This is a genomic window from Saccharothrix sp. ALI-22-I, assembly GCF_001984175.1.
Taxonomy (GTDB): domain Bacteria; phylum Actinomycetota; class Actinomycetes; order Mycobacteriales; family Pseudonocardiaceae; genus Actinosynnema.
This window is the reverse complement of the sequence record NZ_MTQP01000065.1, coordinates 172,428-287,770: the sequence shown is the minus strand read 5'-3', so window position 1 is coordinate 287,770 and position 115,343 is coordinate 172,428. Positions and strand designations below refer to the sequence as shown.

The 115,343-nt window shown below is 70.0% G+C and carries 99 protein-coding genes and 3 tRNA genes (1 of these 102 only partly in view); 60 read left to right on the top strand and 42 right to left on the bottom strand.

Going from position 1 to position 115,343, the window contains the following annotated elements; genetic code table 11:
* The 4 genes from ALI22I_RS28115 to ALI22I_RS28100 all read left to right on the top strand — a co-directional run.
* Positions 1 to 962, top strand: partial view of a prolyl oligopeptidase family serine peptidase gene (locus ALI22I_RS28115; RefSeq protein WP_077008676.1) — the end only. Its footprint begins 1,132 nt before the window's first position; the window shows 962 of its 2,094 coding nt (coding positions 1,133-2,094); its start codon lies beyond the left edge, outside the window; its stop codon occupies positions 960 to 962.
* A gap of 19 nt (positions 963 to 981) precedes the next feature.
* Positions 982 to 1,866, top strand: a complete 885-nt coding sequence (locus tag ALI22I_RS28110; RefSeq protein ID WP_077008675.1) for a mechanosensitive ion channel family protein — start codon at positions 982 to 984, stop codon at positions 1,864 to 1,866.
* Positions 1,867 to 1,968: 102 nt separating this feature from the next.
* Positions 1,969 to 2,355, top strand: coding sequence for a globin (locus ALI22I_RS28105; protein ID WP_077008541.1), 387 nt, complete (start codon positions 1,969 to 1,971; stop codon positions 2,353 to 2,355).
* Between the two features lie 57 nt (positions 2,356 to 2,412).
* Positions 2,413 to 4,008: a glycoside hydrolase family 13 protein gene (locus ALI22I_RS28100; protein WP_077008540.1), complete on the top strand. Its 1,596-nt coding sequence runs from the start codon at positions 2,413 to 2,415 to the stop codon at positions 4,006 to 4,008.
* Positions 4,009 to 4,098: 90 nt separating this feature from the next.
* Here the strand turns inward: ALI22I_RS28100 and ALI22I_RS28095 are convergent, their stop codons facing one another.
* From ALI22I_RS28095 to ALI22I_RS28055, 9 genes are all read right to left on the bottom strand, one after another.
* Complete coding sequence (locus ALI22I_RS28095; protein WP_077008539.1) at positions 4,099 to 4,569, bottom strand: C40 family peptidase; 471 nt, start codon at positions 4,567 to 4,569, stop codon at positions 4,099 to 4,101.
* A gap of 85 nt (positions 4,570 to 4,654) precedes the next feature.
* Entirely contained in the window at positions 4,655 to 6,058 is a 1,404-nt protein-coding gene (locus tag ALI22I_RS28090; protein ID WP_077008538.1) for a CHAP domain-containing protein, read from the bottom strand.
* 55 nt (positions 6,059 to 6,113) lie between these two features.
* A complete protein-coding gene (locus ALI22I_RS28085) occupies positions 6,114 to 7,580 on the bottom strand; it encodes a glycoside hydrolase family 19 protein (RefSeq protein WP_077008537.1) in 1,467 nt (488 codons plus the stop codon).
* Between the two features lie 157 nt (positions 7,581 to 7,737).
* Positions 7,738 to 10,758, bottom strand: coding sequence for an AfsR/SARP family transcriptional regulator (locus ALI22I_RS28080; protein ID WP_077008536.1), 3,021 nt, complete (start codon positions 10,756 to 10,758; stop codon positions 7,738 to 7,740).
* Between the two features lie 69 nt (positions 10,759 to 10,827).
* Entirely contained in the window at positions 10,828 to 11,454 is a 627-nt protein-coding gene (locus tag ALI22I_RS28075) for a hypothetical protein (RefSeq protein ID WP_077008674.1), read from the bottom strand.
* The gene (locus tag ALI22I_RS28070) at positions 11,447 to 11,878 is read right to left on the bottom strand and encodes an acyl-CoA thioesterase (protein WP_077008535.1); all 432 of its coding nucleotides are present in this window, start codon (positions 11,876 to 11,878) and stop codon (positions 11,447 to 11,449) included. Before ALI22I_RS28070 ends, ALI22I_RS28075 begins: the two co-directional genes overlap by 8 nt.
* A 50-nt stretch (positions 11,879 to 11,928) precedes the next feature.
* Entirely contained in the window at positions 11,929 to 12,846 is a 918-nt protein-coding gene (locus tag ALI22I_RS28065; RefSeq protein WP_077008534.1) for a DNA glycosylase AlkZ-like family protein, read from the bottom strand.
* Positions 12,843 to 13,850: a LacI family DNA-binding transcriptional regulator gene (locus tag ALI22I_RS28060; RefSeq protein ID WP_083752063.1), complete on the bottom strand. Its 1,008-nt coding sequence runs from the start codon at positions 13,848 to 13,850 to the stop codon at positions 12,843 to 12,845. The genes ALI22I_RS28065 and ALI22I_RS28060 overlap by 4 nt, the downstream gene beginning before the upstream one ends.
* Positions 13,851 to 13,861: 11 nt before the next feature.
* Positions 13,862 to 15,427 carry a glycoside hydrolase family 13 protein gene (locus ALI22I_RS28055; protein WP_077008532.1) on the bottom strand — a complete coding sequence of 522 codons (1,566 nt, stop codon included), beginning with the start codon at positions 15,425 to 15,427 and terminating at the stop codon, positions 13,862 to 13,864.
* Between the two features lie 180 nt (positions 15,428 to 15,607).
* On the opposite strand from ALI22I_RS28055, the gene ALI22I_RS28050 reads away from it, so the two are divergent.
* On the top strand, positions 15,608 to 17,221 hold the full coding sequence (locus ALI22I_RS28050) for a carbohydrate-binding module family 20 domain-containing protein (RefSeq protein ID WP_238598608.1): 1,614 nt from the start codon (positions 15,608 to 15,610) through the stop codon (positions 17,219 to 17,221).
* 370 nt (positions 17,222 to 17,591) lie between these two features.
* Here ALI22I_RS28050 and ALI22I_RS28045 read toward each other — a convergent pair whose 3' ends face one another.
* From ALI22I_RS28045 to ALI22I_RS28015, 4 genes are all read right to left on the bottom strand, one after another.
* A complete protein-coding gene (locus ALI22I_RS28045) occupies positions 17,592 to 22,571 on the bottom strand; it encodes an NAD-glutamate dehydrogenase (protein ID WP_077008530.1) in 4,980 nt (1,659 codons plus the stop codon).
* 197 nt (positions 22,572 to 22,768) lie between these two features.
* Positions 22,769 to 26,776: a hypothetical protein gene (locus tag ALI22I_RS54820; RefSeq protein WP_143532465.1), complete on the bottom strand. Its 4,008-nt coding sequence runs from the start codon at positions 26,774 to 26,776 to the stop codon at positions 22,769 to 22,771.
* Positions 26,777 to 26,794: 18 nt separating this feature from the next.
* Positions 26,795 to 28,471, bottom strand: a complete 1,677-nt coding sequence (gene ettA / locus ALI22I_RS28020) for an energy-dependent translational throttle protein EttA (RefSeq protein WP_077008525.1) — start codon at positions 28,469 to 28,471, stop codon at positions 26,795 to 26,797.
* A gap of 320 nt (positions 28,472 to 28,791) precedes the next feature.
* Positions 28,792 to 29,283: a single-stranded DNA-binding protein gene (locus ALI22I_RS28015; RefSeq protein ID WP_077008524.1), complete on the bottom strand. Its 492-nt coding sequence runs from the start codon at positions 29,281 to 29,283 to the stop codon at positions 28,792 to 28,794.
* Between the two features lie 163 nt (positions 29,284 to 29,446).
* On the opposite strand from ALI22I_RS28015, the gene ALI22I_RS28010 reads away from it, so the two are divergent.
* The 3 genes from ALI22I_RS28010 to ALI22I_RS28000 are packed head-to-tail and all read left to right on the top strand — an operon-like array spanning position 29,447 to position 31,805.
* On the top strand, positions 29,447 to 30,055 hold the full coding sequence (locus tag ALI22I_RS28010; protein WP_083752060.1) for a TetR/AcrR family transcriptional regulator: 609 nt from the start codon (positions 29,447 to 29,449) through the stop codon (positions 30,053 to 30,055).
* Complete coding sequence (locus ALI22I_RS28005; protein WP_202971084.1) at positions 30,052 to 30,981, top strand: ATP-binding cassette domain-containing protein; 930 nt, start codon at positions 30,052 to 30,054, stop codon at positions 30,979 to 30,981. The genes ALI22I_RS28010 and ALI22I_RS28005 overlap by 4 nt, the downstream gene beginning before the upstream one ends.
* 14 nt (positions 30,982 to 30,995) lie before the next feature.
* Positions 30,996 to 31,805 carry an ABC transporter permease gene (locus ALI22I_RS28000; protein ID WP_077008522.1) on the top strand — a complete coding sequence of 270 codons (810 nt, stop codon included), beginning with the start codon at positions 30,996 to 30,998 and terminating at the stop codon, positions 31,803 to 31,805.
* A gap of 69 nt (positions 31,806 to 31,874) precedes the next feature.
* Here the strand turns inward: ALI22I_RS28000 and ALI22I_RS27995 are convergent, their stop codons facing one another.
* Complete coding sequence (locus tag ALI22I_RS27995) at positions 31,875 to 33,860, bottom strand: cytochrome c oxidase assembly protein (protein ID WP_077008521.1); 1,986 nt, start codon at positions 33,858 to 33,860, stop codon at positions 31,875 to 31,877.
* 79 nt (positions 33,861 to 33,939) lie between these two features.
* Here ALI22I_RS27995 and ALI22I_RS27990 point away from each other — a divergent pair, with 79 nt between their 5' ends.
* Positions 33,940 to 34,506, top strand: a complete 567-nt coding sequence (locus ALI22I_RS27990; protein ID WP_143532464.1) for a DUF3558 domain-containing protein — start codon at positions 33,940 to 33,942, stop codon at positions 34,504 to 34,506.
* On the opposite strand, the gene ALI22I_RS27985 is transcribed toward ALI22I_RS27990, so the two are convergent.
* Positions 34,472 to 35,659 carry an MFS transporter gene (locus ALI22I_RS27985; protein ID WP_077008519.1) on the bottom strand — a complete coding sequence of 396 codons (1,188 nt, stop codon included), beginning with the start codon at positions 35,657 to 35,659 and terminating at the stop codon, positions 34,472 to 34,474. The genes ALI22I_RS27990 and ALI22I_RS27985 overlap by 35 nt on opposite strands.
* 62 nt (positions 35,660 to 35,721) lie before the next feature.
* Here ALI22I_RS27985 and ALI22I_RS27980 point away from each other — a divergent pair, with 62 nt between their 5' ends.
* Both ALI22I_RS27980 and ALI22I_RS27975 read left to right on the top strand, forming a co-directional pair.
* On the top strand, positions 35,722 to 36,786 hold the full coding sequence (locus ALI22I_RS27980; protein WP_077008518.1) for a LacI family DNA-binding transcriptional regulator: 1,065 nt from the start codon (positions 35,722 to 35,724) through the stop codon (positions 36,784 to 36,786).
* A gap of 125 nt (positions 36,787 to 36,911) precedes the next feature.
* Positions 36,912 to 36,987 (top strand) — tRNA-Arg (locus tag ALI22I_RS27975).
* Positions 36,988 to 37,148: 161 nt separating this feature from the next.
* Here ALI22I_RS27975 and ALI22I_RS27970 read toward each other — a convergent pair.
* Both ALI22I_RS27970 and ALI22I_RS27965 read right to left on the bottom strand, forming a co-directional pair.
* On the bottom strand, positions 37,149 to 37,292 hold the full coding sequence (locus ALI22I_RS27970; RefSeq protein WP_083752059.1) for a BTAD domain-containing putative transcriptional regulator: 144 nt from the start codon (positions 37,290 to 37,292) through the stop codon (positions 37,149 to 37,151).
* A gap of 10 nt (positions 37,293 to 37,302) precedes the next feature.
* Entirely contained in the window at positions 37,303 to 38,595 is a 1,293-nt protein-coding gene (locus ALI22I_RS27965; protein WP_143532463.1) for a hypothetical protein, read from the bottom strand.
* Between the two features lie 315 nt (positions 38,596 to 38,910).
* Between ALI22I_RS27965 and ALI22I_RS27960 the strand changes: the two genes are divergently transcribed.
* Both ALI22I_RS27960 and ALI22I_RS27955 read left to right on the top strand, forming a co-directional pair.
* Entirely contained in the window at positions 38,911 to 39,330 is a 420-nt protein-coding gene (locus ALI22I_RS27960) for a MarR family winged helix-turn-helix transcriptional regulator (RefSeq protein ID WP_238598606.1), read from the top strand.
* A 191-nt stretch (positions 39,331 to 39,521) separates the two neighbouring features.
* Positions 39,522 to 40,151: a hypothetical protein gene (locus ALI22I_RS27955; protein WP_077008516.1), complete on the top strand. Its 630-nt coding sequence runs from the start codon at positions 39,522 to 39,524 to the stop codon at positions 40,149 to 40,151.
* Positions 40,152 to 40,337: 186 nt separating this feature from the next.
* Here ALI22I_RS27955 and ALI22I_RS27950 read toward each other — a convergent pair whose 3' ends face one another.
* On the bottom strand, positions 40,338 to 41,927 hold the full coding sequence (locus ALI22I_RS27950; RefSeq protein WP_143532462.1) for an amidohydrolase: 1,590 nt from the start codon (positions 41,925 to 41,927) through the stop codon (positions 40,338 to 40,340).
* 73 nt (positions 41,928 to 42,000) lie between these two features.
* On the opposite strand from ALI22I_RS27950, the gene ALI22I_RS27945 reads away from it, so the two are divergent.
* Positions 42,001 to 42,948, top strand: a complete 948-nt coding sequence (locus ALI22I_RS27945) for a methionyl-tRNA formyltransferase (RefSeq protein ID WP_077008515.1) — start codon at positions 42,001 to 42,003, stop codon at positions 42,946 to 42,948.
* A 102-nt stretch (positions 42,949 to 43,050) separates the two neighbouring features.
* Entirely contained in the window at positions 43,051 to 43,719 is a 669-nt protein-coding gene (locus tag ALI22I_RS27940) for an HNH endonuclease family protein (protein WP_077008514.1), read from the top strand.
* Between the two features lie 145 nt (positions 43,720 to 43,864).
* Here the strand turns inward: ALI22I_RS27940 and ALI22I_RS27935 are convergent, their stop codons facing one another.
* Positions 43,865 to 44,656, bottom strand: coding sequence for a hypothetical protein (locus ALI22I_RS27935; RefSeq protein ID WP_077008513.1), 792 nt, complete (start codon positions 44,654 to 44,656; stop codon positions 43,865 to 43,867).
* A 151-nt stretch (positions 44,657 to 44,807) separates the two neighbouring features.
* On the opposite strand from ALI22I_RS27935, the gene ALI22I_RS27930 reads away from it, so the two are divergent.
* The 6 genes from ALI22I_RS27930 to ALI22I_RS27905 all read left to right on the top strand — a co-directional run bounded on the left by ALI22I_RS27930 (position 44,808) and on the right by ALI22I_RS27905 (position 50,229).
* Entirely contained in the window at positions 44,808 to 46,292 is a 1,485-nt protein-coding gene (locus ALI22I_RS27930) for a CYTH and CHAD domain-containing protein (protein ID WP_077008512.1), read from the top strand.
* Positions 46,293 to 46,378: 86 nt separating this feature from the next.
* Positions 46,379 to 47,968 (top strand): beta-N-acetylhexosaminidase, encoded by a 1,590-nt coding sequence (locus ALI22I_RS27925; protein ID WP_179118386.1) that lies wholly within the window; start codon positions 46,379 to 46,381, stop codon positions 47,966 to 47,968.
* Between the two features lie 52 nt (positions 47,969 to 48,020).
* On the top strand, positions 48,021 to 48,620 hold the full coding sequence (locus tag ALI22I_RS27920) for a DUF402 domain-containing protein (RefSeq protein WP_077008510.1): 600 nt from the start codon (positions 48,021 to 48,023) through the stop codon (positions 48,618 to 48,620).
* Entirely contained in the window at positions 48,617 to 49,228 is a 612-nt protein-coding gene (locus ALI22I_RS27915; RefSeq protein ID WP_077008509.1) for a uridine kinase, read from the top strand. The genes ALI22I_RS27920 and ALI22I_RS27915 overlap by 4 nt, the downstream gene beginning before the upstream one ends.
* Positions 49,229 to 49,244: 16 nt before the next feature.
* Positions 49,245 to 49,520 (top strand): DUF6412 domain-containing protein, encoded by a 276-nt coding sequence (locus ALI22I_RS27910; RefSeq protein WP_077008508.1) that lies wholly within the window; start codon positions 49,245 to 49,247, stop codon positions 49,518 to 49,520.
* 40 nt (positions 49,521 to 49,560) lie between these two features.
* Positions 49,561 to 50,229 carry a YidC/Oxa1 family membrane protein insertase gene (locus tag ALI22I_RS27905; protein ID WP_077008507.1) on the top strand — a complete coding sequence of 223 codons (669 nt, stop codon included), beginning with the start codon at positions 49,561 to 49,563 and terminating at the stop codon, positions 50,227 to 50,229.
* On the opposite strand, the gene ALI22I_RS27900 is transcribed toward ALI22I_RS27905, so the two are convergent.
* Positions 50,138 to 51,172, bottom strand: a complete 1,035-nt coding sequence (locus tag ALI22I_RS27900; protein ID WP_238598605.1) for a fatty acid desaturase family protein — start codon at positions 51,170 to 51,172, stop codon at positions 50,138 to 50,140. The two genes, ALI22I_RS27905 and ALI22I_RS27900, sit on opposite strands and share 92 nt — an antisense overlap.
* Before the next feature lie 32 nt (positions 51,173 to 51,204).
* Positions 51,205 to 52,740: a PucR family transcriptional regulator gene (locus tag ALI22I_RS27895; RefSeq protein ID WP_077008505.1), complete on the bottom strand. Its 1,536-nt coding sequence runs from the start codon at positions 52,738 to 52,740 to the stop codon at positions 51,205 to 51,207.
* 113 nt (positions 52,741 to 52,853) lie between these two features.
* Here ALI22I_RS27895 and pruA point away from each other — a divergent pair, with 113 nt between their 5' ends.
* On the top strand, positions 52,854 to 54,479 hold the full coding sequence (gene pruA, locus ALI22I_RS27890) for an L-glutamate gamma-semialdehyde dehydrogenase (RefSeq protein WP_077008504.1): 1,626 nt from the start codon (positions 52,854 to 52,856) through the stop codon (positions 54,477 to 54,479).
* A 2-nt stretch (positions 54,480 to 54,481) separates the two neighbouring features.
* Complete coding sequence (locus ALI22I_RS27885) at positions 54,482 to 55,405, top strand: proline dehydrogenase family protein (RefSeq protein WP_077008670.1); 924 nt, start codon at positions 54,482 to 54,484, stop codon at positions 55,403 to 55,405.
* Here the strand turns inward: ALI22I_RS27885 and ALI22I_RS27880 are convergent.
* Complete coding sequence (locus ALI22I_RS27880; RefSeq protein WP_077008503.1) at positions 55,392 to 56,879, bottom strand: hypothetical protein; 1,488 nt, start codon at positions 56,877 to 56,879, stop codon at positions 55,392 to 55,394. The two genes, ALI22I_RS27885 and ALI22I_RS27880, sit on opposite strands and share 14 nt — an antisense overlap.
* Before the next feature lie 65 nt (positions 56,880 to 56,944).
* Positions 56,945 to 57,847: an SDR family NAD(P)-dependent oxidoreductase gene (locus ALI22I_RS27875; protein WP_077008502.1), complete on the bottom strand. Its 903-nt coding sequence runs from the start codon at positions 57,845 to 57,847 to the stop codon at positions 56,945 to 56,947.
* 110 nt (positions 57,848 to 57,957) lie between these two features.
* Between ALI22I_RS27875 and ALI22I_RS27870 the strand changes: the two genes are divergently transcribed.
* The 4 genes from ALI22I_RS27870 (at position 57,958) to ALI22I_RS27855 (ending at position 62,535) form a co-directional block, all read left to right on the top strand.
* Positions 57,958 to 58,578: a TetR/AcrR family transcriptional regulator gene (locus ALI22I_RS27870; RefSeq protein WP_077008669.1), complete on the top strand. Its 621-nt coding sequence runs from the start codon at positions 57,958 to 57,960 to the stop codon at positions 58,576 to 58,578.
* Between the two features lie 45 nt (positions 58,579 to 58,623).
* A complete protein-coding gene (locus tag ALI22I_RS27865; RefSeq protein WP_077008501.1) occupies positions 58,624 to 60,297 on the top strand; it encodes a bifunctional 3'-5' exonuclease/DNA polymerase in 1,674 nt (557 codons plus the stop codon).
* A 114-nt stretch (positions 60,298 to 60,411) separates the two neighbouring features.
* Positions 60,412 to 61,806: a carbohydrate-binding protein gene (locus ALI22I_RS27860; protein ID WP_077008500.1), complete on the top strand. Its 1,395-nt coding sequence runs from the start codon at positions 60,412 to 60,414 to the stop codon at positions 61,804 to 61,806.
* A 54-nt stretch (positions 61,807 to 61,860) separates the two neighbouring features.
* Positions 61,861 to 62,535 carry a helix-turn-helix domain-containing protein gene (locus ALI22I_RS27855; protein ID WP_238598604.1) on the top strand — a complete coding sequence of 225 codons (675 nt, stop codon included), beginning with the start codon at positions 61,861 to 61,863 and terminating at the stop codon, positions 62,533 to 62,535.
* Here the strand turns inward: ALI22I_RS27855 and ALI22I_RS27850 are convergent.
* Positions 62,517 to 63,380 (bottom strand): hypothetical protein, encoded by an 864-nt coding sequence (locus ALI22I_RS27850; RefSeq protein WP_077008499.1) that lies wholly within the window; start codon positions 63,378 to 63,380, stop codon positions 62,517 to 62,519. The genes ALI22I_RS27855 and ALI22I_RS27850 overlap by 19 nt on opposite strands.
* A 150-nt stretch (positions 63,381 to 63,530) precedes the next feature.
* Between ALI22I_RS27850 and ALI22I_RS27845 the strand changes: the two genes are divergently transcribed.
* From ALI22I_RS27845 to ALI22I_RS27830, 4 genes are read left to right on the top strand one after another with little or no spacing between them, the layout of a single operon-like run.
* A complete protein-coding gene (locus ALI22I_RS27845) occupies positions 63,531 to 63,977 on the top strand; it encodes a hypothetical protein (RefSeq protein ID WP_077008498.1) in 447 nt (148 codons plus the stop codon).
* Between the two features lie 3 nt (positions 63,978 to 63,980).
* On the top strand, positions 63,981 to 64,592 hold the full coding sequence (locus ALI22I_RS27840) for a DUF3558 domain-containing protein (RefSeq protein WP_083752058.1): 612 nt from the start codon (positions 63,981 to 63,983) through the stop codon (positions 64,590 to 64,592).
* 4 nt (positions 64,593 to 64,596) lie between these two features.
* Entirely contained in the window at positions 64,597 to 65,910 is a 1,314-nt protein-coding gene (locus tag ALI22I_RS27835) for a PPE domain-containing protein (RefSeq protein ID WP_143532461.1), read from the top strand.
* Between the two features lie 17 nt (positions 65,911 to 65,927).
* On the top strand, positions 65,928 to 66,746 hold the full coding sequence (locus ALI22I_RS27830) for an ESX secretion-associated protein EspG (RefSeq protein ID WP_077008495.1): 819 nt from the start codon (positions 65,928 to 65,930) through the stop codon (positions 66,744 to 66,746).
* Here the strand turns inward: ALI22I_RS27830 and ALI22I_RS27825 are convergent.
* The 6 genes from ALI22I_RS27825 to ALI22I_RS27800 form a co-directional block, all read right to left on the bottom strand.
* Positions 66,718 to 67,878, bottom strand: coding sequence for a lactate 2-monooxygenase (locus ALI22I_RS27825; RefSeq protein WP_077008494.1), 1,161 nt, complete (start codon positions 67,876 to 67,878; stop codon positions 66,718 to 66,720). The two genes, ALI22I_RS27830 and ALI22I_RS27825, sit on opposite strands and share 29 nt — an antisense overlap.
* 12 nt (positions 67,879 to 67,890) lie before the next feature.
* Positions 67,891 to 69,060: a cation:proton antiporter gene (locus ALI22I_RS27820; RefSeq protein WP_077008493.1), complete on the bottom strand. Its 1,170-nt coding sequence runs from the start codon at positions 69,058 to 69,060 to the stop codon at positions 67,891 to 67,893.
* Positions 69,057 to 71,213 (bottom strand): protein translocase subunit SecD, encoded by a 2,157-nt coding sequence (gene secD, locus ALI22I_RS27815; protein WP_077008492.1) that lies wholly within the window; start codon positions 71,211 to 71,213, stop codon positions 69,057 to 69,059. The genes ALI22I_RS27820 and secD overlap by 4 nt, the downstream gene beginning before the upstream one ends.
* A 36-nt stretch (positions 71,214 to 71,249) precedes the next feature.
* On the bottom strand, positions 71,250 to 71,579 hold the full coding sequence (locus ALI22I_RS27810; RefSeq protein WP_077008491.1) for a hypothetical protein: 330 nt from the start codon (positions 71,577 to 71,579) through the stop codon (positions 71,250 to 71,252).
* Positions 71,580 to 71,603: 24 nt separating this feature from the next.
* Positions 71,604 to 72,596 carry a tetratricopeptide repeat protein gene (locus tag ALI22I_RS27805; protein ID WP_077008490.1) on the bottom strand — a complete coding sequence of 331 codons (993 nt, stop codon included), beginning with the start codon at positions 72,594 to 72,596 and terminating at the stop codon, positions 71,604 to 71,606.
* A gap of 127 nt (positions 72,597 to 72,723) precedes the next feature.
* Positions 72,724 to 73,929, bottom strand: coding sequence for an NAD(P)/FAD-dependent oxidoreductase (locus ALI22I_RS27800; protein ID WP_077008489.1), 1,206 nt, complete (start codon positions 73,927 to 73,929; stop codon positions 72,724 to 72,726).
* Between the two features lie 235 nt (positions 73,930 to 74,164).
* Between ALI22I_RS27800 and ALI22I_RS51235 the strand changes: the two genes are divergently transcribed.
* The 6 genes from ALI22I_RS51235 to ALI22I_RS27780 all read left to right on the top strand — a co-directional run bounded on the left by ALI22I_RS51235 (position 74,165) and on the right by ALI22I_RS27780 (position 79,865).
* Positions 74,165 to 74,308: a hypothetical protein gene (locus ALI22I_RS51235; RefSeq protein ID WP_179118385.1), complete on the top strand. Its 144-nt coding sequence runs from the start codon at positions 74,165 to 74,167 to the stop codon at positions 74,306 to 74,308.
* A gap of 50 nt (positions 74,309 to 74,358) precedes the next feature.
* Positions 74,359 to 75,969, top strand: a complete 1,611-nt coding sequence (locus ALI22I_RS27795) for an AMP-binding protein (protein WP_083752056.1) — start codon at positions 74,359 to 74,361, stop codon at positions 75,967 to 75,969.
* 106 nt (positions 75,970 to 76,075) lie between these two features.
* The gene (locus ALI22I_RS27790; RefSeq protein WP_077008488.1) at positions 76,076 to 77,413 is read left to right on the top strand and encodes a helix-turn-helix domain-containing protein; all 1,338 of its coding nucleotides are present in this window, start codon (positions 76,076 to 76,078) and stop codon (positions 77,411 to 77,413) included.
* A gap of 223 nt (positions 77,414 to 77,636) precedes the next feature.
* On the top strand, positions 77,637 to 77,786 hold the full coding sequence (locus ALI22I_RS51230; RefSeq protein WP_179118384.1) for a hypothetical protein: 150 nt from the start codon (positions 77,637 to 77,639) through the stop codon (positions 77,784 to 77,786).
* A 61-nt stretch (positions 77,787 to 77,847) separates the two neighbouring features.
* Positions 77,848 to 78,339 (top strand): PH domain-containing protein, encoded by a 492-nt coding sequence (locus ALI22I_RS27785; protein WP_238598603.1) that lies wholly within the window; start codon positions 77,848 to 77,850, stop codon positions 78,337 to 78,339.
* A gap of 20 nt (positions 78,340 to 78,359) precedes the next feature.
* Positions 78,360 to 79,865 (top strand): PH domain-containing protein, encoded by a 1,506-nt coding sequence (locus tag ALI22I_RS27780; RefSeq protein ID WP_077008666.1) that lies wholly within the window; start codon positions 78,360 to 78,362, stop codon positions 79,863 to 79,865.
* A 227-nt stretch (positions 79,866 to 80,092) separates the two neighbouring features.
* On the opposite strand, the gene ALI22I_RS27775 is transcribed toward ALI22I_RS27780, so the two are convergent.
* Positions 80,093 to 81,067: a GlxA family transcriptional regulator gene (locus tag ALI22I_RS27775; RefSeq protein WP_077008486.1), complete on the bottom strand. Its 975-nt coding sequence runs from the start codon at positions 81,065 to 81,067 to the stop codon at positions 80,093 to 80,095.
* 71 nt (positions 81,068 to 81,138) lie between these two features.
* Here ALI22I_RS27775 and ALI22I_RS27770 point away from each other — a divergent pair, with 71 nt between their 5' ends.
* The 4 genes from ALI22I_RS27770 to ALI22I_RS27755 all read left to right on the top strand — a co-directional run bounded on the left by ALI22I_RS27770 (position 81,139) and on the right by ALI22I_RS27755 (position 85,038).
* Positions 81,139 to 82,407, top strand: coding sequence for an MFS transporter (locus ALI22I_RS27770; protein WP_077008485.1), 1,269 nt, complete (start codon positions 81,139 to 81,141; stop codon positions 82,405 to 82,407).
* Between the two features lie 184 nt (positions 82,408 to 82,591).
* Positions 82,592 to 83,203 (top strand): oligoribonuclease, encoded by a 612-nt coding sequence (orn, locus tag ALI22I_RS27765; RefSeq protein ID WP_077008484.1) that lies wholly within the window; start codon positions 82,592 to 82,594, stop codon positions 83,201 to 83,203.
* A gap of 62 nt (positions 83,204 to 83,265) precedes the next feature.
* Positions 83,266 to 83,341 (top strand) — tRNA-His (locus tag ALI22I_RS27760).
* A 65-nt stretch (positions 83,342 to 83,406) separates the two neighbouring features.
* Entirely contained in the window at positions 83,407 to 85,038 is a 1,632-nt protein-coding gene (locus tag ALI22I_RS27755) for an ABC-F family ATP-binding cassette domain-containing protein (protein ID WP_077008483.1), read from the top strand.
* A 19-nt stretch (positions 85,039 to 85,057) separates the two neighbouring features.
* Here ALI22I_RS27755 and ALI22I_RS27750 read toward each other — a convergent pair whose 3' ends face one another.
* Positions 85,058 to 86,257, bottom strand: a complete 1,200-nt coding sequence (locus ALI22I_RS27750; RefSeq protein WP_077008482.1) for a L,D-transpeptidase — start codon at positions 86,255 to 86,257, stop codon at positions 85,058 to 85,060.
* 238 nt (positions 86,258 to 86,495) lie between these two features.
* Between ALI22I_RS27750 and ALI22I_RS27745 the strand changes: the two genes are divergently transcribed.
* Positions 86,496 to 86,568 (top strand) — tRNA-Lys (locus tag ALI22I_RS27745).
* Positions 86,569 to 86,662: 94 nt separating this feature from the next.
* On the opposite strand, the gene ALI22I_RS27740 is transcribed toward ALI22I_RS27745, so the two are convergent.
* The gene (locus ALI22I_RS27740) at positions 86,663 to 87,007 is read right to left on the bottom strand and encodes a MerR family transcriptional regulator (RefSeq protein ID WP_077008481.1); all 345 of its coding nucleotides are present in this window, start codon (positions 87,005 to 87,007) and stop codon (positions 86,663 to 86,665) included.
* A gap of 329 nt (positions 87,008 to 87,336) precedes the next feature.
* Positions 87,337 to 88,011 carry a hypothetical protein gene (locus ALI22I_RS27735; protein ID WP_077008480.1) on the bottom strand — a complete coding sequence of 225 codons (675 nt, stop codon included), beginning with the start codon at positions 88,009 to 88,011 and terminating at the stop codon, positions 87,337 to 87,339.
* A 90-nt stretch (positions 88,012 to 88,101) separates the two neighbouring features.
* Here ALI22I_RS27735 and ALI22I_RS27730 point away from each other — a divergent pair, with 90 nt between their 5' ends.
* The 8 genes from ALI22I_RS27730 (at position 88,102) to ALI22I_RS27695 (ending at position 96,001) form a co-directional block, all read left to right on the top strand.
* The gene (locus ALI22I_RS27730) at positions 88,102 to 89,217 is read left to right on the top strand and encodes a DUF2786 domain-containing protein (RefSeq protein WP_083752055.1); all 1,116 of its coding nucleotides are present in this window, start codon (positions 88,102 to 88,104) and stop codon (positions 89,215 to 89,217) included.
* Between the two features lie 16 nt (positions 89,218 to 89,233).
* The gene (locus ALI22I_RS27725; protein ID WP_077008479.1) at positions 89,234 to 89,428 is read left to right on the top strand and encodes a hypothetical protein; all 195 of its coding nucleotides are present in this window, start codon (positions 89,234 to 89,236) and stop codon (positions 89,426 to 89,428) included.
* 53 nt (positions 89,429 to 89,481) lie between these two features.
* Positions 89,482 to 89,874 carry a very short patch repair endonuclease gene (locus ALI22I_RS27720; protein ID WP_077008664.1) on the top strand — a complete coding sequence of 131 codons (393 nt, stop codon included), beginning with the start codon at positions 89,482 to 89,484 and terminating at the stop codon, positions 89,872 to 89,874.
* Positions 89,875 to 89,892: 18 nt separating this feature from the next.
* Positions 89,893 to 91,062 (top strand): DNA cytosine methyltransferase, encoded by a 1,170-nt coding sequence (locus ALI22I_RS27715; protein WP_083752084.1) that lies wholly within the window; start codon positions 89,893 to 89,895, stop codon positions 91,060 to 91,062.
* Between the two features lie 65 nt (positions 91,063 to 91,127).
* Entirely contained in the window at positions 91,128 to 91,658 is a 531-nt protein-coding gene (locus ALI22I_RS27710) for a hypothetical protein (protein ID WP_077008478.1), read from the top strand.
* 39 nt (positions 91,659 to 91,697) lie between these two features.
* Positions 91,698 to 91,967: a transglycosylase gene (locus ALI22I_RS27705; protein WP_077008477.1), complete on the top strand. Its 270-nt coding sequence runs from the start codon at positions 91,698 to 91,700 to the stop codon at positions 91,965 to 91,967.
* Positions 91,968 to 93,102: 1,135 nt separating this feature from the next.
* A complete protein-coding gene (locus ALI22I_RS27700; RefSeq protein ID WP_443216970.1) occupies positions 93,103 to 95,205 on the top strand; it encodes a DEAD/DEAH box helicase in 2,103 nt (700 codons plus the stop codon).
* Entirely contained in the window at positions 95,198 to 96,001 is an 804-nt protein-coding gene (locus ALI22I_RS27695; RefSeq protein ID WP_077008476.1) for an SWIM zinc finger family protein, read from the top strand. Before ALI22I_RS27700 ends, ALI22I_RS27695 begins: the two co-directional genes overlap by 8 nt.
* Before the next feature lie 3 nt (positions 96,002 to 96,004).
* Here the strand turns inward: ALI22I_RS27695 and ALI22I_RS27690 are convergent, their stop codons facing one another.
* Together ALI22I_RS27690 and ALI22I_RS27685 are read right to left on the bottom strand one after the other, a co-directional pair.
* Positions 96,005 to 96,283, bottom strand: a complete 279-nt coding sequence (locus tag ALI22I_RS27690) for a MoaD/ThiS family protein (protein WP_238598602.1) — start codon at positions 96,281 to 96,283, stop codon at positions 96,005 to 96,007.
* Positions 96,284 to 96,290: 7 nt separating this feature from the next.
* Complete coding sequence (locus ALI22I_RS27685; RefSeq protein ID WP_077008474.1) at positions 96,291 to 97,355, bottom strand: WD40/YVTN/BNR-like repeat-containing protein; 1,065 nt, start codon at positions 97,353 to 97,355, stop codon at positions 96,291 to 96,293.
* Between the two features lie 187 nt (positions 97,356 to 97,542).
* On the opposite strand from ALI22I_RS27685, the gene ALI22I_RS27680 reads away from it, so the two are divergent.
* Together ALI22I_RS27680 and ALI22I_RS27675 are read left to right on the top strand one after the other, a co-directional pair.
* Positions 97,543 to 99,249, top strand: coding sequence for an acyl-CoA dehydrogenase (locus ALI22I_RS27680; RefSeq protein ID WP_238598601.1), 1,707 nt, complete (start codon positions 97,543 to 97,545; stop codon positions 99,247 to 99,249).
* A 259-nt stretch (positions 99,250 to 99,508) separates the two neighbouring features.
* A complete protein-coding gene (locus ALI22I_RS27675; protein ID WP_077008473.1) occupies positions 99,509 to 99,928 on the top strand; it encodes an ester cyclase in 420 nt (139 codons plus the stop codon).
* Positions 99,929 to 100,010: 82 nt separating this feature from the next.
* On the opposite strand, the gene cspE is transcribed toward ALI22I_RS27675, so the two are convergent.
* On the bottom strand, positions 100,011 to 100,214 hold the full coding sequence (gene cspE, locus ALI22I_RS27670) for a transcription antiterminator/RNA stability regulator CspE (protein WP_077008472.1): 204 nt from the start codon (positions 100,212 to 100,214) through the stop codon (positions 100,011 to 100,013).
* A 343-nt stretch (positions 100,215 to 100,557) separates the two neighbouring features.
* Here cspE and ALI22I_RS27665 point away from each other — a divergent pair, with 343 nt between their 5' ends.
* On the top strand, positions 100,558 to 101,280 hold the full coding sequence (locus tag ALI22I_RS27665; RefSeq protein WP_238598600.1) for a hypothetical protein: 723 nt from the start codon (positions 100,558 to 100,560) through the stop codon (positions 101,278 to 101,280).
* A gap of 3 nt (positions 101,281 to 101,283) precedes the next feature.
* Here the strand turns inward: ALI22I_RS27665 and ALI22I_RS27660 are convergent, their stop codons facing one another.
* Both ALI22I_RS27660 and ALI22I_RS27655 read right to left on the bottom strand, forming a co-directional pair.
* Complete coding sequence (locus ALI22I_RS27660; protein WP_077008470.1) at positions 101,284 to 101,517, bottom strand: hypothetical protein; 234 nt, start codon at positions 101,515 to 101,517, stop codon at positions 101,284 to 101,286.
* A gap of 5 nt (positions 101,518 to 101,522) precedes the next feature.
* Positions 101,523 to 102,179: a DUF899 domain-containing protein gene (locus ALI22I_RS27655; RefSeq protein WP_077008469.1), complete on the bottom strand. Its 657-nt coding sequence runs from the start codon at positions 102,177 to 102,179 to the stop codon at positions 101,523 to 101,525.
* A gap of 82 nt (positions 102,180 to 102,261) precedes the next feature.
* On the opposite strand from ALI22I_RS27655, the gene ALI22I_RS27650 reads away from it, so the two are divergent.
* A complete protein-coding gene (locus tag ALI22I_RS27650) occupies positions 102,262 to 102,732 on the top strand; it encodes a winged helix-turn-helix transcriptional regulator (protein WP_077008468.1) in 471 nt (156 codons plus the stop codon).
* On the opposite strand, the gene ALI22I_RS27645 is transcribed toward ALI22I_RS27650, so the two are convergent.
* Complete coding sequence (locus ALI22I_RS27645; protein WP_077008467.1) at positions 102,725 to 103,834, bottom strand: sugar ABC transporter substrate-binding protein; 1,110 nt, start codon at positions 103,832 to 103,834, stop codon at positions 102,725 to 102,727. The genes ALI22I_RS27650 and ALI22I_RS27645 overlap by 8 nt on opposite strands.
* Positions 103,835 to 104,131: 297 nt before the next feature.
* The gene (locus ALI22I_RS27640) at positions 104,132 to 107,092 is read right to left on the bottom strand and encodes a glycine--tRNA ligase (protein WP_077008661.1); all 2,961 of its coding nucleotides are present in this window, start codon (positions 107,090 to 107,092) and stop codon (positions 104,132 to 104,134) included.
* 595 nt (positions 107,093 to 107,687) lie between these two features.
* Between ALI22I_RS27640 and ALI22I_RS27635 the strand changes: the two genes are divergently transcribed.
* The 5 genes from ALI22I_RS27635 (at position 107,688) to ALI22I_RS27615 (ending at position 112,620) form a co-directional block, all read left to right on the top strand.
* On the top strand, positions 107,688 to 109,307 hold the full coding sequence (locus tag ALI22I_RS27635) for an LCP family protein (protein ID WP_238598599.1): 1,620 nt from the start codon (positions 107,688 to 107,690) through the stop codon (positions 109,305 to 109,307).
* Between the two features lie 25 nt (positions 109,308 to 109,332).
* Entirely contained in the window at positions 109,333 to 110,001 is a 669-nt protein-coding gene (locus ALI22I_RS27630) for a SanA/YdcF family protein (protein ID WP_077008466.1), read from the top strand.
* Between the two features lie 132 nt (positions 110,002 to 110,133).
* Positions 110,134 to 110,616 (top strand): helix-turn-helix domain-containing protein, encoded by a 483-nt coding sequence (locus ALI22I_RS27625; RefSeq protein WP_077008465.1) that lies wholly within the window; start codon positions 110,134 to 110,136, stop codon positions 110,614 to 110,616.
* A gap of 40 nt (positions 110,617 to 110,656) precedes the next feature.
* Positions 110,657 to 111,907, top strand: coding sequence for a MurT ligase domain-containing protein (locus ALI22I_RS27620; protein WP_077008464.1), 1,251 nt, complete (start codon positions 110,657 to 110,659; stop codon positions 111,905 to 111,907).
* Positions 111,904 to 112,620, top strand: coding sequence for a type 1 glutamine amidotransferase (locus ALI22I_RS27615; protein ID WP_077008463.1), 717 nt, complete (start codon positions 111,904 to 111,906; stop codon positions 112,618 to 112,620). The genes ALI22I_RS27620 and ALI22I_RS27615 overlap by 4 nt, the downstream gene beginning before the upstream one ends.
* A 161-nt stretch (positions 112,621 to 112,781) precedes the next feature.
* Here the strand turns inward: ALI22I_RS27615 and ALI22I_RS27610 are convergent, their stop codons facing one another.
* Positions 112,782 to 114,269, bottom strand: a complete 1,488-nt coding sequence (locus tag ALI22I_RS27610) for a flavin-containing monooxygenase (protein ID WP_077008462.1) — start codon at positions 114,267 to 114,269, stop codon at positions 112,782 to 112,784.
* 86 nt (positions 114,270 to 114,355) lie between these two features.
* Between ALI22I_RS27610 and ALI22I_RS27605 the strand changes: the two genes are divergently transcribed.
* The gene (locus ALI22I_RS27605; protein ID WP_238598598.1) at positions 114,356 to 114,964 is read left to right on the top strand and encodes a TetR/AcrR family transcriptional regulator; all 609 of its coding nucleotides are present in this window, start codon (positions 114,356 to 114,358) and stop codon (positions 114,962 to 114,964) included.
* Positions 114,965 to 115,343 lie beyond the last annotated feature (379 nt).

Sequence of the window (115,343 nt, the reverse complement as noted above, 5' to 3'; positions counted from 1 at the left end):
ACGGGTTGTCCACAGTCGACGCACTGACGGTCGCGGATCGTGACGTCCTGTGGTTCGGGTGGTCGGACTTCACAACGCCCTTGTCGGTGTACCGGTTCTCGCGCTCCGAGGGCCGGACCGAGCTGGAGACGGCGGCCCCCGGAACGGTCGCTCTGCCGCAGGTATCCACACAACAGGTCTCGTACACGTCGGCCGACGGCACCGTCGTGCGAATGTTCGTGGTGTCCGGGGCACAGCACCCGGATCTGCCCCGGCCGACGCTGCTCACCGGGTACGGCGGGTTCGCGGTGGGCCGTGGGCCGGGGTACAGCGCGACGACGTTGGCCTGGGTCGAGGCGGGCGGTGTGTGGGTGCACGCGTCGCTGCGGGGTGGCGACGAGGAGGGAGAGCAATGGCACCAGGCGGGGACGCGGGAGCGGAAGCAGAACGTGTTCGACGACTTCCACGCGGCGGCCGAGCGGCTTGTCCGCGACGGCTGGACCACGCCGCAGCAGTTGTCGATCATGGGCGGCTCGAACGGCGGACTGCTGGTCGGGGCGGCGCTGACGCAGCGGCCGGAGCTGTACGCGGCGGTGGTGTGCTCAGCGCCACTGCTGGACATGGTGCGGTACGAGAACTTCCTGCTCGGGCGGCTGTGGACGGAGGAGTACGGCTCCGCGTCCGTGCCGGAGGAGCTGGAATGGCTGCTGGCCTACTCCCCGTACCACCGGGTAGGGGTCGGAGTTGAGTACCCTTCGGTGCTGTTCACGGTCTTCGAGTCGGACAGCCGTGTGGACCCCAACCACGCCCGGAAGATGTGCGCGGCGCTTCAGCACGCCACGTCGAGTGATCCGACCAAGCACCCCGTGCTCCTCCGTCGTGAGACGGAGGTGGGACACGCGGGCCGATCGGTGAGCCGGTCGGTCGGCCTGGCCGTGGACCAATTGACCTTTGTGGCCTGGGCGACCGGCCTGGAGTTGTGAGTGGAGGACTGACTTGCTGGTGGACGTGGAATCGACCCTGGCCGTCGAGTGGTGGGTGACCAACGGGCCCAAGATCGCGGAAGGCGCGTTGCGGATCGCGTTGACGCTGATCATCGCCGTGGTGGTCCGGTTCCTGCTCCGCCGGCTGATCGACCGGCTGACCCGCGGCAACGGCGGCCGGAAGCCGAAGCTGCTGGCGCCGTTGCGGGAGCGGGCGCCGCAGGCGCTGGGCGCGTTGGTCTCGGAGAGACGGGAGCAGCGGGCCAAGACCATCGGCTCGGTGCTCAAGTCGGTCGTCACGATAATGGTGTTCGGTGTCGCGTTCATACAGATCCTCACCGAGCTGGGGATGAACGTCGCCCCGATCCTCACGTCGGCCGGGATCTTGGGTGTCGCCATCGGTTTCGGCGCGCAGAACCTGGTCAAGGACTTCCTGTCCGGCATGTTCATGATGTTGGAGGACCAGTACGGCGTCGGTGACGTGGTCGACCTCGGCCCCGCCACCGGCACGGTCGAGTCGGTCGGTCTGCGGATAACCACCATCCGCGACGGCAACGGCACCGTCTGGTACGTCCGCAACGGCGAGATCCTGCGGGTCGGCAACTCGTCGCAGGGCTTCGCGGTGGCGGTCGTCGACCTGCCGCTCGGGTACGGGGCGAACCTGTCCTCGGCCTCCGAGGTGTTGACCAAGGCCGTGGTCGCCGCCACCGACGAGGAGTCGCTGGCCAAGGACGTCATCGACAAGCCGCAGGTGCTCGGTGTGGAGAAGGTCACACCCGAGGGCATCACGATGCGCGTGACGGTCAAGGTCCGGCCGGGCAGGCAGTGGGCGGTCCAGCGCGCCCTGAGAGCCAAGCTGATGCCCGCCCTGGACGAGGCCGGCATCTCGCTGAAGTCCTCCTAGCCCGCCCAGTCCGCTGGATTCGGCCCCCTCCACCCCGCCGACGTCCTGAGCCGCCGGGGGTCGGCGTGGGGCACCTCTCGGTGGCTGAGGCAGGATGGAGGGGTGACCACTCCTCCGGAGAACTTCTACGAAGCAGTGGGCGGGTACGAGACGTTCCACCGGATCGTCGCGCGCTTCTACGAGGAAGTGGCCAACGATCCCGTCCTGCGTCCGCTGTACCCCGAAGAGGACCTGGGTCCCGCCGAGGAGCGGTTCCGGCTGTTCCTCATGCAGTACTGGGGCGGCCCGCACACCTACTCCGACACCCGCGGTCATCCTCGGTTGCGGATGCGACACGCTCCGTTCGTGATCGGTCCCATTGAGCGGGATGCCTGGTTGCGTTGTGCCAAAGTGGGAGTCGACTCGGTTGATCTCGCTCCCGAGCACCGTGAGCAGCTCTGGGCGTACCTGGAGATGGCCGCGAACAGCATGATGAACGCGTGGGTGTGATTCTTGATCACCCGAACGGGGACTTGGTCTCCGCCGCGAATGGCAGGATGACCTCTCGTGCGACGATCCTCCGACCTGCAGCCAGAGATCGCCGACGACTCCGCCTGGTGGCGTGACGCCGTCTTCTACCAGGTCTACGTCCGATCATTCGCCGACGCGAACGGTGACGGCGTGGGCGACCTCGACGGCATCCGCTCCCGGCTCGGCTACCTCGAACTGCTCGGTGTGGACGCCCTCTGGCTCACACCGTTCTTCAGCTCGCCCATGGCCGACCACGGGTACGACGTGGCCGACCCTCGTGACGTGGACCCGCTGTTCGGGGACCTGGCCGCGTTCGACCGGCTGATCGCCGAGGCGCACGCGCACAACCTCCGCGTCACCATCGACCTGGTGCCGAACCACACCAGCGACCGGCACGCCTGGTTCCAGGCCGCGCTGCGCGCCGGGCCGGGTTCGGTCGAACGGGACCGGTACATCTTCCGCGACGGCGGCGGGTACGACGGGTCCGTGCCGCCGAACAACTGGCCCAGCCAGTTCGGCGGTTCGGCGTGGACCCGGGTCCCGGACGGGCAGTGGTACCTGCACCTGTTCGCGCCCGAGCAGCCCGACCTGAACTGGGACAACCCCGAGGTCGCGGCGGACCTGGCGCGCACGCTGCGGTTCTGGCTGGACCGCGGCGTGGACGGGTTCCGCATCGACGTGGCCCACGGGATGGCCAAGCCCTACGGCCTGCCCAACCTCGACCCGCGGGCCGAGCTCGGGTCCGGCGTGATGCACGACAACTCGCTGGACCCCCGGTTCGACAACGACGGGGTGCACGAGGTGCACCGGATGATCCGCAAGGTCATCGACGAGTACCCCGGCCGGATGGCCGTCGGTGAGATCTGGGTCAAGGACGACGAGCGGTTCGCCCGGTACGTGCGGCCCGACGAGCTGCACCTCGGGTTCAACTTCCGGCTGGTCGAGGCGCCGTTCGACGCGGACGGCGTGCGGGTGGCCATCGAGCACTCGCTGGGTGCCGTCCGAGGCATGGACACGCCTCCCACCTGGACGCTGTCCAACCACGACGTGACGCGGCACGTGACCCGGTACGGCGGCGGCGGGCTCGGCGCCCAGCGGGCCCGGTCGATGACGCTGGTCGAACTGGCGCTGCCCGGCGTGGTCTACCTGTACAACGGCGAGGAGCTGGGGCTCCCCGACGTGGAGCTGCCGGAGTGGGCGTTGCAGGACCCGATCTGGCTGCGGTCCGGGCACACCCAGCGCGGGCGGGACGGGTGCCGGGTGCCGCTGCCGTGGGAGGGCGACACGCCGCCGTTCGGTTTCTCGGAGGCCGTGACCACCTGGCTGCCGCAGCCCAACGAGTGGGCCGGGCTGACCGTCGAGTCGCAGCTGGAAGACCCCCGCTCGATGCTCTCGTTCTACCGGCACGCGCTGGAGCTGCGGAAATCGCACGGCGCGTTCAACGGTGACGAGCTGGAGTGGTACGGCGCACCGGCCGGGTGCTTCGCGTTCCGCCGCAAGGGCGGCGGTCTGATCTGCGCGCTGAACACCTCCGGTGGTCCGGTCCCGCTGCCGCCCGGCGAGGTGCTGCTGGCCAGCGGCCCGATGGCCGGGAACCAGCTGCCACCGGACACGGCCGTCTGGCTGGTCTAGCCGTGTGGGGAGGCGCGGACCCCTCGACCGCGCCTCCGACCACCACTGCCCTCGCGGGCGGTTATCGTCGTAGTGGCGCCTCAAGAAAATCTAAAAGTCCTGCTCAGTGGTGCCGACCAACACGTGGTCGAGGTCACGGACGTGGTTGAGCCGATACGGTCGATACCCGGCCTGCCCGCTTCCGTACGGGTAGACCAGCGTGCGGCGCACCGTGCCCAGGCTGCCGCACTGCTCGCGGCCCAGGTAGTGGGTGCGCTCCGCGTCGGCCCACCTCTCGAACAGCACCACGTGCCGGGTGGTGCGGTCTCCGGTCGGGTCGATCAGCACGTCGGCGGGTAGCAGCTCGTCCTTGCCGATCGGGGTGCTCACCGCGATCAGGTCCACGGTGTTCAACCCGCCGCGCGGCACGTCGGGCAACCCGAACGCCATCGACACGAACCCGGAGCAGTCCGTGCGGTAGGTGCCGTGGCGGTTGGTGTGGAACGCGGTCTGGCTGTACGGCACGTCCACCCAGCTGGCGGCCCGGAGCAGGACCTCGGTCCGGGTGATCTCGAACGGCAAGGGGCACCTCCGGCAACCACGGGTGGGCCCCCGACGCTCGGTCGGGGGCCCACCGCGGATCTGTCAGGTTCGGTTACCGCCAGGTTCAGTAGCTGGTGACCTGGAAGCTGGTCACCCCGGGCGTCACCTCGCGCCACTGGGTGCCGTAGATACCGCCGTCCTTCGCGACGAGGGTGTTGTCGGTGCGCAGGAAGCCGAGCCGGCCGATCGCCGCGTCGATCTCGACGTCCTTGATGCCGTCGAGCCTGCTGCCCCACTCCGCCCGCAGTGCGCCTTCCTTGACCGACGCCGTGCCGCCGGACTGCACCACGCCGATCCAGGTGCCCGACAGCTCGAAGTCGACCACGTTCGGCGCCTGCTCGACCCAGTCGGTGCCGTTCAGGCCGCCGTCCTTGACCACGACCCTGCCGTCGACGGTCAGCACGCCGATCCGGCCGGCCTTCGCGTCGATCTCCAGGCGCTTCACGCCGGCGGTCTGGTCCGTCCAGTCCGCCTTCAGGCCACCCTGCTTGACCAACGCCTTGCCCTCGGTGGTCACCGCGCCGATCCAGTCGCCCGACATGGTCAGCTCGGCGACGCCGGTGCCCTGCGGAACCCAGTGACCTTGGGGGCCGCCTTCCTTCACGGTGGCGCTGCCGTCGTTGAACACCACGCCGACCCGGCCGGTGGCCGACTCCAGCGCGAAGTCCTTCACGTTCTCCGTCTGGCGGAACCAGTCCTGCTCGTAGACCCCCTGCTTGACCCACAGCACGCCGGCGCTGTCCAGGACGCCGACCATGTCACCGTCGAACTTCGACTTGACGACGCCGCCGCCGTGGATCGGATTCGCCCAGCCGGCATCGAGGTCGCCCTGCTTGCCCAACACCTTGCCCTCGGTCAGCACGCCGATCCGCTTGGTCAGGGCCCGGGCGGAATCGCCGGCACCGGCCGGGCTGACGAAGGCGGAGATCCTCTGGCTGCCCACGTACTGGCCGACCCTGGCGCCACCGGTGGCGTAGCGGACCGAGGAGGTCAAGGGCGTGCCACCGAAGTTGCCGTTGATCGTGGTCATCGAGGTGCCGTTGACGGTGTCGACCAGCGCGACGTGCTCGGCCGAGGAGTTGCCCACGTAGCCGAACACCACCGCGTCACCGATCTGCGGGACGTAACCCGGGTCGATGTGCAGGGTGCCGTTGTTCTGGCCGTAGAGGTAGAAGCTGCCGGCGCCGGCGTTGAGGCGGTCGATGCTGAACCCCGCGTTCCGCCACACCCAGCGGGCGAAGTCGGCGCACCACGCGTGGGCCGCCTCGCAGCTACCCATGTAACCCCTGACACCGAGGCTGTTCATGTCGCACGTCTTGTGGTTGATGTTCGCTCTGGCCAGGTCACGGATGTCTGTTCGGCCGTCGGCGACGGCGGAGCCGATCGAAGCCAGGGCCAGCACGGGGGCCAGCACGGCGGTGGCGAGTGCGGCGGTCACGGTGCGGCGGACGGTCGTCTTGATGGACATCTTCGTGTTCCTCTCGGATTGCGGTGGTTCGGTGTGCTCAGCGGTGGTCAGGGGTTCAGCGGTTGCACTTGATGGAGCTCTCGGCGACGGGCAGGCTGCCGCCGTTGAAGTGGGCGAGCGCGCGCTTGTACGAGGTGCAGCGGCTGTTCGACTCGGTCGGGTCGAGCGCGGGCGAGTAGCCGATGGCCCGACCGACGCCGCCCATGTCGTAGGCGTCGGCGGAGGCGTTGATGTTGCGGGCGACGGTCCAGTACCAGCCGGCGATCTTGGCGCTCCACGCGAGCGACGCGGCGTCGGACGGGTTGTTCAGGAAGTCGTGGCCGAGGCTGGTGCCCGCGGCCTGGTAGTTGTAGTCAGCGGTCAACTGGATGAAGCCGCGACCGCGGTACTTGTGGGTGCTGCCCGCCTCGCCGGCGTTGTAGCGGAAGCCGCTCTCGTGCTTGAGCGTGGCCACGAACGCGGCCTTGCGGGTGGGGGTGGTGATGCCCTTCTCGGCCATCACCTGGTTCAGGCTCGGCAGTCCCGCGGCGACGGTGTCCGTGGCGTACACGGACCCGTAGATCGCGGTGATGTCGTTGATCGTGACGTGGCCGCTGGTGGAGCCGGGCCCGGCGGTGGCGAGGCGCAACTGCTGGACGCCGCCGGTCTGCGGGACCCAGTCGGCCCAGAGGGTGCCCTCCTTGACCGTGGCCGTGCCGTTGGTGAGCACGACGCCGATGCGGTCACCGGAGATCTCGATGTCCCGCACCTCACCGACCTGGGGCACCCAGTCCGCGTGGAGGTTGCCTTCCTTGACCGTGGCCAGGCCGTTGGTGAGCACGACGCCGACGCGGCTGCCGGACAGCTCCAGGTCGGTGACCCCGCCGGTCTGCTCGACCCAGTCGCCCCAGAGGTTCGACTCCTTCACCGCGGCCGTGCCGTCGGTGCGCAGGATCCCGATCCGGTCGCCTGACAGCTCCAGGTCCCGCACGCCGGAGCCCTGAGGCACCCAACCGGCGTTGAGGAGGCCCTCCTTGACGCTGACCGAGCCGTCGTTGCCGAGGACACCGATCCGGGTCGGCGTGAGCTCCAGCTCCCGCACGTCGTAGGTCTGCTCCGCCCAGCCCGCGTCGAGGCCGCCGTCCTTCACGGCCGCGGTGCCGTCGGTCCGGACGATGCCGATGCGGTTGCCGGCGAGGCGGAAGTCCTTGACGCCGCCGCCCTGGTTGTCCCAGCTCGCCTTGAGGCCGCCCTCCTTCACCCACAGCACGCCGTCGGCACCCAGCACGCCTATCCGATCACCGGCTACCTCGACCTTGCCGACGCCGGTCGCGACGTTCATCTCCCAGTCCGCCCCGAGCGTGCCCGCCTTGACGTGCAGGTTGCCGCTGGCGTCCAGGACGGCGACGCGGCTCCCGCCGGCGGGAAGCTCGGCGGCGCTCGCCTGGTTCGCGAGACCGGCCGTGAGACCGGCGGTGAGGAGACCCGCCACTACGGAGGTGGTGACCGCCCTGGTGGCGTACTTGCTGGTGAGGACCTTCACTTCGGCTCCTTGGGGTTGCTGACCCGGTGTTGGGACAACCCTGTCGCCGAGACCTCGGAGAAACCTCAAAGCGGGCTTTGAGGTGTTCTTCAGGCCGGTGCGGGAGCACGGAAAAGGGCCGGGGACGTCGTGTCCCCGGCCCTTTTCGAAGAGCTGATCAGGCGATGGCGTCCGCGTGCGGCACGCCACGCGTGTCCCGACGCGGCTCGACGGCCTCACGGCTGCCGTGGGCGCGGAAGATCACCAGAGCCTCCTGCCAGGACGCCTCCGCGGCGTCCGGCTCGCCGAGCGCGGCGAAGGTGGTGGCCAGGTCCCGCAGCGTCCGGGCCCGCCACACCGGCAGTGCCAACGCCTCCCACCAGTGCAGGGAGCGTTCGAGGTAGCGGCGGGCCACGTCCGGGCGGCCGGCGGTCAGCTCCAACTCGCCGAGGGTGCGCAGCACCAGCGCCTGGCCGAAGCCGTCCTGCATCTCGTTGCACGTGCTCAGGCATTCGAGCAGTTCGCTGCGCACCGCGTCGCCCCGGCCCTGCCGGATGCGGACCTTGGCCAGCGCCTGCGTGGCGTAGGCGGACATCAGGCGATCACCGAGGGCGCGCAGGACCCGCACCGCACGAGCGGAGAAGTCGGCGGCCTCGTCCCAGCGTTCGGCAGCCCGGTGGACGATGCCGACCGAGCGCAGGGCGATCGCCTCACCGCGCCGGTCGCCGACCGCCTGGTAGGCGCCCAACGTCCGCTCGCACGCCGCCAGGGCCTCCGCCAGTTCGCCCTGCTCGGTCAGCACCCGTCCCAAGCCGTGCAGTGCCTGTGCCACCAGGTGCTTCTCGTCCAACTCGCGCAGCACCGGCAGCGCCAGGTCGAGCAGTTCCCGGGCTTTGACGAGTTCGCCGTGCTCACGCAGGACGGTGCTCAGGGCCAAGCGGGTCGAGGCCTCACCCCGGGCGTCGCCACCCTCCCGGTACGCCGCCAAGGCCTGCTCGTAGTACGACGCGGCCTCGTCGAAGCGGTCCTGCTCGTAGCGCAACCACCCCAGGCCGGAGAGCAGCCGGGCCTCGCCCGCCCGGTCCCCCGCACGCCGAGCCGCCGCCAGCGCCGCCGAGTGCGTCCGCCACCACTGGCCGAACAGGTTGCGCACGGAGAACCGCGACGAGCACAGCACGGCGGCGAGCCGGGTGGCGACGTCGGCCAGGTCCAGCTCGCTGATCCGCTCCACCACGCTCACCAGGCCCGACTGCTCGGCGTCGAACCACGCCTCCGGGTCGGCGACGATCTCGTCCGCCGCCCCGCGGTCGAAGTACCGCGGGTCCAGCGCGACCGGGGTGCCGTCGAACGTGGCGTGCGGCATGTGGCTGCCCGCCAACTCCACCAGGGACAGCCAGGACGCGGCGGCACGGGTGCAGGCCGCGTTCACCTCGGCCGCCGGCTCCTCGGCCTCACCGCGTTCCCGAGCGAACACCCTGGTCAGGTCGTGCATCCGGTAGCGCAGGGCGGCGGCGTCATCGGTGGCGGCCACGTCGAGCAGCTGCGAGTCGACGAGGCGTTCCACCACCTCCTCGGCCTCCTGCGCGGAGCAGTCGAGCAGGGGCGCGATCAGCCAACCACCGAACGTGGAGACGTCGAGCAGACCCAGCCGTCGCAGCGCGGTGCGCTCGCGCTCGGCCAGGCCGTCGTAGCTCAGGGCGAGGCTGCCGCGCACTTCGAGGTCGCCCAGCGTCAGCTCCTGCAACACCCGGCGCTGCACACCGAGGCGTTCGGCGAGGCGGGCCAGCCGCCACCGCGGGCGGGCGGCCAGGCGGGCGCCGGCGATCCGCAGCGCCAGCGGCAGGTGACCGCACAACCGGACGATCTCCTGGGCGGTCTCCGGTTCGGCGGACACCCGGTCGTCGCCCACCACGCGGTCGAGCAGCTCCACCGCTTCCTCGTCGTTCAGGACGCGCAGGTGCAGCTGGGCCGCGCCGCTCAAGGCGCCCAGCCGCTCCCGGCTGGTCACCAGCACCGCACAGGTCGCCCCGCCGGGCAGGAGCGATCGGATCTGGCGTTCGTCGTGGGCGTCGTCCAGCACGATCAGCACCCGGCGGTCGGCCACCAGGGTGCGGTAGAGCTGGGCCCGCTCGTCCAGTTCGGCCGGGATCCCGGTGTCCGCCACGCCCAGGGCGCGCAGGAAACCCGCCAGCACCTCGGCCGTGTCGGCGGGCACGGCCTGGACGCCGCGCAGGTTCGCGTACAGCTGGCCGTCGGTGAAGTGCTCGCGGACGACGTGCGCGACGTGCGCCGCCAGCGTCGACTTGCCCGCGCCCGGCTGACCGGAGATCGCGCACACCCGCACCGCGCCGGTGGCGGTGGTGAGGCGGGCGACCAGGCGTTCCTGCTCGTCCACCCGGCCGGTGAAGTCGGCGATGTCGAAGGGCAGCTGGCTCGGTGTCTGTGTGGACCCGGGCGTCTCGGCGGCGGGCGCCTCCGGCTCGCCGCGCAGGACGCGGTCGTGCGTGGACCGCAGCGCCGGGCCGGGTTCCAGGCCCAACTCGTCGAGCAGAACCCGTCTGCCCTCCTGGTAGCACGCCAACGCGTCGGCCTGCCTACCCGCCTGGTGCAGGGCGAGCATGAGCTGGCTGCGCAGCCGTTCGCGCAACGGGTTGTCCGCCACGGCCGCACTCAGCTCGGAGATCAACAACTCGCCGCGACCGATGGCCAGGTCGGCGTCGAAGCGGTCCTCCAGCGCGCCGAGGCGCAACTCTTCGAGCCGGGAGCGCTCACCTTCGGCCCACGCGCCCTGCGCACCGCCCAACGGGGCGCCGCGCCACGCGTCCGAGGCGGCGGCGAAGCGAGCGGCGGCCTCCTCCAGATCGCCTTCGGCCAACGCGCGGCGGCCCTCGCCCACCTCGGCGGTGAACACGTGCAGGTCCACCTGGTCCAGCTCGGCCGCCAGCACGTACCCGCCGCCGGAGCGGGCCAGCACGTCACCCAGCGCGCGGCGCAGCGACGACACGTAGGTGTAGATGGACGAGCGCGACTGGTCGGGCGGTTGCTCGCCCCACACGGCGTCGATCAACTGCTCCAGCGACACGACGCGGCCCGCGTGGATCGCCAGCAACGCCAGCAACGTCTTCGGCTTCGGCCCCCCGACCGACACCGTTCTGCCCTCGACGCGGGCCTCCACCGGCCCCAACACCCTGAACTCCAACCGTGCCCCCCTGCTCGAAAAACCAGCGTAGCCGGCTGATCCGAGAAGAGCACCTGATCAGGTGAGGGGTCAGACCAGCAGCGGCAGCATGGAGTGACGGCGGCGGACCACCGCGCCGAACCGGGCGTCGATGCGCAGCCACGAATCGGTGGCGGTGATGCGCACATCGTCACCGCCCAGGAAACCCATGCCGGACAACGCGAACAGGCACCGCATCGGCACCTTCACGTCCAACCCGGAACCGCTCACCGTGATCACCGTCTGGTCCAGCAGCGACGCGGGCGGCGTGCCGCGCGGGCCGGCGTTCTCCCGCGCCACCTCCACGCCCTTCTCCGCCAGCTCCGACACCACGCTGCCGGGCAGCCGGTCCACCGGCAGCCAGCCCACCGACGGCGGCAGCGCCGAACGCCACATCATGTCCCGCGCCGGACCGGGGTCCACGACCTCCGCCCGCACCACGGCCAGGCCGGTGAGCAGGTCGGTCGCCGACACGGTCGTGTCACCCGGGGTCACCTGCCCGGCGACGGTGCGGGTGGCCAGGGTGTCGAACGGGGTCGCCACCCACGCGTCCAGCAGGCCGCCGGCCTGGCGGTTGCGCAGCCGGACCACCGCCTGCGCGTCCAGGCGCACGGCACGGGCGACGAACGCGCCGAGATCGTCCCGCTCGGCGGGATCCGCGAGCACCAATTCAGGCACCATTACCTCCGGCACGCCAGCCCGCGAGGAAGTCGCGCTCGGCTTCGAGGAGACGGCGCGGACGTCCGGCCGTCAGGTTGTACGGCACCATAAGGGTTTCCGCGGTCGTGACGACAGCGCTGCCCTCCTGGCGGCTTCCGCGGATCGTGTAGTCGAGCGTGAACGACGCCGACTTCAGCTCCCGCACGGACATCTCCACCACGATCTCGTCGCCGGTGAACACCAGCGGCGCGAGGTAGTCCACCACCAGCCGGGCCACCACTACACCTTTGGCCATGTCCGGCACACCGTGGCGGGCGGCCTCGGTGAAGAGCAGGTCGATGCGCGCCTCTTCCAGCAACGTCACCGTGTTGGCGTGGTTGACATGGCCGTAGGCGTCCATGTCCGACCAGCGAGGTCGCACACCCGTGACGAACACACCCAACTTGAACGCGCCTCCTGCTGTCGATGCGTGGCGATGACCCTATCCACGTGCTACACCCAGGTTAAGCGCGCATCCACCTCAAAGAATCGGCCCAGGTCAGCGACCTCGTCAGCGAGGTCGGGGCGTGCGCCGAACGGGTGAACGGCGATCTGATCGCCGTCCCGGTGCCAGACCGCGACCACCCGGCCGTCCACCACGACGTGCGGCGTGAGGAAACCGCCGCCGGTCTGGACGAGATCGGCGTGCTCGGGGGCGAGCGCGGCGGAACGGTCGCGGTACCCGAGCAGGTAGGGATCGAAGTGGCCGAGCATGCGGACGGTGCCGTTCGGCTCGGCCGGTTCGTCGGTCACCTCGGTGAGGTTCTTCAGCTGCCGTTTGGGCAGGCCGCTCCAGGCGGCGAAGTCGTCCGGGGTCGCGGGGCCGTAGGCACGCCGGTAGCGCCGCCACAGCTCGTCCACGTCTCGGGGTTCGCAGTCGATGTGCAGGAGCCGGTAGGTGTCGTCGAGCCCCCGGCACAGCACGCCGGAGTGCGCGGCGAACGCCAGCAGGTGCGCCGGGGCCTGTGATTTCGGGTCCAGGGCGATGCCGACTTCGGCGAGGCGGCTGACGATGTCGGCGCGTTCGAGCGGCTTTTTCAGGACTTCGCGGAGCGCGGGTAGCGCGCGTTCGCACAGCTCATCGGTGAGGCCGAGCTGTGCGCGGCGACGTCGTCCGGCTGCGATAAAGATCGGGCCCAGGAGGTTGACGACCCACAGGTCGTCCTCGTGGAACAGGTGGAGGGTGCCGCGCATCGCCCACGTACGCACTAGAGGACCGTCGAGGGACCGCACGCCTCGGGCGCGCGCCGCGAGCCGTGCGGCGAACACGTCCTGGGCTTGCAGAGCGAAAACGGAGCTGAACAGGTCCGTCACGTCTCTTGCCGGGTGCGAGAGCCGTTGCGCCCGCATCCGTTGCGCGAGCACGGTCATCTGGGCCGGGCGCCCGTCGAACCGCGCACCACCAACTCCGGCTGGAACACGAACTCGGCGTGTGCGCCCGAAAAAGAACTCCTCAGCGTGCCGCCGATCTCCTCCAGCAACGCGTGCACGGCGGCCTGGCCCATCGCCTCGACGGGCTGGCGGATCGTGGTCAGCGGCGGATCGGCGAACACGATCAGTGGCGAATCGTCGAAGCCGACCACGGAGACGTCACGCGGCACGTTGAGGTCCCGGTGGCGGGCCGCGCGGATCGCGCCGAACGCCATCAGGTCGCTGCCGCACACGATCGCCGTGCAGCCGCGGTCCAGCAGGGCGTTGGCCGCGGCCTGGCCGCCCTCGACCGTGAACAGCGAGTGTTCGACCAGGTCGGAGGCCTGCGGGCGGACGAGCGTGAAGCCCTCGACCATGCGTTGGGCGGGCACGAACCGCGGCGGGCCGACGGCCAACCCGATCTTCTCGTGCCCGAGTTCCACGAGGTGGGAGACGGCGAGCCGGACGGCCGCCCGGTTGTCCACCGACACGAACGGCGCCGACACCTGGTCGGTGTAGCCGTTGATCATCACGAACGGCACACCACGTCCGGCGAGCTTGACGTACCGGTCCTTGTCGGCCGTCGTGTCGGCGTGCAGACCGGACACGAAGACGATCCCGGTGACGCCGCGGTCGACCAGCATCTCGGTCAGCTGGTCCTCGGTGGAGCCGCCGGGTGTCTGCGTGCACAGCACCGGCGTGTAGCCGTCCCTGGTCAGCACCTGCTCGATGACCTGCGCGAACGCCGGGAAGATCGGGTTGTTCAACTCGGGGGTGATCAACCCGATCAGCCCGGCGCTGCGCTGTCGGAGCCTGGGCGGGCGCTCGTAGCCGAGGACGTCCATCGCGGCGACCACGGCCTGGCGGGTGGTGGCGGAGACGCCTGGCTTGCCGTTGACCACCCGGCTGACCGTCGCCTCGCTCACGCCGGCCTGGGTCGCGATGTCACTGAGCCGCGCTGTCACACCGGGTGACTCTACGGGCGCGCCAACCACACAGCCGTGTCCGCCGGCACGAGGACGTCCGCGTCCTCGGTCGCGTAGCCACCCGAGGACAGCAGCACCCGTCCGTCGGCGGGCAGCCGTGCGGTGTCCGGGCCGAAGTTCACCACGCACGTGAAAGCGCCACGGCGGAAGGACAACACGTGCTCGGGCACGTCCAACCACTCCACTTCGGAGCCCGCGCCGAGGTCCGGCTGCTCACGTCGCACGCGCAGCGCGCTGCGGTACAACTCCAGCACCGAGTTCGGGTCGGCCTGCTGCTTTGCGACGCTCAGCTCCGCCCAGTCCGCGGGCTGCGGCAGCCACGAGCCGCCGTCACCGAAGCCGAACGACGGACCGTCCGGCGTCCACGGGATCGGCACGCGGCAGCCGTCACGGCCGCGATCGGTGCGGCCGGACCGTTCCCACACGGGGTCCTGGAGGACGTCCTCGGGGAGGTCCAGGACCTCGGGCAGGCCCAGTTCCTCGCCCTGGTAGACGTACGCGCTGCCGGGGAGCGCCAGCATCAGCAACGCGGCGGCGCGCGCCCGTGCCACGCTGCCGTACCGGGTCACGTGCCGCTGCACGTCGTGGTTGGACAGCACCCACGTGGTCGGCGCGGCCACCGGCGTCATCGCCGCCAGCGAGTCGTCGATGACCTGCTTGAGGTCGGCGGCGTTCCACTCGGCGGTCAGGTAGTGGAAGTTGAACGCCTGGTGCAGCTCGTCGGAACGCAGGTAGCGGGCGGTGCGCTCGGGGCTGCGCGTCCACGCCTCGGCCACGCCGATCCGGCTGCCCGGGTACGAGTCGAGCACCTTGCGCCAGTCGCGGTAGATCTCGTGCACGCCGTCCTGGTCGAAGAACGGCAGCGCCTGCGTGCCGAGCAGCTTGAGGTGGCCGGGGGTGCCGACGTCCGGCAGGCCGTCGGCCTTGACCATGCCGTGCGCCACGTCGATGCGGAAGCCGTCCACGCCGAGGTCGAGCCAGAAGCGCAGGATGTCCAGGAACTCGCCGCGCACCTCCGGCTGGTCCCAGTTCAGGTCCGGCTGCTCGGGGGCGAACAGGTGCAGGTACCACTGGCCGTCGGCGGTCTCGGTTTTCGTCCAGGCGGGGCCGCCGAAGACGGACTCCCAGTCGTTCGGCGGGAGATCACCACGGTCGCCGCGGCCGTCCCGGAAGTGGTAGCGGGCGCGTTCCGGTGAGTCCTTTTCCGCCTTGAGGGCCTGCTGGAACCACTCGTGCCGGTCGCTGGTGTGGTTCGGGACCAGGTCCACGATCACGCGGATGCCCCGGTCGTGCGCTTCGTCGACGAGTGCTTTGGCGTCGTCGAGGGTGCCGAAGAGGGGGTCGATCGCGCGGTAGTCGGCGACGTCGTAGCCGCCGTCGGCCATCGGGGACGCGTAGAACGGGGTGATCCACACCGCGTCGACGCCGAGGTCGGCGAGGTAGGGCAACCGGGAGCGGATGCCGGGCAGGTCACCGACGCCGTCGCCGTTCGAGTCGGCGAAGCTGCGCACGTAGACCTGGTAGATGACGGCCTCGCGCCACCAGTCCTGCGTCATGGGAGGTGTCCTTCCGGATCGGTTCCGCACCGGTCCGCTATGGAATACTTTGCAAGCGTTTTCAGCAAGTCTGGCGACTGGTATGACCTAGGGCACGTCCCTGCCAGTCGAGGAGACAATGTGGTTTCCGCAAGCCGACGCGCCTTGGGCGCGATAGCCGTACTGCTGTTAAGCCTATTGGTGGTCCCGGTCCCGCAAACTCTTGCCGCGCCGCCGTCCGCGAAGGACGTCACCGCGACCCTGTTCCAGTGGCCTTTCTCGCGGGTAGCCGCCGAGTGCACGAACGTGCTGGGGCCCAAGGGGTACGGGTTCGTCGAGGTGTCCCCTGCCACCGAACACATCCAGGGGTCCCAGTGGTGGACCTCCTACCAGCCCGTCAGCTACCGCATCGCCGGACGCCTCGGCGACGAGGCCGCGTTCCGGAACATGGTCGACACCTGCCACGCGGCGGGCGTGAAGGTCATCGCGGACGCGGTGATCAACCACATGAGCGCCGGGTCGGGGGTCGGCACCGGCGGTTCTTCGTACGCGAAGTACAACTACCCCGGCGTCTACAGCGACTGGGACTTCCACTCGTGCCGGGCGTACGTCAGCGACTACCGCAACCGTGACGACGTGCAGAACTGCGAGTTGGTCGGGCTGTCGGACCTCGACACCGGCAGTGACTACGTGCGCGGCAGGATCGCCACCTACCTGAACCACCTGATCTCGCTCGGGGTGGACGGGTTCCGGATCGACGCGGCCAAGCACATGGCGGCGGCCGACCTGTCCGCGATCAAGTCCCGGCTGAGCAATCCCGGTGTGTTCTGGGTGCACGAGGTGATCTACGGGTCCGATGAGGCCGTGCAGCCGGGTGAGTACACCGGGTCGGGTGATGTGGACGAGTTCCGGTACGCGTATGACATCAAGCGGATCTTCAACAACGAGAACCTGGCTTACCTGAGCACGTTCGGGCAGTCGTGGGGGTACCTGCCGGGTGGCCAGGCGCGGTCGTTCGTGGACAACTGGGACACCGAGCGCAACGGGTCCACGTTGACGTACCGCGACGGGTCTACTTACACGTTGGCGAACGTGTTCATGCTGGCTTGGCCTTACGGTGCGCCGAACGTGTACTCGGGGTACGAGTTCTCTTCGCACGACGCCGGGCCGCCTACGGGGTCCGAGTGCTACACGTCCGGGTGGAAGTGCCAGCACCGGTGGACGCAGATCTCTTCCATGGTGGGGTTCCGGAACGCTGTGGCCGGCACGTCGGTGGTGAACTGGTGGGACAACGGCGGTGACGCGATCGCGTTCGGCCGGGGTAGCAAGGGTTTCGTGGCGATCAACCGTGAGTCTTCGTCGTTGACGCGGACGTTCCAGACCTCGCTGCCCGCAGGGTCGTACTGCAACGTGCAGCAGGACGGGTGCGTGGCTTACACCGTGGGGTCGAACGGTCAGTTCACCGCGACGTTGGGCGCCGGCGAGGCTCTGGCGTTGCACGTCGGCGCGATGGGCGTCGGCACTCCGCCTCCCGCCGGCACGGCGACGTTCGCGGTGAACGCCACGACCACGTTGGGGCAGAACATCTTCGTCGTAGGCGACCACCCGTCGCTAGGCGCGTGGAACCCTTCGGCTGCGGTGGCGTTGTCATCGGCCACCTACCCGACCTGGCGGGCATCGGTGTCGCTGCCCTCCGGAACTTCCTTCCAGTACAAGTACATCCGGAAGGAACCCAACGGCGCGGTGACGTGGGAGACCGGCACCAACCGCACCGCCACGTCCCCCGTGACATTGTCCGACACCTGGCGCGCCTAGCCACTCAAAACTTGCCCCCGCAAGGGCTACGCAGAGGTCCCCGCCAAGGGGACCCCTGCTTTTACCCTGCCACAAAGGTCTGACAATCCGCAGCGTTCAAGCGTCGCCTGTGGACAACTTCCCGAGCAGGTGCCTCACGCGTTCTGAACGTTCAACTCGCCTGTCCTGAACGTAGGACACGCGCGTTCCCAACGTTGGACACGCGCGTTCCCAACGTTGGACACGCGCGTTCTGAACGTTGGACACGCGCGAGAGTCGAACGCCCAGGTCGGCTGAGTTCAACGTTCAGGACGGGTCGAGTGCGTCCTGAACGTTGAACTCGAGGGTCCTGAAGGTTCGACTCTCGCGATCTGAGTGTTCGACTCTCGGGTTAGCGGATCATGCTGCGGACTTGGCGGGCGGCTACGGAGAGGGTGGCCAGGTCGGGTTTGGTGACGCGGTTGATCTCGGCCAGGGCGGCGCGGGCTCGGCTCAGGCGGGAGGAGTTGGTCTGCTCCCACTGGGCGATCTTCTCGTCCGGGGTGTCGCCGGGGTCGGCCGACCGGAGCACGTCGATGGTGATCGAGCGCAGCGACGAGTAGAAGTCGTCCCGCAACGCCAAGCGCGCCAGCGCGTGCCAGCGGTTTATGCGTTCCAGGTCCGACACCGAGCTGAGCATCCGGTCCACGTCCAGGTGCTCGGACAGCGCGAAGTACAGCTCTGCGGTCTCCTCGTGCGTCCGCTCGTGCCCGGTCGCGCCCTCGCCCTCCTCGCGCTCGGCGAGTTCGGCCACCTCCGTCACGTCCAGCAGCCCGTAGGTGAACAGCAGGGCGGCGATCCGCCGCGCCAACGCCACCGGCACCCCATGCCCCACGAGCCGCTCGACGTCCTCCATCACGGTCTTCTGCTCGTGACCCTGGAGCATGTCGATCGTGCGCGGCGCGAGGACGGCGACCACCGGGGCGAACCGGCTGATCGTGGACCCGATCGCGAGCGGCTGCGGACGGTTGGTGAGCAGCCAGCGCGACGCGCGGTCGAGCAGGCGGCGGGTTTCCAGCACCATGTTGTCCTGGACGTCCGTCGCGACGACGGTGTCCAGCGCCCGGATCTCCCGCCACATCGACGGCAGGTCGTAGATCGCGGTCACCACCGTGTACGCGCGCACCGCGTCCGTCGCCGACGCGCTGATCTCCTCGGCCAACCGGAACGCGTACGACACCCCACCGCCGTCCACGACCTCGTTGACCAGCACGGTCGTGACGATCTCGCGGGACAGCGGGTGGCTGCCGATGGCGTCGGCGAACCGTTCCCGCAGCTCGCTGGGGAAGTAGTCGGGCAGCCTGCGGGCCAGCACGTCCATCGTCGGCAGGTCGCTGGCCAGCACCTCCTCCTTCAACGCCAGCTTCACGTGGGCCAACAGGGTCGCGAGTTCCGGCGAGGTCAGGCCGTCGCCGGCCTTCTCCAGCGCCTTGAACTCCGACACGCTCGGCAGCGCTTCGAGAGTCCGGTCGAGCGCGCCGCGCTGTTCGAGGTCGGCGACGAGACGCGCGTGCACCGGCAGCATCGAATCAGCGTGGGCGCGGGAGACGCCGAGCACGAAGTTCTGCGAGTAGTTGTCGGCCAGCACCAGCTCGCCGACCTCGTCGGTCATCTGGCCCAGCAGCTCGTTGCGCTGCTCGTGGTCGAGCTTGCCGTCGCGGACCAGCTCGTCGAGCAGGATCTTGATGTTGACCTCGTGGTCGGAGCAGTCCACACCGGCCGAGTTGTCCAACGCGTCGGTGTTGACCTTGCCGCCTCCGCCGCCGGGACCGCCGACGCGGGCGAACTCGATCCGGCCGCGCTGGGTCAGGCCCAGGTTGCCGCCCTCGCCGACGACCTTCACCCGCAGGTCCGCGCCGTTGACCCGGATCGCGTCGTTGGCCTTGTCGCCGACCTCGGCGTGCGTCTCGGTGCCCGCCTTGACGTAGGTGCCGATGCCGCCGTTCCACAGCAGGTCGACCGGCGCCAGCAGGACGGCCTTCATCAGCTCCTGCGGCGACAGCTTCACCACGCCCTCGGGCAGACCCAGGGCCGTGCGGACCTGCGGGCTGACCGGGATCGACTTCGCCGTCCGCGGCCACACGCCGCCGCCCTCGCTGATCAGCGAGTGGTCGTAGTCGTCCCACGACGAGCGGGGCAGCTCGAACAGCCGCCTGCGCTCGGCGTAGGACGGGGCCGCGACGGGGTTCGGGTCGATGAAGATGTGCCGGTGGTCGAACGCGGCCACCAGCCGGATGTGCTCGGACAGCAGCATGCCGTTGCCGAACACGTCACCGGACATGTCGCCGACGCCGACGACGGTGAACTCCTCCGACTGCGTGTCCGTGCCCAACTCGCGGAAGTGCCGCTTCACGCTCTCCCACGCGCCCTTGGCGGTGATGCCCATCGCCTTGTGGTCGTAGCCGACGGAACCGCCGGACGCGAACGCGTCACCCAGCCAGAAGCCGTAGGACTTCGACACCTCGTTGGCGATGTCGGAGAACGACGCGGTGCCCTTGTCCGCCGCGACCACCAGGTACGTGTCGTCGCCGTCGTGCCGGACGACCTGCGGCGCGGGGATGACCGTGCCGGAGTTCAGGTTGTCGGTCAGGTCCAGCAGGCCGGAGATGAACTGGCGGTAGCAGGCGATGCCCTCGGCCAGGGACGCCTCGCGGTCCAGCCCCGGGTCACCGGTCGGGGCCGGTGGCTTCTTCACCACGAAGCCGCCCTTCGCGCCGACCGGCACGATCACCGCGTTCTTCACCGCCTGCGCCTTGACCAGGCCCAGCACCTCGGTGCGGAAGTCCTCGCGCCGGTCGGACCAGCGCAGACCGCCGCGCGCCACCGGGCCGAACCGCAGGTGCACGCCCTCGATGCGCGGCGAGTACACGAAGATCTCGAACCTCGGCCGTGGCTGCGGCAGGTCGGGGATCGCGCGCGGGTTCAGCTTCACCGCCAGGTACGGGCGGGGATTGCCGTCGGCGTCGCGCACGAAGAAGTTCGTGCGCAGCGTGGCCTGCACCAACGTGAGCAGGCTGCGCAGGATGCGGTCCGCGTCGAGGCTGGTCACGTTGTCGATCAGCTCGGTGATCTCGGCGACCAGGTGCTCGCTGCGGACGGAGCGCCGCCCCTCGTCGAGGGCCGGGTCGAACCGCGTCTCGAACAGCCGCACCAGGGCCGTGGCGACTTCGGTGTGCGCGAGGACGGCGTCCTCGATGTAGTCCTGGCTGTACGGGGTACCCGCCTGGCGCAGGTACTTGGCGTAGGCGCGCAGCATCGCGGCCTGCTGCCACGTGACGCCCGCCTTGAGCACGAGCGTGTTGAAGCCGTCCACCTCCGCCTCACCGCGCCACGCGGCGGCGAACGCGTCCTGGAAGCGGGTGCGGACCGACTCCACGTCCTCGTCGGTCAGCTTGTCGAGCGTGCCCTGGTCGATACGAAGGCCGAAGTCGTAGACCCAGCAGTCGACGCCGTCGTCACGGACCAGCTCGTACGGGCGCTCGTCCACCACGACCACGCCCATGCGCTGCAACATCGGCAGCACGTCGGACAGCGTCAGCCGGGCGCCGACCAGGAACAACTTGAACCGCCGCTCACCGGGCTCGGCGTCGCGCGGCGCGTAGAAGACCAGGTCCAGATCACCCGGCCGCAGCGCCTCGATGCGACGGAAGTCCGCCAGGCCCTCGGCCGCGGTGAAGTCCTCCTTGTAGGCCTCCGGGAACGCCGCGGCGATCCGCTGGCCCTGCTCGGACGACGATTCCGCGCCCAGACCGGTGCCCTGGTCCTCCAGGACCGCGTCGACCATGCGGTCGTCCCAGGAGCGGACGGCCTCGGCCAGCAACTGCTGGATGTGGGCGGTGTCCGGCTCGGTCTGGCGGGTCGGGTCGGTGTGCACGGTGAAGTGCACGCGGGCCAGCGCGGACTCGCCGACACGGGCGCTGTACTCCAGGTTCACGCCGCCGAGCTGGTCGATCAGCACTTCCTGCATTGCCAGCCGTGACGTGGTGGTGTAGCGGTCGCGCGGCAGGTAGACCAGGCACGAGTAGAAGCGGCCGTACGGGTCGCGGCGCAGGAACAGCCGCAGCCGGCGGCGTTCGGCCAGCGCGATCACGCCAGTGACGGTCTGGTAGAGCGTGTCCGTGTCCACCGAGAACAACTCGGTGCGCGGGTAGTTCTGGATCACCTCCAGCATCCGCTGACCCGAGTACGAGTGCAGCGGGAAACCGGCGCGGTGGATGGCGTCGCGGACCCGGCGTTCGATGGCCGGGATGTCCAGCACGTCCTCGTGCAGGGCCGTGGTGGAGAAGACGCCGAGGAACCGGTGCTCGCCGGTCACGTTGCCGTCGGCGTCGAAAGTCTTCACGCCGACGTAATACGGGTAGACCGACCGGTGGACGCTGGACTGCGCGCTGGCCTGCGTCAGGACCAGGAGTTCGGGTGACAGTGCCTGCGCGCCCGCGTCCGGGCCCGCGGTCAGGCTGCGCGCCGCGAGGCTGTCCTGTCTGAGCACACCCAGGCCACTGGCCAGGACTGCCCTGAGGGCCGGTTCGCCGTCCGTGGCCGGGTTGTCGCGGACCAGCTCGTACTGGCGGTAGCCGAGGAAGGTGAAGTGGTCGTTGGCCAGCCAGCGGAGCAGGTTCGCGCCGTCCTGGACTTCGTGCTGCGGCAGCGGCGGCGGGTCGGATTCCAGCTGTTCGGCCAGGCCGAGGGCCGTGCTGGTCATCTTGTTGGTGTCCTCGACGACCTCGCGGACGTCGTTGAGCACGGTGTACAGCTTGGTTTCCAGCTCACGCGCCCGGTCCGGGTCGGTGAGCAGGTCGACCTCGATGTACATCCACGACTCGGCCATCGCGTCGACCGGCGGGTCGGCCGGGTCCGCTTTCGGCAGGACCTCCTGGAGCTCGCCCGTCACCAGGTCCCGGCGCACCACGACGATCGGGTGCACCACGCGCTGCACCTGCACGCCGCCGCGGGTCAGCTCGGAGGCCACCGAGTCGACCAGGTACGGCATGTCGTCGGTGACCACCTGCACCACCGTGGCCGGGCACGTCCAGCCGTCCTGCGCGCGGGTCGGGTTGAGAATCCGCACCACGGGACGACCCGGCACCCGGGTCTGGGCGAGCTCGTAGTTCGAGCGCACCGCGCCCACCAGGTCCATCGGGTCGTCGTCGTTGACTTCCTCGGCGGGGACGTGGCGGTAGTACAGGCGGATCAGGTCGGCGAGCTCGGGGGCGTTGGCGGCGGCCCGTTCGATCAATTGGTCACGAACCTGTTCGGGACTGGCCGGGCGGGTCGCGCCGGCGTCGTGCCGGCCGGCGAGCTCGGATCGGGACGGGACTCCAGTCGAGGTCATGTTCAGGCGACTCCACGCTATCCGGTACCTCTGTGTACCGGGTCCGCGCACCACTTAACCAGACGCGCGCGAACCCGTTCCCCGCAACCCTCGCACTGAATCGAACCACTTGCAGGAAAGTGGGAAATTCGCCACGGCACGGGCTATTTTTCCCGCTTTGTTACCGGCGGGAAACCTTATTAGAACCTCAAATCATTTCACGATTCGGGAAGTGTCCACGTGTCGAACCTCGGTGCGGGGTCCACGCGCTGGATCGGAGTCGTCGTCTCGGTGTCGGACTCGGGCGCCGCCGCGCCGACCGGGGGGATGGGCACGGTGTCGTCCTCGTCCACCCTGCCGGCGGCCTCGTCCTCGCGGCGGGCGTCCTCGTAGGCGACCAGGGCTTCGGCCAGGAGTTCGGCCAGGCTGAGGTCGCTCTTGTGCCGGCGTGAGGCACGGGTGGCGCTGGGTGAGTCGAGGGGCGGCGGGGTCGGTTCGACGATGGCCGGGAGGTCGATCGTCTTGCCGCCGACGACGACGGCTGTGACGAACGGCTCCTTCTCCGGGTCCGCGGCCGGGTCCGCGGCCGGGTCGGCAGCCGGGTCCGCGACAGGCTCCGCTGCCGGGGCGTCGTCGTGCTCGACGTCGGCGGCACCGAGGAACCCGGTCGGACCGAACTGCGACGGCGTCTGCGGAACCGCTTCCGGCGACGGGTTCGGCGGCACGGGGTCCGGGACCGGGACCGGGGGTATCTGGTCGGGCTCCGGGACGCCCGGCACCTGATCCGGCTCCGGCGTCGGCTCAGGCATCGGCCCGGGCGTCGACTCGTCCTCCGGCCGCGCGTCCACGTCCGGCCCCGGGAACACCGGCCGCGCCTCGGCCGCCTCCGTTTCCCCGACCTCCACCGGCTCGTGCTCCCGCACGTCCGCCGATGCCGACGCCGAGAAGTCGGGCAACGTCAACCCGAAGTCCGGCACGGGCGGCAACGGGAAGTCAGGCGGGTCGGGCACCCGGGCGGTGGGGATGAGCGGGCCCTTCACGAAGGCCGCGCCAAGCCCGGCCGGGGGCACGTCGTCACGGATGGCGGGCTGGACCATGGTCGGCGAGTCGAACATGTCGATGGACGGTTCCTCGGCCCGCAGCCGTTGCGGGGCTTCCACCCGCCACTGCACCGACTCCGGCTCCGACTCCGGCTCCGCCTGCGGCTCGGACACCGCGACCTCTTCCTCGGCGTCAGGAGCACGCCTGCGACCACCGGCACGCTGGGGATCGAGGAGACCCGCGGCCTTCAACGTGTCCAGCACATTGGGGTCGGACCCCGGATCGCCAGGGGAACGTTCGCTCTCATCCTCGGCAGCCTCACGAGCAGCCCGCCGACGCCCGCTCCGCACCGCACCAGCAGCGGCGATCAACCCGGCCGCGGACACACTCCGCTCACCGGCTTCGTTCCCGGCGCCCGCGGCCTCCGCACCTTCGGCCCCGCTCAACGCCACCTCACCAGGTTCGGGCCCGGCCGACGGATTCTCGCCCGGCTCCCCCTGCGCCGCCCCACCCGGCTCGGCCCCGCCACCGAATTGACCAGCACCAATGCCACGACCATCACCGGCGGCAAACCCGCTGAAGGCACTAGCGGCGACATTCGAATGCGGTCCACCAAATCCACCACCAGCGCCACCACCCGCAGCGACACCGGGCTCCGCACCGCCGGCCTGACCACCACTGGACGCGGCGGAACCTTGCCGCACACCGCCAAACCCACCAAGCCCCACGCCGCCCGCGTCACCACCACCGGACGAAGGGGCACCCTGCTGCACGCCACTCAACCCACCATCGCCAAGCCCGGCCCCGCCGCCGTAACCACCACTCGCCGCACCGGAGCCTTGCTGCGCACCACCAAGCCCCGAGCCACCGGCATCAACACCGCCGCTTGACCCGCTGACGCCTTGCGGCGCGCCGCCGAACCCACCACCAAGACCTGCGCCGCCGGCACGACCAGCGGCCAGCCCAGCCGAGTCCGACTGCCCGCCGAACGTGCCGCCATCCGGACCGGCACTCGAACCGGCAGAGCCATGCCCCGCGCCGCCGAAGCCAGCGCCAGCACCGCCAGCGGGACCGCTGGCCAGCATGGCCGAGTCCTGCTGCGCACTACTCGACGTGTCACCGCCAAAGCCCGCGCTGCCGGCGTGACTGCCGCTCAACCCGCGAGGGACCTGCGCACCGCCGAAAGCGCCACCGACACCCGCACCGCCGACCGACGTGGCGGACTCTTGCTGCGCGCTGCCGGACGTCTCACTACCGGGGCCGGTGCCGACGTGACCGCCGCTTGAACCGGCAAAGCCTTGCGGCGCGGTGCCGGGGCCACCGTCGGCCAGGCCCGCAACACCCGCATGATCGGCGGCCGGTGTGGTCGAGTCCTGTTGCGCGATGCCGAAAGCACCCTCGCCCAGGCCTGCGCCGGTGGCGCGACCGGTACTCGTTCCACTGGGGAATCGCGCGCTGGCGAAACCGCCGATGAGACCTGCGCCGCGGAGGTGACTGGCACTCGTCACGGCGGGGGCTTGGGGTGCGCTGCCGAAGGAGCCATCTGGGGGTGACGCGGTCGGGCCGGAGGCGCTGGGTGCGGTGGGGGTTTGGGGTGAGTCGTTGTCGGGTGCGGCTGCGTTGGCGGCGTCGTTTCCGCCGTTTGGGGCGGTGGGGCCTTGGGGTGCGGTGCCGGGATGTGGGGAGTTGGTGGGGTGGGGCGTGGCGGAGGGCGGGTCGGCTTGGGGCGGGGGGAGAGGTGGGTGGGACCTTGCTTGGCCGCTTCTCGCGTGTTCCGGGCGTCCCTGCGTGGGTGGGGGTTGGGGGGACTCCGGGTCGGGTGCTCGGCGACGGCCTCCTGGTTCGGGCTCGCCTTCCGTCTCTCCGAACGGTTGCACCAGGCGCCAGCGGTCGGCGGCATGGGCTCTGGCGGCTGAGATGCCCTCGACCGTCATGTCCTCCGCGGCGCGGCGGGAGCGTTTTACCCGGACGCCCTCGTTGCGGTGCATCTGGACCGGGCGCCACTGGCGGAGTTGTTGCTTGACCTCGGGTGCGAGGTTGGTGTCCGTGGGGGGTGGGGTGGCCGGGGTTCCGGTGCGGAGCAGGGCGGCCAGTTCGTCGTGCAGGCCGCCTACCGGGGGGCGGTGGATGCCGGAGAACTCGGCGGCGAGCCTGGCCCGCACCGCGTAGACCGCTCTGGCTCGTCTGCGTTCGGCCGCGTGGGCGGAGCGGAGGTCGGCCAAGGCCTCTGTCAGGTTGCCGGCCACCTCGTGGACGTGCGCCAGCGCGAGCAGGCTTTCGGCTTGGAGGGTTTCCAGCTGGTGGCGCTCGGCGCTGTCTGCTGCGTCTCGGAGTAGGTCGCGTGCCTGGTCTACGCGTCCGGACGGGAGGTGGACCCTGGTCGCGAGGGCCAGGCGGAGCCAGCCCGTGGTGGACGCGGACGGGGCTCGTACCGGGCGTTCCAGGAGTGGGGTGCCCACTTCCGAGGCCTCGCCCGGCTTGTTGGAGTCCAGGAGGGCGCAGACCAGTTCGACCGTGAGCCTGCCTCGGACCTGGCCGTTGTCCGACTCGGCCTCTTTGAGGCGGTCCAGGAGGTCGAGGCCTTCCCGGCACGCCGCGATCGCCGCGGGCAGGTCGCCCCAGCGGCGGTGCTGGCCCGCGGCGGCTGCGCGGAGCAGGACGCGGTGCAGGAGGGTGGTGTCGTGGTCCAGGAGCGGGTCCGCCTGGTAGAGGCGGTCCGCTTCGTCGAAGGCCTGGGACAGGGCTGCCCCTCTGCCTACGGAGACCAGGCACTCGCTGGCTTGGACGAGTGCGGTGGCGCGGAGGCCCGGTGGGACGTTGTCGGCTTCCAGGACCGGGCGGACGGCGGCGAAGCCGGTGAGGGGGGCACCGACCGACCTGGCGCTGTCGGCCAGTTCGACCCGCAGGCGCCAGGCCGTTTCGTGCTCGGACGCGGACTCGGCCGCCTTGAGGGCGTCCAGTGCCCGGTCCGCGGTCCGGACGCCGCGGCCCATGCGGTTGCTCGCGAAGACCACCAGGGCCTCCGCGCGCAACCTGTCCACCTCGTCACGGCGGGCGGAGGCGAGGGCGACGGCGCGCTCGCCCAGCACCAGAGCAAGCTCCGGTGCCCGCCAACGCAAACGCCAGGCGGGCACGACCAGCGTGCTCACCTCGACGTCCGCCTGCGCCTCGCCCCTCGCCGCCACGATGTAGGTTCCCGGCTCTCAGTCCCGTGTGAGCTTGCGGTAGGTGACGCGGTGCGGCCTCGCCGCCTCCGCGCCGAGGCGCCCGATCTTGTTCTTCTCGTAGCCCTCGAAGTTGCCCTCGAACCAGTACCACTGCGACGGGTTCTCGTCCGTGCCCTCCCACGCCAGGATGTGCGTGGCGACGCGGTCGAGGAACCACCGGTCGTGCGAGATGACCACGGCGCAGCCGGGGAACTGCTCCAGCGCGTTCTCCAGCGAGCCCAGGGTCTCGACGTCCAGGTCGTTCGTCGGCTCGTCCAGCAGGATCAGGTTGCCGCCCTCCTTGAGGGTCAGCGCCAGGTTGAGCCGGTTGCGCTCGCCACCGGAGAGCACGCCCGCCGGTTTCTGCTGGTCCGGGCCCTTGAAGCCGAACGCGCTGACGTACGCCCGCGACGGCATCTCGACGTTGCCGACGTGGATGTAGTCCAGGCCGTCGGAGACGACCTCCCACACGTTCTTCTTCGGGTCGATGCCCCCGCGGTTCTGGTCGACGTAGGACAGTTTGACCGTTTCGCCGATCCGGACCTGGCCCGCGTCCGGCTCCTCCAGGCCCACGATGGTCTTGAACAGCGTCGTCTTGCCGACACCGTTCGGACCGATCACGCCGACGATGCCGTTGCGCGGCAGGCTGAACGACAGGCCGTCGATCAGCACCCGGTCGCCGAAGCCCTTCTTGAGGTTCTCCGCCTCGACCACGACGCTGCCCAGACGCGGGCCCGGCGGGATCTGGATCTCCTCGAAGTCGAGCTTGCGGGTCTTCTCCGCCTCGGCGGCCATCTCCTCGTAACGACCGAGGCGGGCCTTGGACTTGGCCTGGCGGGCCTTGGCGCCCGACCGGACCCAGTCCAGCTCGTCCTTGAGCCGCTTCTGCAGCTTCTGGTCCTTCTTGCCCTGAACCGCCAGCCGCTCCGCCTTCTTCTCCAGGTACGTGGAGTAGTTGCCCTCGTACGCGTGCGTCCGGCCGCGCTCGATTTCCAGGATCCACTCGGCGAGGTTGTCCAGGAAGTACCGGTCGTGTGTGACGGCCAGGACCGCGCCCGCGTACTGCGCCAGGTGCTGCTCCAGCCACAGGACGCTCTCCGCGTCCAGGTGGTTGGTGGGCTCGTCGAGCAGCAGCAGGTCCGGCTTGCTCAGCAGCAGCTTGCAGAGGGCGACCCGGCGGCGCTCGCCACCGGAGAGCGTCTTGACGTCGGCGTCGGGCGGGGGGCAGCGGAGGGCGTCCATCGCCTGCTCCAGCTGGGAGTCGAGGTCCCACGCGTTCGCGTGGTCCAGCTCCTCCTGGAGCTGGCCCATCTCCTCCATCAGCTCGTCGGAGTAGTCGACGGCCATCTTCTCGGCGATCTCGTTGTAGCGGTCGAGCTTCACCTTGATCTCGCCGAGGCCTTCCTGGACGTTGCCCAGGACGGTCTTCTCCTCGTTGAGCGGCGGCTCCTGCTGGAGGATGCCGACCGTGTAGCCGGGCGAGAGGTAAGCCTCGCCGTTGCCCGGTGTGTCCAGGCCGGCCATGATCTTCAGCACGCTCGACTTGCCCGCCCCGTTCGGACCGACAACGCCGATCTTCGCACCGGGGAGGAACATGAGCGTGACGTCATCCAGGATGACTTTGTCCCCGTGCGCCTTGCGCACCTTCTTCATGGTGTAGACGTACTCGGCCATGCCCGCGATCGTAGAGCGGTGCCGATCGGGCCCGAACCTCGGACGCCGGCAACGGACGTGGGCCCAACGCAGAGTTAACGCGAACGTGGGTCACCCACAGTCGTAACACGACCGTGAGGCACGCGTGGCGCGACCCTGCGACCAGCGGCTCCGACCGGATGCGCGAACTCAGTGCGCTGTCAACCCCCGATGCCTGCGTACGGGACCCGGCCCTGGCGCCGGCCCGACGACCTCCCTCCTCCACGTTCGCAAACGGCGACGACTGCCCGCGCATTCTCCGCCCGGATCACGCCAACGGAACCCCCTGTAACTCGATTGGCTCAGAACGACACTTCGGCCACCTCCTTCGGACGCTCCGTCTCACCCGTGAGGGCGAGCGGCAACTCGTCCGGTTTGCGCGGTGCGGCGATCTCGGGCGCGGCACGGGCCTCGATCGCGTCCGGCGCCAGCCTCGTCCGCACCGGTGTGGCGGTGCACATGGCCAGGTTGGGCCCGATCGCCGTGGCCTCGACCTCCACGACCTGGCGGACCTTCCCCTCGTACTCCACGTCCTTGATCGTCATCCGGCCGCTGACCACCACCGGGTCGCCCTTGTTCAACGACATGTGCGCGTTGTCCGCGAGCATCCGCCAGCAGGACACCGTCAGGAACATCCGGGCGCCGTCCTCCCAGGTGCGCTGTTCGGAGTCCCAGACCCGCTCGGCCGAGAACAGGCGGAACTTCGCCCGGCTGAAGCCGGTGCCCACCTTGGTGTGGCTGACCGCGCTGGCGACGTTGCCGCAGATGGTGACCCGGGTCTCGTTGTAAGCCATTTCCGCCTCCTGGTGTTGATCGCGTGGGACCAGGTTGCCGGGGTCTGAGCTGCACGGAAAGCGCCGCTCTCGAATCTGTGGACAACTGTCCGGGGCATGCATAATCGGATGAGTGAGCGCTCACTCCTTGACATGAGTGAGGACTCACTCATAATCTGGCACCATGCCCGAGGACACCACCCAGCGCCGTCGGCGAGCGCCCGCGATGAGCCCCGAGGACCGCCGCGAGGCGATCGTCGCCGCCACCGTCCCGCTCCTGTTCGACCACGGCGCCAACGTGACGACCAGCCAGATCGCCAAGGCGGCCGGCATCGCGGAGGGCACCGTCTTCCGGGCGTTCAAGGACAAGCAGGAGCTCATCCACACCTGCGTCCGGAGCGTGCTGGCGATCGACGCCGAACTCGAACTCATCGAGCAGGCGAGGCAGGCGGGCACCCTCGCCGAACGCCTCTCCTGGGCCATCAGCGCCGTCTCCAGCTACCTCGACCGGATGTGGAAGCTGATCAGCGTCCTGCGCGACTCCGGTTACGACCCGCACAACGAGCGCGAGCACAAGGGACCGCCGGCCGAGATGCAGCGCATCGCCGAGCACGTCGCGTCGCTGTTCGGCCCGGACGACGACCTCCGCGTCGACCCGTCCCTGGCCGCACGCCTGCTGCTCGGGCTCGTGTTCACCAACCGGATGCAGGGCAAGGGGTTCGGCGACTCCACCGCCGACACCGACCAGCTCGTGGAGCTCTACCTGCACGGCGTGCTGAGGGGGAACAAGTGAAGGACCTGATGATCGAAGCGACCGACGTCGGCAAGGCGTTCGGCGCGCAGAAGGCACTCGACGAGGTGAGCATCGCCGTGCCGAAGGGCACCGTGCTCGGCCTGCTCGGCCACAACGGCGCGGGCAAGACGACGCTGGTCAACGTGCTCACCACGATGCTGCCGCCGGACTCGGGCAGCGCGAAGGTGGCCGGGTTCGACGTCGTCACGCAAGGGCACGAGGTGCGCAGCCGGATCGGCCTGACCGGCCAGTTCGCCGCCGTGGACGAGCAGCTGTCCGGCCTGGACAACCTGATCCTGATCGCCCGGCTGCTCGGCGCGAGCCCCCGTGAGGCCAAGGCCAGGGGCAACGAGCTGCTGGAGCTGTTCGGTCTGGCGGACGCGGCGAAGCGGCCGTCCCGCACCTACTCCGGCGGTATGCGACGACGCCTCGACCTGGCCGCGAGCCTCGTCGGCCACCCCGAGGTGGTCTTCCTCGACGAGCCGACCACGGGCCTGGACCCGGCCGCCCGGCTCGGCCTGTGGGAGATCGTGGAAGGCCTGGTCACCGACGGCACCGCGGTCCTGCTCACCACCCAGTACCTGGACGAGGCCGACCGCCTGGCCGACTCGATCACGGTGCTCTCCCAGGGCAAGGTCGTCGCCGCGGGCACCAGCGCCGAGCTGAAGGCCCAGGTGGGCCAACGCACGGTCACCGTGACCCTGGCCGACGTCTCGGACGTCACGAAGGCCGGTGCGGCCCTGGAACGGGCGGGTCTGCAGCCCGTGGCCGCGCGGAACACGCTGACCGCGCCGGTCACGTCGTCCCGCGAGATCGCCATCGTCGTCCGCGCCCTGGACGAGGTCGGCCTGGAGGCCACCGAGCTGGCCCTGGGCGAACCGACCCTGGACGACGTCTACCTCACCCTCGCGCAGCACGCGGCCTGAACAGGAGTCCCCGAATGACCGCCACCCTCACCGCCGCGCCGCAGACCCGCTGGCGAGGCACCGACTTCGGCACCCAGGTGCTCGTGCTCACCCAACGGTCGCTGCGCACGCTGGTCAGCGACCCGCGGATGATCGTGTTCAGCATCCTCCAGCCGCTGATCATGCTCACCCTGTTCAGCCAGATCTTCGCCAGCATCGCCAACACCCCCGGCTTCCCGCAGGGCGTGGCCTACATCGACTTCCTGATGCCCGCGATCCTGGTCAACACGGCCATGCAGTCCGCGCTCCAAGCGGGCGTCGGCCTGGTCACGGACATGAAGAACGGCGTGCTGGCCCGGTTCCGCTCGCTGCCCATCCGGTCCGGCTCGGTGCTCGTCGCACGCAGCCTGTCCGACCTGGTCCGCACGGCCGCGCAGCTGCTGTTGATGCTGGTGTTCGCCGTCGTGGTCTTCGGCTTCTCCCCCGCGGGCGGGGTCGTCGGCATCGCCGGGGCACTCGCCCTGTCGCTGGCCGTCGGCTGGGGTCTGGGCTGGATCTTCCTGGCCATCGCGGCCTGGCTGCGCAACGCCGAGCTGATGCAGACCGTCGGCTTCCTGGCGATGTTCCCGCTGATGTTCGCGTCCAGCGCGTACGTGCCGATCGACGGTCTGCCGAGCTGGCTCCAGGCGGTCGCGAACGTCAACCCGCTGACGTTCGCGGTGGACGCGGCGCGCGCCCTGGCGCTCGCCCAGCCCGTCACCGGCGTGGTGGGCGCGCTCGTGACCAGCGCGGTACTGGCCGCCGCAGGCTGGATCGCCGCAGTTCGCGGCTTCCGCCGGCTGTGACATGGCCGCTGCTCCGCAGACGGCGGGCGAGGTCGCCTGGAAAGTCGCGACCTCGCGGCTGGGTAGCCGCTAGTCCTTGCCGGACATCTTGCGCAGCATCGCGTTGTACGCGGCGAGGTCCGCGTCACCGTCCGCGTCCGCCCGCCGGTCCGCCCGGCGGGCGTCGCGGCTGTCCGACCTGGCCCACTGCACCAGCAGCGCCACCATCACCACGATCAGCGGCAACTCCCCCGCCGCCCACGCGATGCCGCCGCCGAGCCGCTGGTCCTCCAGCAGCGACGTCACCCACGGCAGGCCCAGCGAGCGGTAGAAGTCCTCACCGATCACGGTCTGCGAGCTCATCAACACGATGCCGAAGAACGCGTGGAACGGGATCGAGGCGAACAGCAGACCGAGCCGCCCCAGCGGCGGCAACCGGTTCGGCGCCGGGTCGATGCCGATCACCGGCCAGTAGAAGACGTAGCCGACCAGGATGAAGTGGGCGTTCATCGCCAGGTGCGCCCAGTGGTAGTCCAGCGCCGCGTCGAACAGGCCGGAGAAGTACAGGCTGTAGAACGAGCCCACGAACAGCGCCAACGCCACGAACGGGTTGGTCAGCGCCCTCGCCACCGGCGAGTGCACGAACGCCAGCAGCCACTCGCGCGGCCCCGGCGGATTGCCCTTGCCCGCCGTCGGCAACGCGCGCATCGCCAACGTCACCGGGCCGCCCAGCACCAGCAGGATCGGCGCCAGCATGGACAGCAGCATGTGCGCTTCCATGTGGATGCTGAACATCGCGGGCGCGTACCGGCCGAGACCGGACGACGTGGCGAACACCACGGTCAGGCAGCCCAGGACCCACGCGATCGTGCGGCCGACCGGCCACGCGTCACCACGCCCGCGCAGCCGTCGCACACCCAGCAGGTACAGCACCGCCAGCGCGATGAAGATCGAGCCGAAGACCAGGTCGAACCGCCAGTCGAACAGCAGCCGCGACAGCGTCGGCGCGCCGAACAGGTCGTAGCCGATGCGCAGCTCCACGGTGCTGGGCAGCACCCGTCCCTCCACCGGTGGAGCCGTGCGGCTCAACGCGGCGGCCAGGCCGATCGTGAGGAACATCAACAGCACCTCGACGCCCGCGAGCTTGACCAGCGAACGCCCGGAACCGGTCGCGACGACCTGCTTCACGCTCTTCTCGCGCTGGAAGTACCCCACGACACCCAGCACGACCAGCGCGACCGTCTTGCCGACCACCAGCAGGCCGTAATCGCTGCTCACGAGTTGGCTCAACGGCAGCCGCACCCACGCGTTGATCACGCCCGACGCCGCCATCACGATCCAGCAGACCAGCGCGAGCTTGGAGAACCGCGTCGTGGCCAACGCCAGGTGATCACCGCCACGCCTGCCGTGCGCGAGCAGCGCGATCAGACCGCCGACCCACACCGCCGCCGCGACCAGGTGGTACAGCAGGCTGTTCGTGGCCACGTCGTGCGAACCGCCGCCCGACGAGTGCCCCGACACCGCCACCGGCACCAGGGCGGACACCGCCAGGAAGAACAACGCCGTGGTCCAGCCCCACGACAGCACCAGCCGGCAGCCCAACGCCAGCAGCGCCACGATCACCGCCGTGATCATCCACGCCTTGGCCTGCTCCACCAGCCCCACGACCTGGAACAACACCGACAGGTCCAGCTGCGAGCCCTGCCCGTCCGTCTCGCTGAACAGCACCGCCGACACCGGCTGGCCCAGCGCGTCCGCCACGGTGAACGGCACCGACAGCACCGCGCCCAACGTCCACACCAACGCCGCCCAGCCCGCCGTGCGCAAGGCCGCGTAACCGTCGGCGGCCAGCGTGCCGCTCTCCTGCGGCGGCACCAGGAACGCCGCCAGCAGCAGCGAACCGATGGTCACCACGGCCGCGGACTCGGTCAGCACGCGCACCAGGATCAGCGCGGAGGCGTCACCACCGGTGACGGTGAGCAGACCCGCCGCGACCAGCGCGGCTATCGCCGTGCCGACGACCAGCAGGGGGATCAGACCGGTGCGCTGGGTGCGGGTAGGCGCTTCAGTGGGCACGGCACGAGCGTAGGCGGACCCGGTTCGCTGCCACCAACCGCCGGACGTGCGGCGATCACAACCACTACCGTTGCTGGACGTGACCGGTTTTCGCACGCTGCTCGTGATGGCCTCCGCCCTGCTCCTTTCGGCGGGGTGCAGCTACACCATCAACGGGGACGCGCTGCCCCAGGCGGGGGTCACACCATCGGCGTCTTCGCCGCCGTCCGGTGCGCCGAAGATCGCCAAGCCGCGCACGGTCGTCGGCGTGGACCCGTGCAAGCTGCTCAACGCCAACGACCTGAAGTCCATCGGGCCGTACAAGAAAGAACCGGCGCGCAAGGACGACGTGATCCAGGAGTCGTGCCAGTACGTGCTGGACGACGGCTCGACCGCCGGCCGGACCGTCGTCGCCGCGCTTTACCAGAAGTACGAGCAGGTGCAGGCCCGGCAGGCCAAGGGCCGTGAGGTGGTCGTCGAGGGGCACTCGGCGTGGGTGCTGTGCGACCTGAGCGGCAACGAGATGGCGTGCACCGCGACCCTGGCGGTGAACGCCAACCGCAGCGTCCTGGTGGCGATGGCCCAGCCCGGTGGCGTCCCCGAACAGATGCTGGCCGCGATGCAGCCGCTGCTCAAGGCCGCGTTGAGTCGGCTCCCAGTCGCGTGAGCTCACGGTTGCGGGACCGCCGCGCCAGCAGCACCGCGGGCACCATCAGCGCGATCACGAACGCCACGAAACCCAGCGAGAACGACAGGTTGCTGACGTGCGCGATGCCGCCGACCATCGGCGGGCCGATCAGGAAACCGGTGTAGGCGACCGTCGTCACCAGGCCGATCTCGCGTTCACCGCCGGTGCCGTCGGCCCGCCTGCCCGCCTCGCCCGCCAGGTCCATGATCACGGGGAACGCGAAGGCCAAGCCCAGGCCGACGAAGGCGAACCCGACGTAGCCGAACGCGGGCTCCTGGACCAGAACAGCCAGCGCGAGCCCCGTCGCCGCCACCACCGCGCCCGACGCGAGCAGCCGGTACGGGCCGAGGCGGCGTTGCACGGGCTCGCCGAACATGCGTGCGGCGGCCATCGCGACGGAGAACCCGGCGTACGCCGCCGCGGCGGCAGCCTCGCTCAGACCGCGTTCGTTGACGAAGAACAGCGCCGACCAGTCGGACGTCGCGCCCTCGGCGATCGCGGAGAACAGCGTGATGACCGCGAGCAGCCACAACAACGGCCGCTTGAGCACCGGGCGGTCGTCCTTGGGCGTGTCCGCGGTCTCGCCGGTCACGCCCGGCACGGCCTTGATCACCCACGCCATCGCGAGCGTGCCGATGACGGCGACGGTGACCAGGTGTCGGGTCAGGCCCCAGCCCACGTTCGCCGCGGCCGCCGCGCCCAGCGAGCCGACCAGGCCGCCGACGCTGAAGCCCGCGTGGAACTGCGGCATCAACGGCCGGTCCAGGCTCCGGGTGACGGCCACGGCGGCGACGTTCATGCCCACGTCCAGCGCCGCGCCGCACGAGCCGAGCACGAACAGGATCAGCCCCAGTTGCAGGGGTGAACGGGCGAGCGTGAGGGAAGGCACGGCCAGGACCGTGACGACGACGCCCGCGATGATCAGCTTGCGGGCGCCCACGGTCGTGCACACCCGGGCCGCGAACGGCGCGGTCAGCGCCAGGCCGACGCTCGCACCGAGCAGTGCCAGGCCGAGCGTCGCCTCGGTCGCGCCGACCTGCGCGGCCAACGCGGGCATGCGGGCCGCCCAGGACAGGAAGAGCGCCCCGTTGAACAGGAACACCGCGAAGACGGCGAGGCGTGGCGTGGGCATGTGTTCGAGTGTGACTGAAGCGCTTCAGAACGTCCACTCGATTACCTGGATACGCTCACCACGTGGACCGCCCTCGGAAGCCGACGCTCGACACGGTGGCCGGCGTGGTCGGCGTGTCGCGAGCCACGGTGTCCAACGCCTACAACCGGCCGGACCAGCTGTCCGCCGCGTTGCGCGAGCGGATCATGCAGACGGCGGCGTCGCTGGGGTACTCGGGACCCGACCCGGTGGCGCGCAGCCTGGCCACCCGGCACAGCGCGGCCGTCGGGTTCATGCTCGGACAGGGGCTGTCGGCGTCGTTCGCCGACGCCGCGCTGTCGATCGTGCTGGACGGGCTGGCCTCGACCGTGGACGGGCACGACCACTGCCTGGTGCTGATCCCCGGGCGGGACAAGGGCGGACCGCGCCCGGAGACCGTGGCGCGGGCTCAGGCGGACGTCGTGGTGGCTTATTCGCTGCCGGACGACGCGCCCGCGTTGGCGGCGGTGCGGGCCCGCGGGCTGCCGATGGTGGTGATCGACCAGCCCGTGCTGCCGGACACGGCACGGGTCGAGGTGGACGACTTCGGCGGGGCGCGGCTGGCGGCGTCGTCGCTGTGGGCCCTGGGGCACCGGAGGTTCGGGGTGCTGACGTTCGCGCTGCACCCGGACGGGCACAACGGCCCGGTGACACCTGAACGACTGACTTCGACCCCGTTCCGGGTGACACGGGACCGGTTGAACGGCTATCTGGACGTGATCGGGGCAACCACCCCGGCATGGGAGTGCGCGCGGAGCAGCCGCGAGTTGGGCCGGGCGGGCGCGCGGGCACTGCTGTCCGCGGTGCCCGCGGAGCAGCGACCGACGGCGCTGCTGTGCGCTTCGGACGAGTTGGCGTTCGGTGCGCTGCAGGCCGTTCGGGATCTGGGACTGCGCGTGCCGGCCGATGTCTCGGTGATCGGCTTCGACGATGTGCCCGCTGCCGAACACGCAGACCCACCGTTGACTACTGTGCGTCAACCCCTGGCCGAGAAGGGCCGGCACGCGGGCGAATTGGCGCTCCGCTTGCTCGACGGCGGCAGACCAGGCGAGCCGACAAGACTGGCCGTTTCCCTGGTTTCCCGCGACTCGACAGCCCCTCCAGAGTGATCCACGTCACTTTTTACCCCTATTGATCACTCTTCCGGTGCCTCGACGGAAACGCCCCGCGTCTTCCGGACGATGTGTCCGGTGGGGCGGCTACGCTGCTACAGCGCGTGGTCACAGCCCCTCCAGCCTCCGTAGCTCAGTGGAGAGAGCGAGGGACTTCTAATCCCGAGGTCGCAGGTTCGAATCCTGCCGGGGGCACCAGATAGACGAGCCCTGACCTGTACTGGACAGGTCAGGGGTCAAGATCAAAAGGGTTCAGAGGGACGTTCGTGGAGCCTCTCGTGGAGCTTCGGCGGCTCTGGACCGGCTCCAGGGCTGCACCGGACGGGCGGAACGGCGGCTCTACCGGCCGTCTTCGGTGTTCAGGAGCCGGTCAGCAGTCCCCGGTGCACTGCCTGCAGCCGCGTGCCGGGACTGACTCCCAGGTCGTCGCGCAACCGGTGCCGGAACGCCTCGTAGTCGAGCAGGGCCTCGGCGGTGTTGCCGAGCGCGGACAGCACGCGCATCCGCCCTGGGCTACACCGGGCGGGCGGAACGGCAGCTTTTGGCTCGGCAGCCCCAGGTTGTGGTGGTCGAGCCGACGGTCACGAGGGCGGCGTGGGCCAGGAAGCGGTCACGTTTCGTGCGTTCGTCCTGGGTATCGCAGTCGCACGGGACGTCGGGGGCGGGCTGCTCGTTGTGGGCCAGGCCCATGTAGCCCAACGGGACGCCCAGGCCTTTCGCGATGTCGGTGAGGGTGTCGTAGGACTCGACCTTGGCGCCGGCCAGGACGCGGTTGACGTCCTGGGGGTGTTGGCCGGTCAGGGCGGCGATCCGGTCGCACGGCACGCCGTGGTGCAGCAGGAGTCGGTAGACGGTGGTGATGTCGCGCGACGCCAGCGCGGCGCGCATCTCGTGCTGCTCCCACACGTCGGGCAGGTCCGCCTGGACGCGCACGGGCCGCACAGCGCGCTCGTCCACGGCGGGGCCGGGGGCGGTGGCGGCTAGCCATTCGACCCACGCCCACTCCGGCTCCGCCGAATTGGCCATGGCGCGTGGGTCGGCGGTGGAGAGGGCTACGCCGCGCACGGCGTTGCGGAAGTTGTACGGGACGGCCGAGGACGCGGGGATGCCGCACGTGGAACCGGCCAGGATCGCGGCGATGGACTCGCTCGACGGGCCGCCTCGCCAGTACAGCTCCAGGACGTCGTCGACCACGATGCCGTCCAGCCACGTGGCGCCGCGCCACAACGGCAGCCTGCGCAGCACACCGCTCATCAGGTCCACGGGCAGCGTTGGGGGTGGGGCGGACTCGCGTGGGTCGAGGTCGTCGGTCATGGCCAGGTCGGTGGTGAAAGCCAGGTCGGTGGGCAGGCCGGTGGCGACGGCTTGGCGCCAGCGTTCCCGCGTGACGCCCAGCAGGCGCAGCTCGCCGTCCGGCGAGCGCAGGTCCAGGTGGTCCCGCCGCGGGCGGACGCGCAGGCCGGGCACGCCGCGGATCCGGCCGCCCACGGCCACCGGCAGCACCTCGGCCAGGAGGTGGTCGAGCGCGGCGTCGTGCACCTGGAGGCCGAGCACCCTGGAGTCCAGCTGCACGCGGCTCACCAGGGACGTCGGGCGCAGCGCGCTGCCACGTCGGCGCATGCGCGCCATCGCGCGGGTGGCCGCGTCCAGCACCGCCGCCTCGAACCGGCGTTGGCCCGGCGTGCGGGCGCACGGCACGAGCGAACCGGGCTCGACGCCCGCGCCGCCGCGTTGCCGGCGGACCGCGTTCGGTGTCTCGCCGGTGCACCAGCAGCGCTTGATCAGATGGTGGGGACTTGTCGACACGAGGAACCTCCGCGGACGCCGCCCGGTCGACGCCACCGGGTTCGCACAGCCGAACCACGTCGAACCGGCGGAAATGCGGGGCACGTCGTTCGAACGCGCTCTGGAGGCACCCACTCCGTCCGGGTCTGGAGGAGCCTCGGTGGCAGCCGCACCTGCCAGGTCACGAAACTACAACAACACCGATGGCCGGTGGGGATCGATCACTCGAAGGTGCGAATCGTGGTGCTGGTCAGAGTTTGCGGCCGACCGCGGCCAGGCCGGCGAACCGCTACGGGCATAAGATGTAGACCCATACCTGTACTTCAGGGGGTCGAGTTGGTCGAGTTGTCCGTAGGCGCCACGTGGTCCGGTCTCCGGGCGCTGCACAACCGGATCAACGCCAGCCTGGAGCGCGCGTTGCAGCGGCAGTTCCACTTCGGGATGTCCGAGTTCACCGCGCTGTGCGCGTTGGCGGACGCGCCTGAGGGTGAGTTGCGGATGCAGGAGCTGACCGAGGTGGTTGGGCTGAACCAGAGTTCGGTTAGCCGGCTTGTCGCCCGATTGGAGCAGTCTGGGCTGACCGGGCGTGAGGTGTGTGAGACGGATCGGCGGGGTGTGTACAGCTGCATCACGGACGCCGGGCGTGACGTGTACGCCGATGCGTTGTCGTTCTACGAGAAGACGCTGGCGGGGATCTTCGACGAGGTCGAGGCGGACGCGGAGCTGGGGCCGCTGCTGAAGAAGATCCGCGACTAGCTCGGTTCGCTTGGTTCGCTGGTTGGCTTGGTTCGCTGGTTGGCTTGGTCGACTCGTTGCGGTCGGTTCGTTGCGGTTAGCCCGTTCGCCTGCGATCCGATCGCGTGCGGCGCCCGTTCGCGGGCCGCGGATTGTCGGACCCCGCCGGTAGAATCGAACACGAGTTCGATCGCGCGCGAGGGGAGCTTGTCGTGGAGCCGATCAGCGTCACCGCCCTGTCCTTCACCGAGTACGTCATGAGCGGCCAGCGTGGCCGGATCAGCATCGTGTCCGAGCAGCGCCGCATCTACCTGTCGTCGGAGCAGTGGGTGGCCGGGTTCTACAACCCGATGCGGGACGCGATGCGGCGGGCGGCGAACTCGCCCGATCCGGCGGCGGAGTTGGAGAAGGCGGTGGCGGCGGCGCACCGCCAGCCGCGGGCCGGGCAGCCGCGGGCGTTCGAGGAGTTGCGGGAGGGGTTCCTGCCGTGGTTGCGGGCGACGAGAGCGACAGGTGTGCCGACGGGGGCGGCACGGTGGCAGGCGGGTGATCTGGCGTTGCGGGTGCGGCCGCAGCTGGGGTTGCGGATGCCGGACGGGTCGCGGGCGGCGGTGCTGGTGTACGTGAAGGAGACGCCTATGACGCAGGAGGCGGCGAACGTCGGGCTGCGCATCCTGCAGCAGACGGTGTCCGACACCCTGCCTGGTGCGATTCCGTTGGTGTTGGACGCGCGGCGGGGGCGGGCGTTCCGGATGTCGCGGCGGACGAATCTGGCGAAGTTAGACGCGTTGATCGCGGCTGAGGCGGCGGGGTATGTCGTGCACTGGCGGATGAGCGCCTGACGGGACAGCGCGCCGGGCCAGTGGTGTTGGACCGGTCGGGCTCGATTTGACATGGGCCCTTACGGGCAGCCTATGGCACCCGAACCCATGTCAAATCGAGCCTCGTCGGCCACCTGCGGGTCCGTTGTGAGCGCGGGGGATTTGGTGGCCTTGTCGGCCGGTGACGGGCCTGTCGGGGCGGGTTGGTCAGTCGGGGGTGAAGGCGGCTGGGTCGTGGGCGAAGACGCCGTTTACGACGGTGGCCTGCACTTCGATGTCGCCGATCTTGGAGACGTCGCAGGTCAGCGGACTGGTGTCGAGGATGGCGAAGTCGGCCAGCTTGCCCGGCGTGATGGTGCCCAGCACGTTCTCGCGGTGGCAGGCGTAGGCCGCGCCGGTGGTGTAGGCGGCGATTGCCTGCTCTACCGTCACTGCCTCGGCCGGGCCGATGGGTCGTCCTTCCTTCGACAGTCGCTCGACCATGAACTGGATGGCGCGCAACGGTTTTCCGTCCGCGACCGGCCGGTCGGAGCTGCCCGCCAGTGTGATTCCCCGGTCGAGGAAGGCCTTGCCGCGGTACATCCACGGTGCGCGTTCGGGGCCCATGATCTCGGCGTAGTCGTTTCCGTAGGCCCAGAGGAACGTTGGCTGGATCACCGGGATCACGTTCAGCTCGGCGATCCGGTCCAGCTGCTCGGGCCGCACCAAGCCGCAGTGCTCGATCCGGTGTCTAGCGTCCACGCGTGGCATGGCGTGTTGGGCTTCGGACAGCGCGTCCAGTGCGAAGTCGACCGCACGGTCGCCGATCGCGTGCACTGCGAGTTGCCAGCCGGCGGCGTGGCCGTCGATGATCGCCGCGCGCATCAGGTCGGGGTCGTCTTGGAGTTGACCGGCTGTCTCCATGCCTTCGTACGGCCAGGTCAGCGCCGCTGTTCGGGCCATCATGCCGCCGTCGGTCCACAGCTTGAGCGGACCGATGGACAGGCGGTCGTCGCCCAGACCGGTGCGCAGACCCAGTGGTACGGCTCGGCGGATGCCGTCGGCGGTGTGGGCGGATACCGGTTCCAGGCGGTCCGCGGACACCATGAGTTGCACTCGGATCGGTAGTGAGGCGCGTTGGTAGGCCTCGACTTCCAACGGGCTGCTGCCGATCAGGCCGCCGCCGACGCCGGCCTCGGCCGCCAGCACGATGCCTTCGGTGAGGCACTGCTGTGCGCCCGATTCGACGTCTGCCGCGATGTCGTCCAACGAGTACGGCAGCCGTAGTGCCCGCACCGCGGTCTGGGCGCCCTCGGCCAGGAAACCGGTCAGCGCACCTGTCGCGTCCCGCTGCGCGTCGCGCAACACCGAAGCCGGCAGCACCGCTAGCACGTCACCGCTCACCACGCACGCGTGCCCGGACAGGTCCTGCACGTAGATCCGCGGTCCGATCAGGTCGAGATCGCGAGAGGCCAGGGGTCGGTCCAGGGCTCGGTGGTCGTAGCCGGCCACCTCGATCCAGCCCGAGGAGCGGTGGGCGTCGCGTAGGACGTCCAGGACCTGTTCGACGGTCACGCAGGAGGAGATGTCCAACGTGCGCGCCGCTCGGCCGGCCCACGCGAGGTGATTGTGGGCGTCGATGAACCCGGGCAGCACCACGGCCCCGTCTAGGTCGACCACGCGTCGCGCGGGCAGGTGGGCCACGTCGTCGTCCAGGCCGACGATCCTGCCGGCCCAGATGCCGATCACGGACGCCGACGGCCGGGCCGGGTCCACGGTCACTACCTGCCCGCCGACCAACTTCAGGTCCAGGATCACCCGTGAAGGCTAGCCCAGGTGACTTAGGTTAGGGTTGGATAAGTTAGGCGAGCCTATGCAAGGAGGAGCCCCCATGCGGGTCGTCATGTTCGGCTACCAGACCTGGGGTCATCGCACGCTCCAGGCGCTGCTGGACTCCGAGCACGAGGTGGTCCTGGTCGTCACGCACCCCAAGAGCGACCACGCCTACGAGCGGATCTGGAGCGACTCGGTCGCGGACCTGGCCGCCGAGCACGGCGTCGAGACGATCATCCGCAACCGCCCGGACGACGACGAGCTGTTCCAGCGGCTCAAGGAGGTCCAGCCGGACGTCATCGTCGCCACCAACTGGCGCACCTGGATCCCGCCGCACATCTTCGACCTCCCCAAGCACGGCACGCTGAACGTGCACGACTCGCTGCTCCCCGCCTACGCGGGTTTCTCGCCGCTGATCTGGGCTCTGATCAACGACGAGAAGGAGGTCGGCGTCACCGCGCACATGATGGACGACACGCTGGACGCCGGTGACATCGTGCTCCAGCGCGCCGTCCCGGTCGGCCCGCGCGACACCACGGCCGACCTGTTCCGCAAGACGCTCGAACTGTTCGGACCCATCACCGTGGACGGACTGGCCGAGATCGCCAAGGGCCGCACCGACTTCACCAAGCAGGACCGCTCGAAGGCCAGCTTCTTCCACAAGCGCGCCGAGGAGGACCTGCGCATCGACTGGACGTGGGAGGCCGAGGAGCTGGACCGGCTGGTCCGCGCCCAGTGCGCGCCGTACCCGAGCGCGTTCTGCTTCCACAAGGGCAAGCGGCTGGAGATCGTGGAGGCCGAGGTGTCCGCGGAGCGTTACGGCGGCACGCCCGGTCGGATCTTCTACCGCGAGGGTGACGGCGTCACGATCGTCGCGGGCGCGGAAGCACGCCGTGGCCGCAGCCATGCTCTGCTGGTCAAGCGGGTGCGCACCGAGGACGGTGCGGAACTGGCCGCGTCGGAGTACTTCAAGCACATGGGCGGGTACCTCACGAGCCGCCCCTGACCGCGCCGAACAGCTGTCGGATGTGACGCACGGAACCGGGTTATTCCGAACGATTTCGGGCCTGGTGTTCCGATCGGGGCGGTCATCGCTGATCATTGGTGCATGAGCGGCAAGCGGTCGACCACGATTGTCAGCGGCGTCGTGTTGATCCTTTTGATCACCGTCGGCTGCAATGTGCCCCAGTCCTTGCAACCGACCGCCTCGCCGTCCGGTGGCGCGCCAACGGGTCCGGCCGCGCCCGGAGACGACCCGGCGGCGCAGCTGGCGGCGTTGACCGTGGCGCCCGAGGGGAAGATGACGGGCTACAGCCGTGACCGGTTCCCGCACTGGAGCAGTCAGGGGAATTCTTGCGACACGCGGGAGATCGTGCTGCAGCGGCAGGGCGCGGACGTGAAGACCGATGGTCAGTGCAAAGCGATATCCGGGACGTGGACCAGCGCTTACGACGGTGTGGTCGTGACCGATGCGGGTGATCTCGACATCGACCACATGGTGGCGCTGGCCGAGGCGTGGCGGTCGGGTGCGGACAAGTGGACCGATGAGCAGCGCGAGAAGTTGGCCAACGACCTGGGCGGGTTGCAGCTGATCGCGGTGACGGCGAGCAGCAACCGGTCCAAGGGTGACCAGGACGCGGCGAAGTGGAAGCCGCCGGTGCAGGCGTACTGGTGCACGTACGCGCGGGCCATGGTGTCGGTGAAGACGCTGTACGCGCTGACCGTGGACGAGGCGGAACGCGACGCGCTGGGCGCAATGTTGCAGACCTGTGTTTGATGGCTGTGTTTGATGGCTGTGTTTGATGGCTGTGTTTGATTGCCGCTGCTCCGCAGACGGCCGGCTCGGTCGCCTGGAAGTCGACCGCTCGGGTGGGTGGCTGGGCTGGGCAGACGGCGGGCGAGTCGACCTCGCGGGGGCGGGGTTAGGGGCGTAGGGACTCTAGTTGGTCGACTATGTCGGTGTGGGCTTCGGCTCGGCGGACCCAAGCGGCGAAGCCGGAGGCGGCGGAGGGGATTTCGCCCAGGGGGGAGATGGGGTCGGTTACGCCGTATTCGAGGCGGTAGGCGACCAGGGCTACGGCGGCTTCTACCCAGCGGGACGGGTCGGGGGCGGTGATCTCGCCGAGGCCTACGCGGAACCACAGGGGTAGGCGGGTGTCGGCGGCCAGGGCTCGGTTGAGGCGGTGGCGGGCGATGTCCTGGATTTCCAGGCGGGCCTTGTCGCCTGCCATCACGGCTTCGGCGCGCCACGGCGTCTCGGCGGCCAGCTGGTCGGCGTCGAGGCGTTCGGCGGCGGCCATCGCGCCCGATTCCTGGGCGTTGACGCGCCACTCCAGGTTCTGCACCTCGTGTTGCAACGCGTCGCGCTCGAAGCGCGGCATGCGGCCGGACGAGAGCTTGGCCAAGCCCGCGTTCAGCTGCTCTCTCAACGACTCGTACTCGGTGACCTCGGCGCTCAGTTCGGCGCGGACCGAGTCGGCCAGCAGTTCCTGTTCGGCGTCCCACGCGGCGCGCAGCGCGTTGACGGTCTCGGTGATGCCCTCGACCGCGTCGAGGTCTTCGTCCGGCCCCGATCCGGCGCCGGACAGTCTGCGTTCCAGCACGAGCAGACGGGCGCTCACCCGACCGAGTTCGGCCGTCAGCGCCTGGGTGGTGGCGACGAGGTCAGCGACCGTCGGCTCGACCTCGTCGAGCCGCTCCTTCTCAGTGGGCACGCGAACCAGCCAACCGCACCGCGAGGCCCTGTCCAGGCACGGAACTGAAAAACCACGCGTACGGGCCGATACAACCCCCCGGCCTGGTTAACGGACGATTACAGACGGTGAGATAGGTCTGAACTTCGATCAAACGGTGTATGTCTTGTACATGTCGAGGTCGGTACACGAGACGGAACGAAAGTACGAGGCCCCCGGCGGCACCGCGCTGCCGGACCTGGCCGATCTGCCCGGCGTCGCCGCCGTGGCCGGCCCGGAGGAACAACAGCTGGAGGCGGTCTACTACGACACCGCCGACCTCCGGCTGGCCCGGGCCGGGTTGACGATGCGACGCCGCACCGGCGGCGAGGACGCGGGCTGGCACCTGAAACTGCCGGTCAGCGTGGACACCCGCGAAGAGGTGCGGCTGCCACCGGGCCGCGCCGCCAAACACCCGCCCAAGCAGCTCAGCTCACTGGTCCAGGTGCACGTCCGCGGCAACGAGTTGACGCCGGTCGCGCGCATCCAGACCCGGCGGCAGCGCTGGCAGTTGGTCGACGACAAGGGCAACCTGCTCACCGAGGTGGTCGAGGACCTGGTGTCCGGGCAGGCCCTGGCGGACGGCTCGCCGGTCGACTCGTGGCGCGAGATCGAGGTGGAGCTGGGTGAACGGGGTGACGTCGCGCTGATGGACCGGGTCGAGGAACGGCTGGCGGACGCGGGCATCACGCGGTCCTCGTCGTCGGCGAAGCTGACCCGCCTGCTGGCCGACCGGATGGCCCCGACCGCGCCGCCGCCCACCAAGCGCAAGTCCGCCGGTGACGTGGTCCTGAGCTACCTGCGCACCCAGGCCGACGCGTTGAAGCACGAGGACCCGCGCGTGCGCCGGGACGAGCACGACGCCGTGCACCAGATGCGGGTGGCGACGCGGCGGATGCGCAGCGCGCTCCAGGCGTTCGGCGCCATCGTGGAACGCGACGACACGCGTGAGCTGACCGACGAACTGAAGTGGCTCGCGGGCACACTGGGCGAGGCCCGTGACCTGGAGGTGCTGCGGAGCCGCTTCGAGCACGGCCTCACGGCGCTCGACCAGGAGCTGGTGCTCGGCCCGGCCCAGGCGCAGCTCGTCCGGCACTTCGCGCCGCTGGAGACAGCCGCGCAGGCGACCGCCGTGGCGGCGTTGGACAGCGGTCGGTACTTCGCGCTGCTGGACGCTGTCGACGCGCTGATCGCCGACCCGCCGTTCACGCCGTTGGCGGCCGAGAAGGCCACGAAGGTGCTGCCGGAGTTGATCGACAAGACCTATCGCAGGCTGGCCAAACGGGCCGAGAGCGCGAACGACGACATCGGGCTGCACGAAGCCCGCAAGGCGGCCAAGCGGCTGCGGTACGCGGTGGAGGTGTCCGAACCCGCGTTCGGCAAGCGGGCGAAGAAGTACCGCAAGAAGGTCAAGGCGGTGCAGGAGCTGCTGGGCGAACACCAGGACAGCGTGGTCGCGCGGCCCATGTTGCGGGAGCTCGGCGCGAAGGCCCACGTGGACGGGGAAAACGGCTTCACGTTCGGTCTGCTGCACGGTCTGGAGACAGCGGCGGCGCAGCGGGTGGAGGATCGCTTCCCGTCCGTCTGGCGGGATCTGGGCAAGCCGAAGCTGCGGTGATTGGTCTGGACCTTGACACCTCCTGGTGCGGCTGAAACGGTGACGGAGCCGCCGCTCGGTGATCCACGCTGACCAGGAGGACGTCAGTGCTTCTTACAGAAGGCGCCGGACGGCGCGGGTTCGGTCGAGCGCTCGTCGCGCTGCTGCTCGCCGGCGCGGCGGGCACGGCGGTTCCCGCCCTAGCAGCTCCGGAGACGCCGTTGCAGCACATCGTGCCCGCCCCCGTCACAGTCACCCCGCGGCCGGGCGTGACGTTCACGCTCAGCGCGGACACCAGGATCTACACCCACCCCGGTTCGGCGCAGGCGAAGCAGGTCGGCGAGTTCCTGGCGGGCGTGCTGCGCCCGTCCACGGGCTACCGGCTGCCGGTCGTGCCCGGCGCGTCCGGGCGGCACATCTCGCTGCTGCTCGTCGGCGCCGACGAACGGGTCGGCGCGGAGGGCTACCAGCTCGACGTGACGCAGCGGGGCGCGGTGATCCGGGCGCGGACGGCCGCGGGCCTGTTCGCGGGCGTGCAGACGTTCCGGCAGATCCTGCCCGCGAAGGTGGAGGCGAAGACCAAGCAGCGCGGACCGTGGACCGTGCCCGGCGGGCGGGTGCTGGACTACCCGCGCTACGCCCACCGGGGCGCGATGCTCGACGTGGCCCGGCACTTCTTCTCCGTCGAAGAGGTCAAGCGGTACATCGACCAGATCGCGCTGTACAAGGTGAACCGGCTGCACCTGCACCTGACCGACGACCAGGGCTGGCGGCTGGAGATCAAGAGCTGGCCGAAGCTCGCCACCTACGGCGGCAGCACGGAGGTCGGCGGCGGCACCGGCGGTCACTACACGCAGGAGCAGTACAAAGACCTCGTGGCCTACGCCGCCGCACGGCACATCACGGTGATCCCGGAGATCGACATGCCGGGCCACACCAACGCCGCGCTGGCGTCGTACCCGGAGCTGAACTGCGACGGCGTCGCACCGCCGCTCTACACCGGCATCGAAGTCGGCTTCAGCTCCCTGTGCATCGACAAGGACATCACCTACACGTTCGTGGACGACGTGCTGCGCGAGCTCTCCGCGTTGACGCCCGGCCAGTACATCCACATCGGCGGCGACGAGGCGCACGCCACCACGGACCCGGACTTCGACCTGTTCATGGACAAGGTCCTGCCGCTGGTGGCCAAGCACGGCAAGACCGCGACCGGCTGGCACGAGTTCGTCAAGGCCGGTCCGCCGGCGGACGCGGTGCCGCAGTTCTGGGGCACGAAGACGGTCGCGCCGGACATGGTGGAGGCGGCGGCCCGGGGCAGCGAGATCGTCCTGTCGCCCGCGACCAAGGCGTACCTGGACATGAAGTACGACGCCAACACCAAGCTGGGGTTGAGCTGGGCCGGGTACACCGATGTCGAGGACGCGTACGACTGGAACCCCGGCGCGTACATCGAGGGGCTGCCGGCGGACGCGGTGCGCGGGGTCGAGGCCCCGCTGTGGAGCGAGACCACCACCAACTCGGCCGACCTGGAGTTCATGGCGTTCCCGCGCCTGCCGGCGATCGCGGAACTGGGCTGGTCGCCTTGGTCGACGCACGACTGGGAGAAGTTCAAGGTGAGGTTGGCCGCGCAGGCCGACCGGTGGCGGGTGATGGACGTGAACTACTACGCCTCACCGCAGGTGCCCTGGGGCAAGTAAGGGCCGCTGGGGAGGCAGGACCGGCACCTGCCTCCCCTTTAGGCTGGTCCGCATGGGGCACTTCCAGCCAGGGGACGTGGCGTTGCGGCGCGAGGTGTTGCACGGCAAGCCGTGGGCCGTGACGCCGACCAGGGTGGTGCTGGACGAGCCGGACCTGCTCGTGGTGTTCACCGCGCCGGACGTGGCCTTCGGGTTCCCACCGCACCACTGGCCGCACCACTGGCAGACCCTCGGCCGGACGCACTGGCGCGGTACCGGCAAGCTCCAGCTGCACCGGCCCGGTGACGCGTACTCGGTGGACCTGTACTGGCAGGGCGCCGAACGCCGGTTCGCGGGCTGGTACCTCAACCTCCAGGACCCGTTCCGCCGCACGCCCCTCGGCTTCGACACCCTCGACCACGCGCTGGACTTCTGGGTGCCGGTCGAGGGCGACTGGGAGGAACTGGACCGCGACGAGTTCGAGGAGCAGGTCGCGGAGGGCAAGTACACCGCCGAGCAGGCCGAGTCGATCCGCGCCACCGGCAAGGAGCTCGAGGCGATGCTGACCGCCGGGACCACGTGGTGGGATCCGAAGTGGGGGTTGTGGGAGCCGGACCCGGACTGGCCGGTGCCGGTGCTGCCCGACGGCTGGCAGGACTACCCGGTCCTATGAAGGTCGTTCCGCTCTCGCCGCAGACCCTCGTGGACGAGTTGGTCGGGCGGATCGACGCGTTGACGCGTTCCACTTGGGCGCGGGTGTTGATCGACGGTGCCCTGCCGACCAGGCCGGGTGAGCTGGCGGACGCCCTGGTGGAGCCGCTGCGTGCGCTGGGACGTCCGGTGTTGCGGGTCTCATCGAAGGACTTCCTGCGGCCGGCGTCCGTGCGGCTGGAGTACGGCCACGAGGACCCTGACTCGTTCCGCGACTCGTGGTTGGACGTCGGCGGGTTGATCCGCGAGGTGCTGGAACCGCTCGATCCCGGTGGGTCGGGGCGGGTGTTGCCGGCGCTGTGGAACGCGGAGACGGACCGGGCGCACCGGGCCGACTACGTCACGCTCGGCGCGGGTGGGGTGCTTCTGCTCGACGGCACGATGCTGCTGGACAAGTGGCTGCCCGCGGAGCTGACCGTGCACCTGTGGCTGTCGTCGGGTGCGTTGGAGCGGCAGATGCCGGACGACTGGCGGTGGACGTTGCCCGCGTACGCCTCCTACGAGCCGCAGGCCGACGTGACGGTGCGGTACGACCACCCCGCACGCCCCGCGCTCGTGGGTAGAGTGTGATCAGGGAGGTGGGGGCATGGCCAGGCTGCGGTTGTTGTTGGCGCTGTACCTGCCCGCTCTCTACGCCCTCACCCTGCTGAACACACCGACCGAGGTGCTGGCCGCCGTGACGGCGGTGGCGCTGGTCGTGCTGCTGCTCACCGCCACGCCGGTGGTGCAGGCCGCGCCCGCGTGGGTGCGGTCGTTGTCGATCCGCGAGAAGTCACTGCGCGCCGCGTTCCTGCGGCTGCGCGATCCCGACGCGGCGGGTCGTCCCCGTCCTCGAGCACCGGGACTCGGCCTCAGCTCCTGAGGCCCGAAGTTCCGCTTGTTCCGAGGACGGAGTTCTCCCCTTGTTCCACGCCCTGGGCTCAGCCCTGGCCGGGTTCGCCACGCCTGCCCTGGCCATCGTCGCCTTCACCGTCGTCGTCCGGCTGCTCATGCACCCGCTCAGCCGCGCCGCCGTGCGCGGTGAGAAAGCACGCGCCGCGTTGGCGCCCGAGGTCCGCAAACTGACCGAGAAGTACGGCAAGGACAAGATCAAGCTCCAGGAGAAGACGCTGGAGCTGTACCGGTCCAACGGCACCTCGATGCTCGCGGGCTGTCTGCCCGCGTTGGTCCAGGTGCCGTTCTTCATGGTGATGTACCGGCTGGTCACGACGCCGAACCCGCTGCTGGACGGCACGCTGCTGGGCGTCCCGCTGGGCACGCACTGGTTCGGGGTGTGGGCGCACACGCCGGTGTTCCTCGCCCTGTTCGCCGTGCTCACCGGGGTCGCTTTCGCGACCTCCCGGTGGCAGGCGGCGGTTGCCCTGAAAAACGGAGGGCCGCAGCCGCCCTTCGCGAGGCTGCTGCGGCTCCTGCCGTTCGGCACCGTGTTCATCGCCGCCGTGTTGCCGTTGGCGGCCGGGGTCTACCTGGTGACGACGACTACCTGGACCCTGCTGGAGCGAGCTTTCCTGTACCGCGCAGTTCAGCTCCCGCCTCGTGCAGGTACTTCAGCACGTGCCCGTAGGACGTGAACAGGCCGCACTCGGCGTAGGACACCGAGTGGCGGTGGCAGAAGTCGCGGACCAGCGCCTGCGCGCGGCGCAGGTGCGGTCGCGGCATGCTCGGGAACAGGTGGTGCTCGATCTGGTAGTTCAGGCCGCCGAGCAGGAAGTCGGTGAACCAGTTGCCGCTGACGTTGCGCGAGGTCAGCACCTGCTTGCGGAGGAAGTCGAGCTGGTGGCCGGCCTGGAGCACCGGCATGCCCTTGTGGTTGGGCGCGAACGAGATGCCCATGTAGACGCCGAACAGTCCCTGGTGGACGGCGATGAAGACCAGCGCCTTCACCGGGGACATCACCAGGAACACCGTGGTCAGGTAGACGACGACGTGCGTCGCCAGCAGCGCCAGCTCCAGTCGCCAGTTCTTGACCTCGCGGCGCACCGCGGCGGCCGTGCTGATGATGTGCAGGCTGAAGCCTTCGAGCAGCAGCAGCGGGAAGAACAGCCACGCCTGGTGCTTGACGATGAGCCGGAAGAAGCCGCGCTTGCGGGCGGCCTGCTCGGCGCTGAACGCGAGGACCGAGATGTCGACGTCCGGGTCCTCGTCCTCGTGGTTGGGGTTGGCGTGGTGCTTGCTGTGCTTGCCCATCCACCAGCCGAAGCCGACGCCCACGAGGAGGTTGCCCAGCAGCAGGCCGGTGGTGTGGTTGGCCCGGCCGTTGGAGAACACCTGCCGGTGGCCCGCGTCGTGGCCGAAGAACGCGATCTGGGTGTAGACGATGGCGAGCACGACGGCGACCGCCAGCTGCCACCACGAGTCGCCGATCAACACCAATGCGACCCCGGTCAGTCCCAAGGCGGCGATCAAGCCGACGAGGAACGTGATGTAGAAACCGATGCGCCGGTCCAGCAGACCTTGCTGCTTGACCAACCTGGACAATTCAGCGAAGTCGCTGCCGCGGGCTTGGGTGCTCACTCCCGGAGGGTACGGCCCGTTTGGCCGCCGGCTCATCCCAGCCTGAGTTGCAACTGGGCGAACAACCGGAGCAGCGGGTCGTCCAGATCGAATCCGCCGACCTCCGCCGCACGTCGGACCCGGTACCGGAGGGTATTCGGGTGAACGTGCAGCTTGGCGGCTGCGCGTTTTACGTCACCGAATTCGTCCAGGTAGGCCAAAAGTGAACGGGCCAGTTCCCCATCGAGCTTGGCCAGCCTCGGATCGCGGATCCGCGGGTGTTCGGCGAGCAGGGCGAGCGTTTCGCTGATCAAGACCCGGGACCGGACGTCTTCAAGGGTCGCCACGTCGGCGTCGAGGTCGCGGGACATGGCGTCGAGGACCCGGTCGGCCTCGTCCCGGGAGATCATCACTTCGTCCACTGTGGACACCGTGGAGCCGATCGCGCCCTGCACGCGCAGGCCCATGTGCTTGCGGGCGGCGGCCACGATCTCCTTGGTGAGGGTGATCAGCGGCGCCGTGGGCGGCAGGTCGGTCAGCAACGCGTACGTGCGGCCGCTCTGCTGGCTGACCAGGGCGCTGCGCCGGTACGCGGCGGCGTGCACGGAGATGAGGCTGGTCATCTCGGCCCGGCGCAGCTCGTGCTGGGTGCGGTCGGCGTGCTCCTGGCCGCGCAGGGCGAAGACCACGACGGCGGCCGGTTTCTCCGGGTCGGCGCCGATCTGCTCGGCGATCGCCTCGGCGTCCATCCGGCCGTCGAGCAGGGACGCGAGCAGGTTCTCCCGGAAGGCGGCGGCGGGTTCACGCTGCTGGACCAGGTGCAGGGCGGTGACGCGGGCCGCGCCGAGCAGGGCGCGTTCGGCCTGCTCGGTGAGGGGTGTGGCGCCTTCCTGGACCCAGATCGTGCCGAGTGGCTGCGTGCCGGCGTGGATGCCGACCGCGATGCGGCGGCGGATGCCCAGCTCGGGGCGTTCGTCGATGCGGACGACCTCTTCACCGGACCGCAGGCGCTGGTAGACGCCCCACTCGCGAAGCATCTTCAGGTACGGCTCGGGTCCTTGGCGGCCCAGGATGGACAGGCGGCGGAGTTCGTCCACCTCGTCGATGGAGCGGGAGTAGGCCAGCACGCGACTGGCGGTGTCCTCGATGCTGACGATGCCGCCGGTCAGCGAGGCGATGGTCTGGGCAAGGCCGAACAGGTCACCGAGGACTTCGCCCGCGCCCGCGTCGGCCGTGACGCGGGCGTTGTGCACGACGCCCTTGGCCAGCGCTTCGAGGTGTTCCCACCGGACCTCGGGCCGCACGGCGAGCAGCGCCACGCCCGCGTCCGCCGCCGCCTGCCTCAGCACGGGCACCGGCACTTTGACCGCCACCGCCACCGCTCCCCCGGCTCCAGCGGCCCTGACCAGCGGCAACGCCGCCCGACCGCGCGCACCGATGATCAACGCGAGATCGCCGGGGCGGACGTCGGGCGTGTCGTCGGGGTCGAGGATGACGACGTCGAGGACGTCGGCCTCCAGCCCGTGCGGCGCGACCTGCACTTCGACCAGCGGATCGCCGAGCGCGATCAGAACCTGCCGCAGACTCACTTGTTGTCCATTCGTACAACGGAGGATGGCCAAGCCTAGACGTCTGGACAACGGAGCGCTTGGTCGGAAGTCCTACCGTTGGTACACCAACCCTGTGGCGTAAGGAGCTGCTTGTGGATGCCGTGACCACGGTCCCCGCACCGGTGAACGAGCCCGTCCTGAGCTACGCCCCCGGCACCCCGGAACGCGCGCAGTTGCAGGCGAAGCTGGCCGAACTGGCCAAGGAGCCCACCGAACTGACCCTCACCATCGGCGGGGAGCAGCGGGTCGGCGGTGGCGAGCGCTTCGACGTCGTGCAGCCGCACAACCACCGTGCCGTCCTCGGCACCCTGCACGGCGCCACGCAGCAGGACACCCGGGACGCCATCGCCGCCGCGCGGGAGGCCGCGCCGGCGTGGCGCGCCATGTCCTACGACGACCGCGCCGCGATCCTGCTGCGCGCCGCCGAACTGCTCGCGGGCAAGTGGCGGGCCACGCTCAACGCGGCCACCATGCTCGGCCAGTCCAAGACCGCGATCCAGGCCGAGATCGACGCCGCCTGCGAGCTGATCGACTTCTGGCGCTTCAACGTCTCCTTCGGCCGGCAGCTGATCGCCGAGCAGCCGCAGTCCTCCCCCGGCGTGTGGAACCGCACGGACCACCGCCCGCTGGAGGGCTTCGTCTACGCGATCACCCCGTTCAACTTCACCGCCATCGCCGGCAACCTGCCCACCGCGCCCGCCCTGATGGGCAACGTGGTGCTGTGGAAGCCGTCGCCGACGCAGAGCTTCGCCGCGCACCTGACCATGCGGCTGCTCGAAGAGGCGGGCCTGCCGCCCGGCGTGATCAACCTGCTGCCCGGTGACGGCCTGGCGGTGTCCGAGGTCGCGCTGGCCGATCCCGACCTGGCGGGCATCCACTTCACCGGCTCGACCCGCACGTTCCAGCACCTGTGGGGCCAGGTGGGCGCGAACATCGCGAACTACCGCTCGTACCCGCGGATCGTCGGCGAGACCGGCGGCAAGGACTTCGTGCTCGCGCACCCGTCGGCGGACGTGGACGTGCTGCGCACGGCGCTGATCCGGGGCGCGTTCGAGTACCAGGGGCAGAAGTGCTCGGCGGCGTCCCGCGCGTACGTCCCGCGTTCGGTGTGGAACCGGATGAAGGACGAGTTCCTGGCCGACGTCGAGTCGTTGACCATGGGCGACGTCACGGACTTCTCGAACTTCCTCGGCGCGGTCATCGACCGGCGGTCGTTCGACAAGCTGAACGGCGTGCTCCAGGCCGCTCACGGTGACGATCAGCTGGAGGTCGTCGTGGGCGGCACGGCGGACGACTCGGAGGGCTTCTTCGTGCGGCCGACCGTGCTGCTGGGCACCAACCCGGAGCACGAGGTGTTCACCACCGAGTACTTCGGGCCGGTGCTGGCGGTGCACGTGTTCGACGACGCCGACTACGACACCGTGCTGCGGCAGATGGAGAGCGCCGCGCCGTACGCCCTGACCGGCGCGATCATCGCCCAGGACCGGGCCGCCGTCGCGCACGCGCAGAACGAGCTGCGGTTCGCCGCGGGCAACTTCTACGTCAACGACAAGCCGACCGGCGCGGTCGTCGGCCAGCAGCCGTTCGGCGGCGGGCGGGCGTCGGGCACGAACGACAAGGCGGGCTCCGTGCACAACCTGCTGCGCTGGGTGAGCCCGCGTTCGATCAAGGAGACCTTCGCGGCTCCGACCTCCTACCGCTACCCGCACCAGGGGTGATCATGCTGCGCTCCACGTTGCTCGCCGCCTCGCGATCCGGGGCGATCCGCGGGCTGGTCGAACGCACGCCGCTGACCCGGCCGGTCGTCAAGCGCTTCATCTCCGGCGACGACGTGGACGCGGCCGTCGCCACCACCGGCGAGGTGCTGGCCGACGGCCGGTACGTCACGCTGGACCGCCTCGGCGAGGACACCCGGGACGCGGCGCAGGCCACGGCCACCGTCGAGGCGTACCTGGACCTGCTGCGCCGGCTCGAACTCGCCGGGCACAGCGGGCGGGCCGAGGTGTCGGTGAAGCTGTCCGCGGTGGGCCAGTTCCTGCCGGTGGACGGCGAGAAGACCGCGTTGGAGAACGCCCGCCGGATCTGCGCGGCGGCGGGTGCGGCCGGCACCACGGTCACCCTCGACATGGAGGACCACACCACCACGGACTCGACGCTCGGCATCCTGCGCGAGCTGCGGTCGGACTTCCCGTGGGTGGGGGTGGCGCTCCAGGCGTACCTGAAGCGGACCGAGCAGGACTGCCGGGACCTGGCGCACGCCGGGTCCCGGGTGCGGCTGTGCAAGGGCGCGTACCAGGAGCCCGCGGCGGTGGCGTTCCAGGACAAGGTGGACGTCGACCTGTCGTACGTGCGGTGCCTGAAGGTCCTGATGGCGGGCGCGGGCTACCCGATGGTCGCCTCGCACGACCCCCGGATGATCGCCATCGCTTCGGAGTTGGCGCGGGACCGGCGGCCGGACAGCTACGAGTTCCAGATGCTGTACGGCATCCGGGCGGACGAGCAGCGCCGCATCGCCGCCGCGGGCAACCGCATGCGCGTGTACGTGCCCTACGGCGACGAGTGGTACGGCTACTTCATGCGGCGGCTGGCCGAGCGACCGGCGAACGTGGCGTTCTTCCTGCGGTCGCTGGTCACCACAGGCTGACCAGGAACTGGTGGTGGGTCGCGCGGGCCAGGTCACGCCCGAACAACGCCGGGTTGCGCGCGGCCGACTCCCGGTAGAGCACGCACGCCTCGGCGATCGCGGCCGACGCCTCGTCGCGGCGGCCCAGTGCGGCGTAACGGAGGCTGAGCCGGTCCAGTGCGCCGGCCAGCTGGGGCGTCCAGTCGTCGTCTTCGGCGGCGACCACCCGGCACAGCGCCACGGCTTCCTCCGACACGGCCACGGCTTCCTCGGTGCGGCCGAGCGCGATGAGCCGCAACCCCAGGTCCGTCAACGCGTCCGCGAGTGCCGGGGAGTGCTCGGCCGGGTCGTCCTCGGCCAGTTGCCGGTAGAGGGCGACCTCGTGGCGTGCGGCTTCGAGCGCTTCCTCCCGGAGCGCGGCCAGGGCGGCGCGGGCGCTGAGCGCACCGTGCAGTTCGGCCAGTTCAAGCGTGGACGCGGTGCCGGCCTGGTCTCGGAGGTGGGCGCGGTCGTGCAGGAGGACTCGGGTGAGCATGGCGGGCAGCGGGTCGCGGTGGAAGCGGGGGTCGTCGAAGACGCGCCGTGCGACGGCTCGGACCGACGCGGGTGAGGTGAGCGCCCTCAGGGTGGCGGCGGTGGCGGTGGCGGCCAGGTGCGGGTGGGCGGTGAACAGCTCCTCGGCGCGGCGGCGGACGTGTGGCCAGCGGTCGGCGGCGCGGAGCAGGGTCTCCAACGCGTGCGGGGTGCGGTCGGGTGCGATCCGGTCGTCCAGCAACGTGACGGCGAGGAAGTCCTCGGCGAGCCTGCTGGTGGGCGGGTTCGGGTCGACGCTGACCAGCCACCGCACCAGGTCGGCCGGGTCGTCGGCCGGTGATCCGCACACGGCGGCGAGTGCGGCCAGGTGCACGTCGTGGCAGTTGTCCACAGGCCCGTAGTTGTCCACAGGCCCGCCCTCGGCCGACCCGAATTGTCGGTCCCAGCCGGCAAGATCAAAGCAGGGGTCCCCTTCGGCGGGGACCTCTGCGAAGCGTGAGGCCGCGTCCGGCGCGGGCGTAGTGGGGAGCGGACGGCCGAGGGCGTCGGCGAAGGCGGCGCAGGCCGTGGCGAAGGAAGGCCCGTGGCGGTCCGGGCCCACGACCAGCTCGGCGTTGCGGTAACCGCTGTCGCCCGCGCGTTGGCGTACCGACGACCACCACCACCCGGCGGTGCGGGCGACCAGGAGGACGCGGTCGGTCGCTTCCTGGAGCAGTTGGTGCAGGTTCCGCCAGGGCATCAGATCCGCGTCGTCCACCACCCGGACGGCGGAGGTGCCGGCGAAGTGCCGGGCCAATCTGGTCTTGCCGACGCCCGCCGGGCCGTGCAGGAGGAGCACCGACCGCGGCTCCTCGCCGTCCCGCCACCGCGCGAGAGCGTCGAGTTCGTCCGCACGCCCCTGGAACGGCACCACCTCGCGCCGCGGGTCGAGCAGCTCACCGGGCGTAGGGACGCGGTCCACCCGGCACATAGTGCCCGTATCCCCGCGCCACGATCAGGCGACCGGGTGCGAGCCCCTCGTCACGTTCAGGCCTTCGGCGCTCCGGAGGACTCGTCCTGCTGCCGCGGAGAGCTCACCGGCAGGCCGGTCAGTTCCGCCGACCGCTCCCACAGCGCGCGGGCCAGGGCCTGGTCGCGGGCCTGCTCGTTCTTGGGCTCCTCGCGGGTGAGGCGGTGGAAGTAGGCGCCGTTCACGGTGTCCGGACCGGGGGTGGTGGCCAGGTGCAGCAGTGGTTCGGCGCCCTGCTCGGGGCTGAGGATCATGGCCTTGGCGGCCTTGCCCAGCAGTCGGGACTTCATGATCGTTCCCAGCACCGCGTTGTCGCGCATGACGTCGGTGGCGACGGATCCGGGGTGGAAGGTCGAGGCGGTGACGTCGGTGCCCTGCGTCCGCCGGGCGAGTTCGCTGGTGAACAGGATCGTGGCCAGCTTGGAAGCCCCGTACACCCGCATGCCGCGGTAGCCGTCCCGAGTGCTGTCCAGGTCGTCCGGGTCGAGGTGCGCCTTGCGGTACCGCATGCTGCCCGTGTTGATCACCCGTGCCCCGTCCGGGGACGCGGCCAGCCGGTCCAGGAGCAGGTTGGTCAGCAGGAACGGCGCCAGGTGGTTGACCTGGAAGGTCATCTCGTGGCCGTCGGCGCTGGTCTTGCGACTGGTGAAGATGGCGCCGGCGTTGTTGGCCAGGACGTCGATCCGGTCGTAGGTGTCCAGCAGATCTGTGGCGAGCCTGCGCACGTCGTCCAGCGATCCGTAGTCCACCAGGTGCGCCCGGCCCCCGACCGCCGCCGCGACCGCCGCCGTCTTCTCCGGTGACCGGCCCACCACCGCCACGGTGGCGCCCAGCTCACCGAAACGGCGTGCCGCAGCCGCGCCGATCCCGGCGCTGGCACCGGTGATCACCACCGTCTTGCCCCGGAAGTCCTGCGTCATCGCCCTCGATGTCCTCTCTGGAAGGTTGGTCAGCACAAGTGGCAGTTAACTGCCATTTGGGGCGAGATTAGCACAAGTGACAGTCGACTGCCGGTTGCTAGGATGTCGTGGTGGCCACCGGGACCGAGCGGCACCTCCGCGCCGACGCCGCGCGCAACGCGGAGCGCATCCTGGGCGCCGCGCGCGAGGTCTACGCCGACCTGGGCCCGGACGCGCCGCTCGAAGAGATCGCCCGCCGCGCCGGCGTGGGCATCAGAACGCTCTACCGCCGCTTCCCCAACAAGGAAGAACTCGTCCGGGCGGCCCTCGAACACGGCATCGCCGAGCAGCTGGCCCCCGCCATCGGGCAGGCGCTGGGCGACGACGACCCGAAACGCGGCCTGGTCACCCTGTTCGAGGCCGCGCTGTCCATGGCGGACCGCGAGCGCAACATCCTCGCCGCCGCGAACAACTCCGGCACCATCACCGCGGAAGTCAGCGCCCCGCTGATCGACTCGCTGAGCCTGCTCACCCGCCGGGGGCAGGAGGCCGGTGTCATCCGTGCCGATCTCACCCCCGAGGACATGCACCGGGTCTTGGGGATGCTCGTCGGCGTGCTGTGGACCATGAACCCCGGGGGCGAGGGCTGGCGGCGTTACGTCGCGCTCGTCGTCGACGGCCTGTGCTCCGTCGCGGCCGGCCCCCTGCCACCCCTGGTGCCCTTCGTGGAACCCGGCGACTGCCTCATCTGAGCCGTCGGCCCGGAATTGTCGGACCTGCCTTGCACAATCAGAGGCATGCTCGTCGCCCTGGTGTCGCACGCGGAGAACGCGGGTCGGTTGCGCGTGCTCTCCGACGCCGGGGTGCCCGAAGGACCTGTGGTGGAGACGTCGGACCTGGCGGCCGCCGTGTCCGATTTGGAGGTTCGACACAGACCCCGGTGGGTGTGGGCCGAGACGAACGAGGTCTACCCCGACCTGTTGGCGCACGGGGTCCGCGTGGAGCGGTGTCAGGACCTGGCGCACGCCGAGTACTTGTTGTTGGCCTACCAGGGTCGGCACAGCGAGCCGCGCGGGCTGGGTGCGGCGATCGCGCGGCTGCGCGGGTTGCCGGTGCCCGACGACCAAGGGCCGCGCAAGCGCGACACCCAGCCGACCCTGTTCGAGCCCGAGCAGGAACGGCTGCCCGGTGACGCCGACCCGTTGGACGCGGTGATCGCGGTGCACGGCGAGCAGCAGCGGCTGGTCGCCACGCTCGGGCACGCCGACCGGTTGCGGTTGCTGTTCGCGGCCGAGTCGGCCAGCGCGTTGGCCGCCGCCGAGATGACGCACTTCGGTCTGCCGTGGCGGGTGGACGTGCACGAGAAGCTGCTGGTGGACACGCTCGGCCCACGTCCGGCGAACGGGGTGCGGCCGATCCGGCTGGCGGAGTTGGCGGACCGGATCACGGCGGCGTTCGGCGGCAAGCCGATCAACCCCGACCACCCGCCGGGCATCGTGCGCGCGTTCGCCCGGGAGGGCATCGACATCCCGTCGGCCCGCGCCCGGGTGCTCAAGGAGGTGGACCACCCGGCGGTGGAGCCGTTGCTGGAGTACAAGGAACTGGCCCGGTTGTGGGTGGCGCACGGCTGGTCGTGGCTGGACTCCTGGGTGGCGGACGGCCGGTTCCGACCGGACTACGTGGTGGGCGGCGTGGTGTCCGGGCGATGGGCGACGCGGGGCGGTGCGGCGTTGCAGGTCCCGCGCACGCTGCGCACGGCGGTGCGGGCCGATCCGGGGTGGAAGCTGGTGGCGGCGGACGCGGCGCAGCTGGAGCCGCGGGTGCTGGCGGCGTTGTCGAACGACAGCCGGTTCACCGAGGTCACCGGGGACGACGACCTGTACACGGCGCTGGCCGGGGAGGCGTTCGACGGCGACCGGGGCCGGGCGAAGCTCGCCATGCTGTCCGCGATGTACGGCGGCACGGGCGGTGAGGCGGGTCCGGCGATGGCGGTGCTGCGCCGGCGGTTCCCCGAAGCCGTCGGGTACGTGGAGGCTGCCGCGCTGGCGGGCGAGCAGGGCCGGATGGTCCGCTCCCGGCTGGGCCGGACCAGTCCGCCGCCGTCGGAGGCGTGGCGCGCGGCAACCGGTGACACCGACGTCGGCGAGGACGCGTTGCGCCGGTCGCGGCGGGCGGCGCGGGACTGGGGCCGGTTCACCCGCAACTTCGTGGTGCAGGCCAGTGCGGCGGACTGGACGGCGGCGTTGCTGGGCGCGTTGCGGCGGCGGCTGCACCAGTCGGCACGCGGGTCCCATCTCGTGTTCTTCCAACACGACGAAGTCTTGGTGCACTGCCCGGAGGAGCTGGCCGAGGTGGTGTGCGCGGAGGTGACGGCGGCCGGCGAGGAGGCGTCACGGCTGGTGTTCGGCGCGACGCCGGTCCGCTTTCCGCTCAAGGCCGTGCCGGTGGACAGCTACGCCGACGCGAAGTAGCGGGTTTGGGCCGTTCGGTCGCTTGAACGATCGTTGTGAGAGCGCTCTCATGAGTGTGGAAGGCAATTTGTTGTCGTGCCGAACGCAGGGACAGTGACAAGGAGGTCACCGCTCATGGAGTTCAGCCGGAGCCGACGACGACGGGTCCTCGCGACCGCCGCCGCCCTCATCACCGCCGTGCCGCTCGCCGTCGTCGCCACCATGTCGGCGGACGCCTCGGTGCCACCCACCCCGCCGGGCTGGACACTCCAGTGGAGCGACGACTTCAACGGCGCCGCGAACACGCTGCCGTCGTCCTCGAACTGGATCTTCGACCTCGGCCACGCCTACCCCGGCGGTCCGGGCAACTGGGGCACCGGCGAGATCCAGAACTACACCAACAGCACGAACAACATCAAACTCGACGGCTCGGGCAACCTGCGCATCACCGCGCTGCGCGACGGCGCCGGCGCCTGGACGTCCGCCCGCATCGAGACCCAGCGGGCGAACTTCAAACCGCCGGCGGGCGGCAAGCTCGCCATCGAGGGCCGCATCCAGATGCCGAACGTCACCGGCCAGGCCGCGCTCGGCTACTGGCCCGCGTTCTGGGCGCTCGGCTCGCCGTACCGCGGCAACTACTGGAACTGGCCCGGTATCGGCGAGTTCGACGTCATGGAGAACGTCAACGGCATCAACTCCGTGTGGGGCGTGCTGCACTGCGGCGTGAACCCCGGCGGGCCGTGCAACGAGACCAACGGCCTCGGCGCGAGCCGGACGTGCCCCGGCGCGTCGTGCCAGTCGGCGTTCCACACCTACCGGTTCGAGTGGGACGACAGCTCCTCGCCCAAGGCGTTCCGCTGGTACGTGGACGGGCAGCAGTTCCACAGCGTCACCCAGAACCAGGTCGACGCGACCACGTGGAACAACATGACCGGCCACTCGGGCTACTTCCTGCTGCTGAACCTGGCCGTCGGCGGCGCGTTCCCCGACGGCGTGGCGGGCCACGCGACGCCGACCTCGGCGACCGTGCCGGGTCACTCGCTGGTGGTGGACTACGTCGCGGTGTGGACGGCCGGTGGCGGCACCAACCCGACCACCACGACCACGAACCCGCCCGGCGGCAGCGGGTGGGACGCGTTCAGCGACATCCAGGCCGAACAGGCCACGTCACGGTCGGGTGGTTCGGTTGAGGCGGCCGAAGGCGGTCAGGCGGTGGCGCAACTGCGCAACGGCAACTCGTTGCGGTTCTCCGGTGTCCGGTTCGGTTCCCGCACCGCCACGCAATTCGTCGCACGGGCCGCGTCCGGCGCGTCGGGCGGGGTGAGCGGCCTGGTCGAAGTGCGGCTCGACAGCCCGACCGCGGCACCCGTCGGCAGCTTCGCCATCGCCGACACCGGCGGCTGGCAGAGCTGGCGGACGGTGCCCGCGAACATCTCCGGGGTCACCGGCACGCACGACGTCTACATCACGTTCACCAGCGGCCAGCCCGCGCCGTACGTGAGCGTGAACTGGATCCGGTTCGGCACGTGAGTGCCCGTGGCGGGCCGCTCATGGCTTGCGCGGCCCGCCACTACCATCGTTCGGGTGTACGTCGAACGCCCGTACCCGGGTCTGGCCTGCGTGTGGCAGCGGAACACGCCGTCGGCCGCCGTCGGGCGGATCGTGCCGGACGGGTGCACCGACATCATCTACTCGGCTTCTTCCGGTGAGGTGTTCGTCGCCGGGCCGGACACGGTCGGCTACGTGACGCCGGTGCGGCCGGGGGCGTTGTTCGGCGTGCGTTTCGGTCCCGGCGTGGGGCCTTCGGCGTTCGGTGTGCCCGCGGTCGAACTGCGCGACCAGCGCGTGCCGCTGGAGGAGCTGTGGGGGCCGTCGTCACGTCTGGAGGACGCCCTGGGCTCGGCCGACAACCCGTGTTCCGTGCTGGCGTCGGCCGCGGTGACGCGGTTGCGGGAGACACCACCGGAGCCCGTGGTGGGTGCGATCGCGTCGGCCGTGTCGTCGTCCAGCGTGGGGGAATTGGCCTGGTCGTTGGGGCTCAGCACCCGGCAGCTGCACCGGCGCAGCCTCACCGCGTTCGGCTACGGGCCCAAGGTGCTGCACCGGGTGCTGCGGTTCGACCGGGCGGTGAAGCTGGCGTGGGCGGGCGAGCCGTTCGCCGACATCGCCCACCGCACCGGGTACGCGGACCAGGCGCACCTGTCGCGCGAGGTGCGCGAACTGGCCGGCGTGCCGCTGGGTCAGCTGATCCGGCCGTAGGCACGCAGCGTCAGCAGTGACTCGATAGTGATCACCGGCCGCCACTCGTAAGTTGTAACGGGAGTCCAGGCGGGCCACGGGAGCGTCCAGCCGCCGTCCTCCTGCCGGCCGGCGGCCAACTCGTCGAGGTCACGGCTCATCTCGTCGTCGGTGAACCAGCGCCGGGCCAGGATGTCCGGGGTCGACGCGTAGTTGTGCGGCTTGTGCGTCTCCCCCGACGCGTACCCCTCGGGCGCCTGGCCGTCGCCGAGGTCGACCAATCCCTGCTCGCGCACCAGCACACCGAGCCGTTCGGCCTCCCGTTCGGCCCTCGGCCGGTCGGGCACGTGGCTGAGGAACTGGACGCACGCGTTGATCTCGTACGGGTGAGACTTGGCGAGGTCGGTGATGCGCTGCCAGCAGAACTCCGTGGCGCGGTCCAGCCAGTCGTGCTGGACGCCCATCTTGTGCAGGACGCTCGCCAGCAGTGCCGTCATCAACAGGTCGCTGTCGTCCGACGCCTGCCACCACGGCGCTTTCGGGTGATCTCGTGCGGTGGTCAGGCAGTTCGGCACGCCACCGTCCGGGTTGGTGATCGTGGCGAGGAAGTCGCACGCCTGCTCGGTGTAGCGCGTCTCGCCCACCTCGTGGAACAGGGACAACGCCGTGTACGTGTGCAGTGGCTGACTCGTCGGCCCACGCCCGTCAGGCTCCAAGGCATGCCCGAACCCGCCGTCGTCGTTCCGGTAAGCCAGCACCGCCGCCGTCACGGGTTCGGCCGGCCCGTCGTCGAAGAGGTACAGGAACCGCCGCTGTTCGAGGACGCGCGCGTTGAGCCAGAGGAATGAACGAGCTGCATCAATCATGCCACCGACGGTATGCCCGCCGAGGTCGCGCCGTATTGAACGAATCGGACGTCCATCCCCCACCAGGAGTAACCGTCGCCATAGCCCCAACGGGGCCGAGACCCTGTGCCATCATCATTTCGGGCAGTTCAGCGTGAGGGGAGCACGACGATGTTGGACGCCGAGAGCGGCGGGGGCGCCAAGCGGATCGGGTTCATCGCGGACACGGTGACGAACGTCGTCGGCGACGTGGCACAGGGCATGGTGGGTGCTCCCCCGCCGAAGCTGGTCGCCACCCAGACGCAGTTCAGCGTGGACCCGGAGCAGGCGCAGAAGCTGATCGAGGGCTTGGCCGAGGCCCGCAACCGGTTGCAGGAACTGAACCGGAGCGCGCTCCAGCTCATGATGGTCCCGTCGTCAGCCAAAGACCCGTACAGCGCACAGGTGGTGGAGGCGATCCGTCGGACGGCGGGCAACGACGTCGGCGGCTACGGCTGGGCCAATACCATGGCGTACGAGGCGCTGACGACGACGATCGAGAAAATCGAAGCCTCCCTGGCCACCTACCGGAACCAGGACCAGGAAACCGCTGACGCCTTCAACGGCGGAGGGAAGTAGTCGATGAGGCGAGCAGTGCTGGCAGTCGCGGCGGCCGTGTCCTTCACGGTGCTGGTCGGTTGCACGTCGGTCAGCGGCGGCACGCCCGGGCCTGCCACGACCACGGGCGGTTCGGGGACGCCCACCGAGGCATCGGAGCCGACGTCGACCGGCAATGCGCCCGCGATCACCGGACCCGAACTCGACCTCGGCAAGGTCAGCGGCCCGTGCGACCTGCTCAAGGCCGACCAGTTGGCCGCCCGCGGCGTGACCAAGCCGGGCGCCAAGGAGGCCGATCCGGCGGGCCCGACCTGCCAGTGGGAGCCCGACGACGTGGTACGCGGCACCAGCATCGGCGTCACGATCATGTCGAAGGCCAACGGCTTGGACGACATGTACGCCAACCGCGCCCAGTTCCCGGTGTTCGAGCCGACCGAGGTGGCGGGCTACCCGGCGGTGAACGGCGACATCACCGACGCCAAGCACGGGGCGTGCTCCACCGCTGTCCTCGTGGCCAAGGGCGAGGCCTTCCTGGTCCAGATCGTGGTGAACGACCGGAACGCGCCCGCGTACAGCACCCCGTGCTCGGAGTCGAGCGCGGTCGCCGCGACCGTGGTCGGAAACCTGAAGGGGTAAGGACATGGCCGCTGAAGGAACCCAGCTGATGTGCGTAGGCGTCGGGGCCGACAAGATCTACAACTGGTTCGCGGAGAGCAAGGGACCGTCGCAGACGACCGACGCCAGTGAGCAGACGTGGCACGGCATCGCCGAAGGCCAGGTCGAGGTCAGTGACCTGATCAACCGGGCCGTGCGCGACTCCGGCGCTTCCTGGGAAGGCGCGGCGGGTGACGCGGCCCGGGCCAAGACCACGCCCTTGGCGAGTTGGTCGGAAACCGCGGGCACCAGCGCCACCACCGCCGGGCAGTCGAGCGCGGAGATCAGCATGGCGTTCCGGGACGCGGCGAACAACGTCATGCCACCGGTCACCGTGCCGGACAAGCCTTGGTACAACGACGTGATGCCCTGGGACACCGACTACGACGAGGCGGTCGAGCGGCACTCCCAGGTCAACGACCACAACGTGCAGGTGTTCAACAACTACGGCGCCCGGGTCGAGACCGCCCTCAGCGCCATGCCCACGTTCGAGGGGCCGGGCGAGGTCGACGGCAACGTCGAGCAAGAGAAAATCGTCATCCCGCCGCCCGACCGCGGCAAGGGCGGTGACGAGAACGATGACGACAAGACCGGTGGCGGCGGTGATCTGACCAGGACGAGCAGCACCACACGCACGACCGAGTCGTGGGTCGAGCCGACGATCCCGCCGCCGAACTCGAACGACGACGGCACGACCAAGAAGTCGTCGGTGCTGCCTGACATCAACAAACCCCAGGTCGAGGTGCCGTACCGGCCGCCGGACCCGAGGGACCAGCGCATGCCGATCGACCCGCGGGGGTTGCCCTACGACCCGCGGTTGCCGTACGACCCGCGCAACCTGAACGATCCGCGCAACCCCAACAACCCGCGCAACCGTCCCCCGGTGACGCCGGGCGTGCCGAATGCCGGCGGTGGTGGCGGCACGGGTCGCGGTGGTGGCGGCGGTGGCGGTGCCAGTGGGGTCGGACGGATGCCCGGTATGCCCGGTATGGGCGGTCCTGGCATGGGTGGTGCCGGTGGGTTCGGACCCGGTGGCGCGGCCGGTGCGATGGGGCACGGTGAGGGTCGTGGTGGCTTCGGCCCCGGTGGCGGCGCGGGCGGTTTCGGGCCCGGTGGCGCGGCCGGTGGTCGTGGTGGTGCGGGTGCGGCCGGTATGGGTGCGGGTATGGGTATGGGCGCCGGCGGTGCTCGTGGTCAGGGGGACGAGGACAAGGAGCACAAGGCCGCGTCCTACCTCCAGGAGACCGAGGACATCTTCGGCGACGGCACGATGGTGGCCCCGCCGGTCATCGGCGAATAGGTGAACAGGGGGGGAACGTGCTGCGCACCAGGGTCGCCATCCCGGTCGTCGCGCTCTACAACGCATGGCAGGCCGAGGGTCTGCCGGTGCTGCACAACGCGCTGCTGACCCAGGTCGACTTCGACGAGGACCGACTCGCCGAGGGTGACGTCACGGGTCTGGCCGACCTCGCGAACCGTGGCTGGGCCGAGTTGGAGCGGCTGGGTCTGGCGCGCGGTCGGCAGGTGCACGCCGATCTGGGACGGTCGCTGCGCATGATCGTCGACGCGAGCGCCGAGTACTACGCGTTCTTCAACCAGGGCGACGGCGACACGCGCACCGCCCTGGTCGTGCAGGCGGGTGACGAGGCGCTGCGCGTGGTGCTGCGGGCGGACCGGCACTTCGTGCTGGAGCCGGTGCGGGTCGAGGACGTGGTGCAGTCGCTGGTGTCGGCGTTGCCGGAGGCCAAGCCGGGTCGCGGCGGCGTGCTCTCGCTGCCCGCGGACGCGTTGACCGACAAGCCGCGCCAGCCCCGGCCGGACGAGGAGGGCGGGTCGTTCCTCCAGGCCAGCCGGCCGACCGGGGCGCACGTGAGCGAGGTGCAGCAGGTGCGCAAGCTGCTGGCCGAGCAACGCACCGGCGGCGGCCAGCTGTACGCCGCGCGGCGCGACCGGTTCGGGCGCAAGCAGCGCTGCGCGGCACCGCTGACCTACTTCGACACGATCACCGGTCGTTACCTGTCGGCGAAGGCGCCCGGCGGCGACGGCACGCCGTGGATCACCGTGCAGCCGGCCGACTTCACCACGTTGCAGAACCGGTTGCGGCAGCTCAGCGCCGACGCAGCGCCTCGCGGCTGAGCTCGGCCGGGCTGCGGTGCCCGGACAGGCCCAGGGTGAGGTCGAAGTCGGCGAGCAGGCTGCGCAGCACGTGCCGCACGCCGATCTGCCCACCGTGCGCGAGGCCGTAGGCGAACGGTCGTCCGACGAGCACGGCCTTCGCACCCAACGCGAGGGCCTTGACGATGTCCGCGCCGCTGCGGATACCGGAGTCGAACAGCACCTCCACCTGCTCACCGACCGCGTCGGCGATCTCCGGCAACACCTCCAGCGACCCGACCGCGCCGTCCACCTGCCGTCCGCCGTGGTTGGAGACGACGATCCCGTCCACGCCCGCGTCGACGGCCTTGCGCGCGTCGTCGACGTGCTGGATGCCCTTGAGCACGATCGGCCCGTCCCAGTGCTCACGCAGGAAGGACAACTGGTCCCACGACTTGTCTGTGCCGGTGAACAGCTGCACCCAACGCAGGATCGCCATCGGCAGGTCCTCCTCGGGCGACACGGCCAGCCCCGCCCGGAACGCCGGGTCGGAGAACGGAATGGCCGTCCCGATACCGCGCAGGAACGGCAGGTAGGACTGGTCGAGGTCGCGTGGCCGCCAGGCGAGGGTCCACGTGTCGAGGGTGACGACGAGGACCCGATACCCGGCCTTACGCGCCCGATCGAGGATGCTAGCGGCCACGTCCGGATCGTTCGGCCAGTAGAGCTGGAACCACCGGGCACTGTCACCGGCCGCCTCCGCCACTTCCTCAATGGTGTGAGAGGAAGCAGTGGACAGCACGAACGGCACACCGAGTTCGGCGGCCGCACGAGCAGTCGCCAGTTCCCCGTCCGGGTGCAAAATCGACTGAACCCCAAGCGGCGCAAGCAGAACCGGCGCCGGCATATCGGTACCCAGCAACGACGTCCCCAGATGCCGCTCGGTGGCGTTGGTAAGCATCCGCGGCACGATCCGCCAGTCGTCAAACGCCTCCCGATTCGCCCGAGCCGTTGCCCCCGCCCCAGCCGCCCCCGCCACATACCAGAACGGCCCAGGCCCAAGCCGCTCCCGAGCCGACGCCTCCAACCCCTCGGGATCGGTGGTGAACGGCGGCAGGTTGCCGGCCAGACCCTGGAGGTAGATCTCGTTCTGGTACGTGGCGAATCCGGTCATGGGTCCACCTTGCTATATGAACAGGCGTTTCGGCAGGAGCCACGTCAGGCGGTCGGAGCGCAGGACGGCCAGCGGGCCTACGACGGCCAGTAGTAGGACGTACCCGGCGACGAAGGGTGCTACACGGGGGTCTAGGCCGGCTGTTACGGCCATTGCGGCTAGGACCAGGGAGAATTCGCCGCGGGTTAGGACGGTTAGGCCGACGTCTACGGCTTGTCGGCGGTCGAATGAGTGGAGTTGGGCGGCGAAGAGGCCGGCGGCCAGGTTGAGCACGATGGTGACTGCTACGGCCGCCAGGATGGGCAGGACTACGGTGCCTACCGCGCCTGGGTCGATGCTCAGGCCGAAGATGAAGAAGAACAGTGCGCCGAACGCGTCCCGTAGTGGCAGCACGAGTTTGTGCACGCGTGGCGCTACGCCGGAGCTGCCCAGGACGGCGCCGACCATGAACGCGCCGATCGCGTCGGACACGCCTAACTCTTGCGCTACGGCCGCACCGGTGACGGCCACGCCTACGAAGCACACGACCAGCAGTTCGTCGTCGGCCGAGCCGAACAGCCTGGTCACCGCACGGCCACCCCAGCGGGCGATGGCGGCCAGTACCAGCAGGAACGCCAACGCCTTGGCGAAGTCCAGCAGCGCGGAGACGCCGGACGTGCCGCTGAGCACGGGTTGCAGCACCGCCAGGTACAGCGCGAGGAACACGTCCTCGATCACGATGATGCCCATCACCAGCCGTGACTCGGGGTTGCGCAACCGCCGTGCCTCGACCAGCAGTTTCGTCACGATGGCCGACGACGAGATGCCGATCGCGCCGGCGATCACCAGTGCCTCGCGCGTGCCCCAACCCAACGCGAACCCGAACGCCAGTCCGCCGCCGATGTTGAGCACCAGGTAACCGGTGCCGGCCAACGCCAACCGACGCCCACCCGACACCAGGTCGTCCACCGAGAATTCGAGCCCCAGGTAGAACAGCAGGAACACCAGACCGAGGCCGGACAGGACGCCCATCTCGCCGGCATCGTCCACAAGCGACAGACCGGGGGTGTTGGGACCGAACACGATTCCGGCCACCATGAACAGCGGGATCGTCGGCAGTCCTATCCGGACTCCTGCCCGCGCGATGACTCCTGCGGCGAGGAACGCGCCGCCCACCGCCAGCAATGCGTGCCCTGTGGTCATCGGCGGTCCTCCAGGGCGATCGCGACCGGTGCGGCGGTCAAGACCGTGGAGATCGTGCCGGCGACGAGGCCGATCAGCAGGGCGGTGGCGAAGTCGGCCAGTGAGCCGTCGCCTAGGACCAGCAGTGCGGCTAGCACGAAGAGGACGCCGATGCCCGTGTTCACGGTTCGCGGCAGGGTTTGCAACACGGCCGAACTCATCACTTCGGGGAACGGTGCGCGGGTCTGCCGGAGCTCGCGCACACGGTCGAACACCACTACCGAGTCGTTGACGGAGTAGCCGATCACGGTGAGCAGGGCGGCCAGGAACACGGCGTCAGCCGTCTTGCCCAGCCACGCGAACACGCCGACCAGCACGACGACGTCGGTGATGAGCGCGACCACGGTGGCCACGCCGAGCCGCCAGTCGAACCGCACGGCCAGGTACGCGAGCTGTGCGGCCACCGCGATGGCCAGGGCGATCAACGCGTTGCGCCGCAGTTCGGAGCCGAGACTAGGGCCGATCAGCTCGTTGCTCACCTGCTCCGCACCACCGGTCGCGCGGTTGACGGCCTCGGCGAGGCGCACCGCTGCGGCCGAGTCGATCGGGCCGGTGCGCACCGAGATGCCGTCGGAGCCGGACGTCACCACGACGGCGTCGGCGAAACCGGCGGACGCCAGTTCGGCCCGCACCCTGCCGGCGTCCACGGACGACGCGGTGAACTCCAGCATCCGACCGCCGGTGAACTCGACGCCCAGCTCCAGACCGCGCACGAGCAGGCCGACGACCGCCACCAGCAGCACCAACCCGGCGGTCAACAGCCAGCGGCGAGGTCGTTGGAACAGGGTGATCCCGCGTGCGGTCAGCCACGTGCGCACCCGGCCCAACGAGTGCAGCCCGCTCCACCGCGGCCGCCGTTCCATCACCGGCATGACCAGCTGCAACAGCACCCGGCTCAACACCAGTGCGCTGAACAACGACGCCAGCACACCGATCGACAACGTGACGCCGAACCCCTTCACCGGCCCGGTGGCCAGCCAGAACAGCAGACCCGCGGCCAGCAACGTGGTCACGTTCGAGTCCGCGACCGCGCTCAACGCCCCGCGGAACCCCTGGTCCACCGACCGGGGCAAGCGTTTGCGCCGCCCGAACTCCTCCCGCGCCCGTTCGAACACCAGCACGTTCGCGTCCACCGCCATGCCGATGGCCAGCACGAACCCGGCCAACCCCGGCAACGTCAACGTCGCACCGATCGCCAGCAGAGCGGCATACGCCAGGGCCGCGTAACCGGCGAGAGCCAGCACGGCCACCAGCCCCGCCAGCCGGTACACGAAGATCAGGAACAGCCCGGTCAACGCCACCCCGATGACCGCCGCACGGGCACTGGCCTCGATCGCCTCCGCACCGAGCGTCGGCCCCACGGTCCGCTGCTCCACCACCTCGACCGGCACCGGCAGCGCGCCGGACCGGATCACCAGCGCCAGTTCCTCCGCCTCGGCTTGGGTGAACCGACCGGTGATCTGGGTGCTGCCGCCGATCATGCCGGTGCCGCACACCACCGACGGATCGACTTGCGGCGCGGACACCACCTCGTCATCCAGCACGAACGCGACCCGCCGTCGAGGGTCACCCGGTGGTGAGCACGCGGCCTCGGCGGTCACCCGCTGCCACGCCTGTGGGGCGTCACCCTGGAAGTCGACGCCGACCACGTAGCCGACGCCCTGCGCGTTGGGCGTGGCGCGGGCGTCCTCGATGCCCTCGCCGGTCATCACGACGTCACCGAGGCTGATCGCGTCACCCTCCGGTGTCGGCACGTCGCCGAGCCCGGTCACCGGCTGCACGCGCAGCTGGGCGGTGCGGCCGAGCACTTCGATGGCCTCGGTCGGGTCCTGGACGCCGGGCAGTTCCACCACGATGCGGTGGTCGCCGGACCGGGCCAGCACGGGTTCGGCCACACCGAGTTCGTCGACCCGGCGCCGCAGCACCTCCATCGCGCGGTCGGTGGCGTCGGAGGTGGCTTCGGACGGGGTTTCCAGCACGATCTGGGTGCCGCCGCGCAGGTCGAGACCGAGGCGCGGTTGGACGGTGAGCAGGGTGAACGCGGACGCGGCGAGCACGCCGAGGGCTAGCAGCCCACGGACGAGTAGCGCTCGCCGCGCGCTGGGGCGCGGCATGGTGAAGGGACCTCCGGGTGAGGTGAACGGGTGGGTTCAGCTACCGGAGGTCGGGGGCGGTGCGCGTTCGCCGAGCGGCGTCTGGCCGTTGCGCTCGGGGGTGCGGTGGGTCGGGTCGACCACGTCCACCCGCACCGGCCGCGTGGGCGTGACGTGCACGGCGGGCTGGACGCCGTCCAGCGGTTGGCCCAGGTGGACCTGCACCGGGTGCACGGCGTTGGTGCCGCGAGTGGTCGTGCCGGGGAGGTGGGTGCCGTCCACGGTCGCCGAGATGGCGACGACGTCGGAAGGCGTGGTCGGGCCGGGTCCGGACACGACGAAACCCGCGATCAACGCCAAGATCGCGAGCAGCGCACGCCGGGTCATCGGTCCCCCTTCCCGACGTCCAGGTTAGCGACCGCCACCGAGAACGACGACGGCTCCGCCGACCAGCGCGCACATCCAGGCGATCACGAGCGGCTGCATCGTCGTCGCACCAAGGAAAAGCGCCACCGTCCACGCGACCAGCACGATCGCGGACACCCCGAACATCGCGACCACCACGGCCACCTTCGGCCGATGCCGGGGCAGTCGGAACAACGCCCGCCGCACCCCGCCCCTGGCCCGCAGCAGCAACTGCCCCACGACCGCGAGACAGCCGACGACCAGCAGGCCGGAGAACCAGCCGAGCAGCGGCGTCGGCTTCGGCATACCGGCCAGCATCAGGAGCAACCCGCCCGCGACCAGCAACGCGGCGAGCCGTGACAGCGCGGGCCACACCAGCACGTGCGCGGCGTGCAGCGCCTCGCCGGACGGCGGCGGCATGGGTGCGCCACCGCGCTTGCGCCGCACGGTGGCGAGGTTCGCGCGCACGTCGTCGTCACCGGGATCGAGGCGCAACGCGGTGCGGTAGGCGCGTTCGGCCGTGCCCCAGTCCCGCACCCGCAACGCGGCGTCACCGAGCACCTGGAACGCGCGAGCTTCGGTCGGCGCGAGGTGAGCCGCCTTCCGTGCGACCTCCACGGCCTCCCGCGAACCCTGCGGACTGGCCGCCAACACCTCGGCGAGCACCACCTGGCACCGCCAGTCGTCGGGCTTGCGGCGCACGCACTCCCGCGCCGCCACCACCGCTTCGGTGTGCCGTCCGAGTTCACTCAACGCCAACGCGGTCAGCCGCTGCGCCCACGCGTGGTCACCGTTGAGGACCAGCGCGCGCTTCGCCGCGTCCAGTGCCGGATCGGGTTCACCGACGTCCAGGTACGCGGCAGCCAGTCGGCACCACGCCTCGCCGTGGAGCGGATTGGCCACGAGAACAGGCTGGAGCAGGTCGATCGCCTTGCGCGGCAATCCGCGAGCAGTCAACTCGGCCGCCCGCACCACGACCGCAGCGATCGACTCCGACATCGCACCTCCCCGACCCCCCGACCAGTGTGACAGTGCTGATTGCCGCTGCTCCGCAGACGGCGGCTCGGTCGCCTGGAAGTCGATCGTTCGTGACCTCGCACCGGTGGTGCTGTCGGGTGACGGCCAGCTAGGCCAGATTGGCGAGGTCCAAGTTGCGCAGTTGGTCAGGGGAGACGGCTGCTTGGGCGTCGACCAATGCCTGCAACGCGGTGCCGTCGTCCCACTGGTTGACGTTCATCGCTGCTCGCAGCCGCCCGTCACGCAGCCAGAACGCGGTGAACTCGCGAGCGGCGACGTCACCGCGCACCACCAGTTCGTCGCGCTCCGCGTCGGCCAGCCCCCGGTACTCCATGCCCAGGTCGTACTGGTCGGTGTAGAAGTACGGCGCGGTTTGGTAGGGCTCGTTCAGCCCGAGCACGGTACCGGCGACGTGCGCGCCCTGGTCCTTGGCGTTCGCCCAGTGCTCGACCCGGACCCGCTGCCCGTAGCGGGGGTGCTGGTGCGCGGCGATGTCACCGACGGCGAAGACGTCCGGCGCGGACGTGCGCAGCGCCGCGTCCACGGCGACACCGCCCTCGGCCATGGCCAGCCCGGCGTCCTGGGCGAGACCGGTGTTCGGTGCGGCACCCACGGCGACGACCACGACGTCACCGGTCAGCTCGGTGCCGTCGGCGAGCCGGACGCCGCTCTCGGTGAAGCCGTCCACCCCGACGCCGAGCCGCCACGTCACGTCGTGCGAGGCGTGCAGGTCGCGGAACACCTCCCCCATCCGCGGCCCGAGCACGCGGCGCAGCGGCAGGTCGATCGGGTCGACCACGGTCACCGACGCGCCGTGCCGCCGGGCCGCGGCGGCCACCTCGCAGCCGATCCACCCCGCGCCCACGACCAGCACCGAAGCGCCGTCGGTCAGCTCCGCGCGCAACGCCAGCGAGTCCTCGACGGTCCGCAACGTGCGCAGACGTGGGAGCTCTCCACCCGGGACGGGCAACCGGCGCGGCGTGGAGCCGGTCGCCAGGATCAGCCGATCGTACGAATGCGCCGCTCCGGTCGAGTCGACGACAACCCGTTCGCCGACGTCGATCCGGGTGATCTCGATCTTCAGCCGCAGCTCGACCCGCTGGGTTTCGTAGAAATCGGGCTCGTGCACGCGGTGCGGCTCGTCGATGTCACCGAGCAGCAACTCCTTGGACAGCGCGGGCAGCTCGTACGGCTGGTGCGCTTCCCGGCCGAAGACGACGACGTCACCGGTGTAGCCGCGTTCCCGCAACGCACCCGCGGCGGCGGCCCCGGCCAGGCCTGACCCGATTATCACGATCCGTTGCGGTTCAGCCATTTTCTCACCCTTCTAGGTGACTGGATCGATGACCTCATGCGACGCTATCGATAGCTCGGCACGGTCGCCCGATGGGATTTTCCCCGTCATGGCACCAGTCCGCGTGCGTCTCTTCCCCGCGAGCGCCCGGATTGGTCCGAGCACCCCGTGTCGATACAGCTGGAGGTAGGGGGCCGTGGGAACAGGCAAGGAGTGGCAGATCTCTTGCCGCGACATCGCATCACGTCGCCGTGACATGACCGTTTTCGTCAGCCAGGGTCACGTCGTCGTGACCGTGCCGCCAGGTGAGACCGCCGTGCTGACCCCCTTGGAGGTGGGTCGCCTGCGCGCGGCTTTGCGCGATGCCGTGGTGAACGCGTCCGGCACGCCCGAACACTGATCACTCCGCACTCTTCCTACTCATGGGTAGGTAGTGTCAGTATCGAGGCTGTGAGCACTTACTTCGTCAGGCGCGACGCGGTGAACAGGATCGTGGGCGTGCTGCGGGCGTTGGTGACGCTGGTGCGCGCCGGTGTCGTGCGGCCGATGGGCCCTGGACGGTTGCGCGGCGTGCTGGACGCCTACCTCAGGTGGGACCTCACAGTGGCGTTCGGGTTCGCGACCGGCGCGGCCCGGCACCCCGACCGGCCCGCGATCATCGACGACGCCGGCACGCTCACCTACGCCCAGGTCGACGAGCGCACCACCCGACTCGCACACGGTCTGCACGACCTCGGCGCGCGGGCGGGTTCGAAAGTCGCGGTGCTGTGCCGCAACCACCGCGGTTTCGTGGAGACGGTGGCCGCGTGCGTGAAGCTCGGCGCGGACACCGTGCTGCTCAACACGGGTCTGAGCGCGGGCCAGATCGCGACCGTGCTGCGCGAGCAGGACGTGTCCGTGGTCGTCGCCGACACCGAGTTCCGCGACCTGCTGACCAACGCGCCGCGCAAGGTGCGCCGGGTGATGGCGTGGGTGCACGGCGTCACCAAGAGCAGGACGCTGGAGCAGCTGATCGCGGGCTCCCCCGCCACACCGCTGCCCAAACGCCCGCCGCGCGGCCGGATGATCGTGCTGACCTCCGGCACCACGGGCGCGCCCAAGGGCGCGAAGCGGCCGGAGCCGACGAGCCTCCTGCCCGCCGCCGCGTTGCTGTCCCGGATTCCGCTGAAGGCCGGTGACCGGTTCTCGGTGCCCGCGCCGCTGTTCCACACGTGGGGCCTGGCCGCGTTCCAGATCGGGCTGGTGCTCGGCGCGACCCTGGTGCTGCGGCGCAAATTCGACCCGGCGCTCACCCTCGCCGACGCGCGCAGGCACGGCAGTGACGCGTTGTTCGTCGTTCCCGTGATGCTGCAACGCATCCTCGACGTGACCGGGCGTCCGCACGTGCTGAAGCTGCGGGTGATCGCGTCCAGCGGCTCGGCGTTGCCGGCACCGGTCGCGCGGCGGTGCCTGGGGGACTTCGGCCCGGTGCTCTACAACCTCTACGGCTCCACCGAGGTGTCGTGGGTCAGCATCGCCCGGCCGGACGAGCTGCGACGGCACCCGGACACCGCCGGTATGCCGCCGCACGGCACCCGGCTGGAGATCCTGGACGACGCGGGCGACGCGGTGCCCGTCGGCACCACCGGCCGCATCTTCGTGGCCAACGAGATGCTGTTCGACGGCTACACCAACGGCAGCGGCAAAGAGGTCCGCAACGGCCTGATGTCCACCGGTGACGTCGGCTACCGCAACGCCGACGGCCTGCTGTTCGTGGCCGGCCGGGACGACGAGATGATCGTCTCCGGCGGCGAGAACGTGTACCCGCGCGAGGTCGAGGACCTCCTCGCGGGCCTGGCCGGGGTGCGTGAGGTGGCCGTGGTCGGCGTGCCGGACGAGCAGTTCGGCCAACGGCTCGCCGCGTACGTGGTGCGCGAGGAGCCGGGTGCGCTGGACGAGGACGCCGTGCGCGCGCACGTGCGCGACAACCTGGCCAAGTTCTCCGTGCCGCGCGAGGTGGTGTTCCTCGACGCACTGCCGCGTAACGAGACAGGAAAGGTGCTGAAGCGGGAGCTGCGGTGAGTACCGTCGGCGGAGCCGACAATCAGACGACAGCCGGCAGGAGTCGACCGGACAACAGCTGGCAAGGGCCGACAACCAGACAACAGCCGTCGGGGGCGACCTGACCATGACGATCCCGGTCCAGCGAGCGGCTGATCCACGCGAGGCCGCGGTGTCCAACCTGCGCGAGGCGCGGATGGCCCTGGACGAGGGACGCCCCGGTGACGCGTTGGAGTTCGCCGAGAAGGCGGTGGCCGCGTTCTCGTGGCTGGACGACGCCGAAGGCGTGGCGCACAGCGTGCTGGCCCAGTCGGTGGCGCTGGGCAAACGCGGGCTGCTGCCCGGCGCGCTGGACACCATCGACCGGGTGCAGCAGATCGCGGTGGCCAACCGGCACGTCGGGTTGCAGGCGTGGTGCAACTTCTCGCAGGCCGTGGTGGAACTGCGGCTGGACTCGCGGGAACGGTCGCTGCACTCGTTGGCGCGGGCCATGGGGCTGGCCGAGCTGACCAAGGACGTCGAGCTGATCGGTTCGATCCTGTTCGAGCAGGCCAACGTGCTGCGCACGCAGTACCACGAGCACTGCATGATCCGTTCGGCGGCGAGCCGGTGCAGCCCGGACGGCGAGCCGTGCACGCGCAAGCTGCGGCGCGCGGAGGCGTTGTGCGCGCAGGTCCGGGACCGGTGGAAGCACCTGGACCAGCCGGTGCGGATGGCCCGGCTGAACCTGCTGCTCGCCCACGTGCGGCTGGACCTCGGCGAGGTGGAGCGCGCGCTGCGCTCGTGCCAACGGGCCGACCAATTGCTGGCCAAGCAGGACCGGCCCGTGCTGCGGGCCGAACTGCTGATGGCGCGGGCCCGGATCAGCGGCGCGCGCGAGCGGTATGACGATCAAGTGCGGTTGCTCACGCGTGCGGCGGAATTGGCGATGGGTGTGCTGGCACGTGAGGTCGCGGTTCGGGCGCACGGCGCGTTGAGCGTGGCCTATGAGCGTGCCGGAAAATTGGATTCGGCATTGCACCACGCCCGGTCTCAATTGGAGCAGTACCGGTTGTGGGAGTTGCAGGAGGGCCGCGACCTACTCCGAATGCGGGAACACGACCTGTCCGCGCGACTGGTGGACCAGTTGGCCGACCACACATTCGGGCTGCGCCGGGAGAACGGGTTCGCGCGGTCGTCCCGGCCCGATCCGCTGCGCAGTTCGGCCACCGCGGAGCAGGACAACCGGCGCCTCGCGCGGGCGTTGCGGGCGGGTCTGACCAAGCGCGGCATCGAGGTGTTGCGGCGGGTCGCGGCAGGTGAGAGCACCGCGACCATCGCGGCCGGGCTGGCGTTGTCGCCGAAGACCGTGCAGAACCACCTCCAGCGCATCTACCGGACCATCGGGGTGCGCGACCGGGCGGGCGCGGCGGTCTGGTGGGTGGACTTGGACGAGGAGTCACAGGTGCGGCCGGGATTCGACTGAGTCGCTTCCGGACTTCCGGCTCGTTACCCGCAATGGTGGGATGTCCCCGACGATCGGGGTGTCCCCGTTGGGGGTATTGCCTAGCAGGCCGAGTCAGAAGTGGGTGATGACCGTGATGACCCCTATGTGCCATGCTCCGCTTGGACGTTTCCGGGCGTCCACTGCGGATCTGGTCCGGCTCCCCCCTGCCGACAAGCCGCTGCCGATTGAACGGAGTATGACGATGATTGTGCACACCCTGCACAAGATCCTGGCTGCGCTCGCCATCTGCGCCGGCCTCGCCGTGCTCGCCGCCGTGCCCGCGACCGCCGACGAGTCAGACGTCGACTCCTCGGGCGGACCGTTCATGCCGCCGTACTCCGCACCGCAGTAACACGCCTCTCAGGGCCGGGTTCGCGCGCACGTGGACTCGGCCTTGAGGCACAGTGGACGGCGTGAGCAGCGATGTGTTGCGCCTGCGTGCGCCGCGGCACCAGGTGAGCCGCAAGTCGATCACCCTCTGGACCCTGCACGCGCTGATCGGCTGGACGGTGCTGCTGGTGCCGCAACTGGTCGTCCTGATCTTCGCCTCGTCCCCGTGGCAGCTCACGGCCGCGATCGCGACCCTGGTGCTCGGCACCGCGCACACGCTGGTGATGCCGCGCTGGCGGTACCGGGTGCACCGCTGGGAGGCCACCCCCGACGCGGTCTACACGCTGGCCGGCTGGCTGAACCAGGAGTGGCGCATCGCGCCCGTCTCGCGCATCCAGACCGTGGACACCAAGCGCGGACCGCTGCAGCAGCTGCTCGGCCTGTCCACGGTCACCGTGACCACCGCTTCGGCGGCCGGACCCGTGCACATTGAGGGCTTGGACCACGCGGATGCGGTGCGGCTGGCGGACGAGCTGACCACCACCACCCAGGCCACGCCGGGTGATGCCACGTGACCACCGACCTGCCGTCCGGGATGTCTTCCGATTTGCCCGCCGACTTGCCCGCCGCGCCGGAGTACGCCGAGCCGGTGGTGGACTGGCACCGGCTGGACGTGCGGATGCTCATCGTCCGCCCGCTCAACGAACTGATCGGCCTGGTCCCGCTGCTCGTCGGCCTGCTGGTGATCGGCGGGGGCGAGACGTGGCGAATCCTGACCAGCCTGGGCGTGATCGTCGCGATCGTGCTGTTCGGCCTGCTGCGCTGGATCACCACCCGGTACCGGATCACCACCGAGCAGGTCGAGATGCACACCGGTCTGTTCGTGCGCAAGCGCCTGGCGGTGCCGCGCGACCGGATCCGCACCGTCGACCTGACCGCGAAGCTCGGGCACCGGCTGTTCGGGCTGTCCGCGATCCGGGTCGGCACCGGGCAGCGCGACCAACCCGGTGAGGACGGACTGACGCTGGACGCGGTGTCGTCGGCCGAGGCGGAACGGCTGCGCGTGCTGCTGCTCACCATCGCCAAGGCGGAGAACCCGGCGGTGACGGAGGTCACCGCGGAACGGCCGAGCGTGGTGCTGTCCAAATGGGACAAGAGCTGGCTGCGGTACGCGCCGTTGACGTTGTCCGGTCTGGTGGCGGCCGGTGCGCTGTTCGGCTTCGTGATGAACTTCGCGCGCGAGTTGGACATCGAGGTGTTCGACCCGATGACGCAGGCCGCGCACTGGGTCGCGGAGCAGCCGATCGGGTTGACCGTCGCGTTGTTCACCGGAGTGGTGCTGCTGGTCGCCACGCTGGGCTCGGTGCTGGTGTACGTGGTGCAGTTCTGGGGCTACCAGCTGACCCGCGAGCCGGACGACACGGTCCGGGTGCGCCGGGGTCTGCTCACCACGCGCTCGGTTTCCGTTGCCGAGCAACGACTTCGCGGCGTTGAGCTGGTCGAACCGCTGCTGCTGCGCGCCGGACGGGGCGCCCACGCCAAGACGGTGACCACGGGTCTGGGCCGCAAGGGCGAGAGCAACCTCCTGCTGCCGCCCGCGCCGGTCACCGAGGCGCACCGGGTGTCCGCCGCCGTCCTGAGGCAGGACGAGTCGCCGACGCGGACCCCGTTGCGGCGGCACCCCCCGGCCGCGCTGCGCCGCCGGATGGTGCGCGCGGTCGTGCCGTTGCTGGTCCTCGCGGCGGTGCTGGCGTGGTTCGCGCCGAGTTGGACGTGGCAGGTCGTGCTGGCGCTGGTGCCGTTCTCCGCCGCCCTGGGCTGGGACCGCTACCGCTCGCTCGGCCACGCGTTGACCGACCGCTACCTGCTCGCCCGAGCGGGTTCGGCGGTCCGGGAAACCGTTGCGCTGCAACGCACCGGCATCATCGGCTGGCGCATCTCCCGCTCGTTCTTCCAGCGCCGCGCGGGTCTGGTCACCATCTCCGCCACCACCGCCGCGGGCAACGGGGCGTACCACGTGATCGACGTGGCCGAGGCCGACGGTCTGGCGTTCGCCGACGAGGCCGTGCCCGACCTGCTGCGGCCGTTCCTGGAGCGGTGAGCGGGGTGTTCCGGCCGGTTCCCCCCTGGCCGGAACACCCCGCCTCGTGCACGCTCCCAGGACTCCCATCGCGAAGCCCTCGGCCTGGCCTGGCCAGGCGCAGCAAGGCCCGTTCGCCGAGACCAAGGCGCTGCTCGGGCTCGGCGATCCGGAGTCGGTGAGGGGAAGCGCCGGCCATCGCCCGTGCCCATGGGTACAAGCGGCGCGAACAGCAGGCGTTGGACGCGCTAGCCGGCTGACCGGAACGTGGTCCGGTAGACGCTGGGCGCCACACCGAGCGTCGCGCTCATCTGCAGCCGCAACGCCGCACTCGTGCCGAACCCGGAGTGCCGGGCCACCTGGTCGATGACCAGGTCCGTGGTCTCCAGCAGGTGCCGGGCCCGCTCGACCCGCTGCTGTGTGATCCACTTCCCCGGACTCACCCCGGTCTCCTCGCGGAACCGGCGGGTGAACGTGCGCACGCTCATCCGCACGTGAGCGGCCAGCGCGCGCAGCTCCAACGGCTCGTGCAGGTGCTCCAGCGCCCACGCGCGAGCGGCGGCGGTGGAGGTGTCGGTGACCTCCGGGACCGGGCGCACGATGAACTGCGACTGGCCACCCGGCCGCCACGGCGGCACGACGCACCGGCGTGCGGCCATGTTCGCGACCCCGCTGCCGTGGTCGCCCCGCACGACGTGCAGGCACAGGTCGACGCCCGCGCCGACGCCCGCCGAGGTGAGGATGCCGCCCTCGTCGACGAACAGCACGTCCGGGTCGAGGTCCACGTCCGGGAACAGCCGGCGGAAGTTGTCCGCGTGCGCCCAGTGCGTGGTGGCCCGGCGGCCGTCCAGCAGACCGGCCGCGGCCAGCACGAACGCGCCCGTGCAGATGGACATCACCCGCGCGCCGCGGTGCGCCGCCGACCGCAGGGCCTCCCGCACCGACTGCTCCACCGTGCCGTCGGCCAGCACCGACGCACCGTAGGACACTCCGGACGCGATGACCGTGTCCGCCTCCGCCAGCAGCTCCAGGCCGTGGTCGGGCGTCACGGTGAACCGCGCCGAGGTGCGCACCGGCCGGCCGCCGGGCGTGCAGATCCGCACTTGGTAGAGCCGCCGCTCCTGCTCGTCACGGGCGGCGTGGAAGACCTGCGTCGGTGTGCCGAGGTCGAACGTGACGGCCTCGTCCAACGCGAGCACTGCGACCAGGTGCGGTCGGTTCATGGCCCGATCCTTGCACAGGATGGCCTTCGAGCCACTTTCCGGAACCGCGTCGTATCCAGGACGCTTGTCCGGTGATTCGTTACCGACAGAACTGGCCATGGGTAATCGCGGGCATCGGCTTCGTCGCGCTCGTCGGTGCGGCGGCGTTCCGGTCGACCCCGGGCGCGTTGGTGGAACCGCTGCAACGCGAGTTCGGGTGGTCGACCGCCACCATCGGTTTCGCCGTGTCGGTCAACCTCGCGCTGTACGGCGTGACCGCGCCGTTCGCCGCCGCCCTCATGGACCGCTTCGGCGTGCGCAGGGTGACGGCCGGCGCCATGGCACTGATCGCGCTGGGCAGCGGGTTGACCGTGTTCATGACCACGTCGTGGCACCTGGTGATGCTGTGGGGCGTGCTGGTGGGCCTGGGCGCGGGCTCCATCTCGCTGGGATTCGTGGCCACCATCGGCAGCCGCTGGTTCATCAAGCGCCAAGGCCTGGTCACCGGCATCCTCTCGGCCGCCAGTGCGACCGGTTCGCTGGTGTTCCTGCCGCTGGTGACGTCGCTGTCCGAGTCGTCGGGGTGGCGGACCTCCGCGATTGTGGTGGCCATGGCGTCGCTCGTGGTGGTGCCGCTGGTGCTGCTGTTCTTCCGCGAACACCCCGCCGACGTCGGGATCGCGCCGCACGGCGGTGACGAGATCGTGCCCCCGCCGCCCGTGACCGGCGGTGCCGCGCGGCTGGCCATCGACGGGCTGAAGAACGCCGCCCGCACCAAGCAGTTCTGGTTCCTCGCGGCCGGCTTCGCCATCTGCGGCGCCACCACCAACGGCCTGGTCGCCACCCACTTCATCCCCGCCGCGCACGACCACGGCATGCCCAGCACCACCGCCGCGGGCCTGCTCGCCCTGATCGGCGTGTTCGACCTGGTGGGCACGATCCTGTCCGGCTGGCTCACCGACCGCGTCGACTCGCGCATCCTGCTGGGCGTCTACTACGCGCTGCGCGGCGCGTCACTGCTGGTCCTGCCCCAGCTGTTCGGCGAGTCGGTGAGCGGGTTCATGCTCATCTTCGTCATCTTCTACGGGCTGGACTTCATCGCCACCGTGCCACCGACCGTGGCCCTGTGCCGGCAGCACTTCGGGATGTCCGCCCCGATCGTGTTCGGCTGGGTCTTCGCCTCGCACCAGATCGGCGCGGCCTTCGCCTCCACCCTCGCCGGTGTCACCCGCGACAGCTTCGGCGACTACGCGCCCGCCTGGTACGTCGCCGGTTTCCTCAGCATCGGCGCCGCGGTCCTGTCCATGAGGATCAAGGCCTCTCGGGTGGAAAGCCGACCCGAAGCCCCCGCAGCGGCCTGATCCCAGGCGGAGGGGCACTCGCGGCGCCCGACAACCCCGCCGTGATTCGGCCGGGTTGTCGGGCGCCGTTCGCGTTCACCCGCCCGAGTGCACTCCGTCGTCGCCCTGAGCGTGATGAGATTGGTAGGGGCCGCCACCCGAAGCGACGCGGGTCCACGACGACCGGGCGACTAGGCTCGCGCGGGTGATGGATCGTTTGGTGTGGATCGACTGCGAGATGACCGGCCTCGACCTGGGCAAGGACGCCTTGATCGAGATCGCCGCGCTGGTGACCGACGCGGAGCTGAACGTGCTCGGCGAGGGTGTCGACGTGGTGATCCACGCCGACGACACCGCGCTCGACTCGATGCCGGACGTGGTCATGCAGATGCACGCCAAGTCCGGGCTCACCGAGGAGGTCCGGCGGTCCACGGTGACGATCGCCGACGCCGAGGCGCAGGTGCTGGCCTACATCCGCGAGTGGGTGCCGGACCCGCGCACCGCGCCGCTGGCGGGCAACTCCATCGCCACCGACCGCGGGTTCATCGCCCGCGACATGACCGCGCTCGACGCCCACCTGCACTACCGCATGGTCGACGTGTCGTCGATCAAGGAGCTGTGCCGGCGCTGGTACCCGCGCATCTACTACGCACAGCCCGAGAAGGGCCTGGCGCACCGCGCGCTCGCCGACATCCGGGAGTCCATCCGGGAGCTGGCGTACTACCGGCGGACGGCGTTCGTGCCGCAGCCCGGCCCGACCTCGGAGCAGGCCCAGGCCGTGGCCGCGGAGCTCCTGGCCGCCGACGGCCTGAAATAGGGTCGATTTCAGACCCGGCGGTAGGGCACTGTATGCTTCATCCGCCGGGTCAGCCGGTCTTGGTGGGTGTAGCTCAGCTGGCAGAGCACTGGGTTGTGATCCCAGGTGTCGCGGGTTCAAGTCCCGTCACTCACCCCAAGCGAAACGCCCCTCGACGCCTCGTCGAGGGGCGTCTTCTTTTGTCCCCCTGCCGTGGAGTTGTCATGAGCGCCACACTCGTCGCGAAGGATCTGGCCGCCGGGCACGGCGACCGCGTGCTGTTCTCCGGACTGGACCTCGTCGTCGCGCCCGGCGACGTGATCGGCCTGGTCGGGGCGAACGGCGCCGGAAAATCGACATTGCTGCGGACGTTGGCCGGCCTGCTGCCCGCCGAGCAGGGTGTGATCCGCCTCTCCCCCACGACCGCGACCGTCGGGCACCTGCCGCAGGAGCCGGACCGGCGTCCGGGCGAGACGGTGCGCTCGTTCCTGGCCCGGCGCACGGGCGTGACGTCGGCGCAGGCCGAGCTGGACCGGGCCACCGAGGCGTTGACCGCCGGCGCGGCCGACGACGGCTACTCCGAGGCGCTGGAGCGGTGGCTGGCGCTGGGTGGCGCGGACCTGGAGGAGCGGTCGCTGGAGGTGGCGGCCGAGCTGGGTCTGGACGTGTCGCTGGACCTGCCGATGACGGCGTTGTCGGGCGGCCAGGCGGCGCGGGCGAGCATGGCGTCGTTGCTGCTGAGCCGGTACGACGTGTTCCTGCTGGACGAGCCGACCAACGATCTCGACCTGGACGGTCTGGCGCGGCTGGAGCGGTTCGTCACGGGACTGCGCGCGGGCACCGTGGTGGTCTCGCACGACCGCGAGTTCCTGGCCCGCACGGTGACGCGCGTGGTGGAGCTGGACCTGGCGCAGCAGCAGGTGCGGTCCTACGGCGGCGGGTACGAGTCGTACCTGGAAGAGCGGGAGATCGCCCGCAGGCACGCGCGTGACGACTACGACGAGTACGCGTCGACGCGGTCGGCGTTGGAGGAGCGGGCGCGGTCGCAGCGTTCGTGGATGGAGAAGGGCGTGAAGAACGCCCGGCGCAAGGCCCCGGACAACGACAAGGTCGGGCGCAAGTTCCGCACCGAGGCCACCGAGAAGCAGGCGTCGAAGGCCCGGCAGACCGAACGGCTGATCGAACGGCTGGACGTGGTCGAGGAGCCGCGCAAGGAGTGGGACCTGCGGATGGAGATCGCCGCCGCGCCCCGGTCCGGCGCGGTCGTCGCGGTGCTGCGAGCGGCGGTGGTGACGCGAGGGTCTTTCACGCTGGGGCCGGTGGACCTCCAGGTGGACTGGGCGGACCGGATCGCCATCACGGGCGCCAACGGTTCGGGCAAGTCGACGTTGCTCGCGGCGCTGCTCGGCCGCGTCACGCCGACCTCGGGCTCGTCGTCCCTGGGCTCCGGCGTGGTGGTGGGCGAGATCGACCAGGCGCGCGGCCTGTTCCTGGGCGACGAGCCGCTGCTGGACGCGTTCGGCGCCGCCGTGCCGGACCTGGTACCGGCCGACGTGCGCACGTTGTTGGCGAAGTTCGGCCTGAAGGCGGCACACGTCCTGCGGCCCGCCGCGTCCCTCTCCCCCGGCGAACGCACCCGTGCCGCGTTGGCCCTGCTCCAGGCACGCGGCGTGAACCTGCTCGTGCTGGACGAGCCGACCAACCACCTGGACCTGCCCGCGATCGAACAGCTGGAGTCGGCACTCGACACGTACACCGGCACGTTGCTGCTGGTCACCCACGACCGCCGGATGCTCGACGCAGTGCGAACGACCCGCCGCCTGGTGGTGGCGGCGGGTCGCGTCACAGATCTTTAGTGCCTAGCGTCTTCAGTGCCTAGCGGTTGCCCTTGACCCACTGGTCCCACGGGATCTGCCAGTCGCCGAAGCCGTCCCAGGACTCCAGGACCGGGCCGCCGGAGTTGGTGACGACCACGATGTCGCCCTGCTTGGAGTTGTCGAACACCCACTTGGCGTTCTCGGGCGAGAGGTTCAGGCAGCCGTGGCTGACGTTGCGCCTGCCCTGGTCGCCGATCGACCACGGCGCGCTGTGGAAGAAGATGCCGGAGTTGGACATCCGGTACGCGAAGTCGACGGGCGTGACGTAGCCGCCGGCCTCAAGGGAGAGGCCGTAGGTGCGGGAGTCCATCACCATGTGCGCGTGCTTCTCCATGAGCACGTAGGTGCCCGTGGGGGTGGGGTTCTGCGCGTCGCCCATCGAGGTCGGCATGGTGCGCACGACCTGGCCGTTGACCTTGGTGGTCACCTGGTGGGTCTGGCCGTCCGCCTCGTGCACGACCGCGTCACCGATCGTGGTGGTGATCACGCGGTCTTCCTCGCCGTAGACGCCGTTGCCCACGTGCTTGCCGTAGATCTTCGCGTTGATGGTGACCTTGGTGCCGGGCGCCCAGTAGTTCTGCGGGCGCCAGTGCACGGTCTTCTCGTCGAACCAGTAGAAGGCGCCCTCGACCCGCGGCTCCGTGGTGATCGAGATCATCGCCTCGGCGGCGGCCTTGTCCGCGATCGGCTCGTCGAAGTAGAAGGCGAGCGGCTGGCCGACGCCCACCGTGGTGCCGTCCTGCGGGTTGACCGAGAGGTAGGTCAGCGTGCGCGGCTTGACCGTGGTGAAGGTCGACGTCTTGGTGACCGGCTTCCCGTCCGCGCCCTCACCCGTCACGGCCAACGTGTACGTCTTCTGGTAGCCCAAGGGTTCCGTGTTGGTCCACTGGAGCCCGTCGGGGCTCACCTGCCCGGCGACGGCCACCCCCTCGGGGTTGGTCAACACCACCTGGGTGATCTTGCCGTCCGTGGCCGTGGCCACGATCGGCACACCCGGCGGCACGTCGACCGCCGCGTCCGCCGGCCCCGTGGTCAACGACACGGGCTTCGGCGGCGGTGTGGACGAGGTCGTCGTGGAGGTCTCGCCGGCGGCGTCCCCGGTAGCGGCAGAGCCGGACGAACAACTCGTGACCAACGCCGCGACCAACCCGATCGCGACGATCCCCAGCGCTCCACGCGCCCCCCGCTTGCGGTGCATCCCGTCCTCCGCTTCGTCCCCATAACACCAAGACGGCTCCAACACAGGAGTCTCGCCGGGGTGTCCCCTGACAAGGTGACGCCTGGAGGGTTGACGATGTTGCCCGAGATGCTGGATCGTTACCTAGGCGAAGTTCCCCCTGCGTCAAGGGCGGCACACACACCCTGACCAGGCGATTGGGAGCCGCGCACGACGCTGTGCTAATGTTCTCCACGTCGGACGGAGCAACAAGGTCCGAGCGCCGCTAGCTCAACTGGCAGAGCAGCTGACTCTTAATCAGCGGGTTCGGGGTTCGAGTCCCTGGCGGCGCACAACACAAAAACCAGGCCGGTATTCATACCGGCCTGGTTTTTGTTATTCCCTTGCTTTTGCCGATTCCGAGTTCGCTATCCGCACGCCATCGGTTCAGCTCCCCGGGAGGTACGCCGCGAGGGTGCCCCTGGTCTGCCGCAGGCTGTCGATGCGGTCGTCCATCGCGGCGAGTTCGTCGGTCAGGGTCCGCACCAATCGGGGACACAGGTCGAGTTCGGGCTGTCCGCCGTTGGCGCACGGCAGCACGTCGCGGATCACATCGGTGTTCAGTCCTGCGGCGAGCAGTGCCCTGATCTGGCGCACGGTGACGACGGCGTCGTCGCTGGAGGTCCGGTAGCCGTTGGCCTCGCGGCGGGTTCCGAGGAGTCCCTGTTCCTCGTAGTAGCGCAACAGTCGTGCGCTGACGCCGGTCCGCCTGGACAATTCCCCGATCAGCACGTGTCGCACCTCGCCTTGACCTTGACAACGATGTGAATGCTTAACGTCGCGGCATGACCGATAATTTCTCCCGCACGATCCGCGGTTCCCGGTTCCCGGTTCCCGGTTCCGGTTCCGGTCCTGGCCTGCTGCTTGCGCACGGCGCGCGACGAGTGGCTCGGCGCGATCCAGGACTTCCTGGCGAAGGTGGGGTGAGCGTGGATCTCGAAGTGGTCCTCCCCCGACGAAGCGGTCGGACTTCGGGCTGGGTGAAGCCCGAGGCGTGAACCGGACCCGTTTCGACGCGGCCGACGCCACCCGATCCGCCACCTGCCAGGTCGAGCCCACGCTCACCCGAACGCGAGCGCGATCCGCCGGCCGGCGAGGAGTCGGGTGCGCCTCACCTCTTGGTCCACGTCGCCCGGTCCGTTGCGGTCCAGGCGGTCGTAGGACTTGGCCAGGAGCCAGTGGGCGGCCTCGGCGCCGATCGGGGTCAGTGGGCCGCCGTGTTCGGACAGGCGGTGGCGGGCGGTGGTGACGTCTCGGGTGACGAAGGCGGTTCGCACTACGCCGCCGGCTAGTTCGTCGATCAGGAACACCATGGCGTGTTCGTCGGCGGCGAAGGTGTAAGCGCAGATCAGGGCCAGGTAGCCGGCATCGACCGAACGGTCGCAGATCCAGGCGCCACCTACGGCCAGGGTGGGACGTGCCGGTGCCACGGCGTTCGCGGCCCACTCGCGGGGGCGGCCGGTGAGGACGGCGGCCAGGACGCGGAGCAGGGCGTGGTTGCGGCGGCTGGGCAGGGAGACGGCGTGCTCGATCAGGCCGGCCCAGAACTCTTCGTCCGGTTGGAGGTCGGCGACGGCGCTGCTGACCGTCAGCTCGGCCTCCAGTGGGTCCAGGACTTCCGGCAGGGCCCGGCAGCGGCGCACCACCTGTTGTTGGGCCGCGGTCAGCGCGGTCCCTTGTGGACGGTGCACGACCACGATCGGGCGCCGCTTCGGGGGCTGCGTCTTCCGGCTCACGGCGCGAGGCTGGCACGTTCGGGCGCGCGCCGGGCCGCAACGCGCACCGGCTGCGGCGACACCACACCCGAAAGAGGACAATCGGCGGTCGTGAGCTCCTTGCGCGAGGCGTTGTGGCGGGCCGCGGCGAATCGCCGGGCCGGGCTGCCGCGCACCTCCTCCCTCCCACCGGCCGAAGTGGACGACGCGGTTCAGGCGGTGCTGAGGCGTGCCTTCGAGCACCTGTGGGAGCACGGCTGGCTGCCTTACGACGTGTTCGAGATGGTGCGGCGCGAGGAGGACGAACGCGCGCTGTCGTTCCTGGTCGACTCCCTGGCGTTGGAGGCCGGTCGGTACTCCGCGTTGCATCCGCGCTGGCAGGAGCAGTTGGAGGAGATCGAGGCGACGATCTGGTGGGACGTCACCCAGCCGCACGTCGACCAGTGGGCGAGCAGGCACATCGAGCTGCGCGAGGACGGCGTGGCCGCCGCGGTGGCGGTGCTGGGCGTGCTGATCACGTTGCCGGGTCTGCCGGAGATCGTGCCGAAGCCGGGCACGCCGTTGTCCGCGATCGACCACCACCACGTCGATCCGAAGATCCTCAACCGGGTGCGCGGACTGCTGGCCAAGGCCGAGTCGACCGCGTTCCCCGAGGAGGCCGAGGCGCTGTCGACCAAGGCGCAGGAGTTGGTGACGCGGCACGCGCTGGAGCGGATGCCGCTTGAGGCGGCGACGACGACGTCGCGCCGGTTGTGGCTGGACAAGCGGTACTTCGACGGTAAAGCGCAGGTCGTGCACGTGGTCGCGGAGGCGAACCGGTGCCGGGCCGTGGTGTACGACCTGGGGTTCGTGGCGCTGGTCGGTGAAGAGCTCGACCTGGAGATCGTGGAGCTGCTGTCGGCATCGCTGCTGGTCCAGGCGACGCGCGCGATGATCGCGGCCGGTGAGAAGGCACGTAAGGGCGACGAGGCGCGGTCGGCGGTGTTCCGGAAGTCGTTCCTGCTGTCGTATGCGCACCGGATCGGGGAACGGCTGCGGACGGCGAACGAGGTGCCCGCCGACGACGACCGCCTGCTGCCGGTGTTGGCGGCGCGGAAGAAGGCGGTGGAGGAGTACTTCGGCACGATGTTCACGCGGACCGTCTCCAAGTCCACGCCGGTGCGCAGCGCGGCGGGGTGGGACGCGGGGCGTTCGGCGGCTGACCGGGCGAACCTTTCGATCACCTGACCTGCGGTTTCGGTGGGTGGAGCGGTTGATCGTCAACCCGCGTGGCGGTCCGCAGCGGTCGGAGGGGCTGCTGGTGCACGCGATGCCGCCGTTCTTCTTCGCCGATCTCGGTATCACAGAGTTCACGCACGTCGGCGCGGCGGTGCTGCCGTCGCGCGGGCAACTCGACCGGGCGGCGCGGAGGCTGCGGGAGGTGCTGCACCCGGCGTGAGCCATCATGGCCGGGTGCCGAAGCTGGAGACGACGGACGACGTCCGCGCCCGGATGAGCAAGCAGCGCTCTCGTGACACGGAGATCGAGGTGGCGCTGCGGCGTGAACTGCACCGGCTCGGGCTGCGCTACCGGGTGCACCAGCGGCCGGTGCGCGCGGTCCGGCGTGAGGCGGACGTGGTGTTCGGGCCCGCGAAGGTGGCGGTGTTCGTGGACGGCTGCTTCTGGCACGGCTGCCCGGAGCACGGCACTTGGCCCAAGCGCAACGGGGAGTTCTGGCGCACGAAGATCGAGACGAACCAGGCGCGTGACGCCAACACCGACCAAGTGCTGGCGGACGCGGGGTGGCTCGCGGTGCGGGTGTGGGAGCACGAGGACCCGGCCGTCGCGGCGAATCGGGTGCGGGCCGTGGTGGTAGAGCGTCGCGGTCGGCCCGCAGTCGGCTAGCCTGAGCCCGTGCTGTCCATGATCGACCTGTTCGCCGGCTGTGGCGGCATGACCTCCGGGTTCGCCGCGGCGGGCGGCTACCGGCCGGTGATGGCGGTCGAGTGGGACGTGCACGCGGCGGCGACGTACGCGGCGAACTTCGGCGAGGACCACATCCGGTGGTCGGACATCGCGGCGGTACCGGACAGCGAGATCCCCCGGGTGGATGTGGTTGTGGGCGGTCCGCCGTGCCAGGGGTTCTCGAACCTCGGCTCGCGCGATGTCAACGATCCGCGCAACTCGCTGTGGCGGGAGTACCTGCGGTTCGTGCGGCAGGCCCGGCCGTCGGTGTTCGTGATCGAGAACGTCGACCGGTTCCTGGCGTCGACCGAGTTCGCGTTGCTCCAGGCCGAGACCGAGGGTTACGAGCTGACCTCGGGTGTGCTGTTGGCAGCGGATTTCGGTGTGCCGCAACGGCGTCGGCGGGCGATCGTGATCGGCTCACGGATCGGACGCATCCCGCTGCCGACGCCGACCCATTCGCGTGAGCGCTGGCATGCCGTGGGCGATGTGCTGCGGGGCCTGCCGGAGCGGCCGGTGACGACGGCGTTGCCGGAGTCGGTGGTGGAGTTGTTCGGTCGTGGGCTGCCGGGGCCGTTCAAGGGTCTGGATCTGCATGTGGGCCGTAATCCGACACCGTTGTCGTTGGAGCGGTACCGCCACATCCCGCCTGGTGGTGGTCGGTTCGACCTGCCGGTGGAGTTGCTGCCGCGGTGTTGGCGGGAGAAGAAGACCGGCACGACGGACGTGATGGGGCGGATGCGGTGGGACGAGCCGTCGTTGACCATCCGGACCGAGTTCTACAAGCCGGAGAAGGGTCGTTACCTGCACCCGCAGTGGGAGCCTGGTGAGGACGGGCACCGGGTCGACCGGCCGATCACGCACCTGGAGGCGGCGCGGTTGCAGTCGTTCCCGGACTCGTTCGAGTGGTGTGGGTCGAAGATCGAGGTGGCCAGGCAGATCGGCAACGCTGTGCCGCCGTCGCTGGCGAGGGCCATCGCCGAGCATTTGAAGCCGTATCTGACGGGTGCCGAGGCTGCCGAGCCGACTGGGGCTTCCGGGGCTTCCGGGGCTTCCGGGGCTTCCGGGGCTTCCGGGGCTTCCGGGGCTTCCGGGGCTTCCGGGCCGAGCTGTCCGCTCTGCCGCTGATTCCGGGTCGGTGCCGGTGATGGTGCCACCCGGAATTGTCAGACCCCTTCGCTAGCGTCATCACCATGACGACAACTACGTATGAGAACTCGGTCCGGATCGGCTCCACCACTTACCAGTTGGTGGCCACGGCGGACCCGGAACTGTCGGTGAACCTGGCCGGCGTCGACACTTCGGGCGCTCTGGTGGCCGAAGGCACCATCCGACTGCCCTCGGACGCCGGGGCGAAGATCGGGAAGCTGTTGGCGCAGGTCCTGGAGGCCTTGGCCAAGCTCAGTGCACCGCCGTCCACCTCGCCCCGGGACCGGCCGGCCAACGCCAACCTGCCCTGGACGCCGGACTTGGACGACGCCCTGCGTGCCGACTGGCTGGCTGCGAGCCAGGACATCCCGACCGTCGACCTGATCCGGTCGATCGCCAAACGTTTGGAACGCTCCCCCACCTCGATCAGGTCACGCCTGGCCAGGGTGGGCTGCGACCCGGACGTGCCGGGTCGGGCGTTGTCCGATCAGGGTGCCGAGGTGTTCCGGCTTCAGGGTCGGGATCAGGGGCGGGTCAGGGGCAAACCCGATTCGGGAGAGGAGGGCGTCCGGTGATGCTCGTGGTGGACGCGTAGGGCGAGGAAAGGACCTCTCGTGGAGATCACCGGGCTCATCTCGGCGTTGGTCATCGGCGTGCTCGTCGGTGGTCTGGGGCGGCTGGTCGTGCCGGGCAGGCAGAAGATTTCGATGCTGATGACGCTCCTGGTGGGCGTCGCGGCGGCCCTGGTGGGAACGTTCGCGGCGTCGGCCATCGGGGTGGCCGACACGTCGGGTGTCGACTGGATCGAACTGGCGCTCCAGGTCGGTCTGGCTGCGGTGGGTGTGACGGCCCTGGCCCGCAAGAGGTCCCGCCAACACCAGTAGATGAGCCAGTGGTCTCGTCCGGCTCGATTTGACATGGGCCCTTACGGGCACCGAAGGCAGGCCGCAGCCATGTCAAATCGAGCCTCGTCGGCCACCCACGGGCCCATCGGGGGCGAGGGGATTTGGTGCACGCGTCGGCCGGTGGCGGGTCCGTTGTGGGGCGCGTGGGGTTGCTGGCCTCGTCGGCCGGTGGCGGGTCCGTTGTGGGGCGGTGGATTTCGTTGCCTTGTCGGCCGCTGGCGGTTTTGGTGTTGGTGTGGGTGTGGCGTCGGGTGGCCCGGTTGGGTGTTGTGGGGGTGCTGGGCGCATAGTGCTGTTTGTGTTGGTGCTGCACGCCCTGGGCGTGGCCGGTGGGCGGGTGGCGTTGTGGGCCGAGGACTCGGGGTTGCCGGGGCGGGTTGTTGGGCGGTTGCCTCGGGTGGCTGTTGGGCACCCGTTTGCGGTTTCGGGAGATGGATTGGCCGCGCTGCTTGGGGGCGGTGAGGTTGGGGTGCTGGCGGTCCGGTTGCCGTCTTATGCGAGTGGGCCGGTTGGGTCGCCGGAGTTGGTTCGGGAGTCGGTGGGGGGTCGGCGCGGGGCTGTTCGGTGGCGGGAGTGGGTGGTTCCCGTTGTGTGGGTGGATGGGGGGCTGCCTGACGGGGTGCCGGATTGCCGGGTGGGGGCTTCGGGGAAGTTTTTGGGCGATGTGCTCGGGTTTGGGCGCGAGTTGGTTCGGCGGGGGCGGGTTTTGCCGTCTGTTGACGGTGACGGGTTTGCGCGGTGGCGGACTGCGTTGGCTGGGGTGGACCTGGCGCGGTTTGCGGCGCTTCGGGGGAGTATGCCGCCGTCGTTCCGGGGTGGGGACGGGGCGGGCGATCTGGTGATGGAGGTGTTGGACCGCGCGGTCGATCTTGAGGTGAGGGGGCGGCTCTCCGGCGCGGGTGTGGGTGGGGATGGGGTTGTCGGGCGGTGGTTGGCGGCCTTGGTGGGCGACCCTTTGGTGGAAGGGGAAGTGGGGGCGCTGCGGGGGAAGTTGGCTTCGTGGCGGGCCGGTGGGTTGCAGGAGAGTCCTGTTCGGACCTGTTTTCGGCTCAGTTCGCCGGATCAGGGTGGTGCGGCGAAGGACGGGTGGCGGGTTGAGTTCCTGCTTCAGGCCGTGGATGAACCCAGCGTGGTGGTGACTGCGGAACAGTTGTGGCACAAGCAGGACGCGGTGCTGCGGCGGTGGGTCAGTCGGCCTGAGGACGTGTTGCTCGGGGATTTGGGGCGGGCGGGACGGCTTTACCCGGCGTTGGACCGTGCGCTCTCGGCTAAGCGGCCGGTGGAGTTGCAACTCGATGTTGAGGGCGCCTACGACTTTCTCAAGCACGCGGCGCTGTTGAGTGAAGCCGGGTTCGGCGTGATGTTGCCGTCGTGGTGGCGTCAGCCTCAGCGGCTCGGGTTGCGGCTCACGGCTGCCAGTCGTGGCACGGCGGGGGAAGTCGCCAAGGAGAGCGAACTTGGGCTGAAGGTGCTGGTGGACTACCGGTGGGAGCTGGCGGTCGGGGACGAACGGCTGACCGAGTCCGAGTTGCTGTCGCTGGCTGAGGCGAAGGTGCCGTTGGTCCGGGTGCGCGGGCAATGGGTGCACGTGGATCCGAAACGGCTCGCCGCTGGACTGGCCTTCCTCAAGCGTGGCGGCGGGCAGATGACGGCCGCGCAGGTGCTGCTGCACTCGGGCCTGCACCCGGACGACGCCGACCTGCCGCTGCCGCTCAACGGGGTGAGCGCCACTGGGTGGCTGGGTGACTTGCTGTCCGGTGAGGTGGAGCACCACCTGGGGCCGGTCGAGCAGCCGCCGGGGTTGGTCGCGAAGCTGCGGCCCTATCAGGAGCGCGGTCTGGCCTGGCTGGCGTTCCTTGATCGACTGGGACTCGGTGCCTGTTTGGCGGACGACATGGGGCTTGGGAAGACCGTGCAGCTGTTGGCGCTGGAGGCCCACAACCGTCGGCACGGCAAGCGGCTGCCGACCCTGCTGGTGTGCCCGATGTCGGTGGTGGGCAATTGGCAGCGGGAGGCTGCGCGGTTCACGCCGGATCTGGAGGTGCGGGTCTACCACGGCGCGGATCGTGCGCTCGATGTCAACTGCGACATGGTGATCACGACCTATGCGGTCGTTGCGCGGGACGTCGGGAAGCTCATGGGCGTCTCGTGGGACCGGGTCGTGTTGGACGAGGCGCAGAACGTGAAGAACAGCTCCACTCGGCAGTCACGGGTGGTGCGGGCGTTGCCGGCTCGGCACCGGGTGGCGTTGACCGGCACGCCGGTGGAGAACCGGCTGGCCGAGTTGTGGTCGCTCATGGACTTCGTCAACCCCGGCGTGCTGGGCACGATCAACACGTTCCGCGCCCGCTTCGGTGTGCCGATCGAACGGCACCACGACGAGGACGCCGCCGTGCGGCTGCGGCGGATCACCGGTCCGTTCGTGTTGCGCCGGCTCAAGACCGACCCGCGGATCATCACCGACCTGCCGGACAAGATCGAGGTCAAGCAGCTGTGCACGTTGACCGCCGAGCAGGCCACGCTCTACCAGGCGGTGGTGGACGACATGCTGGCCCGGATCGCCGAGGCGCAGGGCGTCAAGCGGAAGGGCCTGGTGCTGGCCACGATGTCTCGGCTCAAGCAGGTCTGCAACCACCCGGCGCAGCTGCTCGGTGACGGCTCCCGCATCGCCGGCCGGTCGGGCAAGCTCGCCCGGTTGGAGGAGGTGTTGGAGGAAGCACTCGCGGACGGTGACAAGGCGTTGTGCTTCACCCAGTTCACCGCCTTCGGCTCCCTGGTCGTGCCGCACCTGGCCGCCCGGTTCGACACCGAGGTGCTGTACCTGCACGGCGGCACGCCCAAGCGAGCACGGGACGAGATGGTGCGGCGGTTCCAGGAGAAGGACGGCCCGTCGATCTTCGTGCTGTCGTTGAAGGCGGGCGGCACCGGGCTGAACCTGACCGCCGCCAACCACGTCATCCACCTGGACCGCTGGTGGAACCCGGCGGTGGAGGACCAGGCGACCGACCGGGCGTTCCGCATCGGGCAGCGCAACCACGTGCAGGTGCGCAAGTTCGTCTGCGTGGGCACGTTGGAGGAGCGGATCGACCGGATGATCGAGGAGAAACGCGGGTTGGCGCAGCTCGTGGTCGGCGCGGGCGAGGACTGGCTGACCGAACTGTCGACCGGCGAGCTGCGTGAGCTGTTCGCCCTGTCCGGGGAGGCCGTCGGTGACTGACCGGCACGGGTCGCGCCCGATCCGGGTCGAGGGCGGTCTGACGTTGCGCAGCAAGCGGGGCGACGTCGCCCAGACGTGGTGGTCGCGCCGGTTCGTCGAGGTGCTGGAGTCGTTCGGCATGGGCGCACGCCTGAGCCGGGGCCGGGCGTACGCGCGCACCGGTCAGGTGATGAGCCTGTCGCTGTCGACCAGCCTGGTGGTGGCGCTGGTGACGGGGGCGCGCCCGGAGCCGTACCGGGCACGGATCGGGGTGCGGAAGTTCAGCGACGACGACTGGCGGCGCATCGAGCACGCGTTGGCGGATCGGGCGATCTTCGCGGCCAAGCTGCTGGCCGGCGAGATGCCGCCGGAGATCGAGGACGTGTTCGCCGACCTCGGCCTCACCCTGTTCCCGAGCACCATGCGCGAGCTGTCCATGGACTGCACGTGCCCGGACTGGGAGATGCCGTGCAAGCACCTCGCCGCCACCTGCCACCTGCTCGCCGAGTCGTTCGACACCGACCCGTTCGAGATCCTGGCCTGGCGCGGGCGCTCCCGCGAGGACCTGTTGGACCGGCTGCGCGACCTGCGCGCGCCCATCCCCGCCGAGGAGCCCCGGCCGGAAGCGGCCAAGGCGCGGGAGGACGCGCTCAGGTCGTTCTGGGCACGGCCGAAGGTCACCGAGGTCGTGCCGGACGCCGTCGAGCCCACGAGCAGGCGCCCGGACGCGCTGCTCGACCAGCTCGGACCGCTCGTCGTGGACGGCCGCTCGGTGACCGACGAACTGCGCCCGCTGTACCGGGTGATCGCGAAGTAGTGGTCAGCCGCCGGCGACCGACGGCAGGATCTGGACCTCCGTGTTCGGGGTGAGTTCGGTATCGGAACCGGACAGCCGCCGGCACTCCTCGCCGTCCACGTAGAAGTTCACGTAACGGCGCAGATCGGCCCGCTCGTCGCGCAGCCTCCGGTCCAGCAACGGGTACCGCGTGGCCAGGTGGTCGAGCAGCGCGCCCAGGGTGGCGGACTCCGGCAGGTCGATCTCCAGCTTGGCCTGGTTGCCGGTGGTCTGGCGGAGCGGGCCGGGGATCAGCACGAGCACTCGCAACTCACACCTCCGCCGCGCGCACGCACACGACATCGGGCAGGTGCTCGGCGATCTTCTGCCAGCTCTCGCCCTCGTCCGCGCTCCCGTACACCTCACCGGAACGCGACCCGAAGTACACACCGGCCGGGGTCGCCGTGTCGGTACACATCGCGTCACGCATCACGGCCGTCCAGAAGCCGTCCGGCAGGCCGTTGCGCAACGCCTCCCACGACGCCCCCGCGTCCGGCGACCGGTACACCGCGCACTTGCCCTCGGGCGGGAAGCGGTCCCCGTCGGCGGCCAGCGGGAAGTTGTAGATCACGTCCGGCTTGTGCGGGTGGTTGACCATGGCGAAGCCGAAATCGGCGGGCAGGCCGTCGGCGATCGACGTCCACGTCTCCCCCGAGTCGTCCGACCGGTACACGCCGTGGTGGTTCTGCAGGAACAGCCGTTCGGGCCGGGACGGGTGCCGGCTGACCTTGTGCACGCACTGCCCGAACTCCGGGTACGGGTCGGGCAGGAAGTAGGCCTTGATGCCGGTGTTGCTCGCCTCCCACGACGCGCCGCCGTCGAAGGTCCGGTACACCCCGCCGGTGGACATGGCCACGGTCAGCCGCTGCGGGTCGTCCGGGTCGGGCAGCACGGTGTGGATCGCCTGCCCGCCGAACCCCGCGCCCCACTGTTCCCGGTGCGGGTGCTTCCACAGCCCTTCGACCAGGGAGAACGTCCGGCCGCCGTCCTCCGAGCGGAACAGCGCCGACGGCTGCGTGCCCGCGTACACGACCTCCGGGTCGGGTGTCAGCGCCAACTGCCACACCCGCTCCAGTGAGGCGTCCTCCGGGAACGCGATCGGCGCGTGGTCCGGCTCGTCCCAGGTCGCGCCGAGGTCGTCGCTGGTCACGACGGTCGGGCCGAAGTGGGAACTGCTGGTGCCCACCAGCAGCTTGGGCCGGTCACGGCGGGCGTCGATCGCGATTGCGTAGACCTCGGTCATCGCGTGGTGCGGTCCGCTCAGGCTCCACGACTTCCGGTCCTCGCTGGTCGCGAGCCACAGGCCCTTGCGGGTACCGATCGCGAGCAGGTGCATGGCGCCCTCCGTGAATGTGACCTACAGCACAGAATTGTGACGTGGAGCACCGTACGACAATCACATGGCCGCTGCTCCGCGGACGGCGGCTCGGCCGCCCGGAAAATCGGTCGCTCGCGGGGTGTGGTCGGGGAGCCAGATAAGTTACCGACTGGTAGCGTGCGGCGCCGACGAAGGGAGAAACCCGGTGCTGTTCGACCCGAACACCTACGACGCCGGTCACCTGGACGCCGAGAGCCGCCGCCTGCTGCGCGCGACGATCGACTGGTTCGAGGGCCGCGGCAAGACCCGCCTGATCGCGGACGACCAGGCCAAGGTCTGGTACACCGAGTTCCTGGACTTCGTCGCGCGCGAGAAGCTGTTCGCCACCTTCTGCACGCCGGCGTCCGAGGCCGACGGCAACGTGGACAAGCGCTGGGACGCCGCCCGCAACGCCGCGTTGAGCGAGATCTTCGGCTTCTACGGCCTCCAGTACTGGTACGCCTGGCAGGTCACCGTGCTCGGCCTCGGTCCGATCTGGATGAGCGACAACGCCGCGGCCCGCAAGAAGGCGGCCGAACTCCTCGACGGCGGCGCGGTCTTCGCGTTCGGACTGTCCGAGAAGGAGCACGGCGCCGACGTCTACTCCACGGACATGGTCCTCACCCCCACCGCGCACGGCTTCAGCGCGACCGGCGGCAAGTACTACATCGGCAACGGCAACGTCGCGGGCATGGTCTCGGTCTTCGGCCGCCGCGCGGACGTCGAGGGCCCGGACGGGTACGTCTTCTTCGCCGTCGACTCCCAGCACGAGAAGTTCTCGCTGGTCAAGAACATCGTGGACTCGCAGATGTTCGTCAGCGAGTTCCGCCTGGACGACTACCCGGTCACCGCGGACGACATCCTGCACACCGGCCCGGACGCGTTCAGCGCCGCCCTCAACACGGTCAACGTCGGCAAGTTCAACCTGTGCACGGCCTCGATCGGCATCAACGAGCACGCGTTCTACGAGGCCATCACGCACGCCCACAACCGCATCCTGTACGGCAAGCGGGTCACCGACTTCCCGCACGTCCGGCAGAGCTTCGTGGACGCCTACGCCCGGCTGACGGCCATGAAGCTGTTCGCCGACCGTGCGGTCGACTACTTCCGCAGCGCGTCCCCCGAGGACCGCCGCTACCTGCTGTTCAACCCGATCACCAAGATGAAGGTCACCAGCGAGGGTGAACGGGTCGTCGACCTGCTGTGGGACGTGATCGCGGCCAAGGGCTTCGAGAAGGACACCTACTTCTCCATGGCCGCCCGCGACATCCGCGCCCTGCCCAAGCTGGAGGGCACCGTTCACGTGAACCTGGCCCTCGTGCTCAAGTTCATGCCGAACTACCTGTTCCACCCGGCCGAGTACGCCGAGGTCCCGACCAGGCACGACCCGGCGGACGACGAGTTCTTCTGGCACCAGGGCCCGGCGCGCGGCCTCGGTCAGATCCGGTTCCACGACTGGGAGACCCCCTACCGCGACCACGCGCACGTGCCGAACGTGGCCCGCTTCCACGAGCAGGCACGGGCGCTGCGCACCCTGCTGACCACCGCCGCCCCGGACGACGAACAGCAGAAGGACCTCGACTTCCTGCTCAACCTCGGCCACCTGTTCACGCTGGTCGTCTACGGCCAGCTGGTGCTGGAGCAGGCCCGGATCACCGACCTGGACGCCCAAGTGCTCGACCAGGTCTTCGACGTCCTGGTGCGCGACTTCTCGGCCTACGCGGTCGCGCTGCACGGCAAGGCGTCGTCCACCGAGGCGCAGCAGCAGTGGGCACTCGATCAGGTGCGCAAGCCCGTTGTCGATCAAGCCCGCTTCGAACACGTGTGGAGCAAGGTGGCTGCGCTGTCCGGCGCATACGAAATGCGCCCATAAGCCGATCGAGCTAAGGCGGTGGCACGTTCGCCGCCGCCTTAGCGGCGAAGCCGCAGGTAAACGATTAAGTGCGGCCGGTAGGGCGTCGGTGGCACCGGCAATGGCACCAATCACCACCACTCCGACCGGACGGATGCGACCGCCGCGCGCGGGTGAACGCGAACATGATCGACGACCCCGGAACCAGATGCGTCTTGACTGGTGGGGCACGCCCGTGTTTCGTCGTCAGCTACCGACGAACCGGGAGGGAATCGCGCGCATGACCGCGTCCAAGGCACTGCGGGCCCTGCGGGAGGCGATCGTGTTGGAACACCTGGAGTCGGAGAACGAACACGAGTTCGACACCGCCGTCGGCACCTTCGACCACCCGCGCTGGGAGGTCGTCGCGACCGGTCAGGTGTTCGACGGTCGCGCCGAGGTCGCCGGGTACTACGCCCGCGTCCGCGACGCGTTTCCCGACCAGCGCAGCAAGCTGGTGGAGCTGCACCACGCCGACGACGCGGTGATCGTGGAACTGGAGCTGCAGGGCACCCACCTGGGCAGTCTCCGCGGCGAGGAGCCCACCGGGCGGGCGTTCCGGGTGCGGACGACGGCGTTCTTCGTGTTCGACAACGCGCGTCTGGTGGGCAAGCGCGTCTACGGCGAACAGGTCGGTCCGGCCCCCGTGTTGACCACCTGAGGAGACGATTCGGGCCGCCAACCCCCGGTGGAGGGGTTGGCGGCCCGAAAAGATCCAGGTCCTGGTGGTGACCCGGATTAGGTCAGAGCGGCCGAACCGTCTGCGCTTGCGGGCCCTTCTGGCCCTGGCCGATCTCGAACTCCACCCGCTGGTTCTCTTCCAGGGTGCGGTAGCCGTTGCTCTGGATCTCCGAGTAGTGCACGAACACGTCGGCGCCACCGTTGTCCGGGGAGATGAAGCCGAAGCCCTTCTCCGCATTGAACCACTTCACGGTGCCCTGAGTCACTGCCATCTTGCTACTTCTCCTCTAACAGGTGCCGGATCGCGCTTGCGACCACCGGGTCAGCTAGGGCCCCGGCCCCTCCTGGCGAGGAAAGTTCGGCGCCCGCAACTCCGTTCCGCGAGCGTGGTGGAACACGAACACAGAAAGGTACGACCGCAGACAGTCAACCATGAGATCCCGCCGGCAGTCGAGCAGAAGAATGCGGCGAGTCGCACAGCTGCGGTGAGCGAGACGGCCATCACGGCGGGTCTTCCAGGCCTGAACCGATACGGCGCGCCACGCGCCCCACAGGTCACGTCCAGGGCAGGGTCAACATGAAGTAACCCCCTGGGGCGAAGATGGGGTGGTGACCTCGCTCGACCTCCCCCAGTCCCGGTTGCTGTTCTTCTTCCTCGGCCTCGTGGTCACCTTCGTCTTCATCCGCATCAGCGTCCGGCTCATCCGGGCCAAGGTGCGCTGGTGGCCCGGCAACATCACCCCTGGTGGGACGCACATCCACCACGTCGTGTTCGGAGCCGTCTTCATGCTCCTCGGCGGCGTGATCGGGTTGGCCGTGCCGGACGACCAGCACGGGGTGCGGGTTGCCGCAGCCGCGTTGCTCGGCGTGGGCGCGGCCCTGGTGCTCGACGAGTTCGCGCTGATCCTGCACCTGCGGGACGTGTACTGGACCAAGGACGGTCGACTGTCGGTCGACGCGGTGTTCCTGGCCATCGGGATGACCGGCCTGCTCCTGCTCGGCGCCCGACCGCTGGGCTACGACGAGTTCTACGGCGAGGGTGTGGCCTTGCGCGTGCTGATCATCCTGGTCAACATGGCATTCGCCATAGTGGCTCTGCTGAAGGGCAAGGTGTGGACCGGGCTGCTCGGGCTGCTGGTGCCCGTGCTGCCGGAGATCGGCGCGCTGCGCCTGGCCAGACCCGGCTCGCCGTGGGCCCGGTGGCGGTACACCGAAGGCTCCCGCAAGCTGCGCCGCGCGTACCGCCGGGAGGCCCGCATCCGACAACCACTCATCCAGGTGAAGATCCGCGTGCAGGAGTTCATCTCCGGGCGGCACGACGAAGAGGGTTAGACCTCAGTCGTCCGCCTCGCCGAAGTCGTTGGTCAACCACCGCACCGGACGGCCGGTGAACAAGACGAACGTGCCGGACGGGTCGGTGGTCTCGGCCTCCGCGAACGCCCGGGCGTCCGCCTCGGGCACGTACCGGCTCACCACGGCGTACACGTCGTCGGCGGCGACGCTGAGCACGGCCACGTGCGGCAGTGCGAAGAACTCGTCGCGTTCGTCCTCGGTCATGGTGCGGGTCATGGCGATCAGACCTCGTACTCGTCACGCAGGCGCAGCCACGCCATGGTCGGCGTCTGCGGCCAACCGTCCGGGGAGTCCTCCCACTGCTCCTGACGGCCGTACGGCGTCAGGTCGAGCAGGTTGAAGTCCAGTCGCAGCCGGTCGACACCGCGCGCGGTGGTGAAGTAGCTGCGGAAGACCTCGTCGCCGTCGCGCAGGAACACGCTCAGCCCGAAGCCGTCGCCCAGGCCCAGTTCGTCGTAGAACGCCTGACCCGCCGAGTACCACGGCACGGTCCAGCCCATCCGATCGCGGACGGCGGCGATCTCGTCCCGCGGCGCGCGGGACATCAGGATCAACGTGGTGTCGCGGGCGTTGAGGTGGGTCTGGTCGGCGAGGTTGTCGGTGAACGAGCAGCAGCCCGAGCACAGCCAGTCCTGCCCCGGCGCGAGCATGTGGTGGTAGACGACCAGTTGCCGACGACCGGCGAACAGGTCCGTCAGGCCGACGACGGAACCGTCCGGCGCGGTGAACGCGTGGTCGGCGCTCAGCCGGACCATCGGCAGTCTGCGGCGTTCGGCGGCCAAAGCGTCCAGCGCATGGGTGAGTTCCTTCTCCTTGACCAGCAGTTCGTCACGCGCGGCCTGCCACTCCCACGGGGAGACGACGGTCGGTCGGGCCATCACACACCTCCAGGTTCCCTTAGGGAACTAAGCCTAGCAGGCTTCCGTTCCCTAAGGGAACCCATTGGGCTAGACTGGCGCCGTGCAGCGGACCCGGTTCGGCGAGATGGCCTGCTCGATCGCGCGCACCATGGACGTCATCGGCGAGCCGTGGTCGCCACTGATCCTGCGGGACGTCTACGTGGGCATCGCGCGCTTCGACCAGCTCCAAGAGGACCTCGGCATCTCCCGCAAGGTGCTCGCCGAACGGCTGAAGTGGCTGGTGGAGCAGGGCGTGCTGGAACGCCGCGAGTACTCGACGAAACCGCCGCGCCACGAGTACGCGCTCACCCCGAAGGGCACCGAGCTGGTCGAGCTGCTGATGGTGATGGTCCGCTGGGGCGATCGCTGGACGGCGGGTGAGGCCGGCCCGCCCGTGCTCTACCGCCACCACGCGTGCGGCCGGATCGCGCACGTCGAGCTGCACTGCTCGGAGTGCGGCGAGCCGATGGGGCCCGCCGACATCGACGTGCTGCCGGGCCCCGGTGCCGACGTCCCGGTGCCGTCTAGTTGACCTTGATGCCCAGCTCGGCGCAGTCGTCCGCGGTGTCGCCCGCGCACAGGTCCACCGACTTGACCGCGCCTTCGGCCACCAACGTCCGCACGTTGCCCCGGGTGATCAGGTCCGCGCCCAACAGCAGCGACTTCACGTCCCGCTTCGCCACCAGGTCACGGGTGTTGCCGGTGGCCAGGTCGTCCGCGCCGCTCAGGTCGCCGCGGGCCACCGCGATGGCCAGCCGCGCCGCCGCCTCGGCCTCGTCCCGGATCGGCTTGTAGACCGTCATGCACTGCTCGCCGCGCAGGATCGCGCGCAGGCCGTCGAGCGTGGCGTCCTGACCGGTCACCGGCACCTTGCCGGCCAGGCCCTTGGCCTTCAGCACCTCGATCGCCGCGCCCGCCAGCCCGTCGTTGGCCGCCACCACGCCGTCGATCACACCGCCGCTGCGCGCCAGCATCTGCTCGAACGTGGCTTTACCGATCAATGGGTCCCATTGATCGATGGCCTTGCTGTCGACCAAACGCAACGCGCCGGTGTCGTATTTCGGGCCCAGTTTGCGGCGCTGACCGTCGAAGAACAGCGTGGCGTTGTTGTCCGTCGGCGCGCCCTGGAGTTCGATGATCCGCGCGGCATCCTTGTCCCCCAGGCACTGCAGCAGACCTTCGGCCTGCAATTCGCCCACATTGATGTTGTCGAAGGAGACGTAGTACTCGGCCAGGCCGCCCAGGCTGATCCGGTCGTAGTTGATGACCGGGATGCCCGCGTCTTTCGCCTTGCGCTCGACCGCCGCGCCGCCCTCGGGGGTCAACGGCGTCGTCACCAACACCTTGACCTTGCGGGCGATCATCTCGTCGGCGATGCTGGTGAACTTCTTCTCGTCACCCTCGGCGTTCTCGATCAGGCCCTCGATGCCCGCGAAGCCCAACGCCTGTTTGAGCAGCGGCGCGTCCTGGTCCGCCCACCGATCCGACGAGGCCAGGTCGGGCAGGATCACACCGACGACCGGTTTCTCCGCCCGGGCGCCGGTGGGCGGCGCGAGCGGATCGACCGCCGTCCCGCACGAAGTGACCAACAGGACGAACAGAGCGCAGGACACAGCTCTGGGTAGCCTAAGCATTCGCCAACCCCTTGCGCGGCACATCATCGTCGACGGCGGAAACAGAATGTGGCGGGATTCCATCCTCCCGGGAGCGGGTTCGTCAAGATGTAGCAACCCGACAGCGCCAAATGGATACCGACATTCGACCAGTTGACCTTCCCGGAACATCGAATCCGCAGGTGGCGGTGTTACCACCGGGTCTGCTGTCACGGTCCGCACCCGATTCGTCACGCCCACCGCGACATATAGCCGTATACGGCGACCCCCGCCCACCGGTTCAGCCGGGGACGGGGATTCCGTCGTGCACGGGGCGGCTCAGCCGAGCGCGGTGCCCAACGCCTGCCAATCCAGCACCGGCGCGGCCAGGTCGCGGATCGCGGCCAGCAGCCCCAGCCGGGCCCGCTTCACGTCCGGGTCCTCGGCCATCACCAGCACCTCGTCGAAGAACGTGTTCACCGGACCGGTCAGCCCGGTCGCGGCGGCGGCGAACGCGGCCAGCCCCGTGACGCCGGCGGGCACGTCGGCCAGCGCCTTGTGCAGCGCCACCTCTGCGGGCTCCACGAGCACCTGCGGGTCGTACTCGCCCACGGTGTCCGCGGGCACGATCCGCCGCACCCGCTGCAACGCGGCGACCAGCGCGGCGAAGTCCGGGTCACCGGCCAGCCGGGTCAGGTCCGCCAACGTCGTGTCGGCCACCGCGGGCGCCTCGGCCAACGGCAGCACGGCGTTGACGAACCGGTGGTCGTGCCCGGCGTCCAACAGCTGCTGCTCGTACCGCCGCACGGTGAACTCCCAGGCCACGTCCAGCGCTTTCCCCGAAATGGCGGGCACAGACACGTTCAGCTCCTGAGCGGCCAGCGACAACGCCTTGGTCAGCGTGATGTCCTTCAACTCCGGGAACGCCCGCAGCACGCTCACCGCGCCCAACGCGGCCCGCCGCAGCCCGAACGGGTCCGAGCTGCCGGTCGGGTTGGCGCCGATGCCGAACAGCCCGGCCAGCAGGTCGAACCGGTCGGCCAGGGACAGCAGCGCGCCGGGCGTGGACGACGGCAGCGCGTCACCCGCCGAGCGCGGCAACTCCATCTCGTACAGCGCCCGCGCGACCTCCGGGGTCTCCCCCGCCCGCTCGGCGTACTCGCGGGCCATCACCCCGGCCAGGCTGGACAGCTCGATCACCATCTGCGAGCCGAGGTCGAACTTGGCCAGCGCACCGGCCCGCGCCAGGATGTCGTCGGCCGCACCCACGACCTCGGCCAGCCGTCCGGCGAGCGTCGCGATCCGACCCGCCCGGTCGGCCATCGAGCCGAGCTTGTCGGCGAACGTCAGCTTCTCCAGCCCGGCCTTCATGTCCTCCAACGGCGTGCGCAGGTCGGCACGCCAGAAGAACGCCGCGTCCTCGTACCGGGCGCGCAGCACGCCTTCGTTGCCCGCGCGGACCAGGTCGGCGTCCACCTCGCCGTTGGCCACCGCCACGAAGTGCGGCAGCAGCGAACCGTCCTGCGCGCGCACCGGCAGGTACCGCTGGTGCTTGCGCATCACGGTGGTGAGGATCTGCGCGGGCAGCTCCAGGTAGCGCTCCTCGAACGAGCCGAGGATCGGCGTGGGCCGCTCGACCAGGTTGGTGACCTCGTCCAGCACGCCGTCGAAGTCCACCACCCCGCCGACGGACGCGGCCAGTTCCTCCGCCTTGGCCACGATCGCGGCCCGCCGCAGCTCGGCCGAGGCGTCGATGCCGTGCCCCGCCAGGAAGTCCAGGTAACCGTCCGCCGTGGACACCTCCACCACGGGGACGTCGGCGGTGCGGTGCACGCGGGTCTTCGGTTCGGCGGCCAACGAGGACACCGCGACCGGCACCGGCGTCGTGCCCAGCAGGGCCAGCAGCCAGCGGATCGGGCGGGTGAACGACAGCTTGGGGTCGTTCCACTTCATGTTCTTCTCGGCGCGCAGCTCGGACACCACCTCGCCGAGCAGCCCGCTGAGCACCTCGACGGCGCCGCGACCGGGGTCGGTGCGCACCAGGGCGACGTGCTCGACGCCGTTCTCGGTGACCCGGCCCAGCGCCTCGACGTCCACGCCCTGACCGCGGGCGAAGCCCTGCACGGCCTTGGTCGGGTTGCCGTCGGCGTCGAACGCGGCGGACACGCGGGGACCGCGCACGGTCTTCTCCGCGTCCGGCTCGCGCGGCGCGACGTCCGGCACGAGCACCACGATCCGGCGCGGCGTGCCGTGCACCTCGACCGCGCCGTGCGCCAGCCGGGTCGCGCCCAGCCGGTCCGTGACGGCCTTGCCGACCGCCTCGACGGTCCGGGTGACCTCGGCGGGCGGCAGCTCCTCGGTGCCGATCTCGAACAGCAGCGTGCTCGGTTGGCCGACCTCGGCGAACGCCTCCGGCAGGGTGGCCGCGGCGGGCACCGGCGCCAGGCCCAGCGGGTGGCCCAGTTCCTCACGGCGGGCCGCCCACAGCTGGGCGACCTCGCGGGCCAGGCCGCGCATCCGACCGAACGCGCGGGCCCGCTCGGTGGTGCTGATCGCGCCACGGGCGTCGAGCACGTTGAACGTGTGCGAGCACTTCAGCACGAGGTTGTGCGCGGGCACGGGCAGCCGGGCGTCGAGCATCCGACGCGCCTCGGCGGCGTACTCCTCGAACAGCCGCTTGTTGGCCTCGACGTCGGCGTCGTCCAGGTAGTACCGGCTCATCTCGTACTCGGCCTGGCCGAACGCCTCGCCGTAGGAGATGCCGGGCGCGTAGGAGATGTCCTTGAAGTGGTCGACGCCCTGCAGCGCCATCATGATCCGCTCGATGCCGTAGGTGATCTCCACCGACACCGGGTCCAGCGACATACCGCCGGCCTGCTGGAAGTAGGTGAACTGGGTGATCTCCAGCCCGTCCAGCCACACCTCCCAGCCCAGGCCCCACGCGCCGAGGGCGGGCGAGGCCCAGTTGTCCTCCACGAACCGCACGTCGTGCGCCCGGACGTCGATGCCCAGCGCTTCGAGGCTGCCCAGGTACAGCTCCTGCGGGTCGCCCGGGTCGGGCTTGAGGATGACCTGGAACTGGGTGTGGGTCTGCAACCGGTTCGGGTTCTCGCCGTACCGCGCGTCGTCGGGCCGCACGCTGGGCTCCACGTAGGACACACGCCACGGCTCGGGACCCAGCACCCGCAGCACGGTGGCCGGGTTCAACGTGCCGGCGCCGACCTCGGTGTTGTACGGCTGCACGACGACGCAGCCCCGTTCGGTCCAGTACCTGGTCAGCGCGAGCAGCGCATCCTGCATGGTGAGCACGGTGGCAGTCTACGAACGCACCGAGTCGCTCCTCACAATCGGGTAACCGGCCTGGTCAGCCCGGTCGACACCCGGTATCACGATCACACGCACACCGCTGTGCCACGCTGTTGGCAACCCGGGCGACTCGTCGTGCGTCCATCGGGACGAACCCGGGTACTTGGGAGGAGTGGGAGTGGACAACCGGCCGCCGAGGCCAGGCGAACCCGACGGGTTCCGCAGGCGACCTGTTCCCCCTCGGAGTCCTTCCGCAGGTCAACCGCCGCGTGGCCAGGAGCCGCCGAGGCGCTCCGAGCCGCGGGAACGGGTGGAGCCGCCGCAGCGCCGTCCGGCCGGCGAACGTGGCCCCCTGCCGGGTGAACGGCCACAGCGAGCCTCCCCCGAAAGGGTGAGCCCGCCGAGGTCAGAGCGTCCCCGACCGGGTGACGAGGGTCGTCCGGCGAGGTCTGGCGACGCAGGTCGTCCGGCGAGGTCTGGCGACGCAGGTCGTCCGGCGAGGTCTGGCGACGCAGGGCGTGCGGCGAGGGCTGGCGACGCGGGTCGTGCGGCCAGGCCGAACGAGCGCGCGAGCGCCGGCAGCGAGGGCGTGGACCGGCCGAGGCCGGCCGCCGAACGCCGTCCCGGCGCCTCTGGTCAGCGCCCCGGCCAGCGCCCTGGTCAGCGCCCCGCCGCAGGTCAGCGGCCACGTCCGCCCGCCGGCCGCACCGGTCCGCCGCGCGGACGCCCGCCGGCGCGCCGGACGAGCGGCGGCGCGCTGGTCGGCCGCACGATCATCGCGTTCTTCTCGGTCGTCGTGCTGCTGGGCACCGGCTACGCGTGGGCCAACTTCCAGTCGTTGCTCAGCAACATCACTACCACTGACGTGATCAGCGAGGAAGGCGGCGGTGAGAAGCCCGCCGACGGCTCGGTGGACATCCTGATGGTCGGCATGGACAGCCGCACCGACGCCCAGGGCAACCCGCTGCCCCAGGAGATCCTGAACGAGCTGCACGCGGGCAACGAGAACGACGGCGGGCTGAACACCGACACGCTGATCCTGATGCACGTGCCGAACGACGGCGGCAAGGCCGTCGCGGTGTCGTTCCCGCGTGACGCCTACGTGCAGATCGCGGGCGGCTACGGCCGACACAAGATCAACTCGGCGTACGGGTACGGCAAGGGCGACGCCATCGAAGAGCTGAAGGCCAAGGGCGTCACCGACGAGAGGCAGCTGGAGGTCGAGTCGCGCAAGGACGGCGCGAAGAACCTCATCGGCACCATCGAGGACCTCACCGGCGTCACCATCGACCACTACGCCGAGATCAACCTGGTCGGGTTCTACGAGATCACCAAGGCCGTCGGCGGCGTGGACGTGTGCCTCAACCAGGCCACCAAGGACAGCTACTCCGGCGCGAACTTCGCCGCCGGACCGCAGAAGATCCAGGGCCGCGAGGCGCTGGCGTTCGTCCGGCAGCGGCACGGGCTGCTGCGCGGCGACCTCGACCGCATCGTCCGCCAGCAGGTGTTCATGGCAGGCCTGGCCAAGCAGATCCTGTCCGCCGGCACGCTGTCCGACCCCGGCAAGCTCAGCGCCCTGATCGACGCGCTCACCAAGTCGATCGTGCTGGACCAGGACTGGGACGTGCTGCGGTTCGCCACCCAGATGAAGGACCTGACCGGTGGGAACCTCAAGTTCGAGACGATCCCGACCGGCAACCCGGAGCTGGACACGCCCGAAGACGGCCAGGCGATCGAGGTCAACGAGCGCGACGTGAAGAAGTTCTTCAAGAACCTCAACGCCGACCCGACCGCGCAGAGCAACACCGCGACGGCCATCGACAACGCGACGGTGACCGTCGAGGTCCGCAACGCCTCCGGCATCTCGGGGCTCGCGTCGCGGGTGCTCCAGTCGCTGGTGGCGCTGAAGTTCCTCGACGGCGGCACCGCCAACGCCACGCCGATGGACACGTCGGTGGTCCGTTACGGCGTGGGCGGTGAGGCGGGCGCGGAGGCCGTCTCGCAGGCCCTGGGCGGCGGGCTGGAGTTGGAAGAGGACGCCAACGTCCCGGCCGGGCACGTCCAGGTGTTCGTCGGCGAAGACTACGACGGTCCGGGCACGCAGAGCCTCGCAGGCGCGCCGCTGGTCGGCCTGGACGGCGCACGGCGGCAGCAGCCGGACGAGACCCAGCCGCCCATCACCGCGGACGGGGTGCGCTGCGTCAACTGACCGTGATCGATCGGGGGAGCGTTCAATGGGGAACTTCATCAAGCGGTTGCGCTGGAAGCGGGTGCTGATCGCGCTCGGGCTGCTCGCCGTGCTCGTGGCCACGCCGTGGGTGTGGGTGCAGACCAGCAGCGCGTCCTACCGGCACGCGGCGGCGGACGTGCCCGAGGCGCCGGTGGCGCTGGTCCTCGGCGCGGGTCTGACCAGGTCGGGCACGCCGACGGCGTTGCTGGCCGGCCGGTTGGACGTGGCCGCCGACCTGTACCAGCGGGGCAAGGTCGAAGTCGTGCTGGTCAGCGGCGACAACAGCACCACCGAGTACGACGAGCCGAGCGCGATGCGGACGTACCTGATCGACCAGGGCGTGCCCGAGGACGTGGTCGTGGCCGACTACGCGGGCCTGGACACCTGGGACTCGTGCACGCGGGCCAAGCGGATCTTCGGCGTCGAACGGGCGACGGTGGTGACCCAGGAGTTCCACCTGCCGCGCGCGGTGGCGCTGTGCCGATCGGCGGGCATCGAGGCGTTCGGTGTGGGGCACGACACGGCGGCGCAGTGGCCGGCGCCCACCGCCTACGGGCACTTCCGGGAGGTCCTGGCGGCGGGCAAGGCCATGTGGGACGGACTGGTCGCCAAGCCGGACCCGCTCTTCCTCGGACCGCGTGAACCGGGTGTCACCAGCGCCCTGGAGCGGTGAGACTCTACTTTCGGTACCACTCAATTAGCCCAATCGGGCGTTAATTCGGACATCTCGCGTAAGCGATCGGCATGTCGCGCCTTCCATCTGCGTGGGGTCTGTCGGGGCCCCAGGGGACTGGAGGACTTGACGGTGCGGATCGACACGGCTGCGTACCAACGCGTGCTCGGTGATGAGCTGCGCAGCCTGCGCAAGCAGCGCGGATGGACCCGCAAGGAGCTCAACCGCCGACTGCAGAGCGAAATCTCGCTGCAAACGCTGGCCACGTACGAACTGGGCACCCGCCAGTGCTCGGTGGTCCGGTTGGTGGAGATCTGTGTTGCGCTGGGTGTGCCCGCGCACCAGGTGCTGGCACGTGTGCACGAACGCGTCTTCGGGGACGCGCCGGCCGGGCATCTCGCGGTCGACCTGGCCACGGTCGTCGCCGACACGCGACCGCAACTGCTGCCGCTGCGCCGCTGGGCGCAGGGCCGGCTGGCCAACCTGGTGCCCGGCCAACCGGCCGAGGTCCACCTCGACCTGCCCGCGCTGGAGTACATGGCGCAGTTGTGCCAGCTCAGCACGGTGGACCTGATCAGGACCCTGAGGGAGCTGGACAACCACCGCCCCCGGTAGCATCGGGGGACCTCTCTCCCCTGACCGTGCAGGAAGTCGCTTGCCGAACACTCCAGGTGCAGACCCAGCCCGCCTGCCGCTGCGCACCGCGGCCGCCGTGCGACTGGGCAACATGAGTTCCAAGCTGTCGCAGAAGATGGGTCTGGGCGCCGGTGGCATGATCGGCGGCCGGGTCGCGCTGCGGCTTGACCCGCAGGCGTTGGCGCACTTGACGTCCGGTCGCCAGGTCGCCCTGGTGACCGGGACCAACGGCAAGACCACCAGCACGATGATGCTCAGCCGCGCCATGTCGTTCCTGGGCGAGGTCGCCACGAACCACGGCGGCGCGAACATGCCCGACGGGCACGTGACCGCGCTGTCCAAGCAGCCCGACGCGCCGTACGCGGTGCTGGAGGTCGACGAGGGGTATTTCCCCGAGGTCGTGCGGGCCGCGTCACCGGCCGTGGCGGTGCTGCTCAACCTCAGCCGCGACCAGCTCGACCGGGTCGGCGAGGTGCGCACCATCGAGAAGTCGCTGCGCACGGCGCTGACGTCGGTGACCGGGGTCGTGGTGGCCAACTGCGACGACATCATGGTGACGTCGGCGGCCCGTGACTCGGCCAAGGTGGTGTGGGTCGCCACCGGGACGGGCTGGCACAACGACGCCGCCTCGTGCCCGCGCTGCGGCGACCCGATCCGCTGGGAAGGCGAGCACTGGCACTGCACCGGGTGCGACCTGGCCCGGCCGCGCCCCGACTGGGTGACCGGCGACGGGTACCTGGTCGCGCCGAACAGCCAGAAGGTCGAGCTGTCGCTCCGGCTGCCGGGCAAGTTCAACCAGGCCAACGCGGTGATGGCCACGGCCGCCGCGGCGGCGCTGGGCGTGCCGATCGAGGAGGCCGTGCAGCGGTTGCGCGCGGTGTCCAACGTGGCCGGTCGCTACCGGACGATCCAGCGGTCCGGGCACCGGGCGCGGTTGCTGCTGTCGAAGAACCCGGCCGGGTGGAGCGAGACGCTGACCGTGGTCCGCGAGGCCGACCACCCGGCGGTGCTCGTGATCAACGCGCAGGAGGCCGACGGGCGTGACCTGTCGTGGCTGTGGGACGTGCCGTTCGAGCGGCTGCGCGGCCGGCAGGTGATCGCGTCCGGTGAGCGGGCGACGGACCTGGCGGTCCGGTTGACCTACGCGGAGGTCGAGCACACGATCGTGCCGGACCCGTTGCTGGCCATCGACGCCATGCCGCCCGGACCGGTGGAAGTGATCGCCAACTACACCGCATTCCGCGACCTGAACGCGAGGGCCGCCCAGTGAGCACCAACAAGGTTCAGATCGCTCTCGTGCTGCCCGACCTGCTGGGCACGTACGGCGACTTCGGCAACGCGGTCGTGCTGGAGAAGCGGATGACGTGGCGGGGCATCCCCGCCGAGATCGTCAACATCCGGTTCGGCGAGCCGGTGCCGAATTCGTGCGACATCTACGTCGTCGGCGGCGGTGAGGACACCGCGCAGACGTTGGCCGTGCGGCACCTGCGGGACCACCCGGGGATGCAGCACGCCGCCGCTCGTGGCGCCGTGATCCTCGGTGTCTGTGCGGGCATCCAGATCTTCGGCGAGTCGTTCACCCGGGCCGACCAGGTCACCCACCCCGGTCTCGGGCTGATCGACTCCACCTCGCACGCGGGCGGCAGCCGCGCCATCGGCGAGGTCATCGCGACCGCCGCCGGCGGCCTGTTCGAGGGCCTGCTCACCGGCTTCGAGAACCACCAGGGCCGCACCGTCCTAGGCCCCTCCGCCCGCCCCCTCGCGCACGTCAAGGTGGGCACCGGCAACGACGGCTCCGTCGAGGGCGCCGTCCAAGGCCGAATCCTCTGCACCTACCTGCACGGCCCCGTGCTGCCCCGCAACCCCCAGATCGCCGACCTCCTGATCGAATGGGCCACCGGCACCAAGCCCGCACCCCTCGACCTCCCCGCCGTAACCCGCCTACGCACCGAACGCGCCAAATCCGCCGGCGTCCCCCTCTAACCCCCCACCCCGAACGCAGGACACACCGAACACCAACGTTGGACACACCCGCGTGTCCAACGTCCAGAACACGCGTGTCCAACGTTCGGAACACCCGAGTTGAACGTTCAGAACGCGAGAGTCGAACGTTCGGGACCGGTGAGTTCTACGTTCAGGTCAGGTCAGGCTGGGACGCGGGTGCGGCGGGCTCGGGTGAGGGTGTAGTCCTCGGCGCGCACGGTCTTGGTGCGCATCCAGTAACGCCAGGTGAAGCCGGGCCACACGGTCCGGTTGATGCCCTGCGCGTCGAGGTACCAGCTCTTGCAACCGCCCTCGGTCCACACGCCCCTGGTCAGCTTGCGCTGCAACTGCCGGTTGAACCGGGCCTGCACGTCGGGGCGCACGTCCAGCTCGTCGGCCTGGTGCCGGTCCAGCAGCTCCAGGCACTGGCGGACGTACCGGATCTGCGACTCGATCATGAACACCACCGAGTTGTGCCCCAGACCGGTGTTCGGCCCGAGCAGGAAGAACAGGTTCGGGAAGCCCGAGACCGTGATCCCGTAGTAGGTCTCGATGCCCTTCTCCCGCCACTTCCCGGCCAGGTCCACGCCACCCTTCCCGGTGACGTCCAGGTAGTCGAACGAGTCGACCACGTGGAACCCGGTGCCGTAGATGATCACGTCGACCTCGTGCTCGACGCCCGCCCGGTCCACCACGCTGTGCGCCCGCACCTCGGCGATTCCGTCGGTCACCACGTCCACGTTGGGCTTGTTCAACGCCGGGTAGTAGTCGTTGCTGAGCAGCACCCGCTTGCAGCCCAGGGTGTAGTCGGGCGTCAGCTTGGCCCGCAACGCCTCGTCCTCGACCTGACCGCGCATGTGCCGCTTGGCGATGCCCTGCGCGAACTCCATGATCTTCGGGTTCACCGCGAAGCCGAGCGCGCTCGACTCCCGCGTCCAGTACACGAGGTTCCGGTACAGCCGCTGCGTGATCGGCAGGGCCCGGAACAGCCTCTGCTCCCACGTGTTGATGGCCCGGTCGACCTTGGGCATGATCCACGGCGGCGTGCGCTGGAACAACGTCAGCCGCGCGACGTCGTCCGCGATCTGCGGCACGAACTGGATCGCGGACGCCCCCGTGCCAACCACGGCGACCTTCTTGCCCTTGAGGTCGTAGCCGTGGTCCCACTCGGCCGAGTGAAACGTCTTGCCCTCGAACCGGTCGATGCCCGGCAGGGTCGGGATGTTCGGGATGTGCAACGCCCCGACGCCCGCCACCACCGACTTCGCGGTGTACGTGTCGCCGTTCGCGGTGGTGACGTGCCAGACCTTCGCGTCCTCGTCCCAACGGGCGCCGTTCACCTTGCTGTTGAACCGGATGTACTCGCGCAGCCCGTACTTCTCGGCCACCCGCTTGAGGTAGTCCCAGATCTCCGGCTGCCGGGCGAACATGCGCGTCCAGCGCGGGTTGAGCTCGAACGAGAACGAGTACATGTGCGACGGGACGTCACAGGCGCAGCCGGGGTAGGAGTTGTCCCGCCAGGTGCCGCCGAGGTCGTTCGCCTTCTCCAGCACGACGAAGTCGCGTTCCCCGGTGCGCTTGAGCTCGATCGCCATGCCCAGGCCCGCGAAGCCCGTGCCGACGACCAGGACTTTGACCGCTCGGTGCATGCCCGTCCTCCAACGTCCGGCTACATACTCGCGAGTAGGTTACTGGAAGTAAGTTACCTTCGGTAGTCTCCGGTAGTCTCGACTTCGTGACCTCCACCGAGCCGAGCCGCCGGCGCATGCCGAAGGCCCAGCGCATGGCGCAGATGCTCGACATCGCCGAGGGCGTCTTCGCCGAACGCGGGTACCAGGCGGCGTCGATGGACGAGATCGCCGAACAGGTCGGCGTGTCCAAGCCGATGCTCTACGAGTACTTCGGCTCCAAGGAGGGCCTGCTCATCGCGTGCATCCACCGGGCGCGCGCGGAACTGCTCGACCGCACGCACCGGGCCTTCACCGGCACGGAAGGGCCGGAAGAGGCGATGCGGCACGGCCTGATGGCGTTCTTCGAGTTCATCGGCGAGCACAAGCAGTCGTGGGCGTTGCTGCGACAGGAGGCCGCGATCACCGTGCCGTCGACCGTGACGGAGGTCGAGGGCATCCGGCGGCAGCAGACCGACCTGATCGCGGCGGTGATCACGGGCTTCTCCTCCGACGTGGACCCGGTCGAGGCGGAGGCGTTCGCCGAGGTCATCGTGGGTTCGGCGGAACGGCTGGCGCTGTGGTGCGAGCGCAGGCCCGAGGTGGGACCGGCGCTCGCGACCAGGTACATCATGGACGTCGTGTGGAAGGGCGTGGCTAGCCGGCTCACGGCCTGAGATCACGCGCGCCGGCGGCTGAGCAGGACCATCAGCGTGCCAGCGAGCATGTCCTGCCCGCGAGCCACGTCGAGCACGTAGGGCGGCACGTGGGGGGTCCCACGACGGTTCGGCCGACGCCACACCGGGCGCCGCCAGCACCCCCGAACGCCAGGCACACTGCAACGGTCGAACGACGACTCATCAAGACCTCCCGGACCAAAGATTTGCTCCATATGGTCTGCCGGAAAGTCCGCAACCTCGCGTTATCGATCAAGCACTCCGAGTACATCCGTTTCGTGACCACCTCTTCGGATTGCCACGCGCAGGGGACCCGAGCACCGGACACGAAACCACACCTCCGAAGGAACACTCCTCACTCGATGGAAGGACAGAGCAC

What these genes read in the sequence shown, in the direction of transcription:
- ALI22I_RS28090 (WP_077008538.1), bottom strand. Translation starts at nt 6,058, where the DNA reads ATGTCCATCAAGACGACCGTCCGCCGCACCGTGACCGCCGCACTCGCC.
- ALI22I_RS28065 (WP_077008534.1), bottom strand. Translation starts at nt 12,846, where the DNA reads ATGACCGTGCTCGCGCAACGGATGCGGGCGCAACGGCTCTCGCACCCG.
- ALI22I_RS28055 (WP_077008532.1), bottom strand. Translation starts at nt 15,427, where the DNA reads ATGACGCAGGACTGGTGGCGCGAGGCCGTCATCTACCAGGTCTACGTG.
- ALI22I_RS28045 (WP_077008530.1), bottom strand. Translation starts at nt 22,571, where the DNA reads ATGACCTCGACTGGAGTCCCGTCCCGATCCGAGCTCGCCGGCCGGCAC.
- ettA (WP_077008525.1), bottom strand. Translation starts at nt 28,471, where the DNA reads ATGGCCGAGTACGTCTACACCATGAAGAAGGTGCGCAAGGCGCACGGG.
- ALI22I_RS28015 (WP_077008524.1), bottom strand. Translation starts at nt 29,283, where the DNA reads ATGGCTTACAACGAGACCCGGGTCACCATCTGCGGCAACGTCGCCAGC.
- ALI22I_RS28010 (WP_083752060.1), top strand. Translation starts at nt 29,447, where the DNA reads ATGCCCGAGGACACCACCCAGCGCCGTCGGCGAGCGCCCGCGATGAGC.
- ALI22I_RS28000 (WP_077008522.1), top strand. Translation starts at nt 30,996, where the DNA reads ATGACCGCCACCCTCACCGCCGCGCCGCAGACCCGCTGGCGAGGCACC.
- ALI22I_RS27985 (WP_077008519.1), bottom strand. Translation starts at nt 35,659, where the DNA reads ATGCCCACGCCACGCCTCGCCGTCTTCGCGGTGTTCCTGTTCAACGGG.
- ALI22I_RS27970 (WP_083752059.1), bottom strand. Translation starts at nt 37,292, where the DNA reads ATGCGCGTGCTGTCCGCGCTCGGCAACACCGCCGAGGCCCTGCTCGAC.
- ALI22I_RS27945 (WP_077008515.1), top strand. Translation starts at nt 42,001, where the DNA reads ATGCGGGTCGTCATGTTCGGCTACCAGACCTGGGGTCATCGCACGCTC.
- ALI22I_RS27940 (WP_077008514.1), top strand. Translation starts at nt 43,051, where the DNA reads ATGAGCGGCAAGCGGTCGACCACGATTGTCAGCGGCGTCGTGTTGATC.
- ALI22I_RS27930 (WP_077008512.1), top strand. Translation starts at nt 44,808, where the DNA reads ATGTCGAGGTCGGTACACGAGACGGAACGAAAGTACGAGGCCCCCGGC.
- ALI22I_RS27920 (WP_077008510.1), top strand. Translation starts at nt 48,021, where the DNA reads ATGGGGCACTTCCAGCCAGGGGACGTGGCGTTGCGGCGCGAGGTGTTG.
- ALI22I_RS27915 (WP_077008509.1), top strand. Translation starts at nt 48,617, where the DNA reads ATGAAGGTCGTTCCGCTCTCGCCGCAGACCCTCGTGGACGAGTTGGTC.
- ALI22I_RS27910 (WP_077008508.1), top strand. Translation starts at nt 49,245, where the DNA reads ATGGCCAGGCTGCGGTTGTTGTTGGCGCTGTACCTGCCCGCTCTCTAC.
- ALI22I_RS27885 (WP_077008670.1), top strand. Translation starts at nt 54,482, where the DNA reads ATGCTGCGCTCCACGTTGCTCGCCGCCTCGCGATCCGGGGCGATCCGC.
- ALI22I_RS27875 (WP_077008502.1), bottom strand. Translation starts at nt 57,847, where the DNA reads ATGACGCAGGACTTCCGGGGCAAGACGGTGGTGATCACCGGTGCCAGC.
- ALI22I_RS27865 (WP_077008501.1), top strand. Translation starts at nt 58,624, where the DNA reads ATGCTCGTCGCCCTGGTGTCGCACGCGGAGAACGCGGGTCGGTTGCGC.
- ALI22I_RS27860 (WP_077008500.1), top strand. Translation starts at nt 60,412, where the DNA reads ATGGAGTTCAGCCGGAGCCGACGACGACGGGTCCTCGCGACCGCCGCC.
- ALI22I_RS27850 (WP_077008499.1), bottom strand. Translation starts at nt 63,380, where the DNA reads ATGATTGATGCAGCTCGTTCATTCCTCTGGCTCAACGCGCGCGTCCTC.
- ALI22I_RS27845 (WP_077008498.1), top strand. Translation starts at nt 63,531, where the DNA reads ATGTTGGACGCCGAGAGCGGCGGGGGCGCCAAGCGGATCGGGTTCATC.
- ALI22I_RS27840 (WP_083752058.1), top strand. Translation starts at nt 63,981, where the DNA reads ATGAGGCGAGCAGTGCTGGCAGTCGCGGCGGCCGTGTCCTTCACGGTG.
- ALI22I_RS27835 (WP_143532461.1), top strand. Translation starts at nt 64,597, where the DNA reads ATGGCCGCTGAAGGAACCCAGCTGATGTGCGTAGGCGTCGGGGCCGAC.
- ALI22I_RS27825 (WP_077008494.1), bottom strand. Translation starts at nt 67,878, where the DNA reads ATGACCGGATTCGCCACGTACCAGAACGAGATCTACCTCCAGGGTCTG.
- ALI22I_RS27820 (WP_077008493.1), bottom strand. Translation starts at nt 69,060, where the DNA reads ATGACCACAGGGCACGCATTGCTGGCGGTGGGCGGCGCGTTCCTCGCC.
- secD (WP_077008492.1), bottom strand. Translation starts at nt 71,213, where the DNA reads ATGCCGCGCCCCAGCGCGCGGCGAGCGCTACTCGTCCGTGGGCTGCTA.
- ALI22I_RS27810 (WP_077008491.1), bottom strand. Translation starts at nt 71,579, where the DNA reads ATGACCCGGCGTGCGCTGCTCGCGATCTTGGCGTTGATCGCGGGTTTC.
- ALI22I_RS27805 (WP_077008490.1), bottom strand. Translation starts at nt 72,596, where the DNA reads ATGTCGGAGTCGATCGCTGCGGTCGTGGTGCGGGCGGCCGAGTTGACT.
- ALI22I_RS27800 (WP_077008489.1), bottom strand. Translation starts at nt 73,929, where the DNA reads ATGGCTGAACCGCAACGGATCGTGATAATCGGGTCAGGCCTGGCCGGG.
- ALI22I_RS51235 (WP_179118385.1), top strand. Translation starts at nt 74,165, where the DNA reads ATGACCGTTTTCGTCAGCCAGGGTCACGTCGTCGTGACCGTGCCGCCA.
- ALI22I_RS27790 (WP_077008488.1), top strand. Translation starts at nt 76,076, where the DNA reads ATGACGATCCCGGTCCAGCGAGCGGCTGATCCACGCGAGGCCGCGGTG.
- ALI22I_RS51230 (WP_179118384.1), top strand. Translation starts at nt 77,637, where the DNA reads ATGATTGTGCACACCCTGCACAAGATCCTGGCTGCGCTCGCCATCTGC.
- ALI22I_RS27780 (WP_077008666.1), top strand. Translation starts at nt 78,360, where the DNA reads ATGTCTTCCGATTTGCCCGCCGACTTGCCCGCCGCGCCGGAGTACGCC.
- ALI22I_RS27775 (WP_077008486.1), bottom strand. Translation starts at nt 81,067, where the DNA reads ATGAACCGACCGCACCTGGTCGCAGTGCTCGCGTTGGACGAGGCCGTC.
- ALI22I_RS27755 (WP_077008483.1), top strand. Translation starts at nt 83,407, where the DNA reads ATGAGCGCCACACTCGTCGCGAAGGATCTGGCCGCCGGGCACGGCGAC.
- ALI22I_RS27750 (WP_077008482.1), bottom strand. Translation starts at nt 86,257, where the DNA reads ATGCACCGCAAGCGGGGGGCGCGTGGAGCGCTGGGGATCGTCGCGATC.
- ALI22I_RS27720 (WP_077008664.1), top strand. Translation starts at nt 89,482, where the DNA reads ATGAGCAAGCAGCGCTCTCGTGACACGGAGATCGAGGTGGCGCTGCGG.
- ALI22I_RS27715 (WP_083752084.1), top strand. Translation starts at nt 89,893, where the DNA reads ATGATCGACCTGTTCGCCGGCTGTGGCGGCATGACCTCCGGGTTCGCC.
- ALI22I_RS27710 (WP_077008478.1), top strand. Translation starts at nt 91,128, where the DNA reads ATGACGACAACTACGTATGAGAACTCGGTCCGGATCGGCTCCACCACT.
- ALI22I_RS27685 (WP_077008474.1), bottom strand. Translation starts at nt 97,355, where the DNA reads ATGCACCTGCTCGCGATCGGTACCCGCAAGGGCCTGTGGCTCGCGACC.
- ALI22I_RS27675 (WP_077008473.1), top strand. Translation starts at nt 99,509, where the DNA reads ATGACCGCGTCCAAGGCACTGCGGGCCCTGCGGGAGGCGATCGTGTTG.
- ALI22I_RS27660 (WP_077008470.1), bottom strand. Translation starts at nt 101,517, where the DNA reads ATGACCCGCACCATGACCGAGGACGAACGCGACGAGTTCTTCGCACTG.
- ALI22I_RS27655 (WP_077008469.1), bottom strand. Translation starts at nt 102,179, where the DNA reads ATGGCCCGACCGACCGTCGTCTCCCCGTGGGAGTGGCAGGCCGCGCGT.
- ALI22I_RS27645 (WP_077008467.1), bottom strand. Translation starts at nt 103,834, where the DNA reads ATGCTTAGGCTACCCAGAGCTGTGTCCTGCGCTCTGTTCGTCCTGTTG.
- ALI22I_RS27640 (WP_077008661.1), bottom strand. Translation starts at nt 107,092, where the DNA reads ATGCAGGATGCGCTGCTCGCGCTGACCAGGTACTGGACCGAACGGGGC.
- ALI22I_RS27630 (WP_077008466.1), top strand. Translation starts at nt 109,333, where the DNA reads ATGGGGAACTTCATCAAGCGGTTGCGCTGGAAGCGGGTGCTGATCGCG.
- ALI22I_RS27610 (WP_077008462.1), bottom strand. Translation starts at nt 114,269, where the DNA reads ATGCACCGAGCGGTCAAAGTCCTGGTCGTCGGCACGGGCTTCGCGGGC.